Source organism: Pseudoduganella lutea (assembly GCF_004209755.1).
Lineage (GTDB): Bacteria > Pseudomonadota > Gammaproteobacteria > Burkholderiales > Burkholderiaceae_D > Rugamonas > Rugamonas lutea.
Genome location: NZ_CP035913.1, coordinates 460,370 through 575,712 on the forward strand (window position 1 = coordinate 460,370; position 115,343 = coordinate 575,712).

Genomic DNA, 115,343 nt, shown 5'->3' on the forward strand with positions numbered 1-115,343 from the left:
CGTAACACATCGTGCGGCCAGGACCAGTCACCTCTGGCGGCTTCCCGCGCCGTCGGCCATGGCACGCAAAGCGCTGCCGTGATCAGTGCCGTGGCAGACGAGCTGCCACTTCCCTGTCGACGGGCCACTTCAGAAAAGGAGTTTCAGCATGCTCCCGGATTTCCAATCGTTTGCCCGGTTACACGCCGGCGTTGCGACGCCGGTTCTTCATACCAGAAGGCGGCTTCTCGGTGCCGCTGCCCTCCTCGGACTCGGCGTGCAGCCTCGCGCCATTGCGGACGAGCCCGAACGCCCATCCCGGTTCCCGCTGCAGCGGCATTCATTGAGCATCAACGGGCAGCCATTCCATGTGCTCGAACAGGGCACGGGCCCGGCAGTGCTGTTCTGCCATGGCTTTCCCGATACCGCCGAAACCTGGCGCAAGCAGATGTCCGCCATGGCGGAAGCGGGCTACCGTGCCGTTGCGCCGGACATGCGCGGGTTTGGCAAGAGCCATGCACCGGCCGCGGCAAGCCTGTACAGCTCGCGGCACATCGTGGCCGACCTGGTCGGCATCCTCGACGCACTGAAGATACCGTCGGCTGCCATCGTCGGCCATGACTGGGGCGCCGATCATGCGCAGCGCGCCGCACTCATGCATCCCGAGCGCTTCCGGGCCCTGGTCAGCATCAGCATCCCGTACGCGCCCCGGGGCGAGATCGACACTTGGGAATCCCTGCGCCGCCGCGGCCTGGGTCAGCGTTACTACGCCCTCGATTGGCTCAAGCCCGGTTCGGAGGCGGCCTTCACGCCAGCGGCGGCGTCGATCCGGTCAATACTGTACTGGGCTTCTTCCAGCCCACCGCCGGACCGGCGCTGGGATCCGGTCGACCCGTCTCGCAGCCTGTTGCGCCCTGCTCCCGCCAGTTTGCCCGCCTGGGCGGACCCCGGCTATGTGCGGCACACCATCCGGAGCTTCGAGGAAAGCGGTTTTCGAGGCGGCTTGAACTATTACCGCGCATTGCCCGTCAGTTTTGCGGAAACGGCGGCGTTCAAGGACGCGCCAATCAGGCAGCCGTCCTTATACGTCTGGGGCGCCGACGATGGCTTGTGCCGGTTCTTCCATCCCGACACGCCCCAGCTGGCCGAGCTGCGGCGCATGCAACCGCGGCTGGTCGATCAGGTCCGGCTCGATGGCGTCGGCCATTGGGTGCAGCACGAAGCGCCGGACCGCCTCAATGCGGCCTTGCTGCAATTCCTGGCGGGACTGGGGGCGTCATGAATCTTGCAAACGCCATCCGCCAGGACGACATGACGCAGGTCCGCGAACACCTCGGCACCATGAAAAATCCGGCTCAGCGTGACGCTGACGGTTTTACACCCCTCATGCTTGCCAGCGCCCTGGGCAAGACAGGGATCGTTCATCTGCTACTGGACGCCGGGGCCGACGTGCATGCGGTCGACGCACGCATGGGGACGACCGCCCTGCACAAGGCGGCGCAGGCCGGATCGGTCGACGCAGTGCGCGTCCTGCTGGACAACGGGGCCTTCATCGACCAGCAATCGGCCGGCCTCGGCAACACGGCGCTGATGGACGCCACAGTCCACCGGCATGAGCGCGTTGTCCGGTTCCTGCTCGACCGCGGCGCCAGGACCACGCCAATGAACTACGCCGGGGAGACCGCGTTGGACCTGGCGCGCGCCGGCAGGCTCGAGGCCATCGCCGGCCTGATCGAGACTCGGATCGCGTGCGACCAGGCACGTATTCGTGGCCAGTCGCTGATGGCGGCGGTCAAGCGAGACGACCTTGCCGACGTGCGGCGCCTGGTCGCGGCAGGCCATGCCGTCGACGAGCGCTCACCCAGGAGCGGCGGACCGGACGAGGACTGCACGCCGCTCGGCATGGCTGCGCGCATGGGGCATGCCGGGATCGTGCGCGCCTTGCTCGAGCTTGGCGCCGATGCGGCCCGTGTCAATGGTCCGATGAAAGCGACAGCTGCTCACGAGGCTGCCTATTTCGGGCATGCCGACGTGCTGCGCGTCCTGGCATCGCCGCTTCACGAGGGCGCCGCCGTCGTCGATATCGATGCCCGGGGACAGTACAACGGCATGACCGCGTTGCATGACGCTGTGTGGCATGGCCATCTGGACGCGGCGCGCGCGCTGGTGCGGGCCGGTGCGCGGCTCGATCTTCGGTCACATGCGGGGCTGCGTCCGCGCGAACTCGCTGAACTCCACGGCTACGACGAGGTCGCCCGGATGATCGCCATTGCGGAAGCCGGCAGCCAACAGGATCGGGCCATCCCGGCGGCAATGCGCAGCGCGTGAATCAGCCTGGCACGTGATCGTCGGCGGTGCCGGGCGTGCACCGCTTCAGCCGGTAACTGAGCTGCGGCCGGGTGATCCCGAGCAGGCGCGCGGCGCCGGACAGGTTGCCCTTGCAGCGGGCGACCGCTTCGCGCAGCACCATGTTCTCGATATCCTCCAGCGACATGCCGCTGCCAAGAATCCGGTCGCATAGCGAGCCCTCGCGTTCCTGGCCAGGGTCTTGGAGTGCCCCCGCCTTGTCGACGGCAACGCGCTCCATTTCGGGAAGCACGAAGTTCGGAAACAGTTCCTTGCATTCGATCCAGTCACCCTGACCAGCCAGGATGACCCCGCGTTCGATCATGTTCCCAAGCTCGCGAACATTGCCGGGCCAGTCGTAGGCCGTCAACGCCCGCATCGCCTGGTCGGTCACGCCTGCCACGCGCTTTTCGTGCAGCGCGCAGAACTTCTCGACCATCGTCGACACCATGGACGGGATATCGCTGCGCCGTTCCCGCAGTGGGGGGATCAGGATGGGATAGACACTCAGGCGGTAGTACAAATCAGCCCGGAAGCGCCCCGCCTTGACGGCCTCCGGCAAGTCGACGTTGGTCGCCGCAACGATGCGCACGTCGACCTTGCGAGGACGGTCGTCGCCGAGCCTTTCGATCTCGCCTTCCTGCAGTGCCCGTAACAGTTTCGCTTGCGAGGCGAGTGGCAGCTCACCAAGTTCGTCCAGGAACAGGGTGCCACCGTCGGCACGTTCGAACTTGCCTGCGCGGGAATTGCTTGCGCCGGTAAAGGCGCCCTTTTCCACACCGAACAGCTCCGCCTCGATCAGGTCATGCGGCAGTGCCGCGCAGTTGATCGTCACGAAGGGCTTGTCCGCTCGCCGGCTCCGGTTGTGGATGGCACGCGCAAACCGTTCCTTGCCCACGCCGGTCTCACCGGCCAGCAGCACGGTCACGCTGGTCTCGGCAGCCTTCTCCACCAGGCGGTAGGCTTGCCTGAAGCTTGGCGACTCGCCGACCATGTCCTCCAGGGTACGCGATGTCTTCAGGCTGCTGCGCAACGTCTCGACCTGGGACGACAGTTCCAGCATCTGGGAAACGATGGATTCAGGTTCAAAGAAGCACGTGAAGTCCTCGGCGTCGGGCCATTCCTCGACGGGCTTGCCGACGATCCGGCATTCGTCGTCCGAACAGCCGATGCACTTGGTTTCCTTGAACAGGATGAAGCGCCCCATGAAGGCGGACGTGTAGCCGGAGGCGTAACCGATCAGGCTCCAGCATACGGCGTCCTGCTGCGGGCCGAAGGCATTGACATGGGCATCGGCTTCCCACGAGTTACGCCAGATGAACTCGCCATGGAATTCACCCTTCTCGACGTCCATGTGGCCAAGCACGGGGATCACCTGAACGCCGCCCTCGAGCATGTGCATCTGCGGTCCCGTTGCAAACGCTTCTTCGATCGTGAGATTGCCACGGATCTTGCGCGCCAATTCCGCGTCGCGCTTTCCGGACGCAAAACCCATGCGCGTGAACATTCGCCGCGTAAATTCCTGGCCGACGGAATTGACCATCTCTTCGCGCAAGCCGCCGAGTGAAGCCGCATGCAGCAACAGCATCCGGCTTTCGGACAGCCAGATCGACCCGTCGTCCGGCGAGAAGCGGATGAGCCGGCGTAGATCCAGGTCTTCGGGGAATTCGATCATCACATCTCCTCAAGCGAATGTCAGGCAACGCGTCGTGCAGCCTGATACCAAATTTTAATCATTTCGTACGCTCATCGGTAGATAAAGCTGCAACTTCTCCAAATGATAAAAACGACCTGACCTGGCGCTTCCGGTATCGCAATGCAGCATACCAATCGCGTGAAATGCCTTGGATTCAGCCTGCTGTCTCGGTGTGCATTGCAGCAGAAATGGCTTTTCTCACGCCATGAAAGGATTCCGTACAAGGTGGCACGGGGCTTGCAAACTGCTAGGGCACGAAGCTGATGAAAGCTCGTTTTGGCAGAGCGCCACGTATCGACCAACTGGAAAGGAATAAAATGAAACCCATCATCAATATCGCAGGCACCGCGCGACAAACCTTCATCGCCGCCGTAGTGTCGGTCGGCGCGGTCATGCTGCTCGGCGCTTCATCGGCTTCGGCACGGGAGCCGGCGAAGGCCGCCGCAAGCCGCGCGCCGATCGACGTCGTCAAGGAATTCCTCGAGAACACCGCTCCCGACAAGGTCGATGCCGCGGCAAAGCGGCTGGTCGCGCCCGACGCGACCTATATCTCCCTCACCTTCGACAATCCGGAGCTCAAGAAGATCGAGCCCTGGGCAGGGAAATCGACCGGCCCGGCGGGCTTCAGCACCACGTTTTCGCGCGTGGCCAAGTACTGGAAGATCGAGGATTTCAAGATCACGGACATGTTCGGCAGTGGCGAAAACGTTGCGGTGTTCGGGACCTTCACTTACCGCTCGGTGGCTGTCGGCACCTTGTTCAGTTCGCCATTCTCGATCCATTCCAAAGTGAGGAACGGGAAGATCGTGTACTTCCAGTTCATGGAGGATACCTATGCATCGGCCGCGTCGTTCCGGCAAAGCGGCAGCTGGACAGTGAAAACCGATCCAGGCGCACCGGCGTTCGAAGTGGGCAAGGGCAAATAAGACACGCTGCCCGGACGTGATGCGAAACGCCGCTTTCGCCCCGAACGCACGAGCGGCCATCTGCATGGCGGCGATTTCCTCGACATGGACAATCGCCGCCTCATCGGACCGCAAGATCGGCTTCAACTGCGCAAGGGGCGCAACGCGGCATTCGATCCACGTCCATAGAATTTCGACATTGCACGGCGCGGCGCGAACCAGCAACCAGGCGGTTTGCGGCGCGCTCCCGGCCGCCCCGCTTCATCTACCGGCTGCATTTACCGCCTTGCATCCGAAAGGAGAATCATGAACACCCATCGCACAATCGACACCGTCGCCACCAGGGACGGCACCATCATCCACTTCACCGATTGGGGACATGGCCAACCGGTCGTGTTCGGCCACGGCTGGCCGCAAACGCAGAAGGATCGCCGGAATGCCGGAATGCTGGCCTTCCCGCGCACATGACAGACACGCGGACCCGGCTGGTCCGGGCGTCACGGAAGTAGGCACGGGGAGGCAATCATGCCGGAGTCGATGTCGAGCCTGTTCAACCAGTACGGCACGCTGCTGGTGTTCGTGAATGTGCTGCTTGTTCACCTGGGCCTGCCCATTCCGGCAGTGCCTGGCCTGATCATTGCGGGTGGCCTGGTGGCGGCAGGACAGCTCGACCCGGTCCTTGTCCTTGCAGCGGCGGTGATGGCAAGCACCCTGGCGGACTATGGCTGGTACCTGGCAGGCCGCCGCCTCGGATATACCGTCCTGCGGGTTCTCTGCCGTTTTTCGCTGTCGCCCGATCTGTGCGTACGGCAGGCAGAGATCAAGTACGAGCGCTGGGGAGGCGGGCTGCTGCTGTTCGCGAAATTCGTTCCCGGGGCGGCCTTGCTCGCCCCGCCCCTGGCAGGCATCTTGCACATGCCGTGCCATCGCTTCCTGGTGTATGCGGGCATGGGAGGTTTGTTGTGGGCAGGTACTTTCATCGCCATCGGTTACGCCCTGGACGTACAGGCAGGCACCGTCATTGCGGTGCTGGAACGCGTGGGCATCTACACGGCACTGGCCACGGCGACCATGCTGGCGAGTTATGTTCTCGTCCGCCTGCTGCATCGCCAGCGCCGGCTCCGCGTGGTCGAGGCGATGCGGATCAGTGCAAGGCAGGCGCAGCACCTTCTGTCGGCACCAGCAGGCGCGGTTCTGGTCGATGTCCGCTCCGCCGCCGCGAGAAACCTGGACGGCAGGCAGCTTCCTGGCGCGATGGTCTTCGATGTCGACGAGCTGGAGAAGATCGTCCGCTCGATCCCCAGGGAGGCGCACGTGGTGATCTTTTGCGCCTGCCCGGACGAGGTATCGTCCGCCCACGTGACAAGTCGGCTGAGGCGGCTGGGCTACCTGCACGTATCTTCATTGAAAGACGGCATCGATGGCTGGGTCAACGCCGGGCTCCCGATCCTTGCAGCGGAAATCCCGGCATGATGGTCGTCGGCGAACGCCAGATCGAATTCAGCATGCCAAACGGCTTCTGACATGATACGATATAACATATCTTAACTGTTTTGAGGAATGCCATGCGCCAGACGCACCTGCGGCACCGGGGCACCGGCGTTCCAGCCTGCCGCCCATGACCCTGACTCCATCCCCGACTGCCGTGCCGGAAGGCACCGTCTTCATCACCGGCGGCGCTGGCCGCATCGGCACCGACCTGCGCGCGCGCCTTGCCGCCCTGGGTTACCAGGTGCGCTTTGCCGATATCCGGCCACCCGCCGACGGCAACCTCGACGGCTTTTACCAGCTCGACCTGGCCGACCAGGACGGCATGGCGGCCGCGATGGCCGGCTGTCGTGCCCTCGTGCACCTGGGCGGCCATCCGCGCGAAGCCGACTGGGAAACCATCGAGGCGCTCAATTTCACCGGCGCCTACAATGCGCTGATGGCTGCGCGCCGGGCCGGCATTTCCACCGTCATCTATGCCAGCTCGAACCACTATGGCGGCCTGCATCCCGCGGACACGGTTTTGGCGGCCGACCTGGCGCCTCACCCGACCGGCCTGTATGGCGCCTCGAAGGTGTTTGGCGAAAGCCTGCTGCGCGCCGAATGCGCCGCCTTTCCCGTCATCGGCTTTGCCTGGCGCATCTGCGCGTACAAGCCCGAGCCGGTCAACGCACGCGACTTGCGCATGTGGTGCAGCCCGGACGATGCCGCCCGCCTGGTCGACCGCTGCCTGCGCTGGACCGGGCCGGGCTTCCAGGTGATCTGGGGCGTGTCCGGCAACACGCGCACGATAAAGAACGACCCGGCCGCCGAACGCATCGGCTACCGCCCGCAAGATGATGCGGAACAGTGGATCGGGCGCCTGCGGGCGGCCGGCATCGATACCGCCCGGGTGTCGGAATGGTCCTGCCTGGGCGGCGAGAAGGCGGCCGACTGGCTGGCACAGCGCCGTCCCGGCGCCTGAACAATCGAAGAGGCCTCACTTGACCACGACCCTGACCCGACGCACCCTGCTGACCCTTGCCGCGGCCGGAGCCCTCCTCCCGGCTGTCGCCGTGGCACAGCAGGCCGCGCCGCCCCTGACCCATATCGGCGATGTGGCGCCGAGGCCCGCCCATGCCGGCACGCGCAACAACTGGCTGCTCGGCTGCGAGACGCTGGACCGCGATTTCGCCAGCTACGACGCCTACAAGGACTACCTGGTGCCGCTCGGTATCCGCCGCCTGCGCCTGCAGGCCGGCTGGGCCAAGACGGAAAAGAAACCGGGCGAATACGACTGGGCCTGGCTCGACCACATCGTCGACGATGCCACCTCGCGCGGCCTGGCGCCCTGGCTGCAACTCGCGTACGGCAACGCCATCTATCCCGGCGGCGGCGGCACCAACCTGGCCGCCGGCGTGCCCGATTCGCCGCAAGCGCTGGCCGCCTGGGACCGCTGGGTCACCGCGCTGGTGACCCGCTACCGCGACCGGGTAACGGACTGGGAAGTGTGGAACGAACCGAATTTCGGCGACAACACCTACAACACGCCCGAGTCGTTCGCGGCGCTGTCGGCGCGCAGCGCCGCCATCATCCGCCGCCTGCAGCCGAAAGCGAAGATCTCCGGCCTGGCGCTGGGCCATATCGACTACGACTACGCCGAGCGCTTCTTCCAGGCGCTGCACGCCAAACGCCAGCTGGCGCTGTTCGACAACATCACCTACCACGACTACGTCTACAACCCGGACCAGCACTACCCCAAGGTGGAAAAGCTGCGCGCCATCCTGCACAAGTACGCGCCGGGCATGCCGCTGCGCCAGGGCGAGAACGGCGCGCCGTCGGTGCCCTACAGCGGCGGCGCGCTGGGCGACTGGGCCTGGTCCGAGATCGCCCAGGCCAAGTGGGCCACGCGCCGCATGCTGGGCGACCTGGGGCACGACATCGAGTCGAGCGTGTTCACCATCATCGAGATCGCCTATACCAACGGGCCGATCAATACCCTCAACACCAAGGGCCTGATCAAGTCCGATGCGAGCAAGCGCGCGTTGCGGCCCAAGGCGGCCTACCGCGCGGTGCAGACAGTGGTGGCGATCTTCGACGACCAGCTGGCCCGCCTGCCCGACATCGGCCACGTCCACAACGACAAGCTGGTGCCGCAGGACCCGCGCAAGGTGCTGATGACGGCGTCGACCGACCGCACGGTCGCGGCCTATGGCTACCGCCACAAGGCCAGCGGCAAGGACGCGTACACCCTGTGGCTGGCCGACGTCATCCCCGGCAGCGACCTGGCCAGGAAAAGCTACCGGATCGGCCTGGCCAACGCCCGCTTCGAGCAGCCGGTGTACGTCGACGTCATCAGCGGCAAGGTCTACGACATCCCGGCCAGCGAATGGCACGTCAAGGACGGCCGCACGGTCTTCACCAACATCCCGCTGTTCGACGGTCCCGTGGTGATCGCCGACAAGTCGCTGGTGCCGCTGGCGGCCGCGTCGCCCGCCGGCTGAGCGCCATGGCGGGGGCTCGCATCAGGCGCGGCGCGCCTTGTCGAGTTCCTTGCCCAGCACCGCCATGGTCTCCGCGTGGCGCCTGCGGGTGAGGTCGCGTGCACGGCCCGCCCTGGCACGGGACTCGGCCGGTTGCTGCGCCATCTTCAGAACGGCGGCCGGGAATGCCGCCACCTCTTCCTCGACGTCGAAATTGAACAGCCATTCCGACAGGCCGATGTCGTCCCACATGCGCCCCTTGCTGCTCTGCTCCACCCAGCGGTTAACGATGGCCGGCACACCCAGGCCGATGCACATGATCGGGCTGTGCATCTCGTTGCTGAACATGCCCTCGCAGCGCTTGTAGACGCCCATCGCCTCTTCCAGCGTCCATGGCCGGTCCAGCCAGACGACCTTGCGCCGGACGTCTTCCGGCAGGTGATCGTAGACCCAGGTCTTGCCGATCTCCGTCTCGGTCTCGTCCTCGTTGCCGATCAGGATCTTCAGGCCGGTCTGGCGCACCACGGCGACGATCGCCTCGCGCAGCGGCGCATGGTCGAAATCCTTCATTTCCTCGTTGCGCTGGTGCTGGCGTCCGTCGAAGGCGCGCTTCTTGCGCACGTGCAGCCAGGTCGGCGTATAGCGCTGCTTGGGCAGGCAGACCATGAACCTGCTGTCGGCCAGCCCCAGTTTCTCCAGCAGCCGCGCCGCCGCCGCGTCGTCGGCCACGTCGGTGGAAAACACCACGTCCGGGGACCAGCCCATGATCGGCGCCTTCACCCCGTCCAGCTCGGCCTTCCTGAGCGACACCGAATCGCGGAAGTAGGCAAAGGCGGCGCGCGTCAGCGTGTCTTTCTCGGCGTTGCCGAAGATCCAGTGGCCGTAGGTCACGCCATACACGCCGAACGGTTTGCCGGTGCGCTTGCTGAACGCTTCCAGGTCCATCCATGCCAGCGCGTACGGCCCGGAATTGTGCAGCATGAAGTCGGCCGATGCCACGGCCGCCTCCAGTTCCGGCGTCGAGCCGGCGCCATTGGCGTCCAGCTTGCCCTGGGCAATCTTCAGCTTTGGGAAGCGGTTCGTCAGCATGCGGATTTCGTGCGCCGGGACTTCGTCGTACCACGGCCATAGCGTCACCTCGACCTGCGGCAGGTGGCGCTCCAGCAGCGCCAGCGCGGCCGGCGTATGCGCCACGTCGCCGATGTTCTCGATCTGCCAGTGCGAGCGCAGGATGATGCGGCGCGGACCGGCGGCGGCCAGGGCGGCGAAAGGCAGCATCGCCGCGCCGGCGGCGGCGGACAGGACGCCGAGCGCGCGGCGGCGGGATGGCTGGTGCTGGGTCATGCTTGTCTCCAGGGTCGGGTTGTCGTGCGCGGATTCTGAAGAGCGCCGCTCCGCCTGGCAATTGCGAAAACCGTCGGCGCGTTCCGCAAAGAACGCGCCGGCCCGCCTATTCGATGCGCACGCCGTGCACGTGCCGGTTGAAGCGCACCGGGTTGAAGCCGTGCGCGCCCAGGCGCGTCCCACCGGCGCGGATATTGCGCAGCGTGAGGCCGTGGATCGGCGACTGCTCGGTGCCGACGATATGCCCTTCGTCGGCGAACCACTGGTCCAGCACGATGTCCTCGAAGGTCAGGTCATCGATGCGCCCCGGCGCGTGGCTGGTATCGAAGCCGAACAGGCCGGCCATGTTGTACGGCACGTTGTTGCTGTTGCCGCTGCGCCGGCGTTCCTCGACGACCAGGTCGCGGATGGTGATGCCGCGCGCATTCTTGCGCACCCGGCGCGACGGCGTCGAGAACGATTCCAGCACGAACAGCACATGCGCGCCCTCCTTGCCGATCATGTCCACATGCTCGATCACCAGGTCTTCGACGGGATGCGTGTCGCGGTAGATGTTCTGCACCAGCAGGATGCGGCCCCAGGTGCCGCCCCACACCACGGCGTTGGACACGCGCGTGCCGCGCCCGCCCTTGGTGACGAAGAAATCGTCGTTGTTGAAGATGAAGACATCGTCGACCACGTTGTGGTCCCCGGTGACCCAGATGCCATCGGTGCAGCCGTTCCAGCTGACGGTCTTGAAGTTGCGGTACTGGTTGTGATGGGTCGCGTTGCCGCCGCCGTCCTCCAGCGCCACCTGCCAGGTGGTGCTCTGCACCAGCGTGATGCCTTCCAGCGTGAAGTGGTGCGATCCCTTGCCGCCGATCGCGGGGCGGGTGTACTGCCAGCGCGGATCGACCTTCTCGAACGGCCATTCGCCCCCCGACAGCAGGCCGCGCCCGCGGATGGTGATGTGCTCGCTGCCCTCGGCCAGGTCAAAGCGCCCTTCGACGATGGCGCCGGCGGCGATGTACACGCGCTCGTGCGACTTCAGGTGCAGCGTGCCGTCGCCGGGCAGGCGGTGCACGCCCGGGCCGAAATAATGGGTGGCGGCGGTGTCGGGCACGTCGGGCGCATCGGCGAACAGGAACAGCGGGTCGAGGCGGTCGTTGATCTCGACCGACAGCTTCTGGGCGCGCTGCAGGGTGATGTCGACCGTGCGACCGTCCGCGGCGATGACCGCAGGGATCGCGCGGCGCAGCGGGCGGACGGTCACGGTGCGTGCGCGCGCCGCCGGATCGAGCAGCTTGATGCGCACGTCGACCGCCATGCCCTCGAACGAGAACGGCGAGAACGACGCGGTGCGCAGGTCGGCCTTGCCGGTATCGAGGCGGCCCGGGATCACGCGGGACAGGCCGACCTGCCCGGCCGGTTGCAGCACGTCGCGCCGCCGCGCCGGGTCGGGATGAAAGAAGTCGTACAGCACCCAGTCGTTGCGCGTCTCGAACACCGTGGCCCGGCGCCACGCGTCTTCGCCCGCGCCGTGCGGGCGCACCAGCACCTGGTAACGGGCGGAATGGTGCAGGCGTTCGACGCTGGAAAGGTCGGCCGGGTAGGACGGCACGTGCAGGGCCGCGGCGCCCGCGGGCACCGCCGCCAGCATCGCCAGCGCCCACAGCCAGCGGCCGATGATGTGCCGGGCCAGGAATTGCCAAGTCAGGAAGTGCAGGGTCATGCTTTGCTCCGCTCGAAGGATGGTTCCCGGCGCATTGTGGGGAGCTTGCCGCGGCCCTGCAATTGCGATATTTGCGGCTTTTCATGCTTTACCGCACGCGCGGGCCCGTGCGGTGTCCAGGCCAGCCAGCCTCAGTCGGTCAATTCGAACTGCCCTTTCAGGCGGATGTCGTCCGACGCACTGCCGATCATCAGGTCGAAGCGGCCCGGCTCGGCGCCCCATTTCAGGTCGGCGTTGTGGAAGGACAGCAGTTCGCGGTCGATCTCGAAGCTGACGGACTGGCGCTGGCCGGGCTCGAGGCGCAGCTTGCGGAAGCCCTTGAGCTCCTTCACTGGCCGCGCGATCGACGCCACCGGATCGCGCAGGTACAGCTGCACCACTTCCTCGCCGGCGCGCTTGCCGCTGTTTTGCAGGTCGAACGACACGGTCAGCTTGCCGTTGCCGGCCAGGCTGCTGGTGGACAGGCGCAGGTTGTCGTACTTGAAGGTGGTGTACGACAGACCATGGCCGAAGGCGTACAGCGGGGTATTCGGCGAATCCATGTAGGCCGAGCCATACAGCGCCTCGACCTCCGGCACCGGGCGGCCCGTGTTCAGGTACGAGTAGTAGATCGGCACCTGGCCCAGGCTGCGCGGGATGGTGATCGGCAGCTTGCCCGACGGGTTGTAGTCGCCGAACAGCACGTCGGCCATGGCATTGCCGCCTTCACTGCCCGGCAGCCATGCATACAGGATGGCATCGGCTTTTTCGGCCACGTCGGCGAACGCCAGCGGGCGGCCCGCCAGCACCACCAGCACCACCGGCTTGCCGGCCGCCTTCGCGGCGGCGCGCACCTGGTGGAACAACTGGTCCTGCTTGCCCAGCAGGGTGATCGACGTGTAGGAACGCGCTTCGCCGGTATGGTCGAACGATTCGCCCAGCGCCATCACGACGACATCCGCCTCGCGTGCCGCCTTCACCGCGGCGGCGAAGCCCTTGCTGTCCTTGCAGGCGATGTCGCAACCGGCAGTCACCGTCAGCCGGCTTCCCGCGGCCAATCCCTTGCGCAATCCGTCGGCCAGCGAGGGCACGCTCTTCGGATCGCTGTGCACGATCCACGCGCCTTCCAGGTCGCGGCGGGCCTCGGCCAGCGGGCCGATCAGGGCAATCCGGCGCGTGTCCTTCTTCAGGGGAAGCACGGCGCCTTCGTTCTTCAGCAGCACCATGCTCTTCCTGGCGACGTCGCGCGTGGCGGCGCGGTGTTCGGGATTGGCGTGCACCGCCTTCTCGCGTGCCGCGTCGCTGTAGCGGTACGGGTCGTCGAACAGGCCCAGTTCGAACTTCTTGGCCAGCACATGGCCGACCGCGTCGTCCAGCGTGGCCTGGCCGACCTTGCCTTCCTTGACGAGCTCCGCCAGGTGGTTGCTGTAGGCGTAGCCTTCCATGTCGATCGTGTTGCCGGCGTTGATCGCCCTGGCGCCGGCGTCTTTCAGGTCGGCCGCGTAGCCATGGCGCACCATCTCCGCGACGGACTGCCAGTCGCTGACGACGATGCCATCGAATCCCCACTTCTGGCGCAGGATGTCCTTCTGCAGCATGGCGCTGCCGGTCGCCGGGATGCCGTTCAGGGTATTGAACGAATTCATGAAGGTCGCCACGCCCGCTTCCACCGCCGCCCTGAACGGCGGCAGATACACCTCATGCAGCTGTTGCGGGCTGATGTCCACGGCCTGGTAGTCGCGCCCGGCCACGGCGGCGCCGTACGCGGCGAAGTGCTTCGCCGTGGCCATCACGCTGTCCAGCTGGCCGATGCCCTTGCCCTGGAAGCCTTTCACGCGCGCCTTCGCGATCGCCGAGCCGAGGAACGCATCCTCGCCCGCCCCTTCCATCACGCGGCCCCAGCGCGGATCGCGCGCCACGTCGACCATGGGCGCGAAGGTCCAGTGCACGCCCGAGGCAGCGGCTTCGGTGGCGGCGATGCGCGCCGAGCGCTCGATCGCTTCCATGTCCCATGAAGCCGCTTCGCCCAGCGGCACCGGGAACACGTTCTTGTGGCCATGGATGACATCGAGCGCGAAGATCAGCGGGATCTTCAGGCGCGACTGCATCGCCAAGTCCTGCAGCTCGCGCGTTTCCGCGACCGACTTCACGGTCAGCAGCGAGCCGATCTTGCCCGCCTTGATGTCGGCGCGCTTGTCGACGTTCTTCGCCTGGGCGTTTTCCGGGCCCGTCAGGCCGCTGGCCACGACCTGGTTCAGCTGCCCGACTTTTTCTTCCAGCGTCATCTGCTGGAGCAGTGCCCGCACTTTCGCGGCGGTGGCGGCATCGGTGCCGTGGGCGGGGCCGGCGCAAATGCCGAGTACAGCAAGCGAAACAAGGGTGCGCTTCATGATTTCCTTAGCAATATCCAAAATTCGGGCGAGCGTAGCACGGCCCGGATCGCGCAGAAATTGCGTTTTTTGCGATGGCGTACTCATTTCCGCCGACAGGCGCCAGGCCGGCCCTTTGCGTTTTGTGCGCCGGTGCAATATCGCAATTGACCTGGCACGACCGGCATCGCTAGGCTGCACCGATTGATCCTTCGACGATTGCCGACATGACCACCGACCCCACCGCACTGCCCAACCCGCGCCGCCGCCTGCTGGCGTTCGCCCCCGCGCTTGCCGCCCTGCCCTGGTGTGCGCCATCGACCGCCCAGGAGGCGCCGGCCTATGCAAGCTGGAGCGCCACCGAACTGTTGCTCGACAACGGCGCAGTGCGCCGCCGCATTGCCCTCCCTGGTCCCGGAACCGGGCTGGCCACGGTGGACTATCGCGGCGCGCGGGCGCCGTCGCGCTTCTTTGCCGGCCATGACGGCAGCAAGCCCCGGCGCTCCGATGAATTCCGCTTCCTGGTGGACGGCAAGGCCGTCACCAGCGCGTCGGGCTGGCGCGTGAAGAACATCGCCGCGGCGCGGGACGCCCACGGCGGGCACGGTGCCCGCATCGCGCTCGATTCCGTGGACGGCCGGCTGTCGGTGGCCGTCGAGTACCTGCTGTATCCGGGCCTGCCGCTGGTGCGCAAGCGCCTGGCCGTGACCAACCGCGGCCGCCGCCGCGTGCGCATCGAGTCGGTCGAGATCGAACGCTTCGAGATGGAGGAATACTATCCCGGCACCTACGGCTGGATCTACAGCGACTACGGCCGGCGCAAGTCGCTGGCGCCGTTCCTGGGCACGCGCCAGGATTGCCTGATGGCGCTGCACAATCCCGACTGGCAGGAAGGCATCGTGCTGGGCAACGAGGCGCCGGGAGTGCTCAAGCACATGGCCGCCTTTTACGACAGCCGGGCACTGGTGGCCGGACTGACGCCGGCCGGCCAGCCGTACGCCTTCCGCCGCCACCTGGCGCCGGGGCGCAGCTGGGAATCGCCCCAGGTGTTCTCGATCGTCTACGCCAACGCGCGCACCTTCGAGACGATCCTCAACAGCGTCGTGCCGGACTTCGTGCGTCGCCACCTGGGCAGCCGGCTGGCGGCCAATCCGCACCGCCCCGGCTTCGTCTACAACACGTGGGAACCGTTCCAGACCGATATCAACGAAGCCCTGCTGCTCGAGCTGGTCGATGCCGCGGCGGACGCCGGCGCCCAGGAATTCGTCATCGACGATGGCTGGCAGGACGTCAACGGCGACTGGGGCGTGGACCGCGCCAGGTTCCCGCGCGGCCTCGGCCCCGTCATCGAGCGCATCCGCCAGCGCGGCATGAAGCCCGGCCTGTGGGTCAGCGTGGGGTCGGCCGACAAGCACAGCCGGGTGTTCCGCGCCCACCCCGACTGGTTCGTCGAGAACCGCGCGGGCCAGCTCACCAACCTGCACCTGGAAAGCTGGGCGGGCGACAAGCTCACCGCCTGCTTCACCACCGGCTGGCGCGACTACATCGGCGGCGTGCTGGCCCGGCTGGTGCGCGAACATGGCCTGGTCTACCTGAAGCTGGACTTCGCCGTCGTCACCAGCTCCTATGTCTTCGACCTGAAGCGCAACGGTTGCCACGCGCGCAAGCATTCGCATGCCGACCAGCCCGAGTCGCTGGCCCTCAACCACCAGGCCATGTGGGACCTGTTCGACGGCCTGCACCGCCAGTTCCCGCAGCTCTTCATCGATTGCACGTTCGAGGCGATGGGCGGCATGCAGCTGATCGACTACGCGATGCTGCGCCATGCCGAAGGCAACTGGTTGTCGAACTTCAACGAGGCCGACGCGGCGAACGACCTGCGCATCCGCCAGATGGCATGGTGGCGCGCGCCGGCGATGCCGGCCGCCGCGCTGGTGATCGGCAACGCGCGGCTGGAGGACGGCGGCGTGGAAACGCACCTGCAGTCGCTGGCCGGCACGCTGCCGATGCTGCTGGGCGACCCGCGCAAGATGGATGCGGCACGCAAGGCGCTGTGCCGCCGCTACAGCGCCTGGTTCAGCGCGCTGCACCAGCGCAGCGGCTATATGGACTACCGCCAGGACTTGCCGGGATTCGGCGAACCGCAGGAAGGCCGCTGGGACGGCTTCCAGCGCATCAATACCGACAGCGGCGCCGGCGGCATGGTCGGCGTGTTCCGCCATGGCGCGCCCGACGCCGCCGTGACGGCAAGGGTCGGCCACCTGCAGGCACGCGCCACCTACCTGGTGCTGGACATGGAAGGACGCGAAGTCGCCCGGGCCAGCGGCGCGCAGCTGGGCAGCCAGGGCTTCGCCGTGCGGATCGACGAAGACCACGGCGGGCGCCTGTTGGAAGTGCGCAGGCTGTAGCGGCAACGCGGGAAAGCGACATGTGCGCCGCGGCCACGGTGTACCGCGCCCGGGCCACGGGGCAGCGTGCTTACTTGGCCGGGATCGGCACTTCCGGCAGGTTCGGCATATTGCCCGTCACCGCGATCATGGTCACCATCAGCACCGTGTCGCCGTAGTATTCGGGCGTCACGCTCTTGCCGTTGTAACTGTAGGGCTGGCCGGGAATCTGCTTGCGCATCCAGTCATACAGGGTATTCAGGCGGGCCTGATTGCTGGCGTCGGTCATCGCGCCCACCGCCATCGCGCCGGCCGTGTGGCGCTGCCCGTAGACAAACGTGTTCGGCCACGGCGAGCCGTTCAGTTGGTAGCCGTACAGCGCCGCGGTCGGGTCGTTGTTGACGGTGTTCATGAACCAGGCCGCGTTCACCTTGGGCAGGTCCTGCGCCAGCGTGGCGCGAATGTTCGCATCGAGGCTGTTGGCGTAGCGTGAATTGCCGTTCTCGTGCCACAGGAAATCGAGCCCCACGCGCCAGGGGATGCGGCACGAGTCGGGGCCGAAGTTGTAACCCTTGGCGGACGGCTTGTACTGGTTCGCGCCCGGCTTCGTCAGGAACGTGTACGGCGTGAGCGCGGTGGCAGGGTTGGCCTCGTAATAATAGTCGAAGGCCTTGTAGCCGGCGCGCAGCGTGTCGCGCCACTTCGCCGCGCGGGTGGCGTCGGAGGCGTTCGCGAATTGCCGCATGTACGACACCACCTGGTAGGAGCTCATCGTGAAGTTGGCATCGCCCTCGGTCGAGGACAGCTCCTTCTCGCTGTTGGCGACCAGGTCCGAGTGGGTATCGCCGCGGTTGTAGACGGCGAACCGCTGCAGCCCGTTGAGGATGGTCTGCGCTTCCGCCCAGTAGTTCGGGTTGCCGTTCCCGCTGCCCCATTTCTTGTCCGCCACCAGCAGCGCGAACGCCGCGTCGATGTCGCCGTCGGGCGCCGTCCACACATCGGCCACGCTGCCGTCGCCATTGATCCGCCAGCTCATCAGGCCCGTGTTCTCGCCGTTCAGGATGCGCCGCTTGGACTTGTAGTACGTGAGCATCTTGTCGAAGTCGCTCTTGCCCTGGTTCGCGCCATCGGCCATGTAGACCGAGATCAGCATGCCGTAGCCCTGGCCTTCGGACACCGTTTCGCCACCCTCGTCGGGCTTGTAGACGCGCGCGCCACCGGTGCCGGCACCCGCCGTGGTCACGTACTTGGCGCGCCACAGGTTGTACATGTCGCGTACGTCGGCGTCCATCTGGTCCTGGCTGTAGTTCGACGGCAATATGCCGCGCCCGTAACCGCGCCTGTACGGAAAGTTCAGCTGGAGCGCGGCGGTGCTGGTGCTGATGTAGCCGGTGCCCGGGCCGCCCGGACGATAGGCCTTGACCCGGTATTCGTAGCGGGTCAGCGGCGCCACGGTGGTGTCGGCATGGCTGCGCAGCGGCTCCTTGACATAGGCGATCTCGTTCCAGGCGGTGGCGCCGACCGGGCGGCGCTCGATGCCGTAGCCGCTGGCGGCCGGCGCGTCCGCACCCCAGGTCACGGTGGCCCTGGGCGTGGCGGGATCGTAGGCCACACGCACGGTGTAGGGTTCGTTGACGGCCGCGCCGGCCAGCGGCGCGGCGCTGGTCATCACGGCGGCAAGCGCCAGTGCTCGCAGGAGGAACCGTTTTTGTTGTTTCATTGTGCTCCCTGATAAAAAAAGTCGGCCCATCGGGCCGAGTCGGGCGTTCGGATCTCCTCCATCACGCCCACACGGATCCGGTCCGCGACTATCCGATAGTCCGGCCGGGTGACGACATGGTCTGTCGGGCACGATTGCCGGGCAATTGCGTTTTCCGCCAGTCCATTGCTGATTTCTCCTGCTTCGGCTCCCTGCCCAGGGCCGCGGCCGGACGGACCGCGCCCAGCGCCGCCTTGCCCCAGGTGACCACCAGGTTGCCGGCGCCGCCCTCGGTACCGACCTGCCGCGCGATCAGTTCCACCACCTTGACGCCCGCCACGTCGGCCTGCAGCGCCCGGGCATCCTGGCCCCAGCGCAGCAAGGGCGTGCTGGCCAGCAGACGGCCATCGCCATACACTTCGAACACCACCGCGTCCCGGCTGTTGCGGGTGCCGTCATCGACGCCCACCTCGGCCGTGAACCGGCTGAACTGGCCATCGTTCTTCACCTCCATGCGCGAGCCGGCCAGGATGCCGATCCCGGTGCGGTAGCCCTTGCCGTTGACCTGCAGCGCACCGTCGTACGGGGTCATGTCCACCTGCGCGCCACCCCAGCCCATGTATTGCGGCCGCTCGCCGCCATTGCGGGTGCCAGCCCAGACATTGATCGACCGGTACACGGTCGGATCCGCCTGCGGTACCACGATGCCATCGTCGGCCACGTGCACGCGGCCCGGCATCTCGGACAGGTACAGGCCGTCGGCCAGTTCGCGTTCGCCGCTCGCTTCGAAGGTGAGCGACTCGTGCGGCTCGAGCCGGAAACTGGTTTCGCCCGTGAAGCTGGACGATGCCTTGCTCCACAGGTTGCGCAGCCGGACCGGCGCGGCCGCATCGAACTTCAGGTGGGCGGCGGTCAGGTCGGCGCTCATTGCCGACCCGGTGCGGTTGACGATCACCACGCCCTTCTTCGACGGGTCGGCCAGCTGCTTGACGATGATCTGGATATCGTGGCTGTCGTAGGCCAGCGTGCCCTGGTTGCCGGCCTTGTCCTGGTTCAGCGCGATGACGTCGGTGTTGCCGTAGATGGCCAGCAGCGACGCCGGCGTCCTGCTCAGGTCTTCGCCGATGAGCAATGGCGCATTGATGATGGCCCACATGGCAAAGTGGGTGCGCGCCTCGGTCAGGTGGCCGGCATCGAATTCGCCATGGCCGATATGCAGCATGTCCGGATCGTTCCAGCTGCCCGGGCGCGCATACAGGGCGCGGTGCGAGGCGCTGTCGAAGGCGTGCAGCATGCGGCCCCACCACGGCGCGATGTCCAGGCTGGTGCGGACCACGTTGCCGACATGCTGGCCCCAGGTGCGGGAATCGGCATCGCCCCACACGCAGACCGAGTACGTGAAGTCGTTGGCCGGGCGGGTCTTCGCCAGGGCGCGCCCCACCTCGTCGTAGGCGTTGCGCACGCCCGCGATATCGGTGCGCAGCGGCGAGACCACGTCGATCCACGGCTGCACCATGCGGTAGCCGCGCTCCTTGACCGGGCGGGATTCGGGACCGTACATGGCCAGCCCGCAGGCGTCGAGCTTGAGGTAGTCGAAGCCCCACTCTCCCATGAACAGGTCGATGTCCTGGGCGACGTGGCCGCGCATGCCGATCGACTTCTCCGCCAGCGTGCCGCGCGGCGAGCGCGCGATGTCGCCAGGGCTGTTGGCCTGCTGTCCGCAAGTGTTGTAACCGATATCGGTATAGATGCCGGGCTTCAGTCCCATGGCCTTGATGCGGTCGGCGAACGGCTTGAAGCTGTTGCCGCCCGGCGTCGCCGCCGACGGGAAGCGCTCGGTATTGACCACCAGGCGGCCGGTCGCGGGATCGCGCCTGGCCGCCCAGCCGTCGTCGATGTTGACATGCACATAGCCGGCCCTGGCCAGCCCCGAATCGACCAGCGCCCGGGTCGATGCCATGACGCGCTGTTCGGACAGGTCGGTGAGAAAGGCGTTCCAGCTGGCCCAGCCCATCGGCGGCAAGGGTGCGTGGCCGCGGGCGAGCGCGGTCCAATTGCCGGTTGCCTGCAGGGGCGCGCGTTCCGGCGTGGTACCGGCGGCCAGCGCGCCACCAGGGCACAGGTTGAACAGGATGAGCAGGGCGGCCGCCAGCGGCAGCATGGGGCTGCGCGGCCGTTGGCGAGGGAGCGTTTCGTGCATGGGTTTTCCGTTGTCGGCATGGCTGGTGAAACGGCGAGTCTGCGCACCCACCGCGCCCTTGGCAATTGCGAAAACAGGCGACCGGTTCATGCTTTTTCGGCATCGCCGCATGCTGGGCCGGCTTGCGCCAGCGCGCACGGGCTGCCAGAAATCGCAACGAAACGTCCAGAAAACGCAATTGAGCTTTGTCGCCGGCCGGGCCAGCATGGCGGATGCCCGCCCGCCCAGGAGAAGAAGTGAGCCGTTCCCGCCGCCGTTTTCTGCAACAAGCCGCCGTTCTCGGCGCCCTGCCCGTCCTGCCCGCCGGAGCCGCCGCCGTAGGCGCGAGGCCACCCGCCGACGCGCCCTACCGCGACCCGCGACTGCCGGCCGTCCAGCGGGTGCGCGACCTGCTGGCCCGCATGACGCTGGACGAGAAGGTCATGCAGCTGCAATGCATCTGGAGCGGCAAGAGCGCCCTCCAGGACCCCGACGGCAGCTTCTCGCCCGACAAGGCCAGCCGCCGCCTGCCGCATGGACTGGGCATGCTGGCGCGCCCCTGCGAGCGCCAGGTCGACGTGGGACTGGACGTGATCGGCGATACCGGCCGCGACGTGCACCGCGATGCCGCCGACACGGCGCGCTACAGCGGCGCGGTGCAGCGCTGGGCGCGCGAACACACGCGCCTGGGCATCCCCCTGCTCCTGCACGAGGAAGCCCTGCACGGCTATGCCGCGCGCGGCGCCACCAGCTTCCCGCAGGCGATCGCGCTGGCCTCGTCGTTCGACCCGGCGCTGGTGACCGAGGTGTTCGGCGTCGCCGCGGCCGAGATGCGGGTGCGCGGCGCCAACCTGGCGCTGGCGCCGGTAGTCGACGTGGCGCGCGATCCCCGCTGGGGCCGCATCGAGGAGACGTTCGGCGAAGACCCGCTGCTGTGCGCGGAGATCGGCAAGGCGGCCGTGCGGGGCTTCAGCGGCGACACGCTGCCGCTGGCGCGCGGCAAGGTGCTGGCCACGCTCAAGCACTTCGCGGCCTACGGGCAGCCGGAGAGCGGCACCAACACCGGGCCGGTGTCGGTGGGCGAGCGGGTGCTGCGCGAGGAATTCCTCGCCCCGTTCGAGGACGTGCTTGCCGCCACGAAGGCCGTCGCGGTAATGCCCGCCTATAACGAGATCGACGGCATTCCGGCGCATGGCCATGACTGGTTGCTGAACCGCGTGCTGCGCGGCGAATGGCGATTCGACGGCATCGTGGTGGGCGACTACGGCGGGGTCGGCAACCTGGCGAACCGCTTCAAGGTTGCCGCCGACCTGGAACAGGCCGCCGCGATGGCGCTGGCCGCCGGGGTCGACGTCGACACGCCGGATGCGCGCGCGTTCCAGAAGCTGGCCGAGGGCGTGCGCGCCGGCCGCATCGACATCGCCCTGGTCGACCAGGCGGTGGCGCGCGTGCTGCGGGTCAAGTTCGAGGCCGGGCTGTTCGAGATGGCCGATGCCGATCCGGCAGCGGCCGACGCCGCCACGGCCACCCCTGCCGCCATCGCGCTGGCGCGCAAGGCGGCCGCGCGCTGCGCCGTCCTGCTCAGGAACGAAGGAGGCCTGCTGCCGCTCGGCGCGGACAAGGTCGGCCGCATGCTCGTGCTGGGCACCCATGCGCGCGACACCCCGATCGGCGGTTATTCCGGTGTGCCGCGCAAGGTGGTGTCGGTGCTGGAAGGCCTGCAGGAAGAAGGCGTGCGCGCCGGCTTCCCGGTAGCCTACGCGGAGGGCGTGCGCCTCACGGAGCAGCGCATCTGGGGCCAGGATCCGATCAACTTCACGCCGCCGGAAGTCAACCGGCGCCTGATCGCCGAGGCGGTCGAGGCGGCGCGCGCGGCCGACACCATCGTCATGGTATTGGGCGACAACGAAATGACGGCACGCGAAGCCTGGTCGGAACGCCACCTGGGCGACCGCCTGGGCCTCGACCTGCTGGGCCAGCAGAACGCGCTGGCGCAGGCCATCTTCGACCTGGGCAAGCCGACCGTGGTGCTGCTGCTCAATGGCCGGCCGCTGTCGGTCAACCTGCTGGCGCGGCGCGCCACGGCGCTGATCGAAGGCTGGTACATGGGCCAGGAAACCGGCCATGCGGTCGCCGACCTGCTGTTCGGCCGCGCCACCCCGGGCGGCAAGCTGCCGGTCACCATCGCGCGCGACGCCGGCCAGTTGCCGGTCCACTACCGCACCAAGGTGGGTGCGCGGCGGGGCTACCTGGACGGTCCTGTCGAACCGCTCTACCCGTTCGGCTTCGGCCTGTCCTATACCCGCTTCGCGATCGGCGCGCCGCAACTGGACCGGAGCAGCATCCGAGCAGGCGAATCGGTGCGGGTGCGGGTCGAGGTGGCCAACGTCGGCACACGCGAGGGCGATGAAGTGGTGCAACTGTACCTGAGCCCGGAGAGCGGGCCCGTCACGCGCGCCACGCTGGCCCTGCGGGCGTTTCACCGCGTCACCCTGGCACCGGGCCAGCGCCGCACCGTGGCGTTCACGCTGGGCCCGCGCGACTTCCACGCCTGGGACCGCGCCATGCGCCGCCAGCCGGCACCCGGCACCTACCAGGTGCGCGCCGGCGCGAGCAGCGTCCAGCTGGCATCGGCGCCGCTGCGCGTGCTGCCGGCCGCCTGAACCGGGCGCGCCAGTCGCCCACGCCCGCACCCGCTTCGACGATGCAGGAAACGAGCTTATGAAATTGATCTCGCCATTATGAATTGCCGTATCCGGCGCCGCCGGCCCTTCGCCGGGCGCGGCAGCGCTCCTATAATCGGCTCGCTGCCCAGCCAGCCCTCGACCGCCTGATTTCCTTGCCCAAGACCGAACCCATGACACTGCGCCTGATTCCAACGACCCTGTCCCTGCTCGTTTCCTTTGCCGTCAGCCACGCGGCGTTCGCCACCGAATGGCACGTCGCGCCGAACGGCGACAACAGCCGCGATGGCCGCACACCTGCCACCGCCTTCCGTACCCTGCAGCACGCCGAGTCGGTGGTGCAGCCGGGCGACGTGGTGCTGCTCGCCAGCGGCGACTACCCCAGCGACCCCGCCTCGGACCGGGCCGACGGATCGGCCCTGCTGAAGATCACCCGCAGCGGCCGGCCGGATGCCTGGATCACGTGGAAGGCGGCGCCGAAGGCGCGCCCCGTGCTGCATCCGCGGGCCTGGGCCGGCATCCAGGTCGAAGGGTCGTACCACATCATCGAGGGCCTGACCCTGGTCGGCGCGAACGACGAGATCGCCCTGGTCAAGGCGCTGGAAGCACCGAAGAAGGCCACCAAGGATCCCTACTACAACACGAACGGCATCCTGGTCGAAGGGCGCCGCAACGGTGCCGACAGCAAGCCGCACCATGTCGTCATCCGCAACAACAGCGTATCGAAATTCCCCGGCGGCGGCATCACGGCGATCGAGGCCGACCACGTCACGGTGGAGAACAATGAAGTGTTCGACAACGCCTGGTTCATGGAATACGGCGGCTCGGGCATCACCTTCCTCACCAACTGGCAGGTCGACGACGCGCCCGGCTATCACATCGTCGTGCGCGGCAACAAGGTGTGGAACAACAGGACCATGGTGCCATGGTCGAAGATCGGCAAGCTGTCGGACGGTAACGGCATCCTGCTCGACGTGACCGACCAGGCCGGCGGCTCGGGCGGCGCCACCAATCCGAACGCCGACGCGGTAGTGCAGGCGGCCAGGCCGGCCGCGCAAAAAGTGGAAGCGGCCACGGCGACCGCCGATCCGGCACCTCCGCCGGGCGTAGCCAAGGGCAAGCGCCCTGTCTGGACCGCGCGCTCGCTGATCGCCAACAACCTGTCGGCCTTCAACGGCGGTTCCGGGATTCACACGTTCCGCGCGGCCCACGTCGACATCGTCAACAACACCACGTACTGGAACGGCAGCGTCGTCGACTACCAGGAACTGTTTCCCAACCGCTCGGACGATGTCGTCATCATGAACAACATCATCGTGCCGCGCCCGGGCGGCAAGGTCACCTCGAACAACCGCAATACCAATATCCGTTGGGATTGCAACGTCTATTCAGCCGCGCAGGACGTGTTCAAGGGTGCGCGCGACAGCGTCGCCGATCCGCTATTCGTCAAGGTGGCGCGCGACTTGCGCGATGCCGACTTCCGCCTGAAACCCGGTAGTGCGGCGCGTGACGCGGGCTGCGCGGAGGTGCCGCAGGCGCTCGACCTGGCCGGCAGGAAGCGCCCGCAAGGCAAGGGCCGCGACCGCGGCGCCTACGAGCAGTAAGCCTTTCCTTCGACGAGCTCCCAGGGCGGGCCGATTTCCGGCCCATGGCGGCGACGGGCGGCGAATCGACGCTCGCCGCGGCAGGGCCGGCGACGCGCATGAGCGCACATGAGCGCACAGGAAAAACGCAACCGGCCGCGTACTTTCGGAATTGCCAACGGCAGGGCCGGCACCAATAATCGCGCCACCACGCTGGCATGCCCAGCCCCGTCATCAACGTTTCGAAAGACCCGCAATGCGCACCATCCTGTACGGACTCGCCCTGAGTGCCGGCATCGGCATGCCGGCACTGGCCGCGGCACCGCAGCCGGCCGGCGGCACGCCCGCCGCCACGGCGCCCGCCGCTGTGCCGAAAGCCACCGAGATCGCCGCCGCCATCGAGCGCACCGTCGCCTGGCAACTGGCCAACCCCAGCGGCACCGCCATGCGGGACTGGGTGATCGCGCCGTTGTACGATGGCCTGATACAGGCCGCGCTGGCGACCGGGCGGGCGCACTACCTGGTGCCGGTGCTGCGGATGGGCCAGCAGTCCGGCTGGACCCTGGGTTCGCGCGGCCGCTTCGCCGACGACCACGCGGTGGGCCATGCCTGGCTCGACCTGTACCTGATGAATCCGCGCCGCACCGAGCGGCTGGCGGCGATCCGCGAGCAGATGAGCGGGATCGTCGACAACCCGATCGCCGAGAAGCTGGTCTACCACCACACGCCCGCGACGCCCGGCGTGAGCTTCGTGGACCGCTGGACCTGGTCCGATGCGCTGTACATGGGCCCGCCCGTGTTCGCGCGGCTGTACAGCGCCACGGGCGACGCCAAGTACCTTGCCTTCATGGACCGCGAATACCGCGCCGCCGTCGATGCCCTGTACGACCGCGGCGAGCACCTGTTCTACCGCGACTTCAACTTCATCGACAAGCGCACCGCGCATGGCAGGAAGGTGTTCTGGAGCCGCGGCAACGGCTGGGTATATGCCGCCCTGCCGCAGATCCTCACCTACCTGCCGAAGAACCATTCCAGCCGCGGCTATTACGAGGCACTGTTCCGCGACATGACGATCGGCATCCTGAAGACCCAGCAGGCGGATGGCCTGTGGCGCCCCAGCCTGCTCGATCCCGAGGAAGTGCCGATCGGCGAAACCTCCGGCAGCGGCTTCTTCGTCTACGGACTGGCCTGGGGCATCAACCACGGCCTGCTGGACCGGGCCGCGACCTGGCCGGCGCTGGCGCGCGGCTGGGCGGGCCTGATGACGCGCGTGCGGTCGGACGGCTACGTCGGCTATGTGCAGCCGATCGGCTCTGCGCCGCGGTCGGAAGAGGCCTACCTGACCGTCATGCCGGACGGGACGAAGGTGCATGCGCCACCCAAGCCGCGCGTGCTCGACCCCGACTCGACCCAGGACTACGGAACGGGCGCGTTCCTGCTGGCCGCCAGCGAGATGCTGCGCCTGGCCGGCGGTGCAAGGTCGGTCAAGCCGGCCGCGCTGCTGGCCGATGCCGAAGCGCGCCTGGCCAGGGAAGCCCAGCAGCCACGCGCCTATGCGCGGGTGGTGCCGGAACGGATGGACGACCTGGCCTGGGAAAACGACAAGGTGGCCTTCCGCATGTATGGTCCGGCGCTGCGCGCGGGCCCGGAAGACAGCGGCATCGACGCATGGTTCAAGAAGGTGCACTACCCGGTGCTGGACAAATGGTATGGCCTGGCCACCGGCAAGCAGCAGAAGAGCTACCACGTCGACCGGGGCGAAGGCTACGACGCCTACCACGTCGGCGACACGCGCGGCGTGGGCGGCCTGGGGCTGTGGGTCGATGGCAGGCTCGTCACCTCCGACACGTTCGTGAAGGGCCATGTGCACTGGAGCAAGGCCGACGTGGCCGAGTTCTCCAACATCTTCGAATACCCGATCAAGATCGACGGCAAGCCGGTCTACGAGCACCGTTATTCGCGCCTGAAGATGGGCGAACGCATGACCGAGATCCGCTCGTTCTTCTCGCATTCGCAAAGCCTGTACGATTCGCATCCGATCCGCGACTTCCCTTACGAGGTGGCGATCGGCCTGGTGACGCAGGATGCGCGCCGGGCGGAGGTGGTGCTGGACGGTCCGCGTGGCCTGATCGCCGTGACCGAACCGGTCGACGGCAAGCCGTTCGGGGCCGGCGTGGTGATCGACCCGGCGCGCGTGGTGCGCACCGCCAGGCTGGCAGCCGCGGACAAGGAAGGCAAGCATGCGCACGGCCTGGTCTTCACCCGCGTGGACGACGCCGGCTACGTGAAGTATCGCAGCGGCTTCGCCTGGAGCGGCGACGGCGAGATCACCCGGCCGGCCGAGTGGCTCGACTACCTGGCGCGCCAGGCTGGGCGACGGCCCTAGTGCCGAAGGGCGATGGCGCCCCATCGGAAACATGAGGCGCCATGCGTTTTCAGTATCGACAGCCCTGCCCCGGCTGGCCTAGCATGGGCATATTGCCCTACTCGAGAATGCGATGCACCAACCCAACCACACCCGTCGCCTGCTGCTGGCGGCACTCGGCGCCGCCGGCACGCTGCCCGCGGCCTTCGCCGCCAGCCCCGCGCGCCGCCCCGTCATCCTGTGGCGCAATGCCTGGAACACCAACAACATCGGCGACATCGGCCACGTGCCGGGCGCCCTGGCCCTGCTGCGCCATTACATTCCCGAGGCGAAGGTCATCCTGTGGGCGCACAAGGACCTGGTGATCCGCGGTGAATACGCCGCGCTGGGCCGGGTGGCCGACGGCGCGCTGGATGCCGGCACGGTCAGCCGCAAGGTGATCCCCGACCTGCACGTGGTGCGCGGCGAACTGGATGCCAACGGCCGTGCCGACAATCCCGCGCTGGACGCGGCCGTTTCCGCCGCCGGCCTGATGGCGATCGGCTCCGGCGCCGGCATCCTCGAGCCGAATGCGCTGCTGCGCTTCACGCGCCGCACCGGCAAGCCGATGGGCATGTTCGGCATCACCACCGACCCGTTCAACTTCAGCAATTTCCACGACGGCGAAGCGAGCCCCGACGTGCAGGCGCTGCGCGCGGCCAGCTTCGTGTTCACGCGCGAGCGCACCTCCTTGCGCGTCCTGCGGGGCGAGGACGTCGACGGCCCGGACGGCGCTTCGCCGGACCGGCCAGACACCCCCGTCAACGAAGCCATCAACCGCAAGGCGACCGGCATCGACCTGTCCGGGGTGCCGGCCGCCTTCGTTCCCGACACGACGTTTGCCTTCGCCGCGCGCGACGAGGCGCGCGCCCGCGTGTTCCTGCAGACGCACGGACTGGCATCGGGCAAGTTCATCTGCGTGGTGCCGCGCCACCGCTGGACCCCGACAGGCACGCCGACCCGCCAGGGCGATTCGCGGGATGCCTACAATGCGCTGTACTTCGAACGGGACTGCGCCGCGCTGCGCACGGCCATCGTGGCCTACGTGCGCCAGACCGGCAACAAGGTGGCGCTGGTGCCCGAAACGGTCTACGTGGTCGCGCACCTGGATGCCATGCTGCGCGACGGCCTGCCGGCCGACGTCGCCGCGAAGGTGGTGACGCGGCGCGACTACTGGCTGCCGGACGAGGCGCAATCCGTGTTCGCCCATGCCCAGGCCGTGGTCAGCATGGAGAACCACTCGCCGATCCTTGCGGCGGCCGCCGGCACCCCGTTCGTCATGGTGCACCAGCCGGAAGACTCGTTCAAGAGCGACATGTTCGCCGACATCGGCCTGGGCGACTGGTATATCGAAGACATCAACCGCGCCGGCGGCGCCGACGTGGCCGATGCGCTGATGCGTATCGTGACGGACCTGCCGGCCGCCCGGCGCCGCCTGGCCGGCGCCATGGCCCTGGTCGAGGAACGCCACCAGTTCGGCATGCAGCGCCTGCGCCAATTGCTTGCCCTGCCGCCGTCGCGCGCGCCGCGCTACCGGGTGCGAGCCTGAGCCTGCCCGAGGCAGCCCGTCGGCATGCTCCGGGCAGGGCCTGTTTCTGCTACCATGCGGCACGATGAAATGAACCGCGGCAGGCGCAGTTTCGCCGCCCCCGACAAGGTCCCGACCAGGAGCAGGAACCCCGATGATGCGCAAGGCAGTCACGTTGCAGCAGGTAGCCGATGCGGCCGGCGTGTCGCTGAACACAGCATCGCGCGCGATCCGTGCCGACCGCTATGTTTCCGACGAGGCGCGCGCGCGCGTCCAGGAAGCCGCCGAGCGGTTGCAGTATCGTCCCAATGTGCTGGCCCGGCGCATGCGCGGCGACAAGGCACGCCTGCTGGGCATCTTCGTCAATGCGATCGGCTGGGGCGTCGTGCACGAGCTGGTCGACCACATCAGCGAGGAGGCGCGCCGCCTCGACTTCGACCTGGTGGTGTTCTCGGCCCAGAACTTCCATGACCGCCGCCGCATCGGTACCAGCGACCTGCTGGCCGACCTGTGCGACGGCCTGCTGATGCTGCTGCCCAATCGCGAAGACAAGATCCTCGACGTGCTCGAACGGGAGCGCGGCAACTGCGTGCTGGTCAGCTTCGCCGCGCGCGAGATCGGCCTGCCGGTGGTCTCGGTGGACAACCGCGCGGGCGGGCGCACGGCCACCGAGCACCTGCTGGGCCTCGGCCACCGGCGCATCGCCTTCATCCACGGCAGCCATGCCACCGGCCAGAGCACCGAGCGCCAGAAAGGCTATGTCGATGCACTGGAAGCGGCCGGCATTGCGCCCGATCCCGCCCTGATGGTGCTGGGGAACTTCAATCCCGTCGAAACCCGCGCCGCCACCACCGACCTGCTCGACCTGGCCGAGCCGCCCACCGCCATCTTTGCCGCCAACGACGGCATGGCGCTCACCGTGCTGGAAGTGCTGCGTGCACGCGGCCTGGCCGTGCCGGCTGACATTTCCGTGATCGGCTTCGACGACATGCCCCTGGCCAGCTATGCGCAGCCGCCCCTGACCACCCTGCGCCAGCCTTCGCACGACATCGCCGTGCGCGCCGTGCACCGGCTGCTGGCCATGATCGACGGCGAGCCGTTCGATCCGGCGCGCGAGCTGATCGCGGCCGAACTGGTGGTGCGCGCATCCACCGGCCCGCTCCGGCGAAACTGACCCGCCAACCCCGCCACCTGCCTATCGCGCATGGCCCCGCCCCTGATCGACCGCGCGCGCGCGCCGCGCTACGACGCCGGGACGCTGCGCTACAGCCTGCTCGGACTGCTGCTGGTGATCGGCTGGCTGCTGGTCGGCGAGATCGGCTTCGCCATGCGCGACCGCGCGGTCATCCCCACCGCGCTGGAAGTGCTGCGCCGTTATGGCGCCTCGAATCACACGGTGTCAGTGCTGTTGAGCGGCATCCCGGCGCTGCTGTCGCTCGTGATGAGCCCCCTGATCGGACCGGTCTCGGACCGCCTGCGCAGCCGCTGGGGGCGCAGGAGGCCCTTCCTGGCCGTGCTGGCCCCGCTCGGTGGACTGGCCCTGCTGGGCATCGCCGGCTCGAACCGGCTGGGCACGATCATCGCCGGCATCCCGGGAGCCGGTGGCGCGCCGGCCGAGCACGCGCTGACCGTGTTCGCGGTCTGCTGGACCATTTTCGCCGGCGTGCTCCTGTGCATGCAGGCGCTCTACACGGGGCTGATCAATGATGTGCTGCCGCGCGCCTGGCTGGGCCGCTTCTTCGGCCTGTACCGGGTGCTCAGCCTGGGGATCGGCATCGGCTTCTACCTGTGGGTATTCCCGCTGCTGGACGCTGATCCGCACCGGGTGATCGCGCTGATCGCCGTCATCTTCACGGGCATGATCCTGCTGATGTGCGCGATGGTGCGCGAAGGCGCGTATCCGCCGGCCACGCCCCGCCCCGGCGCGGCTGCGCCGCCCCTGGCGCGGGCCCGCGCTACCCTGGCGGAAGCCTTCACCCTGCCGCAATCGGGCTGGATCTATGGCGCGCTGATCCTGGGAGGCATGGCGTTCGGCCCCTTCAACACCTTCAGCCAGTACCACGCCGAATCGCTGGGCGTGACCAAGACCGAACTGGGCGAGCTGTCGTCGCTGGCCTATGGCGTGTCGATGGCGCTGGCGTTGATGATCGGCATGCTGGTCGACCGCATCGGCGCGGTGCGCATGTCCCTGTACGTGATGGCGCTATACAGCGTGGCTGTCGGCGCCGGCTACGTGCTGCTTGCCGACGCCGCCGCGTTCCGCCATGTCTACACGGCGCACGTGATCCTGTCGGGCGCCTACTTCACCGCGGCCGCATCGCTGCCGATGGCGCTGTTCCCGCGCCTCGATTTCCTGCGCTTCTGCGCGTTTCGCGACCTGCTGGGTTCCTTCCTCGGCATCGCCCTCAGCTTCGCGCAGGGCGCCGTACTGGACCGCTTCGGGCAGGACTACCGCCTGACGCTGCTGTTTGCCGCGCTGTGCGGCGCCACCTGCGCCCTGTGCCTGGCACGCCTGGCCTGGGCCGGCCACGGGCGCCCGGACCCGCCGGCCGCGCAGGGAAATCGCTAGGGCACCAACCAGATTTCGCAATTGCCGGGCAAGCCGCCAGGCCGCAGACTTCGGCCATGGCACCGCGATCGCCGCGGCGCACCTTCATGGATCATGCACCTATGCCCGTCACCGATTCATCCATCCCGCTTTCCCCTGCACGCCGGCCGCGTGCCCCGCGCCGTGCCTGCCGTGGCGCCGGCACGTTGCTGCTGATGCTCCTCGCCCTGCAGGCGCCGGCGGCCACGGCGGCCACCTCGGCGCAGCCGACGCTCGCACCGGACGCCGTACTCGCCCTCGCCGAGCGTGCCGCCGACTACCAGCTGGCCAGCATGGCGGCCGGCTGGGTGCCGGCCAACGCCGCCTACGAAACCCCGGACAGGAAGGGCTGGGTGCAGGGTGCGTTTTTCGTCGGGCTGACCGACCTTGCCGCGCGCAGCAGCCGCCCGATCTATCGGCAGACGATTTTGTTGCGGGGCATCGCCAATGAATGGAAACTGGACGAGCGCCTGTACCATGCCGACGACCAGGTGATCGGCCAGTCCTATATATGGGCCGCCGCCAACGGCGCCGGCCCTGAGGCGCTGGCGCCGAGCCGCAAGGCACTTGACCAGATCCTCGAGAAGCGTCCGCGCGTGCCGCTGGGATTCTTCACCGAAGCCGGCGTCGATTGCCAGACCCGCTGGTGCTGGTGCGACGCGCTGTTCATGGCGCCGCCACTGTGGGCGCAGATGAGCCGCGCCACCGGCGACACCCGCTACGCCAGCTTTGCCAAGGAAGAGCTGAAGGTCACCACCGATTACCTGTTCGACCCGAAGGAGCACCTGTACTACCGCGACTCGCGGTTCTTCGACCGGCGCGGCCCGGATGGCGAAAAGATCTTCTGGAGCCGCGGCAACGGCTGGGTGTTCGCCGGCCTCGCGCGCACGCTGGAGGCGCTGCCGAAAACCGATCCGGGACGGGGCGCCATCGAGACCACGTTCCGGCAGATGGCCGCCAGGCTGCGCGGCATCCAGAAACCCGATGGTTACTGGAGCCCCTCGCTGCTGGGCAATCCGGCAAAGTCGCTGCCCGAATCCAGCGGCACCGCCTTCTACACGTATGGCTTCGCCTGGGGCATCCGCAATGGCCTGCTCGATCGTGCCGGCTACGAGCCGGTGGTGCGCCGCGGCTGGCGCGCGTTGACGGCATCGGTCCACCCCAGCGGCAAGGTCGGCCACGTGCAGCCGATCGGCGACAGTCCGGACAACGTCACTCACGACGATACCCAGTATTACGGCGTCGGCGCTTTCCTGATGGCCGCCACGGCCGTGGCCGACCTCAAGCTAGACGCCTCGAACCAACCCTCCAAAGCAACCAGCAAATGACGAACATTCCCATGCAAGACCAGCCACCCAAACGCCGCTTGTTCCTTGGCGGCCTTCTCGCCGGTTCAGCCGCCCTGACCGCCGGATTGCCGCTGTCGGCACTCGCCGCCGGCACGCAGGCATCGCCGCCGGCGCGCCAGTACCTGGTGAAGCTGCTCGAACGCATCGCCGAGCCGGTGTTCAGCGCCATGGCCGAAGGCAAGCTGAAACAGACCTTCGAGCTGGAGCTGTCGCCCACCTGGGACGGCCGGCCGAAGGAAGTCGCCTATCTCGAGTGCTTCGGCCGCCTGCTGTCGGCCTGCGCGCCATGGTTCGCCCTGCCCGACGACGACAGTGCCGAGGGCAGGAGCCGCAAGCGCCTGCGCCAGCTGGCCCTGAAGAGCCTGGCGCACGCGGTCGACCCGGCCAGCCCGGACTTCCTGCTGTGGCAGGGACCGCCCCAGGTGCTGGTCGATTCGGCCTATATCTCGAGCGCCATGCTGCGCGCCCCCGCCGCGCTGTGGGAACCGCTCGATGCCGCCACCAGGGGGCGCATCGTGGAGGTGATCAAGGGTATCCGCAGTATCGAGTCGGCCCATACGAACTGGCTGCTGTTCGCCTCGATGAACGAAGCGTTCCTGCTGTCGGTGGGCGAAAAATACGACCCGCTGCGCCTGACCACGGGCGTGCGCAAGATGCGCGAATGGTATGTGGGCGATGGCTGGATCAAGGATGGCGACACCTTCCACTTCGACTACTACAACGCCTTTGTCATCTATCCGATGCTGGTGACCGTGCTGCAGACCATGGTCAGGTACAAGGCCAGTTACTGGGGCGCCGCGCCGGCCGACCTGCTGGCCCAGGCTACCCGGCGCATGCAGCGCTACAGCGAGCACCTGGAACGCTACATCTCGCCCACCGGGACCTACCCGCCGATCGGCCGTTCGATCACCTATCGCACCGCGGCGTTCCAGCCGCTGGCCTTCCTGGCGCTGCACAGGCTGCTGCCCGCCAGCCTGCCCGAAGGCCAGGTGCGCGCGGCGCTGGAGGCGGTGCACCGGGCCATCTGGACGCCGGCCGGCAATTTCGGCAAGGGTGGTTTCCTCACCATCGGCTTCGCCGGCCACCAGCCCACGCTGGGCGACTGGTATTCCAACACCGGCAGCATGTACATCGCCGCGGAAAGCCTGATCACGCTGGGACTGCCGGCCAGCGACAGCTACTGGACCGCGCCGGCCCTGGACTGGACCCAGAAGAAAGCCTTCGCCAACCAGCCCTTCCCCAAGGACTACCACGTCGACTATTGAGGCGCCCGGGAAGCAGGCAAGCGGCGCGGGGCGCGGCCGGTCGCGGCCACGCCCCGCGCCGGCTTTTGCTTCTTCCTGGATTTGCAGCACGCCGCTTCCCTGACCCGCCACGTGCCGGTGGCGCACGGAAACGACAACGCCGGCGTGCGGGCCGGCGTTGTCATGCGGGATGCCGGTACAACCGGCTCGGGGGCCTTCAGGCGGCGGCGAGCGCGCCTTGCTTGAGGATGCGGTCCTGCCACACGCGCGGCGTGCAGCCCAGCTCCCGCCCGAAGACGGTGTACAGGTACTGCACCGAGGTGAAGCCGCAATTGACCGCCACCTCGGGCATGCTGGCCGCCCCGCTGCGCAGCATCTGCTTGGCTTCTTCCAGCTTGAAGCGCAGGATCTCGTCGTGCACGGAGCGCCCCAGCTCGCGCTTGAAGCGCGCTTCCAGCGCCGAGCGCGACATGCGCACGTAGTACGCCACCTGCTCCGCCTTGATGCCGCGCCGGGCATTCAGGCGGATGAAGTGCAGCGCGCGCATGACCTGCGGATGGTAGCTGGGCGCACCGGTCTTGTGCGGGGCCTGCGCCAGTTCCAGCGGGGCCACCCATTCCTCCTGCACCTGCAGGCGGCGCTCGAGCGCGCGGTGCAGCATCTGCGCGGCGCGCCGGCCCATTTCCTGCCGGTCCAGCATGACCGAGGCCAGCGGCACCGGCGACAGGTCCTGCGCCAGCGGGTCGCTGTCGATGCCGACGATCAGCACCTGCGATCCGGCGTCGTAGCCGGCCAGCGCACAGGCCTGGGTCAGCAGGCGCGCACGGATCTCATCCGCGGCGAAGATCGCCACCGGCTTGGGCAGGCCATCCAGCCACCCGATCAGCCGGGTCATCGCCACGCCGAATACCGGCTGGCTGCCCTGCTCGCCCTGGAACACGGACACATCGGCCCGGTCGCGCCGGGCCAGCGCGATGAATTCTTCTTCCCGTTCCCGCACCCAGCACCGTCCCTCCGCGGCCGGCGCACTGAGGACCGCGAAACGTGCCGCACCATGGCTGATCAGGTAGTCGTAGGCCTTGCGCACCAGCGCGACGTTGTCGGCGAAGACCGTGGGGGCGCGGTGTTCCACGGGCAGTGCGCTGCGGCCCAGCGCAACGCCGATCACGGTGGCGCCGCCCGCCCGCAGCGATTCCACGTCATGGACATCGCTGTTGACAATGAAGGCGTCGGCATGCCTGGCGAGCGGCGCCAGCGATTCGCCGTCGGCAGGGGCGCTCGTCAATAACAGGTTCCAGTTGAGCAGATGCTGGCGCATGTGCTCGACAATGCCGGTGATCATCTTGCTGTTGCTGACTTCATTTTCGCCCAGCAACAGGGCGATTCGGCTACGTTTGGTCGGCTCCACGGCATGTCTCCTGTATTCGCGTTTTTGGTTCAAGGAACGTTACCAGACGGCTCTGGTAACGTTCCTTGAACAATTTTTTATCATGTTATGGCGCGTAATGGAGGACGTCAACAGGTTTCTGGTAACGTTGCGAGAGTGTTGTCAGGATGCATAGCTCAGACCCGCATCGCCGGCAGCGCCAGCGTCCGGGGCCGACGGCAGGATCGTGCGCAGGCCAACCAGGCCGGCGGCGACAGCTGCGCCAAGGTCGCGCTCCAGCTCGGCCACGGGTGGCGGCGGCCCCGTCGGCGGCAGCAACTGGCAACAGCGGTTGCGCCCCGCCGACTTGGCCAGGTACAACGCCCCGTCGGCCAGTTCCAGCGCCTGCTGCCAGCCGCACTGCGCCTCGTCCAGGCCGGCAAACGGCAGGTCGATCATGCCGGCGCTGACCGTGACCCGCAGCAGCGTGCCGCCCGCGTCGACCGGGGTGCCGGCGATCGCATCGAGGATGCGCCGGGCCAGGGCGGCGGCCTGCGCGGCATCGCAGCCGGCCGAGTGGATGACGAACTCCTCGCCGCCCCAGCGCAGCACGGTGTCGCTGTCGCGCACCACCGCCTGCAGGCGTTTCGCCACCTCGACCAGCACGGCATCGCCCGCGCCATGGCCGTGGGTGTCGTTGACCTGCTTGAAATGGTCGAGGTCCAGCACCACCAGGACGTCGCCGGCGCCCCGTGCCTGGCCGCGCCGCTCATGTGCGACACCGCCGGCACGCGCCTGCATCCTGTCGACGAACGAACGGCGGTTGTACAGCCCGGTGAGCGGATCGCGCTCCGCATGCTCCGCCAGGCGCCCGTTCAGTTCCCGCAAGCGGGCATTGGACTTGCCGGCGCGACGGTACATCAGGCCGATGAAACCACCGATCACCAGCATCAGCACCACCGCCAGGCCCAGCACCACGCGCTGCAGCTCGCGGTTGCGGATGACCGCATCCTTGAGCCGGTTCTGCTCCTGCAGCAATTCGATGCGCCGCTGGTTCTCCGTCCGTTCGAAGCGCTCCTGCAGCGCCGCGACAGCCTTGCTGCGCTGCTCCGTGAATTGCTTGCGCTCGAGCTCCTGCTGTTCGCGCAGCACCCCGACCAGTTCCTTCAGCGCACCCTGGCGCTGCAGCATGCGGCCCTTCTCGTCCAGCATGCTGACGAGTGCCTGCTTGTTGCCCTGCCTGCGGAAATGCGCGATGACCTGGTCGATGTAGCCGAGGGCTTCCGCCAGCCTGCTCTGGCCGCCCAGCGCAAAACCGAGATTGGCGCGCGCCGTGATCGCCGTGCCGTTGTCGGCCGACGCCTCGGCCACCCGCAGGGCAGCGCGGGAAAGGCGCTCGGCATCGGCGAACCGTTCGCGCCGCAGTGCCAGGTCGGCCCAGTCGGCCAGCACCCGCCCTTCCAGCACGGACATCGCGCCGTCGCGGCTGATGCGCAGGGCGCGGGCGAAATCCTGTTCCGCCTCGGCCGGGCGTCCAAGATCGATCAGCGACAATGCGCGCGCCAGGTGCAGCAGGGACCGCGTCCGCGCGCGCAGCCTGCCATCGTCCGCCTGGAAGGCTTCCGTCACCACGCGATACGCGCCGGCATGGTCCAGCAAGCCGGTATAGGTGTAGGCGATGTTCATCAGCGCCTCGACCCGCGACGCGGCCGGGTGTCCGGTCCGGTCGCTGAGCGCGGCCCCGGCCTGGAACCGCTCGATGGCGTGTTCGTACTCCGCCTTGAGCAAATGCGCCCGCCCGTAGGCCATGTCGATGCTGAACGCCAGGTCGGGTGCGCCAGGCAGGTCGCCCCCGCCGGCGACGCGATCCAGCGCTTCGCGGGCGGCATCGGGCCGATAGCTGCGCAGGTGCTCGTCGATGTCGGGCAGCTGCGCCCAGGCCAGGCTGACCGGGTCGCGCTCCCGCAGGCCCAGCTCGCGCAGCTGCATGCTGACCCGTCCCGCAGCGGCGTTGTCACCCAGGTCGACATACGCCTGCCGAAGGCGCAGCAACAGCGCGCGCCGCACCGGCAAGGCCCGTGCTCCGGGTTCCGCGGCGAAGTGCTCGAGAACGGCGATGGCTTCGCGCGGACGGGTCTGTGCAAGTGAATCGGCCGCCGTCAATGGCGCAGGCAGTTCGGCGCCGCTGGCCATGGCCGTGATGCCCATGCCGATGAGCACCAACGTAACGCCGATCAATACCATTCTCCGAGCCGTTCCCACGATCATGCTGTCATCGCCAACGAAAGTGGCCACGCTGCGCGGCCGGATCGGAAATGATACTGCTATCCAACACCAGCTAATCAAAGGGAAGAAAAAAAACGCGCCCTCGCACCACATTGCGCGGTGCGGCCGTCTCTTTTCCGAACGCGATCTGCGGATGCGGCGCGGTCAGTCGGCGGTCACCAGCCCGGCCTTCCAGGCCGGCTGGCCCGGTGCGAAGGCGCCGAAGTAGCCTGCGGCGGCCCGCGGCGCCGGCAGGCGGGGCCGGTAGTCTTCCGCCTGCTCGTCGACGAATTGCACCGGCGCGGCCACCTCGGTCGGTGCCAGCGGCCCGCCCAGCATGGTGGGCACGTCGCCGTTCGGCGTGGTGTACAGGTTGTTGGCGCGCTTTTCGGGCACGATGCCCAGCGGATGGGCCGCGCTCTTGTACAGCCGCTGCCGGCCATCGAGCACGAACAGGTTGTTGGCCACCTCGAAGCCATCGATTCCCTTGTCGTTGAAGCTCCAGAACACCGTGCCGAGCGGGAAGAAGTCGCTTTCGGGGAAGTTCGGCAGCGACAGGCGCACGATCGTGTTGTTCAGGATGCGCACGTTGCGCACATTGGTACCGCCGACGAACTTGTCCACGTCGACCGACAGGTTGTGCTCGATGAGCACGTTCTGCGAGCGCCCGGCGATCTCGAGGAAGCCGCCCTTCACGTCGAACGAGACGTTGTGGTGCACGTGGATATCGTGGGCGTCATATTCGGGGTCCTCGCCGTCCAGCTCCACGGCCGCGCCGTCATTGACATAGATGCCGCCGTAGAAGCCGATGTTCTGCATGCGGTTGTAGGCCACCTCGTTGTGCGGGCCGACGATCGATACCGCGATCGCGCCCCACTGCTCGGTGATCTTGCCGCTGTCGCGGAACAGGTTGTTCACCACGCGGGAATGGGCGCCGCGCACGCGCACGCCGACCGGGGTATTGACGAACTCGTTGTTGCGCACGGTGACGCGCTGCGCGCCGCGGTCCACGAACAGCGCCGCCAGCTGCGTCACGCCGCGGTGCTGCGCGCTCTCCTTCCAGGGCACCGGCGGATTGTCCGGCGGCGGGGTCGGCGTGTCGTGCAGGTACAGGTTCTCGACCACGACATGGCTGCCGAAGACCTCGATGACACGACCCATCGACCAGGCGTGGAAGGGGTTCGACAGGCGCGGCGCCCGCCCCTTGCCGTAGCTGGAGACCACGATCGGCTGGCGTTCGGTGCCCGACTGCGCTACCCGCAGCGCACCGGCCCACGAACGCCCGCGCGCGAAGTACAGGCCTTCGCCCGGCTTGAGCACGGCGCGGTTGGCGCGCTCGATGCTCTTCCATGGCCGCTCGCGGGTGCCCGGGTTGTCATCCGAGCCGGCGGCCGAGTCGAGGTAGTAGCCGGCGGCAGTGCCCGTGGCACCGGGCGCGGCACAGGCAGCGGCGGCGGCCAGGCACAGGCCGGCCACCAGCACCTGAAGAAAACGCGGCAAGCGGGATGGTGAAACGCGGGGAAAATCGTAAGACAACATCATTGCTGGACATCCTTTACACAGCGAAAACCGGTGAACGCATTGCGGTCCAGGCTGGGCGCCATCAGCAGGAACTTGCCGTGCTGGTCGAGCCGCTGGGCCTGCGGGAAATACCAGTGCGATCCCTGGGGGCGATAGAGGCTGCCGCCGCGCAGCACGGCCGCGCGGGTGTGCTCGTCGCTGAATTCGTCGGTCCACTGCCAGACATTACCGACCAGGTCCATTACGCCGAACGGACTGGCGCCGCCCGGGTGGGCATCGACCGGCGCGGGCGGGCCCGGGTCGCGGCCGGTCTCGGGCTTCGGCACGCGGCCGGCGTCCCATTCGTTGCCCCACGGGTAGAGGCGGCCGTCGGTGCCCTGCGCGGCATACTGCCATTCCCACGACGTGGGCAGGCGCTTGCCGGCCCAGCGCGCATAGGCGCGAGCGTCGTCCAGCGAAATCCATACCACCGGCCGGTTCGCCAGTTCAGGCGCGAAGCGGCCATCCTGCCAGTGACGCAGGTAGTTCTGGCGGTCGCGCGGCAGGTAGCCCGAGGCGTCGACGAAGCGCTGGTACTGCGCATTGGTGACCGGGTAGGTGTCGATGTGGAACGACGGCACCTGCAGCGTCTTGCGGTGGAAGCGGCGCGGCTGATCTTCCCACGGATACTGCACGTCCACCCCGGCCTGGTTGATGCCCTCGACCGCGATGCCGGTGACCCGGAAGTCGAACAGGCCGGCCGGGATGGTGCGCATGCCTTCGGGCGCCGGTTTGCTGCGCGGGCTGGCCCCCTGCTCCACCATCCGTTGCGGCAGCGGTTTCCAGGTCCTGTCGTAGGACGCCAGCGGCCGCGCGCTCATCGGGCGCATCGTCGCCAGCAGCCGGTCCAGCGCGGCATCCTTGGCGCCGGTCGCGAGGACCGCCCCGAAGCCCTTGCCCTCCAGGTCGAAAGCCAGCACGTCCTGCCCATCCGTCGTGCGGCGCGGCGCCAGTTCGACGCCGTGGTAGACGTCGAAATAGCGCATGCCAGCCACGTGCGGCACCGCGAGCTGTTCGCCGTTGACGCCGTATTCGTTGCGGTTGACGATCGTGTACAGGGTGCTGTCCGCGTGCGGCCAGCGGCTGGCCAGCACGCCATGCTGGCGCGTCAGCGTCATCGGTTCCCATCCGCGGCTGGTCAGGTGCTGCGGGAACGCGCGCGAGATCGTGGCGATGCGCCGCAGCGCCTCGCTGTCGCGCACGGTGAAGCCGTTCCAGATCCCCCAGACGCTTTCCCACGTCTCGATGCCCACGCCGTTGAAGAACGCGAACTGCAGCATGTCGGCGCGGTCGCGCTGCCAGCGGTCGTTGACGTGCACCATGTGGCGCGGTTCCAGCCACTTGAACTTGGCCACGTGCACGGCGGGGTTCTGGTTCGCATACGGGTAGTCGAAATAGCCCCAGCTCATCACGTTCCAGCCCAGCTGGTCTTCCTGCGGCGCGATTTCCGGTTCGAACGCCAGCGGATAGCCGATCTTCTCGGCGGCCTGCGAGAACGCCAGCGGCACGCCGGTCATCGTGTCGCCGTTCACGCCATCGGCGCCCAGCTCCTTCATCAGGGCGGCCACCGCGTCCGGCAACGGCCGGCCGGGGTCGCGCGTGCCGGTATCCCAGGGCATCACCGGAAACAGCACGCGCACGCCGTGCGCCTTGAATTCGGCCACCATGCGCTTCACGCCCTCCTTCCCGCCGGGCAGGTGCTCGATCATGTCGAGCTGGTTGCGGTTGTCGATGCCGATATTCGGGTAGATCGGCCAGACCAGCACGGAATCGATGCCGCCATAGCGGGCCACCAGGTCGTCGAGATAGCGGTCGACCGTGTAGCGGCCGGCTACCGGATCGTAGAAATAGCGGTCGTGCACCATCATCTGCGGCTGCACGAAACTTCTGCGCGCCCAGGCCAGGGCAGGTTCGCGGTAGCGTGCATCGTCGTACCGAAGTTCGGCCAGGCGCGCAGTGCGCCACTCGGCCAGCCTGGCGCGCCAGTCGGCCAGCTGCGCGTCGGTGCAGCCGAACGCGTCGCCCGGCTTCTGCGACCATTGCAGCGCCAGGCAATCCGGGCCGGTGATCAGCTGCTTTGTGTTGAACTTGCCGGCGAAAGCCGGGACCGGCGATGGCGGGGCGGCATGGGCCGGCACCGCGGCGTGCGCCAGGTAAAGCGCGGCCAGGACCAGGGCAAGGCGGCGCGGGGACAAGGAAAATCGCATGGAGACTCGATCGTTTCAGTAATGTGACCGGCCCAGTATCGGCACGCCGCCCCAGGCTGGCAATGATGGAAATTGCTAACGGCTTTGCCTTTTTTGCCCGATCAAGGGAACCAGCCCCTGCGGCGTCAGAGCAGGCCGAAAACAACATGGAGCGGCGGCGGCGCCGCCCCTGCCGTGCAGCATGCCGCCGCTCCGGTGGCGACCGCGAAGCGCAGGTGCCCCAGCGGTCCCGGTTCGTCGCGGTACAGCATGCTGTAGACGAGACCGGCGATGCACGCATCCCCCGCGCCGACCGTATCGACGACCGTCACGGGCGGCACGCCGGTACACCACTCTTCCGCCCCCACATGCAGCGAGGCGCCCTGCGCGCCGCGTGTGTACAGCACGGTGGCCTGGGGATTCCAGCTGCGCAGCGTCGCCAGTGCGGCGTCCAGGTCGCTGGTGCGGAACAGTCCGGCCAGGTCTTCGTCGGAGACCTTGATGACGTCCGCCACGGCGGCCATGCGCCGCAGCGTGGCGTCGTACGCGGGCGTCATCACCTTGCGGTAGTTCGGGTCGTAGCTGATCCGCACGCCGCGGCTGCGCAGGGATTCCGCCAGCGCGACCAGGCGTGCCGCCAGCGGCTGGCGCGCCAGGCTGATGCCGCCGAAGTGGACCCAGCGCACCGCGTCCATCCACCCCGGCGGCATGGCCTGGGCATCGAAGCCCAGGTCGGCGCTGTCGCCGCCGACAAAGAAATAGTCCGGCGGATGCGTCTGGTGCACCACCGCGAGCAAGGGATCGCGGTCGTTACGCTGGATGAAGCGCAGGTCCAGGCCGGCCTGCTCGCTGGCCTGCCACAGCGCACGGCCGAAGATATCGCGGCTGATGGCGCCTGCGAACGCGGCAGGCGCACCAAGGGTGGCCATGACGCGCGCCACGTTCCAGGTCGAGCCGCCGGTGACGGCGTGCCAGCGCGTGCCGGCGGCGTTGTCGACGATCAGGTCGGTCAGCGCCTCGCCGACCGCGACGAATGCGGGGTAATTCGATGCCGGCATGGCTTACTCCTCGAGCACGTTGAGCACGTTGAGCCCGTTGAGCACGTTAAGCACTTCGTAGCAGGCGCCCATCGTGTGGTAGTCGGTCTTGCCGGCCGGGCTCTTCTCATCCGTCAGTTTTTCGTTGGCGGGGCCCAGGATGCGGTACCACGCGCCGTGCCGGTGGTCGACGAAATGCTCCCAGCTGTAGCGCCACAGGCGCTCGTACCAGTCCCAATAGCGCGCTTCGCCCGTGCGCGCACCCAGCAGCGCGGCCGCCGCCAGCGATTCGGCCTGCACCCAGAAGTACTTGTCGCCATCGCACACCGTGCCGTCCGGCGCGAAGCCATAGGCCAGCCCACCATGGCGTTCGTCCCAGGCATGCCGCATGGCGGCATCGAACAGCGATACGGCGCGCGGCAACAGCCACGCGGTGTCGCCCCCCAGCGCCACGGGGTGCCGTTCAAGGATCAGCAGCAGCTTGGCCCACTCGGTGAGGTGGCCCGGCTGGAAGCCCCAGGGGCGGAAGATATTGGTCTTGGCATCGCGGTTGTAGTCGGGGTCCACCGACCAGTCCTCGCGATAGTGTTCCCACACCAGGCCATCGGACTGGGCCGCCTGGCGCACGGTGATGCTGCGGGCCAGCATGGCCGCGCGCCGCACGTAGGCCGGTTCGCCGCTCGCCTCGTACGCGGCGATCAGCGCCTCGCACGCATGCATGTTGGCGTTCTGGCCCCGGTACGGCGACCGTTGCGACCAGTCGGCACTGGCCTCGTCGGCGTACAGGCCGTGTTCCGGCTCCCAGAAATGGCGTTCCATCAGGAAGAACGTTTCCGAGATCCAGTCGCGCGCTTCTTCCACGCCGGCATGCAGCGCATGGGCGTAGGCCAGCAGCACGAACGCCAGCCCGTAGCAATGGTTGGTCGCATCGATCACTTCCCTGCGACTGCCGCGCCAGTCGAGCTGCCAGGCATAGCCGCCGGTGCGCGGATCGCGGTGCGCGCAGCGCAGGAAAGCCAGGCCGGCACGCATGCGCGCCGCATCGGCGGGGTCGCCGAACTGGCGGAACGCCATGGCGAAATTGAACACGAAGCGGGTGCTGCTCACCAGGTGGCGCGTATGACGGTCGTAGACGGTGCCGTCGTCGCGGTAGAAGTGATAAAAGCCGCCATCCGGATCGCTGCACCGCGGCGCGTAGAACGCCAGCGTGTGGCGGATATGGCCGAGCAGGAACTCGCGGGACCGGAAGTTCGGCGTCATGCGGGCGTTCCTTCGCGATGCAGGTTGGCATAGCGGATGCCGTAGTACAGGATGAACAGGTAGCAGGCGGCCGGTACCGCGAACGACAGGTGCAGCCCCGCGTGGTCGGCGACCAGGCCCTGGCCGAACGGTACCAGCGCGCCGCCCACGATCGCCACGCACAGGATGCCGGACGCCTGGCCGGTGGCGCTGCCCAGGCGATGCAGCGCCATGCTGAAGATGGTCGGGAACATGATGGAATTGAACAGGCCCACGGCGATCACCGCCCACATGGCCACGCTGCCCTGGCCGAACATGGCCGCCGCCAGCAGCAGCACCGTGCAGGCGGCATTGCCGGCCAGCGTGCGGCCGGGGCTCAGGTGGCGCATCGCGGCCGCGCCGACGAAGCGGCCGATCATGGCGCCGCCCCAGTAGTAGCTGACGTAGTAGGCCGCGTCGGCATGGCTCAGGCCTGCCACGCTCCGCTCGCCGAGGAAATTGATCAGGAAACTGCCGATGCTGACCTCGGCGCCGACATACAGGAAGATGCCGATCGCGCCCAGCAGCAGATGCCGGTGGCGCAGCACCGCCAGCATGCCGCCGCTGGCCTGCGCGCCCTGGGCGATGCGCGGCAGGCGGGCCATCTTGAACAGGATGCCCAGCAACAGCAGCGCGGCGGCCAGCGCCAGGTAGGGCCCCTGCACCAGCGCGGCTTCCTGCGAGCGATAGGCGGCCTGCTCCACCGCCGGCAGAGCGGCGATCTGGTCCGCGGACAGCACCGCGCCGGACAGGATCAGCATGCCGCCCACGGCCGGCGCCAGCGTGGTGCCCAGCGAATTGAAGGCCTGCGTCAGGTTCAGGCGGCTGGCCGCCGTGCGCGGGTCGCCCAGCACCGTCACGTAGGGATTGGCGGCGACCTGCAGCACCGTGATGCCGGCTGCCAGCACGAAGAAGGCGAGCAGGAACAGGCCGTAGCCGCTCACCGCGGCCGGATAGAACATGGCGCAGCCCGCGGCGGCCACGACGAGGCCCGCCACGGCGCCATTCTGGTAGCCGATGCGGCGGATCAGGGCGCCGGCCGGGATGGAGACCACGGCATAGGCGCCGAAGAAGCAGAACTGCACCAGCATGGCCTGCACGTAGCTCAGCGTGTACAGCGCTTTCAGGTGCGGGATCAGCACATCGTTCAGCGCGGTCAGCACGCCCCACATGAAGAACAGCAGGGTGACGATCACCAGTGCGGGCGTGTTGGAGCGTGAACCGTCGTGCTCGGTCACGGCGAGGCCGGGTTGCGGAATGCTTGCCATAGGAATCTCGGAAGGGTGGAAAGGAGCGCGGTGCGCACACCGCATCGGCCGCGACAGTAACATCGAACCGCCTCGATAAATATTGCGAAATTTGCGGTGCCGTCATCAATTTCGCAAGCCGCGCGGGGCCAGGCGACCGCCCGCCCCGCGGCGCGGGACGCACGCGCAGTTTTCATAAAGCCGGGGCGCAAAAAGCGTAATCCTGGGCGGCGGCTGCGTGGCTATGCTGGTCGCACTGGGCAATCGGACCAGGCATTCAACACGGCCAATCGCATGACATCGACTCGACGCACCTTCCTGAAAACCGGCGCCGCCCTGGCTGCCGCCACCCACGCGCTGCCGCTCTTTGCCGCTGCACCCGGCGCCCCCGCCGTCATGCCGATTGGCGAATGGCGCGACGGACGCCACCGGATGCCGGCGTTCCGCTACCGCGGCGCCTTGCCGTTCCGCGCGCTCGACCGCGAAGGCCTCGATGCGCAACAGCCCGACGATCCGATGTTCATCCTTGGTAATTACCGCCTCACCGTGTTTGCCCATGCCAGCGGCGTGCTCGAGATCCTGACGGGCGAACGCGCCTGGGCGCGCGCCAATGCTTCGGGCGAACGCCTCAACTACGGCGAGCACGCCGCCTCGTTGGCAATCGATGGCGCGCCGCGCGTGGACCTCGTGGGCCTGCGCTCGCTGGCTGCCGACCCGGCACGCTGCGACCGCCTGTTCGGCGTGGGCTTCGCACGCCACGACTACCAGGTCGACGGCAACGTGGCCTGCACCCGCATGGTATCGGTGCGCCCGTCGCCCGCCATCCACCGCGGCAATCCCACCCTCGTCATCACGGTGACGCTGACCAACCACGGCACGGCACCGGTGGGACTGGACTACCGCGAACAGGTCGGCAACAGCTACGTGACGGCCGATACGCAGCGCACCGCGCCCGCCGCGCGGCGCGCGCGCTACGAAGCCAGTGTCAGCGTCGATGCGGATCGCGGGTTGGCCCTGTCGACCAACCGTTTCCGCCCGCTTCGGCTGAGGGTGCCGGAGCCGGACGGCGCGGCGTCGATCGACGACACGGCCCCGTCGCATCTGTTCCTGGCCACGCGCGCGGGGACAGGTGGGCGCATCGACGCCGGCGGCGCGGATGCCACGGGCCTGCACGCCCATGCGTGGGCCACGCTGGCACCGGGCGCGAGCGTCACCTTCGACATCGCCATCGGCCTCACGTCGGCGGGCATGGCCGAGGCGCGCAGCCAGGCCGACGAGCTGTTCGCGGCCGCCCGCCGCGACACGCCGGGCGAAGGCCTGTTCCTGGCGGAGTGGGTGCGCCGGCTGCCGGACCTGTCGGCCGAGCGGAACACGCTGTTGCGGCGCGAGGCGCTGTGGAATGCCTACTGCCTGGAGGCGATGGCCACCTGGAGCAGCTACTTCGGCGAAACCTTCATCCCGCAGGGCCAGGTCTACAGCTACCAGGATGGCGAGAACATCTCCAATCGCGACCACGCCCAGGCCGTGCTGCCGCTGGTGTATACCAACCCGGCACTGGCGAAGTCGTCGCTGCGCTACATGCTCAAGCACACCACGCCGGCCGGCGAGATCCGCCGCGGCAACAGCGGGGTCGGCTACAGCGCACCCGGCATCTACAAGGAGAGCGACGAACAGCTGTATGCCTTCATGGCGGTGGGCGAGTACCTGCGCGTGACGGGCGACCATGCGATGCTCGATGAACCGGTCGCGTATTACCCGATCGAGGCAGGGCGCGAGGAAACCGTGCTGACGATGCTCAAGCGCCATTTCACCTACCTGCGCGATGAAATCGGCCTCGGCGAACATGGCCTCGTCAAGATGCTGAACTCGGACTGGAGCGACTCGTTCTTCCACACGGTGCCGGTCAACACGGTGTTCCATTCGGCCGAATCGCACATGAACAGCGCCATGGCGCTGGCGGTCATCCCGCCGCTGATCGAAGCCCTGGAGGCGGCACGCAAGCCGGCAGCGCGGGAACTCGTCTCGGCCCTGCACGACTACGTGGCGGCGCTGCGCAAGGCGTTCTTCGCCGACCTGGGGAACCGCGACTTCGCTGCACGCGCCTACCTGGGCGAGGGCAAGGGCTGCTTCGGCGAGGACATCGTCTGCATCGAGGCGCAGGGCTTCCTGCTGCAGCTGCCCGACCTGCCAGCGGCGCGCAAGGCACGCATGTACGCGCGCATCAAGCCGGCCCTGCTCGAACCCACCGGCTTTCGCGTGCATGAAAAGCCGATCTTCGGCGGCAAGGGCGAAGGCGAGGACGGCGCCGTATGGGCGGCGCTGGAACACCAGCTGCTCAAGGGCGTGCTGAGCTTCGACAAGGCGGAAGCGGAACGCCTGCTCGAGCGCATGAGTTTTGCCACGCGCGCCCGCGTCTATCCGCGCTACTGGATGGGCCAGTGGACCCGCTTCGACGGCATGCAGAGCACGCTGTCGCCGCGCGAGGGACTGTTCAACTACTGGTTCCCCGAACTCTTCAAGGTCGCCTTCGTGGGCTTCTGCTCGCATGCCCATGCGTGGCCGCTGTACAACTACATGCTGCTGCGGCGCGGCTGACGGTGGTGCCGGCGGCGCCCATGCCGCGGCATGGGCGCCAGCCGGTCAGCGCTGTTCGTACGCGCCCCGGTCGCGGCCCTTGCCCTGGGGCCGGCGCGCACCCGCCAGGTCGTCGGGCTGGGCCACGTCGCCGGTACCCGAACCGATGGCCGCACTGCCCGGCTTGACGCGAAAATCGGCGCGGCGCAGGTCGGTGTAGGGATCGACGAAGCGGGGGTCGGCAACGATGTCGTTCGGCCCCCGGATCACGTCCTGCGCCACGGGATACAGGTTGTAGTCCCAGCGGATGTCGGTGTTGCGATTGTTCGACGTGACCTTCGCGCCGGGGCGCGGCACGATGATGTTGTTGAGGATGACGATATCGCGCGAGCGGTTCGGAAACAGTTCTTCATAGCCCACCACCGCGCCGTTCCAGTAAGTGGTGTTGTTGACGATGTCGACGTGCGAGGTGCGGAAAGTATGGATGCCAGAGCCACCGTTGAAGGCCGACAGGTTGTTGGCCACCAGCGCGCGGTTCTTCCACAGCGGCCGCTTCGGCTTCGCGGCCGGGGCGGCGGTGGCGGTGGCCGCCGTTTCCTTCTCCACCACGGCGTCGGCGTTCGGATTGGTCGCGCCGCCGGCGTCGTCCGGATCGCTGACGTCCAGCAGGATGCCGTTGCCGTCGCTCAGCTTGCCGATACGCTCCCACGGCACCATGGTCTTGTTGTTCCACACGACGTTGCGGCGCACGATGATGTGGTAGCCGGGCTTGTCGTCGAACGCCCAGTTGTTCAGGAAGGTGATGCCGGAGCCGCCATAGCGCATGTACCAGGCGTTTTCAAACACCTTGTTGTCCTCGACCGTGACGTAGTCGGCCTCGATGACGACGATGCCGCCGCCCGGCATCTTCGACACGGTGCAGTTGCGCACGACGATGTGATGCGGCTTGCTGTCCGGCGGGTTGTTGCGCCCTTCCACGAAGATGCCGTTGGTATTGTGCTCGGCATCGAAGCCCGGCTTCTTGCTCGCCTCGATCGCCTTCAGCAGTACCAGCTCGTCGTTATGGCCGGTGACCGTCAGGCCGTCGAACACGTGGTACGAGCCGTTGACCTCGATGGCCGACCACTGGCGCGAGCGCAGGTCCGGCTTCTCGCCCTTCCTGGCCTTCCACGTGATCCAGGCGTCCGGCCGGCCGGACTTGCGTACTTTCAGCAAGGCGGTGTTATGGCCGCGGTCCGCGTCCGGTTCGCTGCGGTAGATGCCGCCGCCGATCAGGACCACGTCGCCGGGTTCGACAACCGATTCGGCCTTCTGCAGCGTGCGGAACGGCGCGTTGGCACTGGTGCCGCTGTTGTCATCGCTGCCTTTCGGCGATACGTGCCAGTCGCGCGCTTCGGCTGCGGCGCTCAGGGCCAGCAGCAAGGGAATCCACCTGAACATCTTCGACATCCTGTCTTCTCCAAGGTTTTATTTGTCTGATCGCTTGCCGGCACGGCGGCCGTAGTTCATGTCACCTTCATGTCACCATCATGCCGCCTTCATGTCGCCTTCATGGCGGCCGCTTCGGCCTTCACGCGCCGGCCGTAGCCCACCTGCAGGATCACGGCCGCCAGCGGATGCATGCAGGCCAGCGCCAGGAAGACCGGCAGGTAGCCGACCAGGTCGAGCGTGATGCCGACATAGCTGGTGAAGAACGACGCGCCGACCGTGCCGCAGGCGTTGACCAGGCCGAGTGCGACGCCGACGCCCTTGTCGCGGAACAGGTCGGTGACCATGATGTTGGCGAACACCAGCCACAGGTAAGCCACGAAGTAGGCCACCGACAGCAGCGCGATCACCAGCGGCAGGCTGGTGCTGTGCGGCACCAGGAAGATCAGCGGCGCCAGCACGGCGCTGCACTGCATGATGCGCATGCGGCTGCGCACGGGCGACCAGCCGCGCTTGACCAGCCGGTCCGAGAAGATGCCGATGCCGACCATGATGATGGACGCCACCAGCGGCGCGATCCACAGCAGGTAGCCGATCTCCTTCAGGGTCAGGCCCATCTTTTCCTGCAGGTAGCCGGCCTGCCAGTAGTTGAGGAAGAACCACAGCGGATCGGACACCACGCGGGCCAGCAGGATGCCCCACAGGGCCGGATGCCGCAGGATGTCGAGCGCACGCGCCTTCACCTTCGGTGCGCCCGCCCGATCGCGATAGGCCGGCGGGTTGCGGTCCGCGAAGAACCATGCAATTCCGAAGAAGATGCCGATCGCCCCCGGCAGGATGAAGGCATAGTGCCAGCTGGTCTGCAGCGTGATCCACACGATCAGCGGCGTGCAGATGATCGGCCCGGCCGACTGCAGCGCGCTGCGCAGCGAGCCGGCGGTGCCGATCTTCGCCTTCGGGAACCAGATCACCAGCGCCATCATGGATGCCGGCAGCAGGCCCGCTTCGGCCGCGCCGATGATGGCGCGGTAGACGATCATTTCTTCCAGCGAACGCGCCACGCCGCACAGCAGCGTGGCGCTCGACCAGAGGATGACAAAGGTCGACAGCGTGCGGCGCGTGCCGTAGCGGTCGACCAGCGCCCCGCAGACCGGGTAGAACAGCGCATAGGGGATCAGGAACGCGTTGACCAGCATCGAGTAGCCGGCGTTGTCGGTGCCGAACTCCGCCATCAACGTGGTCTTCAATGCCGAGATCGACTGCCGGTCGATGATGCCGAGGATGCTCTCGATCGTCAGCAGCGCCAGGATGATCCAGGCCTTGAATGGCACGGTATCGTCCGGCGCCGCGGCCGTCGTCGCGGTGGACCCGGGGGCGGCACCGGCCGCCTGCGGTGGGGAAATGCTGGCCATCGTGGACTCGCCTCAGTGGATGCGGGGGTATCAGGCCGCCACGTCTTCACCGCGCGCGCGCAGCCAGGCATGGTAGCGCACCGTGGTGTCCGGGTCGGTGGCCGGATACAGGCCGATGATGCCGCGCCCCCCGGTCACTTCCTCCAGCACGAAGGCCTCGAAGCGCTCCATCTCGGCCGCTTCGCCGGCCAGTTCCTCGACGAGGTGGGCCGGGATGCAGACCACGCCGTCGTCGTCGCCCAGCATCAGGTCGCCCGGGTAGACCGGCACGCCGCCGCAGGCGATCGGCAGGTTGAGGTCGATCGCGCGATGGCGGATCAGGTTGGTGGGGGCCGACGGGCCGCTGCAGTAGGCAGGCATGTCGAGCGCCGCGATGCCGGCCGCATCGCGCAGGCCGCCATCGGTGACGATGCCGCCGGCACCGCGCACCTGCATGCGGGTGGCCAGGATGCTGCCAGCCGAGGCCACGCTCGTATCGCCGCGGCAGTCCATCACCAGCACCGCGCCTTGCGGAATGGTCTCCACGGCCACGCGCTGCGGGTGTTGCGGGTCGCGGAACACGGTGATCGGATCGAGGTCTTCCCGCGACGGGATGTAGCGCAGCGTGAAGGCGGGCCCGAGCAGGCGCTGGCCCGCCTTCAGGGGCCGGGCACCCTGGATGAATACGTTGCGAAAGCCGCGCTTGTACAGCAGTGACGTCAGCGTTGCGGTGCTGGCCTGCGCCAGGCGCGCCAGGGTCTCCTTGGAATAGTTCATATGCGGCTTAGCTCCGTTTGAAATAGTGATGGCGTCCCTGGCGGGACTGGAAATAGACGGCTTCCGCCTCGGTGCCGGGCGCATACGCGCCCGCCCCTTCGGTGATCGGCAGGCGGCAGTTGCGCACGCTCGGATGCGCGGCGATGAATGCCTCGTCGATGTCGACACCCAGGCCCGGACGGTCCGGCACCAGCAGGTGTCCGCCGACACATTCGAGCGGCTGGCTGAGCACCGCCTGCTTGCCCGTCCAGTCATCCTCGAAGCGCTCGAGGATCAGCGCGTTCGGGATCGCCGCCAGCAGGTGCACGGCGGCATATTCGGCCACCGGCCCCAGGGTGCCGGCGTGCGGCGCCATGCTGACGAAATGCGCTTCGGCCAGCGCGGCGATCTTCTTCATCGGGGTCAGCCCGCCGGCGCGGCCGGTGTCGGGCTGGATCACGTCGACGAGGCCATCGGTGATCAGGCTGCGCGCACCGTACAGGCCGGCCAGGCGTTCGCCCGCCGCCAGCGGCACGCTGGTGGCATCGCGTACCCGGCGCATGGCGTCCACCGCTTCGGGCGCCACCGGCTCCTCGACGAACAAGGGATGGAACTGTTCCAGCTCGCGGCACAGCGCGATCGCATCGGGCGCGGTCAGCCAGGGCGGGCCGTGCAGGTCGACCATCAGGTCGATCTCGTCGCCCAGCGCGGCGCGCAGGTCGGCCAGCTTGCCCAGCGGATCGGCCACGCCACCGGTCTTGATGGCGGTGTAGCCGCGCGCCACGAGGCTCATGGCATTTTCCACCGTGCTGGCATGCGAGTACGCGCGGATGCGCTCGCGCACCTTGCCGCCCAGGAGGTTCCACACCGGGGTATCGAGCACCTTGCCCTTGATATCCCACAGCGCCATGTCCAGCCCCGACATCGCGCCGTGCCCGACCACGCCGGACTGCCCGTGCCCCATCAGCGCGGTATGCATGCGCTGCCACAGCCGTTCGATGTGCGTGGGATCTTCGCCGACGAGGATATGCGACAAGTCGCGCACCGCAGCCTCGGCCACGCGTGGCCAGCCGCTGCATTCGCCCAGGCCGGTGACGCCGGCATCGGTGTAGATCTTAACGAACAGCCAGTTGCGCGTGCCCGCGCTGCTGATGCCATTGGCCGACCAGGCGGTTTCCTTCGGCGAACCGGCCTGCATCAGGAATGTCTTGATTTCAGTGATTTTCATGACTGCCCTATCGTGGCGATCCCGTCGGCTCGTGCAAACGTCGTCGCGACTGTGAAATGTGGCTTCCGACGATTGCCGCGCCGGCATGGACGCGCTACCATGCACCATCTGTAATTTGATTTATCATATCACATATCTTAACAGTTGAAGGAATGAAAATGGAACCCATTGCTGTGGTCCACGAGCCACGCCGGTCGTTGACCCAACAGGTGACGGAAGAAATCACGACCTGGATTACCACGGGCCGCTATGCGCCCGGCGATCACCTGCCGCCCGAGGCGGAGCTGGCGCGCATCTTCAACGTCAGCAAGCCGAGCGTGCGGGAAGCGCTGAAGCATCTCGTCGCGGTCGGCGCCGTGGAAATCTCGCACGGCAAGCCGCCGACCGTAAGCCAGATGAATTCCGTGCCGCTGGTGAATTTTTTCCATCTGGCCGTGAACAGTGGGAACGAGAGCCTGCGCGAGGCCGTGGAGCTGCGCCGCGGACTGGAAATCGAAAGCATGCTGCTGGCCACGGAACGCGCGACACCGGAAGACATCGCGCGCCTGGGCAAGCTGATCGAGACGCTCGACCGCCACAAGGCCGACTACGACCAGTGGGTACCGGCGCACGTGGAATTCCACGCCGCCCTGGTCGCCGCGTCGCACAACCGTTTCTACACCTTCCTGCAGGATGCGCTGAAGAGCACCATCGAGCGCATCAACCGGCAGATCATTGCCGCCCAGCCCGCGCGCGATCCGGCGGTCAGCTTCCGCCGCCACGTCGAGCTGTTCGAGGCGATCAAGAGCGGCAAGCGGGACAAGGCGCGCGAAGCCATCGAACGCCACTTCGACGCCGTCGACGCCATCGTCAACGCGACCGTGCGCAAAGCCGGCCGGCAAGGCTAGTGTCGGCGACGTCCGGCGGAAGCCGGGCCAGGTGTTGCACTAACAACAAACTGGGGACGTACCCCTGTTTCCAGGAAACTCTCGCACTGAGCAAATATTTCCGCTAAACAGGGGTACGTCCCCAGTTTTATTCCGATGAAATATTCGATGGCCCGTGTTACGGCAGCAGGCGTGCCCTGGCGTCCGCGTGCAGCAGCGCCAGTAGCGGTGCCGCCGGCAGGCCGCCCGCATCGATGACGTTGCTGGCGGCATTTGGCGCCGCCAGCGGCCTGGCCCGCAAGTCCTCCATCACCTTGCTCTGCGCATTGCCCGGATTGCTCGCCGTCCTGGCCACCAGCTGGCCGGTCAGGAAGTCGGCCGGGATGGCGACGGCGGGTGCCGCCTCGCTGGCCTGCGCCACGGCGATCACGCGGCCCAGCGATGCATCCAGCGTGACCTGGTTGGCCATCAGGTCGCGGAAGCGATTGAGCTCGGCAAGCGCGCTGCCCGGCTGGGTGGCGTAGTTGCTCTGGCCTGCCGGGAACACGAAGCCGGTCTGGGCCCAGACATACTGGGTCAGCATTTCAGTCAGCGGCGTGACATTGGCGCGGCTGCCGTCGCCGGCGGCAAGCGAGCGCAGCACGGTCGCGGTGGTGCCGCTGACGATGGTGGCGGTGACCACGCACGGGCCGGACGTCAAGCCAGTGGTCGTCACCGTGTAGTTGCCGCTGGCATCGCTCATGGCGGTGCCATGGCCATTGCGGCAGTCGAGCGTCACCGGCACGTTCAGCGCCGTGGTGGTGGCGTCGGCGGCCCGGCTGGTGGCGACCGTGCCGCTGACGGTGATCGGCTTCGATTGGAACGGGATATCCGGGTCCTCGGTGCCGCCGCAGGCGGCCAGCGTGGCGAGGATGGCGAGGGTGGATGCGCGCAGCACGCCGCGCAGGATGGTCGATCTGGTCGTCATGTTCAGTCCTTGGATGTCTGTGCCGGCGGGATGGCCCGCATCAGAATGCGCCGCGCAGGGTCAGCGAATAATTGCGGCCTGGCTGGTTCGCGCCATCCAGGCGCGACCGCTCATCGCCGTTGCGTCCCTCGAAGTGACGCAGGTATTCGTAGGTGCGGGTGTCGGTCAGGTTGGTGGCGTCGAGGCGCAGTTCGAACATTTTGTTGAACTTGTAGCTGACCGTCATGTCCAGGTAGCCGCGCTTGTTGTACCAGCGCTGGTAGCCGAGCGGATTGAGCGCCGTATTGGTGAAGTTGGCGAACTCGCTCTTGCGGTTGTACGAGGTGCGGAACGCGAACGGGCCTTCCTCGTAGTAGATCGTGGCGGCGATGGTGCGGTTCGGAACGATCGGTAGTTCGTAGACGATGTTGTTGTAGGTGCGATTGACACCGGCCGTCTTGATGCTGGTCAGGCTCAGGATCGAGCCGAGGTTGTTGAACGGATACGGCAGGAAGCGGTAGTTCTGCTGGTGGGTCAGCTCCAGGCCACGGATATGGAATGCCTCGGCATTCTCGAAGAAACGCACTTCCGTCGGCAGGTTCGGATCGGCCTGCAGGTCACGCTGCACGTTGGACGTGAACAGCGTGACCGGAATGCCCAGGGCGCTGAACGGCTGGAACACCGAACGCGTGTTCGGGCGATCCTTGATGTTCTTGCGGTAGGCCGACACCGCCACCACGCCGCCTTTCTCGAAGTACCACTCGACGCTGGCGTCCAGGTTCGTCGAGCTTTCCGGCTTCAGTTCCGGATTGCCGATCTGCACCGCCAGGTCGCCCGCATTGGGCACGTTGATCGACCGGGCGATGGCCGAGATCGAACTGCGCTTGATGGTCTTGCCCACCGAGCCGCGCACCACCAGGTCGTCCGTCAGGTCGTACGACAGGCTGGCCGACGGCAAGGCATTGGTGTAGCTGCCGGACAGGGCGGCCGGCACGTAGCCGGCGGAGGTCAGCCGGTAGTTATCGACCTCGGAACCGGTGCGCACATAGCGCACGCCGGCATTGGCGCGCAGTGGTCGGCCGAAGACTTCCTTCTCGAAATCGGACTGGACATAGAATGCCCGCACGGTTTCCACCGCGGTAAACGTACTGCCCAGGTTGGAAGGCGAGGAACGGTTGGCATTGACTGCATCGAGCGTGTTGTAGACGAAGTCGCGCGACACGGTCAGCCAGTCGCGCGGCACGTCGCCGCCGGCCCTGATCTTGTTCAGGTCGTTCGACACGAGGAACTGGCGGGCGAACGCATACCGCTCGGCATTGCCGGCCGGTGTGTTTGGCAGCGAGCCGTACAGGCGCCCGTCGGCCAGCGGCAGGTTGTTCAGCAGGTTGGTCGGCAGGTACTGGTTGGCGATCTTAGTGCTCTCGACCTGGCTCAGCCCCATCTTCAGCTTGCCCTCCACGCCCCACAGCGTGTAGTCGTACTGCATGCCGACACGGAATGCCTTCTGCTTGTCGGTCTCGGTCTGGTAATTGCCGCCGCTGTAGCTCAGCAGGTTGTAGTTGTTGGCGTCGAGCAGGTTGCGGTCGGTGCGGATGTCCGGGAACATCGCATCCTTCGTCGTGTTGAACGTGATGGTCTGGCGGTTCGCCACGTCGTTGGCGTCCAGGGTGACAGTCGATCCGCTGCGCCACGCCTTGCTCTCGTTGATCGACAGCGAACCGGTGAAGCGCAGGTCGCTGTTGACGCGGTAGCGTGCATTGATGGCGTTGTACAGGAAGCGCGTTTCGGAGACGCCCAGCACGGCGTTGGTGGCGGCCGTATAGTTGCCGATCGTGCCCTGCACGTTGTTGTTGGCGTCGATGGTCACGTCGACCGGCACCAGCGCGCGCGCGCCCGTGCTGGCGTTCGTGATCCAGTTCATGTAGTTGTTCTTGGTATCGTCGTTCAGCTTGGAATACAGCGAATCCCAGCTGATGTCGAGCTTGTCGCCCTTGTACTGCAGCGAGTTGGCCACGCCCACGCGCTCGCGCTCGTTGTCGGTGGCGGTCAGGCGCAGGAAGCGCGGCATGTTGGCGTCGTACAGCTGGGCGGCGGTCAGGCTGCCCAGGTTGGCGCGGGGATCCACCAGGTTCCAGCCATACTGGAAATTGCCCTGGGTGAAGCGCTGGTTGTAGCTGGCATACGTGCCGGTCGACTGGAAGCCGGCGTTGGCGTTGTGCGTGCGGTTGCCGGCGATGCTGGTCAGGAAGCCCCACTTGCCCCAGGTATTACTGAACAGGACGTTGGCACGCGGCGTGCTGTCCTTGCTGCGGTTGTTGTAGGTGCCGGTCACGCTGTAGCTGAGCACCCTGCCCTTGCGGTCGAAGGGGCGCGGCGTCTGCATGTCGACCACGCCGGCCACCCCGCCCTCTTCCAGCTCAGCCAGCGGCGTCTTGTATACGTCGACGCGGCCGAACAGTTCGGACGGGAACACGTCGTAGTTGAAGTCGCGCGTGGAGCTGCCGATCGCCCCGGCGGACGTGGCGCGCACCGGCGCGCCGTTGAACGTGGTGACCGTGTATTCGGAACCGAGGCCGCGCAACTGGATGCGCTGGCCTTCGTTGCTGGCGCCATCCTTGACCACTTCCACGCCAGGCAGGCGCACCAGGGCATCGGCCACGTTCTGCTCGGGGAACTTGCCCAGGTCTTCGGCGACGATCGAATCGCGCTGGCCGATCGAGGCGCGTTTCAGGTCGAGCGATTTCTCCAGGCTGGAGCGGAAGCCCGCGACCGTCACGGTCTGGATTTCCGCGCCGCCCTGCGCTTCCGCGGTTGCGGTGGTTTGCGCCCAGCCGGGCATCGCCATTGCGGCGCACGCCCCTGCAACGGCGGCGCTCAGCAATGTTCTCTTGGTGGTGGCCATTCTTGTCTCCTGAGTAAATATCTGGCTTGTCGAAACACGATGCGATCGAAGATTTATATTATCAGATATCTGTTCTCTTACAAGATGCGTGTTGGATAATTTGCTGGCGTCGAGATACAGCGGATCATCAGGCAGCCATGCGGCCCGCCATCGGCCCGGCAGACAGGGGCCGCGTCATCGCGGGATGGAACGACATGTTTGCCGCACTTGCCTTAAGCTGATACTCGCGCGGAGTGCAGCCCATCTCGCGTGCAAAGACCGTGTACAGGTACTGCACCGACGTGAACCCGCATTCGAGGGCCACGTCGGCGATCTTCCATTGGCCGCTGGCAAGGTACTGCTTTGCCTGTTCCAGCTTGTAGCGCAGGATTTCCTCGTGCACGCTGTGGCCCAGTTCACGGCGGAACGTGGCATCGAGCCCCGACCGGCACACGCCGACGAAATCGGCGACCTGCTCGGACTTGATGCCGCGCCGCGCCCGCTGGCGAATGAAATGCAGCGCACGGGTAATGTGCGGATGGTGCTCGCCGGTGCGCGAACACGTTGCCTGGGCGTTGACGCCGACAGGCGCCACCAGCACCGGGGTCGTGCCGACCGGCTGCCCCAGCAGTGAGCGGTGCAGCAGGCGCGCCGCGGTGCGGCCCATCTCGGCGGCGCCCTGGATGACCGAGCTGAGCGGAACTGGGGCCAGCGCATGCGCGAGCGCATCGTTGTCGACACCGATGATGGCCACGTCGTGCGACACGGCGAGGCCCGCGATGGCGCAGGCCTGGATCAGCTGGCGGGCGCGCGCATCGGTGACGGCGATGATGCCGACCGGGCGTGGCAATGACCGCAGCCAGCCGGCCAGCTCGTCGAGACCGCGCTCCCAGCCGGCGATGCCGCCGTCGTGCCCCCGGTAGATCACGGGCTCGAGATGGTCGGCGCGCATGCGGCGCGCGAACGCTTGCTCGCGTTCCAGCGCCCAGCGCCGGTTCCGCGCCGGCGGAACGCTGTACAACGCGAAGGACGAGATCCCGGCATCGATCAGGTGGTCGTGGGCCAGCCCGATGATGCGTTCGTTGTCGGTGGCCACGTAGGGCACGCCGGCCGGATAGTCGGCCGGGTTGGCATAGGAGCCGCCGACCCCGACCACGCGCGCCCGACAGCCGGCCAGCGCGGCGGCCACGTCCGGATCGTCGAAGTCGGCGATGATGCCGTCGCCCTGCCACTGCGCGATGCCGTCGAGGCCGCGGCGGAAATCGTCTTCGACGAACAGGTCCCAGTTCAACTGCTGGGCACGTTTGTAATCGGCCACGCCGGCGATCACGTCGCGCTCATGGCCCTTGTTGGCATTGAACAACAGGGCAATACGATGGCGGGGGATAGGACTCATCTCGGGCTCCATGCGGGGATATGACAGTGCCCGGCCGGCAATGGGCCGCTGGGCCGAAGCATTGGATGGCGCGCAATGCGCCTGTGATCAAGCCGGGATGAAAATTGCGTAGAGGGGGTGCATGGCGGTCTCCTGGTATGGGTTGCCGGCTGGACGAAACCTCGGTCACCGGCTGCCTTTGGTTGGCTTGACTTATATGATATCAGATACCATACAGCGCGCAAGCGCTGGGCCAAGCTTGTGACGTAGTTGCAACGTTGTACCGTGGGCCGTGGGCAGGCGGTGCTGGAGCATTGCGGCGTGGCCACCAGAGAGAGGGTGCGCGACGCGATCGGGGAGGCAGGGAGCCGAAAAGTCAGGAGATGCTGCGGAGATATGGAGGGACAGGCAGGCAGCCCATGACCGGCGGCGCATTGCGCAGCCGCCGGGATACCGTTGTCGTCAGCCTTGCAGCCGGACTTCGGCCTGGGCCACGCCGATCGGGCCCACGTGCACGGCGAACAGGTGGCCTGCCAGCGGCTGTGCTGCCCGCTGCGAAGGATCGAGCGTGGCGCTGATGCTGGTGATGAACAGCGTGTCCAGCCGTGCACCACCGATCGCGACCTTGCTCGGCTTCGCGACAGGCAGCTCGATACGGCGGTCGACCCGGCCATCGGGCGTGATGCGCAGCACGGCCCAGCCGTCGACCGCGGCGATCCAGTAGCAGCCGTCGGCATCGACGGTGGCGCCGTCCGGCCTCCCGGGCAGGAGCGCCGTGTCGAAGAAGAGCCGGCGGTTCGACAGCGCCCCGGTCGCGCCATCGAGGTCGTATTGCCAGACACGGTTGACGGCGGGATGCGAATCGGAAAAGTACAGGATGCGCCCGTCCGGGCTGCAGGCAAGCCCGTTCGACAGCCCCAGCCCTTCCAGCCGGCGCACGGGCTGGCCGTGGCCGTCCCATCCGAACAGCTCGCCGGTCCGGGGTCCATTCAGCCCGGCCACGTTCATGGTGCCGCACCAGAAACGACCGAACGGGTCGACCACGCTGTCGTTGCAGCGGTTGTAATCGGCATGGTCGAGCGTCAGCACCGCGTCCACCGCGCCGCTGCCGGGATCGAGGCGCCAGTAACCGCTTTGCAGCCCGACAAGGATGCCGCCGTCGCTGGCCGGCGCGACGCAGCCGGTGCGTTGCGGCAGGACCCAGCTTTCCATTGCGCCGGTGACCGGATCGTAGCGCAGCACCGCATTGGCCCAGGCGTCGACCCACAGCAGGCGGCTGCTGCGGGTGCACCAGACCGCCCCCTCCCCCACCAGCGCCGCCATGTGCGACACCACTTCCAGGCCAGCTTGCAGTCGCCGGCTCATGGCTGCGTCCTTTTGTCGGCCATGGCCGTCCGCCCGGCCCACCGGCGCGCCGTCATGGCGCGCGGCGCAGCACGACCGCGGCGCCACCCGACGCTGCGAGGTCCAGGCGCAAGCGGGCGCCTGCATCCACCGTGCGATCGGACACCTTCAGCGTGTCGGGCGCGGCGCCGTCTTCCCACACGCGGGCCTGGTAGCGCCCCTGGCCGAGGAAGTCGAGCGGCAGGTCGATGGTGCGCGCCTGCTCGTTGCTCATCGCGCCGATGTACCAGTCGTTGCCGGAACGGCGCGCGGTGACCACGTACTGGCCGATATCGCCCTGCAGCACGCGGGTTTCATCCCATGTGACCGGCACGGCCTTGATGAAATCGACGCCGTCCTGCCAGCTGCCGTCCGCCTTGCGGTAGGACGGCGGGCTGTCCGACACCATCTGCAGCGGCGTGTCGTAGACCACGTACATCGCCACGTTGTGCCCGCGCGTAGTCTGCACGTAGGGATTGTTGAAACGGATGTTCTGCTGCATCGCGCCGGGCGCCACATGGCGCATCGCGCCCGGTGTGTAGTCGCCTGGCCCGAGCAGCATGCGCGTAAATGGCAGGGTGACGTTGTGGGTGGCGGTCACGCGCGAACTCCATTTGTTGAATTCCGCGCCCATGATGCCTTCCTGCGTGAGCAGGTTCGGCCAGGTGCGCTCCAGGCCCATCGACGGGTAGCCGCCATGCATGTTGACCATGATGCGGTGCTGCGCCGCCTTGCCGATCAGGCGCTCGTAGTAATTGACCATCTGCTGGTCGGCGCGGTTCATGAAGTCGACCTTGATACCCTTGATGCCCCAGCGCTCGTAGGTGGCCAGCGCCTTGTCCATCTGCTGGTCCAGCTGTTCCCACTGCAGCCAGAGCCACACGCCGACGCCCTTGGTGCGGGCGTAGGCGATAACGGCCGGCAGGTCCAGTTCGGGCTTGTGGCGGGTGACGTCGGCGCCCTTCACGGGCTCGATCGCGCTGCCCACCGACCAGCCTTCGTCGATCATGATGTATTCCAGCCCCAGCTCGGCGGCGAAGTCGACGAAGGCCTTGTAGGTGGCGGTGTTCATGCCCGGTTCGGCCACGGCCGCCTGCGAGCCGTTCCACCAGTCCCACGCCACCTTTCCCGGCTTGATCCAGCTGGTATCGGCGATGCGCGACGGCGCGGCCAGCGTCTGCACCAGGCTGGTAGTGGCCAACGCTGCCGGGCTGTCGGCCACCATCAGCACGTTCCAGGGGGTCCTGAAGCCTTCCTTGCCGAGCGTGGCCTCGGCGATCGACGTGGTCTGGCGCCGGCTGGACGGGGTATCGAAGCGCACCGGGTGCTTGAGCTGCACGCCCGGCGCGCCGTTCTCGCGGCCGCCCACGAACGCCACCGGGTAGTCGCGCACGTCGGACACGGTCAGCGCGATCGTGGTGCCGGCCTGCCCGGTCTTGCACACCAGCGGCAGCGTGTACAGGCTCGCGTCGCGGATCTTGGAGGCCTTGACCGGGTCGAACTCGCCCTCGTGCCCGCCGGTGTACTGGCCCTGGTTGTAGCCCCAGCAGTCGAAATCGGCGGCGAACGCATACTGCGTATCCTCCTTTTTGATCGCCAGCCGCTCGCCGGGCGTGCCATGGATCACGTAGCGGAACGCGGCACCCTGGTCGTACAGGCGGAACACCACGTCGATGCGCCGCTGCGGCAGCGCCGCATCCTGGTAGGTCAGGATCGTCTCGCGATAGTGGTCGGGCACCCGGGCGAAGCGCCCTGCAACCGGCGCCCAGCTGTCCTTCACTTCGCGCGCCGGGCTGGCGCCGACCAGCCGGTAGCCCTTGCTGCCGGCTTGCGGGGTCCAGGTGCGCAGGCTCAGCGGCGATGGCATCAGGATCGGCTTGCCGCCGTACGACAGCGTGAACGAGGCGATGCCGTCCGGCTTGCCCTCGGCAAGCGGCGCGTCGCCGAAGCTGGCGGACAGGCGGCCGTCCGGCGACGTGAGGGCGGGCGCGGCATGCACCGGCGTGCTCGTCAGCGTACTTGCCAGCGCCAGCGCGGCCAGCGGGGAAATGGTGCGTTTCATGGAACTTCCTGTTATTTGAGGGTGATGAGAGCTTGCGCGCCTTCGGCGCCCAGTGTGAACTCGGCATTGCCGGTGCGCCCGCCGGCGCTGGCGGTGGCTTTGTAGCGGCCGCGGTGACCGCGCGCGGCCAGTTCGCCGGCGGCGCCGGTGCGGCTGTCCAGGCGCGTCTTCCAGCGGTCCAGCACCAGCTCCTTCCACGCCGCCAGGTTCGGCTTGGGTGTCCAGTCCTTGCGGTACATCGCGGCATCGGGTTTCCAGTGCGCGCTTTCCCAGAAGCCCCACTGGATGAAACCGGTAACGGCCGGATGGCTGTACACCGCGATCAGGAAATCGCGCGTGTAGTCGCCCTGCAGCGCCGCATCCGGGGTGTTCATGTCGAATTCGGTGATCTGCACCTTGTTGCCGCCTTCGGCCAGCAGGTCGAGGTCGGACAGCACCGAGACGGGCGCGCGCGGCGTCTGGCCGACGTGTCCCTGCACGCCGAGGATATCGATGCGCGCGCCGTTCTTGCGCAGCATGGCGGCGAAATCCTTGAACTCCCGGATGAACAGCGGGCTGGAACTGCGGTTGAGCATGGCGTACTCGTTCAGCGTGAGCTGCAGCGCCGGATCGGATTTCTCGGCCATCTTGAACCATTCCGCCACGCGTTCGACCGGTACGTGCTTGAAGTAATCCTGCTCGTGCACCGGCTCGTTGATCACGTCCCAGCCGATCAGTTTGCCGTGGGTCGCGGCGGTGATGTCGCGGATGTGCGCCTCCACCAGCTCGCCGATGCGCGCGCGCTGCGCCGGGTCGCGCGCGATATCCTCCGGCGTGAACTTCCAGGCCGGCCATACCAGGTTGTGGCCCTTGACGCGCTTGCCGTTGGCGCGCAGCCAGTCGAGCGCCTGTTCCGCGCTGGGACGGTACTTGGGATCGCGCCAGCGCGGCCACTTCAGGCCATTGCCGATCACGGTAGTGTCGAACAGCTCGCGCACTTCTTTCCGATAGCGCTCGCCATCCGGGCCTGCGGACACCAGGCGTTCGGCATCGACCTCGCTGCCCCACAGGAATTCGGGCTGCACCAGCTCGGCCTTGACCTGCGCCCCCGGCACCGGCTTGCCGGCCGCGTCGACCACCTTGATGGCAATCGGGGCTGTCCGCACCTGTTCGATGCGTTGCAACGCTGCCTTGCGCCACGCGGCGTCCGGTTCGCGCCCGGCATAGGTGAAGCGGGTCAGCGGCAGGTCAGCGAGCTTCACACGGTCGCCGAAGTTGAGCAGTTCCAGGCCGGCGATCTCGAACGTCTGTTCCAGGTTGCCATAGCTGAAGGCCAGCACGCCCTGCCCGGCCGGCACGTCCTCGCGCGCCACGAACGGGAAGCTGACCGTGGTCCATTCCTGGCCGATGCTGAAGGTTTGCGGCTGGCGATCGCCGCCGGCCTCGCTGCGGAAGTACAGCAACCCTTCAGATTCGCCCGATTCCTGGCGCGCGCCGAGGCTGCGCATGGCCACGCGTGCATACAGCACGTCGCCGCGCCGGATCGGCCCGGCCGTGCGCCAGCTGACGGCGATGCCGTCGTAGTTCGACGATCCCTTCGGGTTGGTCGCGCGGAACACCGGCGCGCCATCGGCATTGCCGGCCACGGTGACGCTGCCCTTGGCACCTTCGGGATTGATCGCATCGCGGAAGCTGAAGGCGGAACGGTCGGGGGCCAGCATGTCGAGCGGGCGGGCGGCCTGCAATGCCGGGGTCAGCGGCGCGGGTGCGGCGGCACTGGCCGCGGCGCCCGCCAGCAACAGGCCCAGAGCGAGGAATAGACGGCGGAACATGGATCTCCAGTCGTTGTTGTTGAAATCGGGACGAATCCGCGCCGGAAAAAAAACAGGATGCGCAACGCGCATCCCGGGAAAACAGCGACATCGGCTGCGGAGACAGAGCAATAGAACTGCCACTTCGCCGGCGATCTTATCGGATACCCCAAGCGATGCAATTCCATTTTTTCGGCGTCCTTACTGTTTCTGCCGATCGCCCGCTTATCCGGCGGGAACGCGCGGTCGGCCAAGGCTTTACGAATTTTGAAATGCCCTTATGAATTGGCGTAAACCGCACCGCCGGCACAGCGGCGGCCATGGCGGCACTCCTATAATCGGCACGCTGCCAGGCAGCGCCCGACCACGAATTTTCTTCGAGTACGCTCATCCATGACCAGAATCAGACTCACTCCGATCGCGCTGGCCCTGGCCGCACTGCCGCTGCACGCAATCGCCGATCCGCTGCGCCATGTCGATCCCCGCATCGGCGTGGTGGGCGACGGCGCCACCGTGATCGGCCCGTCGCTGCCATTCGGCTCGGTGCACCCCGCTCCCGACACGGCCAGAGGCGACAACGACGGCTACCGGCCCGACCAGCCGATCCGCGGCTTCTCCCAGCTGCATGTCAGCGGCACCGGCTGGGGCCAGTATGGCAACTTCCTGATCTCGCCGCAGGTCGGCCTGAACACCGTGCCCGGCACGTACGACTCCGCCAAGGCGGACGAGCGGGCCGAGGCGCACCAGTACAGCGTGCGCCTGACGCGCCACGGCATCGGCGCCGAACTGGCGCCGACCCGCAACGCGGTGATCTACCGTTTCCGCTTTCCCGCATCGGACGATGCCCACATAGTGTTCGACGCCGTGCAGCACATTCCCGGCCATATCAACGAGTCGATGATGGCGCAGTACCGCACGCCGGTACCGGCCAGGCTGGAGCTTTCCGCGGACGGGCGCAGCCTGTCTGGCCATGCCCGCTTCCCGGGCGGCTTCGGCGGCCCCTACCAGGCGTACTACTACGCCGAGATCGACCGCGCGCCGAGCGCTTTCGGCACCTGGCGCGACAAAGCCTTGCAGCCCGGCGCGCGCCGCATCGACAGTTCCGGCACGCTGGAACACCTGGGCAGCTACGGGCGGTTCGACACGCGCGATGGCCGCCCTGTCACCATGAAGATCGCCGTATCGTTTCGCAGCGTCGAGCATGCGCGCGCGACGCTGGCGCGGGAAATCCCTGGCTGGAACTACGAGGCAGTACGCGACGCCGGCGCCCGGCACTGGCGCGAGGCGCTCGGCGCCATCGACGTGCAGGGCGGCACCGACGCCGAGCGGACGATCTTCTACACGGCGCTGTACCACGCCCACGTGATGCCGCGCGACCGCACCGGGCAATTCGAGCGCTTCCCCGACACCGCGCCCATGTGGGACGACCACTACGCGATCTGGGATACGTGGCGCACGCTGTACCCGCTGTATGCGTTGATCCGGCCCGACGTCGTGCGCGACACCGTGAATTCCTTCATCGCCCGCCAGCAGGCCGACGGCGCCGTGCCGGACACCTTCATCGCCGGCGTGCCGCAGTTCCGCGAACAGGGCGGCAACGGCACCGACATGATCATCGCCGACGCCCATGCGAAAGGGATCGCCGGGGTCGACTGGCACAAGGCCTACGAGGTCATCCGGCACAACGCCGACCGGCGCCGGACCGGCCCCCACTTCGACAACCCCGGCAAGGGCCCCGGCCCCTACCGCGAACTGGGCTGGATCCCTGCCGGGATCATGTCGAACTCCATGTCGCTGGAATATTCGTACAACGACTTCGCCGCCGCCCAGGTGGCCGAGGCGCTGGGACAGGCCGACGATGCCCGGCGCTGGCGCGAGCGTTCGCGCAAGTGGACCAGCCTGTGGAATCCCGACGCCGCCGATGCCGGCTTCCAGGGTTTCACCATGCCGCGCAAGGCGGACGGCACGTGGATCGATGTCGATACCCGGAAATATGGCGGCTCCTGGAAGCCGCACTTCTACGAATCGAACGCGTGGACCTATTCCTATTTCGTGCCGCACCAGGCGGCAATGCTGGTCGAGCGCATGGGCGGCCGGCAGCGCTTCATCGAACGCCTCGAGTATGCTTTCGCCAACAACCTGATCGACACGTTCAACGAGCCGTCGTTCCTGGTCCCGCAACTGTTCCATTACGTGAACCGGCCGGACCTGTCGGCCAGGTGGCTGCAGCGCATTACCGGCGAAAAGTTCACGCTGAAGGGCTACCCGGGGGACGATGACAGCGGCGCGATGTCGTCCTACTACGTGTGGTCCAGGCTGGGCCTGTTCCCCAATGCCGGCCAGGATGTGTACTTCCTCAACGGACCGGCGTTCGACGCGCTGGCCGTGCGGCGCCCTGGCAAAGCCGACCTGCAGATCACGCGCAGCGGCGAAGGCATCTACGTTGCCGGCGTCACGCTCGATGGCAAGCCCCATGAACGATCGTGGCTGCGCCATGCGGAGCTGGACAGGACGCACCGCCTGCATTTCACCATGAGCGCCATGCCGACCGCCTGGGCCACGCGCAGCGCCCCGCCGCCTTCCATGCCGTAGATCTTCGTTCCCGCTCCGCAGGTGCGGGAACAACCTCGTACACCATCGGCAGCCTGGGCGTGCCTGCAGTGCGCGGTGCGCCCGGTCTCCAGCACGGCGATCCGGACGGGACAATGGTCCCGCCGGCGCGCTGCGCCCCTGAAGGCTAGAAGCTTTCCACCGCGCCCACGTCGGCCGCGTCGCCGCGTGGGCGCGGGGCGTCATACACGTCGGTCGACGGGACGCCGGCCGGATGCGCACTGTCGACCGCCGGGCTGTCGGCAGCCAGCTGGAAAGCCAGCGGGCCGGACGTGGCGACGAAGCGCGGATCGACGCCGACCCGGTTGTTGCTGCCGCCGGTCTCGATCCAGCTGTTGCCGCCGTAGACGATGTTGTGGCTGAAATCGATATCGCTCGACTGGAAGTAGCGATTGGCCGGACGGTCGGGACGCGCCACCATGATGTTGTTCCAGATGCGCGCGAAGCGGGTCTTCTGCATCGAGATCTCCCCTTCCCCGGTGATCTCGATGTTGCTGTTCCGGTAGGTGGTGTTGTTGAACACGTCCAGGTGCTGGACGTTGAGCGAATGGATGCCGCGCCCGCCGTTGTCGAAGACGATGTTGTTGGCCACCAGGGTGCGGCCGGCGTAGGCGTACTTCAGGAACGAGTCGATGATGATGCCGTTGCCGTCGGTCGGCTGCCTGAAGCCGAAGCAGTTGCAGGGGAACAGGTTGCTGGCGCCGGAGACCACGTTGCCTGTGGCGACCAGCTTGTAGCTGGCCGTGTTGGCGTCGTAGTTGTACGGTGTCAGGAAACTGATGCCCGAGGTGCCGTATGGCGAATAGGCGCTGGTGCCCGAGACGCGGTTGTTGTCGATCGTGACGTAGTCAGTGAAGTTGGCGGCGATGCCGCCACCCGGCGTGTCGCGAACGACGTTGTTGCGGATGACAATATGGTGGGTCTTGTTCAGCGTCTTGCCCGACAGGCTGATGCCGTTCGAGTCGACGATCGCGCCGATGTACTTCGGCGGCGTCATCTTCGAGTAGGCCAGCGCCAGGTCGTTCTGCTCCTTGGCCTCCTCGTACGTCACCTGCTTGACGTGGCCTTCCACCTCGAAGCCGTCGATGACGATATGGGCCGCGTCGCGCACTTCGATGCCATGGTGGTTCTTGCCCTTCGTAGTCTTGACCAGTGGACGCTCGCCCGGATAGTTGCGGTACGTGATCGGTGCGCCCTCCGTGCCGGACGTCCTGATCATTACGACCGTGTAGTTCCACGGATTGGTGTAAGTGCCGTTGCGCACGAGGACGGTCTGGCCCGGCGTCATGACGTCGTGGGCCTTCTGGATGGTGGCGAACGGCCGGTCTTCCGTTCCAGGATTGGCGTTGTTGCCGTACCGCGCGTCGACGTAGAACACCTGCTGGATATCGAGCGGTGGCGTGGTCGCCGCCACTTCGCCGCGGATGGCGCCACCGCTGTCGCGCAACGAGCTCACCCGGTAGCGGTACAGCGTGCCCGATTGCAGGCCACTGTCCCGGTACACTTCCGTATCCGCTTCGAGCATGGCGATTTCCTGCCAGCCCGTCCCCGGCTCGTGACGCTCGATCCGGAAGCCGCTTTCGTCCGGCGTGACATCGGACCACTCCAGCATGATTTCCTGGCTGTTCATCGGCTGGGCGGCGAGCCGGCGCGGCGCGGCGGCGCGGTCGTAGTCGCGTTTCGCGGCGGACTTGCCCGGCGTGACGAGGCCAACCTCGGCGGAGGCGGCGCCGCCGGAAGCGTCCGCACGCAACGCGACGATCCGGTACTCGAATGCGGTCTCGCGGCGCAGGCCGGAATCGACGTGGCTGCGTGCCGCTGGGCCAACGCTTGCCACAGCCTGCCACTCGGTCGAACCGGCTTCGCGGCGCTCGATCCGGAAACCGTTGGTATCGGCCGCGTCGTTCGACCAGGCGAGGTAGGCCTGGTGCGGGCCGGGATAGCTGCGCACCAGCACATCGTAGGGTTCGCCGCTGGGCGCCTCGTTGCCGCCCTCCTGCCAGGCCAGCGCGGGCAGGCTGGCGCCGGCCAGGCTGCACAACAGGGTAATCGCCAGGGAAATGCGGTGTCGTTTCATAACATCCTTTCGAGGAAGGTTGGGTTGCGTGACAGCGCGGCAGCGCCACAGGAATGAACGCCTGATATCGTTGCGCCCTGCCGGCGGAGTGCTGGCAAGCGCGGTCGCGTAGTGCCGCGAGGTACGACTGCTATGCTGATCCAGCGATACCGGAACGGCAATTGCGATAGTTTCGAAAATCGTTATGAGTTTGCGGCGTGAGGTGCCGGCGGTGCGGACGCGGAGTATATGTCGGGAACAAGAATGGCATCCCGCAGGTGCGGGGGCACAGCGAAGAAGTGAAGCGAAAGATGTTGCATGCGCGGCCGGTACCGCCAGTGCGGCGCACCGGCGGCTGACCCGGCACCCGCCGGTCAGCAGGTCAGTATCCTACCTGGGCCGCATAGGCCAGCAGCGCCTTGCCGTATTCGCCCGCCCACTGGTACCCGTAGCGTCGCTCGGGTTCGACGAGCATGATGTCGTACTGCTTGCCCGTGCCCGGCGGGTTGTCGGTCGGCAGGCGGCCGCTGAAGAAGCCCGTGTCCGCGCCCAGGTCGTAGAAGCGGTACCACAGCGGCGGTGCGCCGATCTTCTGCACGAACGGGCTCGTGTTGGTGGCTTGCGCGCCCCGGTCGTAGATCGTGTCGAAGATCTGCGTTCGGGGATTGCGATACCAGGCGAGTGCCGCCCTGACCGCGGTCTCCACCGCGGGGGTCTGCGGCCGGGACATCAGGAACTGCACGATGCGCGCCGACTCGGACCCGCTCTTGGACGGCAGCTCGTAGGACCGCGCACCGCGCGGCACGTAGGAAACGGGGTCATGCTGCGCGCACCACACCGTGGGCAAGCCCCCTGCACGATCTGCGCCTTCAGGATGTAGCCTACCGCCTTCTCGATCGCCGGTTCGAGCCTGGTCAGCTGGGAGCTGCTGAACACACTGCCGTCGAGCGGCGCCTTGCGCTTGTTGGCCTGGTCGAACAGCACGAGCACGCGTACCATCGCGTCGTCGTTGAACGTCACGTGATTCGAATAGCTGGTGCCCGTACGCGCCGGATAGACCTGCGGGAAGCCGCCGGACGCCACCTGCATCGTCAGCAGGAAATCGAGCGCCTTGCGGGCACTGTCGCGGTACTTCGAGGCGCCGCTGCGGCGGTACACGTCGGCGAGGAACATGATCTCGCTGACCGTGCCATGGTTGTCGATCGTGCCCAGTTCGACGCCGTTCGCGCCGGTCCACCCGGAGCGCTTCGCGGTGCCGTTCCACGGCGCCGCATACCACGACGGATCCTTGTAGAAGCCGCCATGCGGCATCTGCCACGTGATGATGTTATCGGCCTTGGCACGGTCCGCCGCCAGCGCGGCCGAGGGGTCGGAAGCCTTGCTGAGCCAGCTCTTGTAATTGCCCAGCAAGCCGTACACCGGGTTGTTCGCCTGGTCCAGTATGACCGACCGCGTGGAGGCCGCGTGCGCCATGCCGGCACCGCCCGGGCCAGCCAGCGCCAGCATGGCCGACACCGTGAGCATTTTCAGTGTTTCGCGTCTCCCGTCCCGCTTCTTCATGTGTGCTCCTGTGGATTGGTGGATGATTGGATCATGCGACCTTGCCGTGCCGTGCCGGTCCGGCACGGGTGCAGCGCCTCCGCGTCGCCGACGGATTCCCGCGCGCGCCGCGGGAACTGAGGCAGGCCCGCAACGCATCCAGCCGATGGTACAGGCAAGGGGGAACCGGGCGAACCACCCCGGCGCGATCGGTCACGAGCTTGATTGTTTGGCGCGCTGGCCGGTATGGGACGGAGCGAACGAATGGCTGGAAGCGAACATTCGCCTGTGCGCTGGAAGGAACGCGCCTCGGGAGTATCGGCGCTGCGCCTCCATTGAAGAAGGACGCACGCCCTTCAGCGCCATGGGCAGCGCCGGCGTGGGCGTGGACGCCCGATAACCGCTACGCCTGGCGTTCCGGCAGCTGCCAGTCCGGCCGGATCCAGTGGCACGTGTAGCCGTTCGGATGCACCTGAAGGTAATCCTGGTGCTCGGGTTCCGCTTCCCAGAAAGGCCCGGCCGGCGCGATCTCGGTCACGACCTTGCCGGGCCACAGGCCGGATGCATCGACGTCCGCCACCGTTTGTTCGGCCACCTGCTTCTGCGCAGCGTCGCGGTAGAAGATCGCGGAGCGGTAGCTCGTGCCGATGTCGTTGCCCTGGCGGTTGCGCGTGGTCGGATCGTGGATCTGGAAGAAGAACTCGAGCATGCGCCGGAAGCTGGTGACGGCCGGATCGAAGACGATCTCGATGCCTTCGGCATGGGTGCCGTGGTTGCGATAGGTGGCGTTCGGCACGTCGCCTCCCGTGTAGCCAACGCGTGTGGAGAGCACGCCCGGCTGGCGGCGGATCAGTTCTTCCATTCCCCAGAAGCAGCCGCCGGCGAGGATGGCGGTTTCGGTTTGCTGTGTCATGTGCATTTCCCAAATGGTAAGAGGCACGGCCGGCATCGGGTGCGCGGTGCCGTGTACGTCGGTCGTGGCGACATATCTGGGGATGATGCGACACATCACAATGCCGGCCGCATGCGGAAAGCGGGATGCGGAATGCGGACCCTGGATCAGGCCAGATCGGCGCCGCATACCTTGGCAGCGACGCCATCGATCGAAAAGCCGTCCCTGCCCGCGGCCTTGGCCACATACAGGGCTTCGTCGGCGCACTTCAACAGGCTTTCCCGGGTGCTGTCGGCCCCACCGAAGGCGAGGCCGACGCTCGTGGTGACGCGCAAGCCCCCGTCGATGACGTCGAACGGCACGCGCATGGCCTCGACGATTTTTTCGCCCAGGGCAGGCAATTCATCGGCGGCGTACAGGCCTTCGAACACCACGACGAATTCATCGCCCGCATAACGCGCCACGATGTCGGTGCCGCGCACGGCCAGTTTGAGCCGCGTGGCGAATTCGACCAGTACGGCATCGCCGGTGGCATGGCCATGGCTGTCGTTGATCTGCTTGAAATGATCGATGTCGAGAAACGCCACGCCGATACCGACGTGGGTACGGCCCTGGCGCTTCAAGACCCTGTCCATCTCGCATTCCATCATGCGCCGGTTGCACAGCCCGGTCAGCGGGTCGGTGCTGGCCAGCCGTGCCGACTCGGCCTCCGCTTTCGCCCGCTCCTCGGTGAGCGAATGGATGGCCCGGCTCAGGGCGCCGACCTCGTCCCGGCGGGCCAGGTCGATGATGTCGATGCCGGCATCGCCCCGTTGAATGCTCGCCACCTGGCGGCGCAAGGTTTCCAGGGGGCGCAGCAGGACCACGATGGCGAGCAGCCCCAGCAAGCCAGCGACGGCCGCGGCGATGCCGGTTCGCAGCAGCGCGCGCTGGCGCATCGCCACCAGCGGCGCGAACGCCTCCGCCGTGGGGTAGACGATGCCCACGATCCATTCGGTGGTGGCCAGCCGCCGGTAGCCGATCAGCGAATTGACGCCCGCCTTGTTCCTGGCGATCACCCACCCATTCATCCCCGCCAGCGCCTGCCGCGTCGACGGCACGATGCCGCCCTCTTCGTCGGCGACATTGCGCAGCAGGCGGCGGGGGTCCGGATGGTGCAGGACGATCCCTTCGGTCGTTACCACGAACAGGTAGCCATGCCGGCCTGGCTTGAGACGGTCCAGGTGACGGAAGAACTCCGCCTGCGACAGGTCGATGGAGGCCGCCAGGACGAATTGCAGCGTCCCCGCCGCGTTGAACACGGGCTCGGTCAGCAGCACGATTGGTTTCCCCGACAGCGCACTGCGCAGTGGCCGCGACAGCTGGCCCTTGCGCGTGACCACCGTGCGCTGGAAGTACTCGCGCGCAGCGACAGTGGCCTGACCGGCGGCCGCGCCGCCGGTCAGGCTGGTCATGAGCACGCCGTTCGCGTCGATTGCCACCGTGTTGAAGAACTGCTGTTCCAGCGACGGCAATTGCTGCAGATGCCGGCGCACTGCCACCGGGCGGACCACCTGCGCGGCGCGCATGCCTTCGGCCGTTATCCGCAGCAAGGCACGCTTCGATTGCAAGTCCTGCTCGATCTGCACTGCCGCGCTGGACAGCAGCGCGTATTCGCGATCGCCGACCAGCTTGGCCATGTCCCGCTCGACGATGTTCACCGCGTAGATGGCAAGCAATATTCCGGACAAGAAAACCAGCGCGCAGACGACGACGGTCATGCGCGCCTTGAGCGTACCGAACGGATGGATTCTGTGCATTGGCGTGCCCTGAGGATGCGGGTAGTCTATCACGCAGCCTGTGGCGGCTATTGCCTTGCACGCCAGCGTGCGCCGGCCGGTATCGGCCGGCGCGGCACTCTATCTTGCAGGAAGTCACGCCGCCACGACGATCCAATGTCTTTGCCGCTCGTCAGTACGGCCGGTAGCGGTAAGCGCCCTTCCGCGCCTGCCGCCGCGGGCGCGGGTCGACCGCGGCCGGCAGGATCGACTTGACGTCGGCATCCACCAGGCGGTGAAGCGGTTCCCTACAGCGCTGCAGGCGACACCGTGCGAAAGCCCACGTGCACCGCTCCCAGCGCGGTATCCTGCGGATGGCGCGCCGATGCCCGGTAACGCGTGCAGAAATCGCTGGCACACAGGAACGAGCCGCCCTTGATCAGGCCTTCGTCCGCCGATATCGCCGCCGGCGCGCCGGTGCCGTGCGGCTGGTGGTCGCCATGCCATCGATCGGCCGTCCATTCCCAGACATTGCCGATCATGTCGTGCAGGCCCATGCCATTGGCGGGGTAGCAACCCACCGGCGCGCGGTCGGCGTAACCGTCCTCGCGCGAATCGAGGTAGGGGAAGATGCCTTGCCAGAAATTCGCGGCAGGCTGGCCATCCTGCCCGCGGGGACCGCGTTCGATGCGTTCGCCCTGCCCGCCTGCCCTCGCGGCATACTCCCACTGCGCCTCGGTCGGCAGGCTGCGGCCGAGCCAGCGCGCGTAAGCGGCGGCATCGGCACGGGTCAGCTGCACCACCGGCTGGTTTTCGCGGCCGCGCAAGGAACTGCCCGGCCCTTCCGGATGGCGCCAGTCGGCACCCCGCACGGCGTGCCACCAGCTGCCGTAGGCAACGTCCTCCCCGCGTCCGGCGGGCGGTGCGCGAAACACCGCACCGCTGCCGTTGCGTTCGCCCTCGGTTACGTAGCCGGTGGCGCGCACGAAGGTGTCGTACTGGGCGTTCGTTACTTCGGTGCGGTCGATCCAGAACGGCGCGGCGGTGGCTTCTCGGACTGGTCGCTCCTCGGGGTAGCCGTCGGCGGCGCCCAGCACGAACCTGCCGCCCGGCAGGCGCTGCATGCCCGCACGGGGATCGCTGCCCCAGCCGGGCGGCAGGCCGGAATAGGCGGCGCACGCGGCCCTGTTTCCCAGCGCGGCCGCCACCGGCGCGACCGGCGCGGCGCCCAGCGCTTGCATCACCAGTACCGTGCTGGCCACCAGCACCGCGCCTGCGACCAGCGCGATCGCCGCGCCGCTGTCGAACCGGCTCATGGCGCTGGCGGGCGCTTGGACGGAATGGGCAGCCATACCACCCCCGCCTGGCCGGCCCAGGCATCGTAGTCCCGGCGCAGCCGGTCCGCGATCTCCGGCTGCGCTGCCGCCAGGTCGCGGGTCTCGCCGCGGTCGTTGCGCAAGTCGTACAGGGCCCAGCTATTGTCGCCGAACGGCGGCTGCATCGACACCATCTTCCAGCCGTCGCGAATAACGTAGCGGCCGCCGAACAGCTCGTCGGCCAGTACCTGGCCGGCGCGGACGTCGGGGCCATCCGCGCCATCCAGCCGGGCCAGCAGCGACAGGCCGGTGATCGGATTGACGGCCTTGCCGGCATAGGTGGCGCCCGGATCGGCGATGCCGGCCGCGGCCAGGAACGTCGGCAGCAGATCCTTCACATGGGCCAGGTCGTGCAGCGCGGGGCGGCCGTTCGTCTGGCCAGGCAGGCGCACGATCATCGGTGCGCTGACGCCACCTTCCGCCGGCATGCCCTTCCACAGGCGGAACGGCGTCGCGCTCACTTCCGCCCAGCGCTCGCCATAGGTCGCATTGGAAAGCGGCCGGCCGATATTGCCCAGCGAATTATCGACATTGGCATTGTCGGGGAACTGGCTGGCCGCGCCTTCCGCGCCGTTGTCCGACGTGAACACGATCAGCGTATTGTCGTAGGCGCCGGTCTGCTTCAGGTGGGCGATCAGCCGGCCGATGTTGCGGTCGAGGTTTTCCACCATCGCCGCGTACACCGCCATCTTGCGTGCTTCGGTGGCCCGCTGCGCCGGCGTCAGGCTGCCCCAGCGGGGTCGGCCGAGCGTGCCATCGAGGCCGGGATTGCCGCTGAAATCGGCCGGCACCAGGCCGAGCGCCTTCTGCCGGGCCAGGCGCCGCGCCCGTATCACGTCATAGCCTTCGTCGTACTTGCCGGCATACCGGGCGATGTCGGCATCGGGCGCCTGCAGCGGCCAGTGCGGCGCCGTGTAGGCGGCATAGGCGAAGAAGGGCTTGCCGTCGCCGCGGTTGCTGTCGATGTAGGCGATCAACTTGTCCGTGTAGGTCGTCGACGAATAGAAATCGGCCGGCAGCGTGACCGGCTGGCCGTCTTCCTGGTGGACCGAGCCGAGATCGGCCACCGTGGGACGGCCCGGTACCGGTGCGAAGTGGGAACCACCGCCCTGCAGCTGGACATAGGAACGTTCGAAGCCCTTGGCATTCGGGAAGGAGGCAGGCCGGAACACCCACGGGCTGCCGCCATTGGCCAGCGGGGCCGCGCTCGGCATGCTGGCCAGGTGCCACTTGCCGGCCATGTAGGTGTGATAGCCGGCATCGCGCAGCAACTGTGCCATCGACAGCGAGCGGTCGTTCAGGTAGCCCTCGTAGCCGGGCGGCAGCGTGTCGAAGCCGTAGGTGTTGGCGGCACCGTACGGCGCGACGCTGCCGGCGACCAGGCTGCCGATCGTTTCAGCCATCGAACCGAGTCCGGCGCGGTGGTGATCGGTGCCGGACATCAGCATCGCGCGGGTCGGCGAGCACGTCGAGCCGGTGTGGTAATTGGTCACCAGGCGGCCGGAGGCGGCCAGCGCGTCCAGGTTGGGCGTGCTGATTTCACTGCCGTAGGCGCCGATGTCGGAATACCCCAGGTCGTCGGCCATGATCATCAGGATATTGGGGCGGGCTGTGGGCGGCGGGCTGCCCGCGCCGCAGCCGGCCAGGCCCAGGCCGATGGCGCAAGCCGTCGCCAGGACGTGCGAAGTTTTCCAGCGCATGCGTGTCTCCGTTATTTTTGTGGAAACCCGATAGTCGGCACAATCGCGCTGGACGGCTATTGGCACTTGGTACAATAGCCGCCCGGCCGCGACCGTCGTACCCTTAACCCGCTGTACCGGTCCGCTCCCTCCTGGTAAGGCCTTCCTTGATGATCCTCCTGTCCCGCCAGGCCGCGCGCCGCCTGCTGCTGCCGATCGCGCTGTACTGCGCGGCGCAGGCGGGCAGCTGCGCGGCGCCGCAACGGGTGCTGCTGCTGATGTCCGGCGGGGCCTCGGCACCGTGGTCGCTTCGGCTTGGCGAGACGCTGCGCGGCGAGGTGCTGCGAACCCATGCCCATGCCGAGCTCCATCTCGAAGTGCTGCAGCAGCCAGCCAGTGCCGGTGCCATGCCGCCACGCTGGCTCACCGACAAGTACGCCGGGCAGGCGTATGCCGCGGTCGTCCCGCTGACCGCCGACCAGTTGCCGGTCGCGCTGGCATTGCGCGATCGCCTGTGGCCGGCGGCGACCGTGGTCGCGCCGGACCTCGACCGGGCCATGCTGGCCGGCCTGGCATCGGCGCCGCGCGTAACGGGCCTGCTGAAGCACGACCCGGTCGCGCGCAACCTGGAGCTGATGTTTGCGCTGGCGCCGGCAACGCGGCATATCGCCATCGTCAGCGCCGGCCTGGACCGTGATCCCATCCGGCGCAACTGGCGCGCCGCCCTCGAGCCCTGGCTGCGTCGCGCCACGCTGATCGACCTTGGCGGCCTGGCGCCGGAAGAGCTGGCGCGCCGCCTGCGCGACCTGCCACCCGCCACCGCGCTGTATTTCGCCGCGCCCAACACGGGCCACAGCTCGGCCGTGATGACGCCCTATGACGCACTGCGTGGGCTGGCACCACAGACGCGGATGCCCATCTTCATCGATGCCGCGACCCTGCTCGGTACTGGCGCGGTGGGCGGCTGGGTGCATTCGCCGGCCGCCTTCGCGCGCGACATCGCCTCGCAGCTGAACCGGCTGCTGGCCGGTGTTTCCCCCGGGCGCATCGGGTTCGAACCGCACAGCGCTCCCCGCCTGCAGTTCGACTGGCGCGCGCTGCAGCGTGCCGGACTCGCCGGCGCGCCACTACCGCCGGGCAGCGAGCTGCTGTTCCGGCCGCCCGGCCTGTGGGAAGCGTATCGCGGCACCGTGCTGGCGACGGCACTGGTGCTGGCAATCCAGAGCGCCCTGATCGGCGCGCTGCTGCTGGAGCGGCGCCGCCGCAAGAGTGCGGAACAACGGGCCCGCCAGCATCTGGGCGAACTGGCGCGGCTCGACCGGATGGGCGCGGTCGGCGCCCTGTCGGCGGCGCTGGCCCACGAAATCAACCAGCCGCTCGGCGCCATCCTCAGCAACGCGGAAACTGCCGAAGTGCTGCTCGAACTGCCCGCCCCGCCCTATCACGAACTGCGCGAGATCGTCGCGGCCATCCGCGACGACAACGCACGCGCCGCGGCGGTACTGGTGCGCCTGCGTGCCTGGATCGCCGACGCCGCCGGCCAGCAACAGCGCCTGGCGCTCAATCCGCTGCTGCGCGACGTGGCGCGCATCCTGCGGGTCGAAGTCCGCATGCGCGGCACGGAGCTGCGGCTGCAACTGGGCGATACGGTACCGGACGTGGTCGCCGACGGCGTGCAGATCCAGCAGGTCGCGGTGAACCTGGTACTGAACGCGCTCGATGCGCTGCAGCAGGTCGCGCCGGCACAGCGCCGGGTGACCATCCGGAGCACCCGCAACGCGGCCGGCGGCGCCGACGTCTGCGTCATCGACAGCGGGCCGGGCCTGTCCGGCGTGGCGGCGGAGCGCCTGTTCGAGCCGTTCTTCAGCACCAAGCCGGATGGCCTGGGCGTGGGCCTGTCGATCAGCCGGAGCATCCTGGAACGCCATGGCGGCACGCTGCAGGCCGAGCAGCCGGCCGGCGCCGGCGCGCTGTTCCGCTTCAGCCTGCCATGCGCGATGGAGCAATCGCCATGACTCCGGTCCTGCATCTCGTCGACGATGACCTGGGATTTCGCCGCGCGCTGGCCCGCCTGCTGCGTGCGCTCGGGCATACCGTGCAGGAATACGGCAGCGCCCAGGAGTTCCTCGCGGTGCCCAGCCCGGCAGCCGGCTGCCTGCTGCTCGACGTGCACATGCCCGGCCTGTCGGGTCTCGACCTGCAGGCGCGGCTCGCGCCGCATGCCGACAGCCTGCCCGTGATCTTCATTACCGGGCAGGGCGACATACCGATGAGCGTACGGGCGATCAGGGCGGGCGCCGAGGATTTCCTGACCAAGCCGGTCGGCCGCGTGGTGCTGGTCGAAGCGATCGAACGGGCACTGGCCCGGGCGGAACGGGCCCGCGCCACGCAGGAACGGCAGGCGGCGCGCGCGCAACTGCTGGCGCGGCTCAGCGCCCGGGAGCACGAGGTGGCGCTGCTGCTGGCGCGCGGCTGGCTGAACAAGCAGGTCGCGGCGGCGCTTGGTACCACCGAGCGCACCGTGAAAGCGCATCGCAGCCGGATCATGGAAAAACTGGCGATCCGGTCGGCCGTGGAGCTGGCGCGGCTGCTGGACCAGGCTTGAAAGGGAACGGGAACCGGCGCGCCACCGATTCGGCGCCGCAGCCGCATGGGTGCTGCACCGGCGTTCGGCCTCGAACTGTTGACTGAGCGGTTGACTGAAATGTAACAGATTGTCTGCCGGGGGCCGTCGTCGACAGGTGGCCATGGGAACATCCGATCATGCTGGCGCGTGCCGCCTGACTATCGTTCACTCCCGCAGGATGCCCCATGACCGTTCAAAACACCCAACAAGCGCCAGTTGCCGGCGCCCCCCATCTCTCGCTTGCCAGGCAGGTTGTCGCGCAACACGTCAAGCCGGCCAACGCCGAGGCGGACAAGCTGCTGGAAGACCTGAAAAACAATGCCGGCCCTGACTTGCCGAAGCCCCCACGCAACGAGCAGAAACTGGTCAAGGACGCCGACAACAGCGACAAGGTCGAGCGCATCCTCGACAAGCGCGCCGACCCCAGCCGCCCGCCCACGCCCGGCTACAATCCGATGCATACCGGCCCGGGCATGCCCATGCTTCCGCCGAATTTCGGCGACGCCGACAGCAGCGCCGAAATGCTGGTCGACGGCTTGTCCGGCAACCAGCACGACCAGATGCTGAAGGAGTTGAACCGGCCGCTCGCGGCTGCTGAGTACCTGAAGGAAAACTGGGGCAAGTGGAACCTGGGCAAGCACGCCAATGTCGATGAACTCGTCAAGAACCCGCCCGGCAACCTGCCGCAGGAAGCAAAGGATCTGCTGCGCTACCTCAAGGACCACCCGTCGCTGAAGACGGCGATCGATACCGCCAACGCCAAGGGCGCGAAGCCGGATGGCCTGATCAGCAAGGACGACGTGCAGGCCTTCGTCGGACAATACAAGGATCAGCAGGAAAAAGCCGCCAAGGTCTTCTCGCAATGGCAATCGAGTAACAAGAATGCCGGCGGCATGGCCACCGAACTGGCGCGAACGGCCGCCATCCTGGTCGCCAACGAAGCGCTGCTGCACGGCGCCGACACCAACGTTCCTGGCGATAAGAACCCGCTGGCCAGCCTGAAGGGAACCAAGGCCCTGTCGCTCGAAGACTTCGGGATCGTCAGCGACGCCGCCCAGCTGTTCGCGCGCGAGGGCATGTTCGCCCAGATCGACCGCTCCGGCGTCAACATCGCCACCCACGACCGCGACCAGCTGTTCAATGTCGACAACCTCACGAAGTGGCTGAAGAGCGGCGCGCCCAGGAACGACAAGGAGGCGGTGGCGCTGTTCGAGAAGGCAGCGACGCATACGGCGATCGCCACGATGCAGGGCGATACGAGCAAGATCAAGGGCGACCTGTTCAAGACCGACAGCAAGGGCAACATCACGATCAACAAGGACAAGTTTTCGACAGCCGACCGCGCGGCCGCGATGATCGAACTGCAGGACGCGCGCGCCAAGCTGACCGCAGGCGCGCAACAGGGCTTGTACCGCTTCAAGGACGCGGAAAAATACGGGATCAATCCCAATCCCGACAAGCTGGCTGGCGACCTCGACGAGCGTATCGCGGCGCTCGCCGCGGACGAGGACATGGCCAAGTCGATGTCCACCAAGCTGGGTAACGCCTATCAGGCGGTGGCCAAGGCCAATCCGCTCCTCAAGGCCCGGATCGAACATCACTACGGTCATTATGTGGAGAACGGCAACGGCCTGAAGGACGCCGTCAACGGCAAGCAGACCGGTCCCGACGGCAAATCGCTGTCGCTAGGAGACGGTCTCGGCCAGTTCATCAGCCAGGCCGGCACCCTGGCCAGGATGCTTGGCAAGGGCGAGCCCGATCTGTCGGCGATCCTCAACAAATCGGAACTGAAAGACGTTCGCAAGAAAATCCACGACACCTATATCAACGAAGTCGTCGACGGCGACCGGATCGCCCAGATCATCAAGGACGATCCGAAGATCGACATCGAGGAAGCGATCGCGCGCGCGGGGCGCGAAGCGATCGCCATCACCGCCGCGACCGATCCGCGCATGGTCAAGATGCACAAGGACCTGCAGAACGCCAACTTCACCGAGAACGCCACCAAGGCCCTGGTGGAAAACACCGACATGAGCGACGTGGCCAAGCAGTTCACCAAGGCCGATGGCAGCATGGACGAGGCCAAGCTCGAGGAAGTGCTGAAGAACGCCGAGAAGGTTAACGATAAACTGTTCAAGGATGCGCAAGGCAAGTCGATGGCCCCGGACATCCTGCGGGCGCTGCGCGGCGCATGGGACGCCGGGCGCAACGCGGCCAAGGTGTCGGACGTGCTGACCAAGGACACCTGGCAAAAAGTATTGCAGGGCGTTGGCAGCACCAACAACAACAAGCTCGATCCGATCTACAAGAACGGCGTGATGCACGGGGTCAGCGCCTTGTTCGGCGCCTTCGCGCTGACGGCGCGCGCCGGCGCCAAGAAGGAAACCACTCCGAAGGACATCGCTTCGTATATGGGCAGCGCCCTGGCCGTGGTCGGCACCGGCATCGAAAGCGGCAGCAAGTACGACGCGACCCACGACGGCGTGGACCGCAAGAAAATGCTGGGCAAGATCGAGCAGGCCGGCAAGATGCTCGGCGGCGCCGGCAACATCATCGCCGGGGTGACGGGCATCATCAGCGGCGTCGGGCAGCTCGGCACCAACCGCCCTCTCGGCGCGGTGAACATCACCAGCGGCTCGCTGTTCGCCACGGCGGGCGCCTTGTCGATCGTGGAAGGCATTTCCGCGCTCTCGAACTTTGCCAAGGTTGCCCAGGTGGCAGGCGGCATCTCGGGCGCGCTGGGCGTGGCGTCCGGCGTCTTCACGGTCGGCATCGCCATCTGGCAACTGGTGGAAATGGCGATCAAGGACAACCGCATCGCCAAGGACTCGAAGACCTTCTGGAGCCAGATCAGCCCCGTGCTGGAACGCTACGGCGCGGACGGCGGACCGGTCGAGGAAAGCGACAAGCCGAAGAAAGATCCGGATTCGGACCTGGATCCGTACTGGGTGTATTACCCGACCTGAGGTACCGCCGCGGGGATTTTCCCGGGTATTCGCCCGGGTATTTCCCCGCGTATTTCCCTGGATTTCTGCGCACGACCAGGGCCAGGCTGGCCGGCGTCAGTTCTGCTGCTGGAACAGCGTGTGCATCCCTTCCGACAGCTCCTTGGACAGGTTCGTCAGCAGCGACATCTGCACCGACATCTCCCCGCACGCAGCATTTGCGCCAACATCTGCTGATGATCGAGCACGCCCTCGCTGGCATGCGTTCCCAGTGTCTTGACCTCGGCAATCCAGGCGTTCATATCGCGTTCCATCCGGCCCACGGTATCGATCAAGCGCTCGCCCGGGCCGAGCGTCGCCCCGCCGATGACTTCCGGGCCGTCGCTCGCCGCCGCGCGCAGCGCCGCCTGGAATGCGTCGACGGCCGCGGGGTTCGGCACGCCCGCGGGCTGCCGCAGGTCGGGGCGGAGAACCTCGGCGGACTGGGCGAGATGGGAAACGTGGGAAATTGCGCTGATCGGTTCGGTGCTCATGTGCTGGCGAAAGGTAAGGTCAGGAACAGGATTGAAAAAAGCAGGCTCAAAAAGCCGCGGCGTCCGCGAGATGGCTGCACAGTTGCCGCTCAAGGAAGACGGCCATCTCCTGTGCGACCGGGTCGGCGCCCTGCATCACCGCTTGCAGGGCGTCCAATGCGCTGGACGGCAGCGCCGACTCGAGGTGTACATAGCCGAGCAGCAGGCGCGCGACCATGTGCCCGCCGTCGGCCTGGCTTTGCAGGCGTCCCAGCGCATCCAGCGCGCGCGTGCGGCGCCAGGTCATGAATGCGGCGGCCGCAAGCACGTCCTGGCGGATGTCCGCAAAACCTTCCAGCGCCTTGCAGATCGTCTCGCCCTCTTCCCAGTAACCGCGGTGCGCGGCGGCGACCGCATAGAACCATAGCCGCCGGCGCGCCGCCGGGCCGATGGCCGCTTCGATCGGGTCAGCCATCGTGGGCGCTGCGGTTGTCGATGACGACATTGGCGAGGATCCGCATGCTGCTGGTCACCGCGTCGCGCAGCGCACCGGCTGTTCGGAACACCTCGGGCGGCAGCGGGCGGGCCAGCAGGCAGTCGATATGGTGCTGGTCGGTGAACAGGTCGTCGTAGATGGATTGAATCTGGGCGTTGCTGGCGTTGGCCCCGAGGTCTTCTTCGAGCCTGGTGTGATTTGGCATGCGTACTCCCGTGTTGGCGGCGCTGACGGTAGCACCGGCAACGGGACGAATGATGCAAATTCAACATTCTTTTACATTGTCTGGCATGACTATTCCGACAATGAATTTTTGCAAACGTTGTCATGGCCATGTAACTTCGTTGCAGCAGAATTGTGACATTCTTGTTGTTGCAATGAATGCAAGAATGGTCCGGTCCAGTGGCTTGTGCACGATTCCGGCAAACATCTCAAAGGAAACATGATTAGTCGTAGAACGCGGCATGCGCCGGCCGAACCTCGTCCGCGGCGCGCAAAAGCAGGCACCAATACCAATGCGTCAAGCGCCGGTCGACGGCAGCTGCGCTGCCCCGAGGAGAACCAGCGTGCGGTCCCGGGACGGCGCCAGCCGACGGAGAATCCGGCCGCGAAGCCGCCTGAAAACCCGTTCGGCAAGCAGTCGGCCGTTGCGGAGAATGCCCTTTTCAGGGACATGCTCGACAGCCAGCCATGGGGTACGATCGCCATCGACGCTTCCGCGCGGGTGATCGCGGCCAGCGCACAAGCCGCCCGCATGCTTGGCATGCTCCCCGTGGCCGGCCAGGCCCTGCACGACTTGCTGCCGCAATTGCCGGCGCAGTGCCTGCACGACGCCTTCAGTCTCCTGGGCCAGGGCCTGGAAGTCGAACGCGAAAGCATGTGCCTGTGGGTCAAGCTGTGCGCCGTGCCCGAGGGTGGAACCGTCGCCGCCACCTTGTCGCTGATCGATATCACGCTGCTGCGGCGCGATATCGACCAGAGGATGTCGTCGCTGCGCTTCCTGTCGCACGACCTGCGCTCGCCGCAAAACTCGATCCTCGCGCTGGCCCAGCTTCATGACCTCGACCACGACGCCTTTTGCGCCTGTGGCGGCATGGGGCGCATCGCGGAACTGGCGCGTTATTCGCTGGCCCTGAGCGAAGACTTCATTATTTCGTCCCTGGTGGGCACCATGCAGCGCCCTGACTTCCTCCGCTTCGACCTGCACGAAACGGTGCGCCAACTGATCGTGCAGCAAGAGGTGGCGGCCGCGGCCCGGGGCATCGACCTGCGCCTGCAGGCACCGCCTGGCGGCGTCTGGGTGCGCGGGGTGCGCGTGTTCGTGGCCCGGGCCGTGCAGAACCTGGTCGACAACGCCGTCAACGCATCGCCGCAAGGTGCCGCGGTGTCGATCGTGCTGCGCGCCATGGACGACATGGCCGACATCGAAGTATGCGATAGCGCCGGCGGCCTGCCGGGCCTGCCGCCGCGCGGCCGCCTGCGCGACTTCGCCCAGGGCACCTCGCGTGCCAGGCTAGGATTCGGACTCGGCCTGAAAGTGACGACGCAAGTCGTGCAGATGCACGGCGGCGACCTGTTCGCGGAATCGAACGGCCGCGGCACGACATTCACGATGCGCATCCCCTGTTCCGACACGACGCCGGCCCCGGTCGAGGCGATGGCACATGCGTAGTCGCTTCGGTAGCAAGACCGGCAGGCGTGCGCTCGGCTGCGCGCTGTTCGCCCTATCGACCCTGATCGGCAGCGCCGGCGGCGCGGAGGCTGCGCAGATTCCGTGGCTGAACACGGAACCGATCTCGGTGTCGGTGAAGAACCAGAGCCTGTCCGACATCCTGCACATGCTCGCCGTCGACAACCACGTGCCGATCGTGCTGAGCGAATCGGTGCGCGGCAGCGTCACCGGCACCTTCCTGCAGCGTCCGGACGCCTTGTTCGACGCCTTGACCAAGTCCTACGGCCTGTCCTGGTATTACGACGGCCACCTGCTGTACGTGACTGCGCAGACCGAGAACCTGACGCGCATGCTGCCGGTGTCGGCCGAGCGCTTCCCGCAGCTGCGCGCGCTGATGCAGCGGCTCGGCATCGACGGCACCCGCCTCCCGCTGCACTGGCTGGCCCCCGAAAACGCGGTGCAGGTATCAGGGCCGCCGCGCTACGTCGAGCATATGCAGGAACTGGCGCAACTGGTCGATGGCGACACCGTGCGCGCCAATGCGCCCATCGAAGTGCGCGTATTCCGCTTGCGCCATGCATGGGCCAAGGACATCGACGGCGGCGCCGACCAGCCGCCGCTGCCCGGCGTCGCCACGCTGCTGCGCCAGCTCGTCGGCGGCCAGCCGGATCCGGCCCTGCTGGAGGCAAAGGGACGCGCGCGGCCAAACCGCGGCAGTCTGCCCCTGCCGCCGGTCGGCGGTGCCGGGCGCGCAGCCGGCCACGGCGGACTTGCGGGCGAGATGCGGGACAGTGGTGACAGTGGCGATACGGCCGATCTCGTGGCCGCGCTCCGCTCGAACACGGCGTCGCCAGCGCGCCAGGGCGGCGACGTGTCGATCGAGGCCGACCCGCGCACCAATGCGGTGATCGTGCGCGGTCCGCGCGACAAGATCGCCCTGTGCGAAAAGCTGATCGCCGACCTCGACACGCCGTCCGACCTTGTCGAGATCGAAGCGACCATCATCGACGTCGACGCCGACCAGGCCGACCAGTTCGGGATTTCGGCGCGCGTGGCGAACCTCGGGCACTTCGACGCCGGTATCGGCCAGCCGCTGCTGCCGTCCGCCACCGATGCCGCGGCCAACGGCCTGCAGCAGCTCGCCAATGCGGGTGCCATCCCGGGCGCCGGCGGCTTGCTGGGCGTTCCCGGCGCCATGATCAGTTCGATCGTCCTGGGCAGCGAACGGCGCTTCTTCTCGGCCGCGCTGAACGCCTTCGTACGCAATGGCAACGCCCGGGTGGTGGCCAAGCCCCGCGTGCTCACGCTCGACAACACCGAGGCGCTGCTGCAGAACCAGCAGAATTTCTTCATTCGCGTTGCCGGCGCCTACGACAGCAGCGTGCATTCGGTCACGGCCGGCCTGGTCATGCGCGTCACGCCGCAGATTTCGGAACAGGACGGCAGCGCCCGTATCCGCCTGTTGATCAACATCGAGGATGGCACGCTGTCGAACGAACGGGTGGACCAGATTCCCGTCGTCACGCGCAAGAGCGTCAACACGCAGGCCGTGATCAGGCAAGGCGACAGCGTGCTGGTGGGCGGCTACATCGTCGAAGAAACGCTGCGCGACCGGCAGCAGGTACCCGTGCTGGGTGACCTGCCCGTGATCGGCGCTCTGTTCCGCCAGAAGGCCGATCGCAGCCGGCGTGCCGAACGCATGTTCCTGATCACGCCACGCGTCGTGGCACGGAGCGGATCGTGAGCGCTGCGTTTCCCACCCCGCTTCTCCCCCCGCTTCCCACCCCGTGCGAGGCGCTCGGCGCGCGCCTGCGTCCCCTTGCATCGCCACCGGGCGGCGCCGATCCGGCCGGTGCCATCGCGGCGCCCTTGTTCGACTTGCGCGTGCTGAATGGTGCCCAGAAGGACGCGGTGGTCTCGCTGGGCGCCGGTCGCCTGCTGATCGGCAACGACCTGGAATGCGACATCGTGCTGCACCGGCCGGGCGTGGTCTTGCGTGCGATGCTGAGCCTGGTCGACGGACGCTTGTCGATCGCCGCCATGAGCGGGCCGCTGCACCTGAACCAGGTCGCCATCGCCGCCGGCGAAAGCCGGACCGTCGTGCATGGCGACACGATACGGCTGGCCGACATCGGCCTGCTGCTGACCGACCACGAGCCGGGCGCTGTCGGCCCGGCCTTCCCGCCCACCGATGGCGCCGATGCGGGGGCCGACACGCCAACGGACGCGGCGACGACGCCCAGCCCCGCCGCCGCGGAAGACACGCACTGGTTCGACCCCACGCCCGCGAGCGCGCCGGCGCCGCAACCCATGGCTGCCGTCGCCTCCCGCGCCCGGGGCGCGCGTTTCGCGTTGGCGGGGGCAACCGCCTGCCTGTTGCTGGCGTGCGCCTGTGTCGCCGCGTGGGATGTCGAGGCCGTTGATGATAGCGCTAACTACTCGATGCCGGCTGAGGCGTCCAGGGTGTCCGCCGCCGACGCCCCGGCATTGCCCGCCGCGCCCATGTCGCCGGCACGTGTACTGGCCGAAGCACGCGAGGTGCTGGAAGCGCGCCGCATCCAGGGCGAACTCGCCATGCCGGTCGGCCGGCTGCTGGTGTTGACTGTGGCGCCGGAGCGCATTGCCGCGGCACGCGCCGCGCTGGGCGCACTGCTCAGCGACGTAAATGGCATCGACCGGGTGGAAGTCCGCCTGCGCGGCAATGGCGCATCGCCCGGCGCAGCGCCCCTCAGCGCCCGCCGCGGCCCGGACGGCATCGTCATCGACGACAATCTGCCCTTGCCGGCCGAAGCGGTGTTCAGCGGGAAGAACCGCATCGTCATCGTCAGCATGCAGCCCATGCCGTCGATCCTGACGCAAGGCGGCCGCCGCCTGTTCCAGGGCGGGCAGCTCGACGCCCGCACCACGGTCGAACACATCCATCCGACCTCCGTGCTGGTGACGATCGACGGCGCCAAGCGCAGGGTGGTGCTGTGAGCACGCCGTCGCGCCACGCGGCCGAGCTGCTGCGCCTGACGTGGAACTGGCTGCCGGCACGCTATGCCCATCGCTCGCGCCTGCTCGGCGGCGGAAAGTTCGCCGGCGCCCCTGGCAGCAGGGCGGAGCGCGCCTTGTCGCTGCGCCTGTTGCGCGAGCACGGCCTGGGCGGCCTGTGGCGTCGCGATGCCCTGCCCTATCCCTGGCTGCTGGAACAGTCGGAAGCATTGCATGCACGCGCCTTCGAGGCGGGCCTGGCAGGCCACGGCGCCTTCTTCGCCATGCAGTTGACGCGCCAGGCACGCCGCCAGGTCGCGGACTACCTGGGCGAAGAGCAGTTTGCGCGCGCCCTCGACCATGCCGCCGCCTACCCCGCGCTGGCCAGCGCCGGCACGGCGCTCGCGCTCGACGCGCAGCTGCAAGCGCGCTTGACGCGGCGCGGCGCCCTGCTGCTGGCCGCGCTGCTGCCGCAGGACGACGGCGTCGCCCAGCGCTTCCTGCTGCGCTTCGCCGCTGCCGACGCCGACACTGGCGCCGATCCTGCGCCGACCGCGCCGCCACCCGAGGCGTGCACCCAGCTGGCGGCGCTGATGGACACGCTGCCCGTGCGGCGCGACAGCCTGTTCGACTGGGTCTGGCACGAATTGTCGCCGCGCGGTGGGGAGGCGCGATGAACGGCGTCTCGCGCAAACTGAACCGCTTCGGCGAGGGTGTCGGCCGGCACAGCGATTTGGCCCTGGTCGGGCTGTCGATCGTCGTGATCGCGCTGATGGTGCTGCCGATCCCCTTCCTGCTGCTGGACATCATGGTCGCGTTGAACATCGCGCTCTCGATCGCCATGCTCCTCTACAGCATCTACATGGCGTCCCCGGTCGCGTTCTCGACCTTCCCCAGCGTGCTGCTGATCACGACCTTGCTGCGCATCGCGCTGAACGTGGCCACCACCCGCCAGATCCTGCTCAATGCCAACGCCGGCGAGATCATCGCCAGCTTCGGGCGCCTGGTCGTCGGCGGCAGCCTGATCGTCGGCCTAGTGGTGTTCACCATCATCACCATCATCCAGTTCATCGTCATCGCCAAGGGCGCCGAACGGGTCGCGGAAGTGATCGCGCGCTTCACGCTGGACGCCATTCCCGGCAAGCAGATGAGCATCGATTCGGACTTGCGCTCGGGCCTGATTTCCGAACAGATCGCACGCCAGCGGCGCGCCGAAGTCGAGCAGGAAAGCCTGTTCTTCGGCTCGATGGACGGCGCCATGAAATTCGTCAAGGGCGACGCCATCGCCGGCATCATCGCGGTGCTGGTCAACCTGATCGGCGGCATCGCCATCGGCGTCATGATCAAGGGTCACGACATCGGCACGGCCGCCGAGCTTTACTCGGTGCTGACGATCGGCGAAGGGCTGGCGGCCCAGATCCCGGCGCTGTTCATCTCGATGGCCGCCGGCCTGATCGTCACGCGCACCTCGTCCAGCCAGGCAGGTTCGCTGGCCGGATCGATTACCACGCAGGTGCTGTCGCAGCCGCGCGCACTGATGCTGACCGGCGCGGTGGTGGCCCTGTTCGCGCTGGTGCCCGGCTTCCCGGCGCTGACCTTCCTGGCGCTGGGCGGCACCATTTCCGCGCTGGGCGCGATGCTGACGCTGCGGCGCCGGCGCGCGGTCGAAGGCGCGGGCACCGGCATCGTCTCGATGGCGCGCGAAGGCAGCGGCGAGCTGCATCCGATCGTCGACGAATCGGTGCCGCCGGTGTTTTCCGCCCTGCTGTTCGAGATACCGCGCGCCGTGCTGCCGCTGCTGTCGCGCGAAGAACTGGATACGGCCTTGACGCGCCTGCGGCGCGACCTGAGCCTGAACCTGGGCCTGCCCTTCCCCGGCGTGCGCATCCGCATCGACGAGACGCTGCCGGCGCTGCGCTACAACATCAGCGTGCTGGAAGTGCGCGCCGTGGGCGGCACCTTGTGCGCCGACGCGGTCCTGGCGTTCGCCTCGCGCGAGCGCCTGGCGTCGCTGGGCGTGGCGCCGATCGACGCGCCCCCGGTGTTCCTCGGCGCGGGCGCGCACTGGGTCGCGGCGCAGGGTGCCAAGCTGCTGCGCCAGCACGGCGTCGCCACCTGGTCGGCCAGCCGCCTGCTGGTCGCGCATCTGGAAACCGTGGTCACGCTGCACGCGCACCGGCTGCTGGGCATGCAGGATGCGCAGTCGCTGGTAACGGCCTGCGCGCGCGAGTACCCGGACCTGGTACGCGAAGCGATCAAGGTGGTGCCCTTGCCGCGCCTGACGCGCATGCTCAGGAGCCTGTGCGCCGAGGGTGTTTCGCTGCGCAATATGCGCGACATCCTGCAGGTGGCGCTGGAAAACGGCGCCGCCGAGAAGAACGACGAAATCATCGTCGAGCGGATCCGGGCCGCCCTGGGTCGCTCGATCAGCAGCCGCTACATCAGGGAGTCCGGGGACGCGATGCACGGCAAGCAGGACAAGGGTGGCGCCAGCCTGGACGCCTACCTGATGGACCCCGGCGCCGAAGAACGCATACGCGCCTCGCTGACCATGTCGGGCAACGGCCTGGTGGCGGCGCTGGCGCCGCCCGAGGCCCGTGCGCTGGTCGACAGCGTGCGGCGCGCAGTACAGCAGCAGCGCCAGGGCGGCCAGCGCGAGCCGCTGCCGCTGGTGGTGGCGGCCGACATCCGCCGGCCCCTGCGCAAGCTGATCGAGCTCGAGCTGCCCTGGCTGCCCGTGCTGTCGTTTGCCGAAGTCGATGCGGGTGTCGACATCACGCCCCTGTCCATGATCCATGCCTGAACTGCCACTGGAGGTCGAATGAAGATTGCGCACATCGCCGGCATGCTCGCCCTTGCCGCCTGCCTGGGCGCGTGCAAGGAACCCTTGTACACCAACCTGTCGGAGCGGGAAGCCAACGACATCGTCGGCGCCCTGCTCGCACGGGACATCCCGGCGGAGAAAACGCCGGGCGAGGAAAAGACCTGGACGGTCTCGATCGATCACGAAGATTTTGCCCGCGCCGTCGCCGTGCTGAAGGAAGCCGACTATCCGCACGGACCGGCGTCCGGCCTGGGCGACGTCTTCAAGAAACAGGGGCTGATTTCGTCGCCGGTCGAGGAACGGGCGCGGCTGACCTATGCGCTGTCCGAAGAGATGGCGGGAACGCTGTCACGCATCGACGGCGTCGTCGTCGCCCGCGTCCATGTGGCGCTGGCCACGCCGGATCCGCTCACCGGGCAGCAGCGCCCGTCGTCGGTGTCGGTCTTCATCAAGCACCGCACCGACGCCGACCTGCAGCGGCTGGTGCCCCGCATCAAGACCCTGGTTGTCAACGGCATCGAAGGCGCCACCTACGACAACGTCAGCGTCGGCCTGTTTTCGGTGCAAACGGCCGCCGGTGCCAGCGCCGTCGTCGCTGCCGCCGTCACGGACGGCTGGACGCAGGGCCGGCCCGCCACCTTGCTGGGCGCCGCTGCCTGCCTCGTGCTGGCCGGGGCGGTGCTGGCCTGGCTGGCCTGGCGGCGCGGCGTGGCCGGGCGCGCCAAAACCGGCCAGGCCGTCTGAGGTCGACCATGCGCTCCCGAATCCATATCCTCGTGGTGGAAGACGACATGGCCCAGCGGCTGCTGCTGACCATCTGGCTCAAGCAGGAAGGCTACCAGGTGGAAGGGGTCGACAATGGCCTCGACGCCCGCAGCTTCCTGCACGAACACTGGGTCGACCTGATCATCCTGGACTGGGACATTCCCGGCATGGCGGGCGACCAGCTGCTCAACCTGTTGCGGCGCCGCGCGCGCATCCAGATACCGGTGCTGTTCCAGACCGTCCATTGCGACGATGCAGACTGTGTGCACATCCTCGACCTGGGCGCCGACGACTTCCTCGTCAAGCCGTTTTCGCGCGACGTGCTGCTGGCGCGGGTGCGCGCCCTGTTACGGCGCGGCCAGGGCGCCGATGCACCGGGCAGGAAGCCGATGCCGATCGGCGCCTGCACGCTCGATGCCGCGGCGCAGGCGGTGACCGGCACCGGTGCCACGGTCAAGCTGGGCAACAAGGAATTCGCCATCCTGTGGCAGCTCGCTTCCCGATCCGGAACGCCGGTATCGCGTCAACAGCTGCTGGCCGCGGTATGGGGCATGGAGAACGGCACCGAGACGCGCCTCGTCGACATGTACGTCAGCCGCCTGCGCGCCAGCCTGCGCGCGTTGGCCGACCCGGGCTGGGAAATCCAGTCCGTCTACGGCCAGGGCTACCGCCTGAACGTGGACGGCGCCTGCGCGCCGCTCGCCGAGCCCATTCTCGAGGAGCCGAAATCATGAACGACACGCCGATCAGCGCCCCGGCGACCACCTGCTGCGCGCCGACGAGTTCGACCAGCTGCTGCACGCCGGCCGCGCCAGGCTGCGCCCCGACCTGGGCCGCGAACGCGTGCGCGTGCTGGAGGCGGCGCACGAACAGGCCGAACGGCTGCGCCGCGAGGCAGCCGAGGCCGGCGCGGCCGAGGGGCGCGCCCTGTATGCGGCGCAGCTGGCGGCCCTGGCGCTGCAGCGCGAGCAATGCTGGCGCCAGATCGAAACCGACCTGGTCGACATCGTGCTGGCGTGCGTGAAGCGCCTGCTGGGCGCGGACGTGGCCTCGGGCGCGCCGCAGGCCCTGGTGCCGCGCATCCATGCGCTGCTGCGCGAATATCGGCCGCATCGGCACGTCGGCCTGCGCGTCGCCCCGTCCGCCCTGCCGATGTTGCGGGCGGCGCTGCCGGAACTGGAAGAGGCGCATCCGCACGTGACGCTGTTCCAGGTGATTCCCGACCCGCACCTGGACGCCGCCGATGTGCTCATCGAAACCCAGGACGCCGTCATCGACGGCCGTTTCGCGACGCAGATCGCCGCCTTGCGACTGGGGATCGCGTCGTCGCTGCAGGCACCCGTGGAAAGCGGGGCCGCCTCATGAGCGAGCGCATTGAAGCCGACATCGAAGCCAACGTCGAAGCCGACATCGAAGCAGGCCGGCTGCGCCTGGCCCGCGGCGCCGCGCTGCTGGGCAGCGGCGGCATCCCTGGCGCCATGCCGGCGCATGGCCGCGTGGTGGAAGCCATCGGCACGCTGATCAAGGTGCGCGGCCTGGCGGCGCGGGTGGGCGATATGTGCGACCTCACCGGCCTGTCCAGCGACTTTGCGCTGCAGGCCGAAGTGGTCGGGCTGGGCACCGATTACGCCCTGCTTGCCCCGCTCGGGTCGATGCACGGCCTGTCGACCGGCGTGGCCGCCGTGTCGCGCAAGCGTGCGCCCGAGGTCCTGGTTGGCGACGCCTTGCTGGGCCGTGTACTGGACGGCATGGGGCGCCCGATGGATGGCTTGCCGCCGATCGACCGGGGCATCGCGCAGGCCGTCTACGCGGCCCCGCCCGCTCCCTTGACGCGGCCGCTGATCGAGCACCCGCTGGCGGTCGGCGTGCGCGCCATCGATGGTCTGCTGAGCTGCGGCGTCGGCCAGCGCATCGGCATCTTCGCGCCGGCCGGCTGCGGCAAGAGCACCCTGCTCGGCATGATCGCCCGCAACGCCGACGCCGACGTGAATGTCGTCGCGCTGATCGGCGAACGCGGACGCGAAGTCCAGGAATTCATCCACGACTGCCTCGGACCCGAGGGCTTGAGGAAGACCGTCCTGGTCGTGGCCACCTCCGACCGCCCCGCGTTGGAGCGGGCCCGCGCCGCACTGGTCGCCACCGCGATCGCCGAGTATTTCCGCGAGCGCGGCAAGGCCGTGCTGCTGCTGGCCGATTCGGTCACCCGCTATGCGCGCGCCTTGCGCGAGATCGGGCTGGCGGGCGGCGAGCCGCCGACGCGCCGGGCCTTTCCACCGTCCGTGTTCACCGCGCTGCCGCAACTGTTCGAACGGGCCGGCATGTCCCCGTCCGGATCGATCACCGCCTTCTATACCGTGCTGGAAGAAGGCGAGGACAACGACGACCCGATCGCCGAGGAAGTACGCTCGCTCCTCGATGGCCACATCGTTTTGTCGCGCAAGCTGGCCAGCGCCGGACACTTCCCGGCTATCGACGTGCTGGCCAGCGTCAGCCGGGTGATGCCGCGCGTCGCGCACATTCCCCACCAGCGCCATGCCGCCCGCGCCCGCACGCTGCTGACCTGCTACAAGGACCTGGAAATGCTGATCCGCCTGGGCGAGTACAAGCCCGGTCACGATCCCGAGGCCGATGCCGCGGTACGCCTGCATCCCGGGCTGCTCGGCTTTCTCAGGCAGGCAACCGACGACCGGACACCGTTTCGCGAATGCCTGCAACGCCTGGCGGAGGCCGTGCAATGACGATGCATGCGCAGTGGAACATCCTGCTGAAGGTGCGCCAACGGATGGAACAGGGCGCGCAGCAGGCATGGCGGCGGTGCTGCGACGAACGCGACGAGGCGGAACGGGCGGTCGCCCGGATCGAGGAGGCCCGCCGCGCCCTCGCCGCCCAGGGCACGGCGACCCTGGACGGCTTGGGCCAGGCGCTAGCTGCGGCGGCGCGCGGCGGCGCGGCTGTCGACCGCACCAGCCAGGCCAGCGCGGTGCCGTACCTGGCGCGCTTGCGGCGCCAGGACCAGCAACTGACCCTGCAGTGGTTGCAGGCCCAGCTCCGGCTGGCCGCCGAGCAGCGCAAGGTCGACCAGGCCTTGCAGCACCGGCGCCAGGCGGAATCGGCCAGGATGCGCACCGAGGAAGCCCTCGAGACCTTCGCACGCGCTGACGCACGGCGCGCCGCGCGGCGCGCGGAGGACGGCATCGAGGAATTCCTGATCGCCCGCCACCACCCACCGTCCGCCGCCATCGACGACATGAGAAGGCCATGAATACTCGCGAATTCTCCGCCAGGTCCCTGGCACCCAAGCCCCTCGCCGCCGCCGGCCGCTTCAAGCGCATCGACGGCGACCATGCCCTCTGGGCCAACCAGGCCTACCGCAGCGGACCGCTGATGCACGCGGACGGGGCCCGGCTCGACTGGCAGGCGGGCGGCCAATGGACACCCCACGCATCGCTGCGCCTGATGGCGGGATCCGAGCGCCTGACCCTGCAGCTCGAATCGCTGCCGGCGCTGGCATCCTTCCTCACCGGGCCTTTCGATGCCTGGCCGGCGGAAGAATGGTGCCTGCTCGTCGAGATCGCGGCGGCGCCGTTGCTCGACCTGCTGGCCCAGGCCTTGCGCCAGCCGCTCAGCGTCGCGCAGGTGCACATGGGCCTTTTGCTCGAGCCTGCCATGGCGCCACCCCGGGCCGGCCTGTCGTTCGCCTACCGGCGCTGCGCCGCCGTGCCGCCGGTGCACGGACGGCTGGTGTGCGAACGCCCGGCAGCACTCGCGCTGGCGCCCTGCCCCGACGACGGGTGGGAACGCTGGCATGGCTTGCCGCTGCCGCTGCGCCTGGGCTGCGGGCAGGCGCGCATCGCCGCGCGCGCGCTGGCGCGGGTGCACGTAGGCGATGTGCTGCGCAGCAGCGTGGCCATGCCGGCCGACCCGCCGCAATTCGCGCTGTTGCTCGGCGAGCGCACCATCGCACTGGTCCGCCCGGGCATCGACCCATCTTTTCGACACCATCTGGAGATTGCAAGCATGAGTACCACCAGCCACGAAGCGGCCGGCAGCGAAGACATCGGCGAAATGGACGGGATTGGCGACATTGCCGTCGACGTGCGCTACGAGATCGGCGGCCAGTCCCTCACCTTGAAGGAATTGAACGGCTTGCGGCCCGGGCTGGTGATGCCGCTCGGCTTCGATCCCTTGCAGGCGTGCGTCACGATCCGCGCCAACGGGACGGTCGTCGGACAGGGCGAGCTGGTGGTGGTCGACGAGGAACTGGCAGTGCGCATCACCCGGTGGACGGCGGCCGCTCATGCTTAACGGCAGCGATCCGATCATCATGCTGACCTTGCTGGTCGGCCTCGCGGCGCTGCCATTCGCGGCGATGATGACGACCTCGTTCACCAAGATCATTATCGTGCTCAGTCTGCTGCGCAACGCCCTCGGCATACAGCAGGTGCCGCCGGGCATCGTGCTGAACGGACTCGCCATCGTGCTCAGCATCTATGTGATGTACCCGGTCGGGCTGGCAGCCTACAACGCCGGCGCGGAACAGATCGCGGCCCAGCCGGGCCCGGTCACGTTCAAGGACCTGCTGCAGGTGAGCGAAGCGGCGAAGGATCCCTTGAAGCACTTCCTGACCAAGCATTCGGAGCCTGCCGAGCGGGCATTCTTCCTGCAGGCCTCGCACCAGCTGATGGGCGAAGCGACGGCGGCGACGCTGTTCGAGGACGATATGCTGATCCTGGTGCCGGCCTTCGTGACCGCGGAGATCACGGCGGCGTTCGAGATCGGATTCCTGGTCTTCCTGCCCTTCCTGGTGATCGACTTCATCGTGGCCAGCACGCTGATGGCATTGGGCATGCAGATGCTGTCGCCGACGACCATCGCTTTGCCTTTCAAGCTGTTGCTGATCGTGATGCTGAACGGCTGGTCGCGGCTGCTGCACGCACTCGTGCTCTCCTACCAATAGGTCCCCCATGACACCGGACACCATCGTCGACCTGACCAACGGCGCCATCAAGCTCACCCTTTTCCTGACGGCGCCGATCGTGCTGGTGGCAGCCCTGGTCGGCCTGCTGGTCGGCATCGCGCAAGCCGTCACCTCGATCCAGGACGGGACCATCGCCATCTCCTTGAAGCTGATCGTGGTGGGGGTGCTGCTGGCCGTCGCCGGGCGCTGGATAGGCGGCCATGTGATGACCTACGCCGAACGGGTGTTTTCGCAAATCGGACACTTCTAGGACCGTATGTTCGAGTTATTCGACATCGTCGGCGCGCACTTCATCGCCGGCGTGCTGGCGATGGCGCGCATGCTGGCGGCAATGACCATCCTGCCCCTGTTCTCGTCGCAAAACCTGCCGCGCACGGTGAGGACGGCGATCGCCTTCGCCCTGTCGATCGCCGTGATCCCCTCGCTTGCCGGCCAGACGGCGATCGCGCATCTTTCGCTGCTGGCCGTGGGCTTGCTGATCAAGGAAGTCGCCCTGGGGCTGCTGCTCGGCTTTTCGTTCGGCATGATTTTCTGGGCGATCGAAAACATCGGCCACCTGATCGATTTCCAGACCGGCCTGACGTTCAGCCAGGTGGTCGATCCGCTGCTGGGCAACCAGAGCTCGGTCCATGCGCGCCTGCTGACGCAATGCTTCTTCGTGTATTTCCTGGCGATCGGCGGATTGCGCCAATTCCTGGAGGCGATGTATGCCAGCTACCTGATCTGGCCGGTCATGACGGGCACGCCGCGCATGCTGCCCGGCTGGCAGAACATCTTCACCGACCAGGTCGGGCTGATGTTTTCGCTCACGCTGCTGTTTTCGGCAGGGGCGCTGATCGTGCTGCTGCTGGTCGACCTGGGCGTCGGCCTGCTGAACCGGGCCGCCCCGAACATGGCCATCGACGACATGCTGCGGCCGCTGAAAGCCTGGCTGGCCAGTTTGATCGTGCTGGGGACGCTGCCCTTCATCCTCGACCGGACACTCGAAGTGGTCCAGCGCTACCGCGCCGTGCCGCTGATGCTGCAGAAGGCGTTCGGCTGACATGGTGCGGCGGACATGAGTGGCGAGAAGACCGAACAGCCCACTGCCAAGAAGCTGCGGGATGCCAAACGCAAGGGCAATTTTCCCGTGTCGCAGGACGTGGCGGGGGTGCTCGTGCTGGCCTCCCTGTGCATCGCCCTGATGCTCGGCCTGGGCGCCATCCATGCGAAGCTGGCGCAACTGTCGACGCTGATCCACCGTGCAATCGCCTCGCCGCAACGCGACGTGCCGGCCCTGTTCGACGCGGCCATCGACACGCTGGCCGCGATTGTCCTGCCCATCCTCGGGCTCGCGTGCGTGCTGGGCATGGCGGGCATGGCGCTGCAGGTCGGGCTGTCGATGAGCGCCGAGCGGATCGCGTTCTCCCTCGAGAAAATCGATCCTGTCGCGGGCTTGAAGAACCTCTTCCAACTGCGCAAGCTGTTCGACCTGGCGAAATCGCTGCTCGCCATCGCCCTGATCGGCGGCGCCGTCGTGCTGCTGCTGCGCCAGCATGTCAACGATCTGGCGCACTTGCCGCAGAGCGGCCTGGGCGGCGTGCTGATCGTCGCCGGTGCCATGTTCCGCAAGCTGATCGCTTTCGTGGTGCCGCTGTTCCTCGCCATTGCCGCTGTCGATTACCTGTTCAAGCGCCACGTGTGGCTCAAGGACTTGAAGATGTCGAAGGATGAAGTCAAGCGCGAGCGCATCAGCCAGGACGGCAATCCGCTCTTCAAGTCGCGCCGCATGAGCACCGCCAGGGAAATGCAGCAACCCGACAATCTGGACAATTTCGCCAATGCCACCATGGTCCTGCACGACGATGCAGGGCAGCTGGTGGCCATCTACTACGACGCCGCGCAGGCGCCGCTGCCGATGGTCCTGTGCAAGGCGCAAGGCAGCACGGCGGCCGACCTGCTGGCCAGGGCGACCGCCACCGGCATGCGCGTCCAGCATGACGACGCGCTGACGCGGCTGCTATACCTGCGCTGCCAGCTCAACGAATTCATTCCCGAAGAAGCCGCCGCCGCCTTGGGTTCGCTGCTGGCGAAATGAAGCACCGCGTTGCCGTGCATGGCGCCTTTCGCAGTGGCGCCGGCCCGGTTGATACAGGCGACCGGCAATGTAAAGGATTGTCTAAAAATCCACGTCGGCGCGACACCCCATGAGAAGATTCTTCCGGTCGAACGCGAAGGTACAAGGTAGCAGGCAGACCAGCCGGCAGCGTTGAATACCACCACTTTTCATCCACCAAGGGAGTACACCATGTCCACACCTATCACCCCGGCCGAGCTGGAACAGAAATACGCCGACATGCAGCAGAAACAGATCGAGATGGGTCTGAAAGTCGCCGAAATGAATGCCAAGACCACGCAGATCAACCAGCTGCTGTCGTCGATTTCGGAAGCGGCACACATCAAGGGCTAAGTAGGCCATGGGCTGCGGCGGCGTATCCCACTACCCCTGCCCTCCGGAACCCGCGGTCGCACGCCCCGCTCCCCAGTGCGGCGTGCCTGTCACGCAGACGCCGACGGATCTGGAAAGCACATTCACCGACATGCAGCAGCGCCAACTGGCGTTCGGCCTGAACGTGGCGCAGATGAACGCCCGGACCACCGAGATCAACGGACTGCTCCAATCGATTTCGGGAAGCGCGCATATCAAGGCCTGATGGCCATTCCACGTTGGACCCGGCTACCCCGGATCGCGCGGCGGAAGGAGCGATCCTTCCGCCGCGCTGTTCTTCCCCCACGATCGCAGGCGCTTCATTGGAAGCCGGTTGGCGATGGCCCCGACGGTGCCGAGCATCATTCCCGCGTCGCGTAGCGCATAATCGAAGCTCACCAAACCTGCGAACGTGGGTCCGGGATCGAATTACGCGAGCAGGCCCTGATGGTGCGGCAGGATTGCCAACCCAGGCATGCCTGCGCTGCCACGCATACCAAAGGACGAAGGATGATGATAAAGACCGTTGCGGCCATGATCGGCTCAGCGATGTTTTCCGCCGCTGCACAAAACGCGCCTGCTCCCGAGCCGGACCCGAAGGACACGGAAGTATGGACAGCGGACCTGCCGCGCGTCATCCCTGGTTCCTCAAGCAGCGCGCCTTCGGATGCGATCGTGCTGTTCGGCGGACAGTATCTTTCCGAATGGGTTTCGACGACTTCGCCCGACAAGCCGGCCGGCTGGATCGTGTCGGGCGGCACGATCACCGTGCGGCCCGGGGCAGGCCATATCCAGACCAGGAGGCTGTTCACGGACTACCAGATCCATCTGGAGTGGCGTGTGCCGGCATCGGCGACAGGCAGCGGCCAGGGCAAAGGGAACAGCGGCCTGTTCCTGGCATCGACCGGCATCGACAGCGGATACGAGATCCAGATTCTCGACTGCGCCAACAACAGGACCTATGCCAATGGACAGGCCGCCAGCATCTACAAGCAGCACATCCCGCTGGTGGACGCATGCGCCAAAGCCGGCGAATGGCAGACCTATGACGTCATCTGGACCGCGCCGCGCTTTGCCGCCGATGGGTCATTGCTGTCACCCGCCTACGTCACTGCCCTGCATAACGGCGTACTGGTGCAGAACCATGTCGAAGTCCGCGGAGAGTCGGTGTATGCGGGCAAGCCGTCTTACCGCAAGCATGGCCCCGCGCCAATCAAGCTGCAGGATCATGGCGATGCGGTCAGCTTCCGCAATGTCTGGGTAAGGCCGCTCTCCGCCAGGGCTTCCTTGCCTCGAACGGAGCCAACCGCAAGCCCGGCCCAGAGCCAGAGCCAGAGCCAGCCCTAGTAGGTGCCCGCATGCTGTGAACTGAAGCAAATGCCGGTGGCAATCCTGCGATCCGGCAGCAAGACATCGAAGTTTGCACCCGGCCGATGCCGGACGCTGCGGTCCCGCCCGGCCAACGATGCGCTCACGTCGCGTCGGTTGATCTTGCGGCGGGCACGTGGACCTGCAGGCCCGCCGATATGGCGGGTTGTCACGCCGGCCGCAATGGACCGGCGATGGTCGTGGTCTCCAGCAGCGCCAGGGCCTGCACCGGTTCCAGTTCCGCGAGGTGCCCGGCATCCGCTTCGTTGGCCAGCCCGATCACGTGGCAGCATTGGTTGCGTCCCGCCGACTTGGCGCGATACAGCGCCATATCGGCCAGGGCGATGGCACGTTCCCAGTCCAGGGTGGATGGCGGCACGCCAGCCAGCGGCAGCTCGATCAATCCCGCACTGGCCGTGATGTCCAGCGCGACGCTGCCGGCCTGGATCGGCGCGCCGCCGATCGCTGCCAGGATGCGCGCGCCCAGCATGGCGGCCGGGGCGCCCTGCTTCCCGCGGAAATGGATCACGAACTCTTCGCCGCCCCAGCGCAGCACGGTATCACCGGCGCGCACGGCCTGTTGCAGGCGCTGCGCGACCTCCACCAGCACCTGGTCGCCGGCGCCATGGCCATGCGTATCGTTGACCCTCTTGAAGTGATCGATATCGAGGATCATGTAGATGTCGCTCGCTGGCGCATCGGCGCGGCGCCGCTCCACAGGTGTCACCGCGGTGTCCGCACGCATCTTCTCGACAAACGAGCGGCGGTTGTACAAGCCGGTCAGCGCGTCGCGTTCCGCGTGGTACTCGAGCTTCGTGTTCAGCTCGCGCAATTGACTGTTCGATTCGCCGGCGCGGCGGTACAGCACGAACACGAATCCGCCCACCGCGAGCATCAGCAGCGCCACCAGTGCCAGGGCCAGCTGCTTCAGTTCGCGATTGCGGATGTCGGCGTCCTTCAGCCGGTTTTCCTCCTGCAACTGCTGAATGCGACGGTGGTTTTCGGCATCCGCGATCTTGTCCTGTAGCGCGGCCACCGCATTGGCGCGGTCGACCGTGAACTGCCTGCGCTCCAGCGCCTGCTGTTCGCGCAGCACCGCCATGCCTTCCTTGTAGAGTCCAACGCGCTCGAGCAGGCTGGCTTTCTCGTCGAGCATGGCGGAAAGCGCCTGCAGGTTGCCATCCTCGCGGAACTTGGCGATCGCGCTGTCCACGAGCGGTCTCGCCGCGCCGATGTTGCCTTGCCCGCCCAGCGCGAAACCGAGATTGGCCCGCGCCATCAACGCGGCGGACTCATTATGGCTGCGCGACGCGACGGCCAGCGCGTCGCGGGCCAGTTGCTCCGCCTCGCGCCAGCGGTGGCGGCGCAGCGCCAGGTCGGCCATGTTGCCCAGTACATATGTTTCCATCACGTCGATGCCACCGGCCCGGGCGATCTCCAGTGCGCGCTGGAATGCCGCCTGCGCATCGGCGAGCCGGTCGAGGTTGACCAGTACCTGCGCCCGTGTGAAGTGAAGTTGGCTGCGCATGCGCGGGCGCAAGGCATCGGCGGAGGACGCCGCCTCGTCCACGTGGCGCAAGGCCTGGGCGGGATCCTTCGATGCGTTGTACAGCTGCCCGAGGTTCATCAGCGCCTCCGCCCGAGCAGCAACCGGATGCGCCAGACGAGTCGCCAGTGCCCGCCCTGCTTCGTAATGCGCCAGCGTGCGCTCGTACTCGCTATTGAGAAGGTGGAGCCGGCCAAACGACATCTGCGCTGCGAAATTCACTTCCGGCATCGAAACGAGGTCGAAGTCTCTCTCGATACTTTCCTTGGCGGCCTAGGCGGCGGCGAAATTGTAGGCGCGGATCTGGTCGTCCAGGTCGCCGAGGGCCGCCTGGACCAGCGCGAGCCGGTCGTGGTATTGCTTGCCGAGGGAGCGCAGCCGCGCATTGACTGCCGCAGCCGACCGGTAGTCGCCGACATCGCGGTGGAGCTGGCGCAGGCGCAGCAGGACCTCGCGCTGCACGGGCGCGCTGGCGCCCGGCAGTGCCGCATCGATGCGCGACAGGTCCGCCAGCGCTGCCGCCGGCCGCGCGGCCGCATCTGTCTCCAGTTGCGCAGCCAATGCGCGCGCAGTTACGTCGTTGGCGTACGCCGGCGGGCCAAGCCACGAAACTGCCAGGGAAAGGATGATCGGAGCGATCAATTGCGCTACTTGTCGCATTTGAATTTGCTGAGTGGTTGAACTACCGCTCGCGGCGGTCAATCCAATGATATCTGCAAATTCTCGTTTATCCGGCTAAGTAATCTTTATGTCTATAGGGAATGTTTTGTGATTACAACGATTTCGATATGGCAGCAGCGGGGTATTGCACAAATTGGACAGGCCCACGCTACTGTTGTTGGCACCGGGGTCTGCCAGGTTGGCGGTGGACTTGTCTACATCGAGCCACTGGTTGTTGTTTGCATGAGCGCCCGTCTACTGGGATCTCCACGGACACTCGTCGACTCGGATGGCGCGACGCCGCCCGGGAGAAGGTAATCGCCCCGTTAAACGCCGTCATGATGGAGGGGGATATCCTGGATAACGCGTCATGCGCATTCGGCACGATGCGGCAGCGAAGCTGTGGCAGATGAGCGAAGCGAAGCCAAGCGAAGCCAAGCGAAAGATGACGCGTACGCCGCGCGCCCTCGGCGCGCGAGGCTGGCGCTAAAGCGCCAGCAGATGGGCGATTCGGAGAGCCCCCGCGCCTGCAGGCGCGTGGTCTTCGAATCCCACCGTCTCCGTCCAAACAAACAAAAAAGGCCTCCCGCAGGGGAGGCCTTTCTCGTTTGTTCTGGCGGAGACGGTGGGATTCGAACCCACGATACGGGTATAAGCCATATGCTTCCTTAGCAGGGAAGTGCCTTCGGCCACTCGGCCACGTCTCCTAGATGATTACTCACCTATCATCTTTTCTGCAACATTTCTGCGTCAGATCAGATGCCCGCCATAGTAATTGCCACGACCTGTTTGGTCAAGGAAATCGGCGGTTTTTTTCTGAACTATTTACTCTTTTTCAAGTTCGAAAGCCTTGTGCAGCGCGCGCACGGCCAGTTCCATGTATTTCTCGTCGATCAGCACGGAAATCTTGATCTCGGAGGTCGAGATCATCATGATGTTGATGCTTTCGTCGGCCAGCGTGCGGAACATCTGCGAGGCCACGCCCACGTGGCTGCGCATGCCCACGCCGACGACGGAGATCTTCGACACTTTCGCGTCGCCGACCAGCGAAGCGAACTTGAGTTCGTCCTTCTGGTCTTCCAGCACCTGCAGCGCCTTGTTGTAGTCGTTGCGGGAGACGGTGAACGTGAAGTCGGTCTTGCCTTCGACGGACTGGTTCTGGATGATCATGTCCACTTCGATATTGGCGTCGGCCACCGGGCCCAGGATGTGGTAAGCCACGCCCGGACGGTCAGGCACGCCCATGACGGTGATTTTGGCTTCATCGCGGTTGAAGGCGATGCCGGAGATGACTGCTTGTTCCATGTTGTCTTCCTCAAACGAAATCAAAGTACCGGACTTGGCTTCCTCGGCCAGGTCCATCAGCGGGTCGGTCAGCGACGACAGCACGCGGGTCGGCACGCGGTAGTTGCCGGCGAATTCCACCGAACGCGTCTGCAGCACTTTCGAGCCCAGCGACGCCATTTCCAGCATTTCCTCGAACGTGATGTTCTTCAGGCGGCGCGCTTCCGACACCACGCGCGGGTCGGTCGTGTAGACGCCATCCACGTCGGTGTAGATCAGGCACTCGTCGGCCTTCAGCGCGGCGGCGATCGCCACGGCGGACGTGTCCGAACCGCCGCGGCCCAGCGTGGCGATGTTGCTGTTTTCATCCACGCCCTGGAAGCCGGTGATGATCACGATCCTGTTCTGGTCCAGGTCGGCGCGCACGCGCTTGTCGTCGATCGACTGGATGCGCGCCTTGGTGAACGCGGAGTCGGTCTTGATGCCGACCTGCCAGCCCGCATACGACACGGCGGCCTTGCCGATCGCCTGCAGGGCCATCGACAGCAGGCCGACGGACACCTGTTCGCCGGTGGAGGCAATCATGTCCAGTTCGCGCGGGTCGGGCGGATTCTGGATTTCCTTGGCCAGCGCGATCAGGCGATTGGTTTCGCCGGACATTGCCGACGGCACCACCACCACCTGGTGTCCCGCATCGTGCCATTTGGCGACACGTCGCGCGACGTTCTTGATACGGTCCGTCGATCCCATCGACGTCCCGCCGTATTTATGAACGATTAAAGCCATTGCGTTTTTCAGTCGGTTGAAGTAAGGGAGCCCTTTACTGTACCTGCTGCAATGCAAAAGAACAAGTCAAAAAAGTAATGAAGTCATACACTTAGGGCATAAGCTCATAAGAAACCCGCAGGGTGACCGAATTTTATTCGGCCTGCCAGCGCATTGCGATCCGGAAATTTGATTCCGTGGCGACATAATGGCAATCCATGCCGATGCCGGCCGCATACAACAGTCGCCCGGGGATGCCGACCACCGGCAGCCGCGAACGCTCCCACGCGGGCGTGCCCAGGGCCTGGTGGTGCTGCTTCAGGCCGCGCGTGGGGCGGTTCGGCGCAAGCTTGAGGCGCTCGCCGCCACGGCGGAATGCGATCGTCAATTGCTGCTGTTGCAGCCATTCCGCGGCGAACCCCTCCCCTGCCGTTCCCTCCGGCACCGGCTCGAAATGCAGCGTGCCGCCATAGTCGGGGAAAGCGATCGAAGCTTCGCCTTGCCAGCGGAAGTGCTGGACGGGACGTTCGTCGTATTCGTCCTCTTCGTCGCCCGCCAGCGCTTTCGGATTCGGCACCAGGTACACGCGGCCGCGATGGCGGCGTACTTCGCAGTCGGGGTGGGTGACGAGCAGTTCGGCACCCTCGCGCGCTTCCAGCAGCTGCGCCACCATCTCGGCCAGCCACGCGGCCGAAGGGATGCGGATGCCGCGCACGCCGAACCAATGCCGCAGCAGATTGTTGCGGCGGTCCTCGCCCAGCGCGCGCAGGTGGTCGACGGCAACGCTGTCTTCCGCCAGCCCGGCCTGCAGATCCTGCTCGGCAAGCTCGGTCAGCAGGCGCTGGGCGGAACGGGCGTGTGCGGCGCTGCGGGCAAAGCGCTCCTGGAAGCCGGGAAAGGCCGCGGCGAGTGCCGGCATCACCGTGTGGCGTAGCGCGTTGCGGGCATGGCGGATATCGGCGTTCGACTCATCGTCGATGTGCGTAATGGCGTGCGCGTTCTTGTACGCTTCCAGCTGCGCGCGCGAGACCTCGAGCAGTGGGCGGGCCAGCAGGATGTCGCTGCTGCCCAGCAGGCCGGGCGCCGCGTTGAACGCATCCATGCCGGACAGGCCGGCCGGGCCAGCCCCGCGCGCCAGTTGCAGCAGCACCGTTTCGGCCTGGTCGTCGAGGTGATGGGCCGTCAGCAGCAGCGCGACGCCATGCTCGCGGCACAGCTCACCCAGGGCCTGGTAACGCGCCTGCCTTGCCGATGCCTCGGTGCCGGCCTTGCGGTCCTCCAGCGTGACCCTGCGCGATGCGAACGTGATGCCGAGCGTGGCGCATGCGGCCGCGCAGTGGGATTCCCACGCATCCGCGTTCGGGCTCAGGCCGTGGTGGATGTGGAAGGCGAACAGCGGTGCGTCACCCGCTGCCGCGTGGGCCAGGTGCAGCAGAACGGAGGAATCGAGGCCGCCGCTGTAGGCAATGGCGATGGGCTGCCCTGCTTCGCGCGGCAGCGCGGACAGTGTCTTGGAAAACAGCGGGGCAAGATTGGATTGGAGTGACATCATGATTCGTAAAAAAATCGGGGACAATCCGCGCTGGCGGCTGTCCCCGATGTTGGTGCCTCAAAAGAAAACCGGTGTCTGACACCATTTTCTGGATGAATCGCCCAGAAAATAGTGTCAGACACCGTGATTCACCGCCGCTGGAAATTATTCCGGCAAGGTCGTTTCCTTGAACTTGCCGTAGCTCATCAGCTTCTGGTGGCGGGCGTCCAGCAGGTCTTTCGTCTTGACGCCCTGGAACTGGCGCAGCGAGTCGGCCAGCGCGCGCTTGAGCAGGCGGGCCATTTCCTTCGGGTCGCGATGGGCGCCGCCGAGGGGCTCGGACACGATCTTGTCGACCAGGCCCATGGCCTTCAGGCGGTGGGCGGTCAGGCCGAGGGCTTCGGCCGCATCGGCGGCGCGTTCGGCCGTCTTCCACAGGATCGACGCGCAGCCTTCCGGCGAAATCACGGAATACGTGGCGTATTGCAGCATCAGCACGGAGTCGCCCACGGCGATCGCCAGCGCGCCGCCCGAGCCGCCTTCGCCGATGATCGTGGCGATCAGCGGCACCTTCAGTTCGGCCATCACGTAGAGGTTGTGGCCGATCGCCTCGGACTGGCCGCGCTCTTCGGCGTCGATGCCGGGGAATGCGCCGGGCGTGTCGACGAACGTGAAGATCGGCAGATTGAACTTCTCGGCCACTTTCATCAGGCGCATGGCCTTGCGGTAGCCTTCGGGCTTGGGCATGCCGAAGTTGCGCAGCGCGCGTTCCTTCGTGTCGCGGCCCTTCTGGTGGCCGATCACCATGCAGGGCTGGCCATTGAAGCGGGCCAGGCCGCCGACGATCGACTGGTCGTCCGCATACGTGCGGTCGCCGTGCAGTTCGTGGAAGTCGGTGAAGATCTCGTTCACGTAGTCCATCGTGTACGGCCGCTGTGGATGGCGGGCGATCTGCGACACTTGCCACGGGGTCAGCTTGGCGTAGATGTCCTTGGTTAGTTGCTGGCTCTTCTTGGCCAGGCGGTCGATTTCTTCCGAAATGTCGACGGCGGAATCGTCCTGCACGAAGCGCAGCTCTTCAATCTTGGAATCGAGCTCCGCGATGGGCTGCTCAAAATTGAGGAAAGTAGTTTTGGTCATTGGTCCTCCGAGAGTATGAACCCAGGGCGCGCTCGCGCAGGCGTGAGCGGGCGAGGCTTCAGAATTTTTTGGCTATTCTACCGGAACAGGATCGAGGCTACGCCACAAATACCAGGTAGCAACGGTACGATACGGTTCCCAGTTTGCCGACACTTCGCGCGCGTCGCTGCGCGAAACGGGCTCCCCGGAAAAATAGTTATGGCTGATGCCGGCGATAAGGCGCGGGTCGTCCAGCGGCAGCACGTTCGGCCGCAGCAGGTTAAAGATCAGGAACATTTCCGCTGTCCAGCGCGTGATACCGCGAATCTGGACCAGCTCCGCGATGACGGCTTCATCCTCCATCTGGTGCCATTCGCCGGCATGCACTTTCCTTGCCTTGAAATTGTCGGCCAGGTCGAGGATGTATTCCGTCTTGCGCTTCGAGAGGCCGCAGGCGGCCAGCTCCACCGCGCCGGCCTTGATGACGAGCGCGGGGGTGAACTTGGGGATCGCCAGCAGCAGTTTTTGCCATGCCGCGTTTGCGGCTTTCGGCGTGACCTGCTGGTTGACGATCGAGCGTGCCAGGGTGGTGAACGGGTCGTCGTGCCCCACCAGGTGCAGGTCGCCGAACTGGGGAATGAGCTTGTTCATGATGCGGTCGCGCCGCATCAGCTCGGCCTTGGCTTCTTCCCAGTACGGCGGCACGGCCACCTGGCGGCCCGCGCCGCCCGATTTGTCCCTGGACTGGAGAGCCATTATGCGCGGCGCCAGTTCGTCGTACCGTCTGGCTTGTCTTCGAGGACGACACCGGCGGCGAGCAGGTCGGCGCGGATCTTGTCCGCCTGCGCGAAGTCGCGCGCCTTCTTTGCCGCCGCACGGGCCTCGATGGCTTGTGCAATGGATGCCTCACCGAACGCATCGGCCACGCCGGCCTGCAGGAATGCCTGCGGGCTGCGCTCCAGCAGGCCCAGCACGCCTGCCAGGCCTTTCAGCTGGCGCACCGCTTCCGGCGACTTCGAACGATTGACTTCGGAAGCCAGCTCGAACAGCACGGCCACGGCGACCGGCGTATTGAAATCGTCGTCCATCGCTTCCGCGAAGCGCTTCGCGTGGTCTTCGTTCCAGTCCAGTGCCGCGCCATCGCCTTCGACGCCATCGAGCGCCGTGTACAGGCGCGTCAGGGCGCCGCGCGCATCGTCGATGTGCACGTCGGAATAATTGAGCGGGCTGCGGTAGTGGGCGCGCAGGATGAAGAAGCGCACCACTTCGGCATCGAACTTTTTCAGCACGTCGCGGATCGTGAAGAAATTGCCGAGCGATTTCGACATTTTCTCGTTATCGACGCGCACGAAACCGTTATGGACCCAGTAGTTCGCCAGCGGCTTGCCGAACGCGCCTTCGGATTGCGCGATTTCGTTTTCGTGGTGCGGGAACTGCAGGTCCTGGCCACCGCCGTGGATGTCGAACTGTTCGCCCAGCAGCGCGCAGGCCATCGCCGAGCACTCGATGTGCCAGCCCGGGCGGCCGCTGCCCCACTTCGATTGCCATTTCACTTCGGCCGGTTCGCTTTCCTTCGACGCCTTCCACAGCACGAAGTCGAGCGGATCGCGCTTGCCGGTGTTGACGTCCACGCGCTCGCCGGCGCGCAGGTCGTCCAGCGACTTGCCGGACAATTTTCCGTAGCCGTCGAAGCCGCGCACCACGTAATTGACGTCGCCGTCCTCGCCCTGGTAGGCCAGGCCCTTGGCTTCCAGCTGCTCGATGATCGACAGCATCTGCGGCACGTACTCGGTGGCATGCGGGACGTCGGTCGGCGGCAGGATGCCCAGCGCAGTCGTGTCCTCATCCATGTAGCGCTCGAAGCGCGACGTCAGCGCGCGGACCGATTCGTTGTTGTCGACCGCACGGCGGATGATCTTGTCGTCGATGTCCGTGACGTTGCGCACATATTGCACGTCGTAGCCCGATGTCGTCAGCCAGCGGTAGATCACGTCGAACGCCATCATCATGCGCGCATGGCCCACGTGGCAGTAATCGTAGACCGTGATACCGCAGACATACATGCGGACCTTGCCGGCCTCCATGGGAGTGAACGTCTGTTTGTCGCGCGCCAGCGTGTTATAGATCTTTAAGTTGCTCATCGGACTCTTATTCTTTGCGAATGCCACCGCCAGCGCGCAATGAGAAAGCCGGGCACCGGCTTGCACGCCGCGCCGGGTTTCTCGTTCGCCTGGGAAGCCGGACAGACCCTCGGTAGTTCTGCTGTAGTTCTCTGTTTGTTCTGCTGCTACTGTGCTGCTATTGCACTGCTACTGTTCTGCTGCAATTGCACCGCTGCTACTGCGTTAATTCTGGTGTTCTTCGTTCCACCCAAGACGGTCTAGAATGGAGCGGTCGCCAAGTATAGCATTGTTAAAATGTGCTGGGCTCAATATCCAACCGCAACAGAAAGACAAGAACATGCACAACAATAAGCTGAACAATAAGGTGTCGACCGCAACCATGATTGCCGGGCTGCTGCTGTCCGGTTCCGTGTTCGCGGCCAATCCGCAGGTCTCCCTGAAGACGACCGCCGGCGAGATCGTGGTGGAACTGAACCAGGACAAGGCGCCGAAGTCCACGGCGAACTTCCTTGCCTATGTGAAGAGCGGCTTTTACAAGGACACGATCTTCCACCGCGTGATCGACGGCTTCATGATCCAGGCCGGCGGCTACACGAAGGACCTGAAAGGCAAGCCGACCCGCCCGCCGATTCCCAGCGAATCAAAGAACGGCTTGAACAACGTGACGTACTCGGTGGCCATGGCGCGCATGGACAATCCCAACTCGGCCACGTCGCAATTCTTCATCAACGTGGCCGACAACATGGCGCTCGACTACCCGAACTTCGACGGTGTCGGCTACACGGTGTTCGGCCGCGTCATTTCCGGCTATGAAGTGGTCGACAAGATCAAGGGCGTGCTGGTCGACGATAAAAGCTTCGTGTTCCAGAACGTGCCGGTCACGCCGATCGTCATCAAGTCGGCCACCCTGCTGAAAAAGCCGATCGCGCCGAAGCCGGCGCCGGGACAGACCGCGCAGGCCGAGACAACGGCAACGGAAGCGGCGCAGCCTGAACCGGCTCCGGCGGCACAGCCGGAAGCGCCGGCCGAAGCAGCCCCGGCGCCGGCACAGTAAAATAGCGTTTTGCCATCGGCTGCGGTAAGATCGCGGCCCTCTTTCGAACACTCTTCCCCTACAACAGGAAAGCACCATGACCACCATTACCATCACCACGAACAAGGGCAAGATCGTTGCCGAGCTGGACGCTGAAAAAGCACCGAAGACCGTCGAGAACTTCCTGAACTACGCCAAGGCCGGCCACTACGACAACACGATCTTCCACCGCGTGATCGATGGCTTCATGATCCAGGGCGGCGGTTTCGAGCCGGGCATGAAGCAGAAGCCTGCCGACCAGACCGTGGAAAACGAAGCCAAGAACGGCTTGAAGAACGAGCCGTACACGCTGGCGATGGCCCGCACGTCGGCACCGCACTCCGCTTCCGCGCAATTCTTCATCAACGTGAAGAACAACAGCTTCCTCGACTACCCGGGCCAGGATGGCTGGGGCTATGCCGTGTTCGGCGTGGTTACCGAGGGCAAGGAAGTCGTCGATGAAATCCGCAAGGTGAAGACCACGCGCAGCGGCATGTTCGCCGACGTGCCGGTGGAAGACGTGATCATCGAAAAGGTCGAAGCCGCGTAATCCATCGGGCCTCGCATCTTGATCTTGTTTGTCTCCGACCTGCACCTGCAGGTCGACCGGCCCGCGCTGACCGAAGCGTTCCTGCGCTTCCTCGATGAGCGGGCCCGCTCCGCCCGGCAACTCTACCTGCTGGGCGACCTGTTCGAATACTGGGCTGGCGACGACGACCTCGCCGATGCCTTCCACACCCGAATCGCCGCCGCGCTGCGCGCGCTGGCCGATGGCGGCGTCGCCATCTTCTGGATTGCCGGCAACCGCGATTTCCTCGTCGGCGAGCGATTCGCCAACGCGGCCGGCCTCACCCTGCTGCCGGAAACGTGGGTCATCGAAGACCACGGCCGCCGCATCGTGCTCGTGCACGGCGATGCGCAATGCACCGACGATACGAAATACATGGCCTTCCGCGCGCAGGTGCGCGAGCCCGCCTGGCAACAGCAGTTCCTGGCGATGCCGCTGGCGCAGCGCAAGGCCATCATTGCCGGCCTGCGCGACAACAGCCGCAAGGACCAGGGCGAAAAATCCTATGAAATCATGGACGTGACGCCACAGGCGATCGCCGCCGTCTTCGCGCAAACGAACGCCAGCGTGATGATCCACGGTCACACGCACCGCCCTGCCCTGCATGCCGTGGCGGGCACACTGCGCTACGTGCTGCCCGATTGGGAGCCGGAAGCCACGCCGCCACGGGGCGGGTGGATCGCCATCGACGACGAGGGTGCGATCACGCGGCACGCGCTCGACGGCACCATCTTGCATTGAACCAAAACTGGGGACGTACCCTGGTTTAGCGGAAATATTGCACACGGCCCTCCTTGCAGAGTTGCCTGCAAACATGGGCGGCCGGCGTCCCGGTATATCTTCAGTTTTGCCTGGAAACAGGGCGGTCCGGCGTCCCGGTACGTCCCTAGTTTTGCCGCGAAACAGGGGTACGTCCCTAGTTTTGCCTGCAAACAGGGGTACGTCCCCAGTTTTGCGTTACGGCCAGACTTGTTGTTCGGTCCACCCCAGCTCGGCAAAGTCCTGCGCCCGGAGGTCGGCTTCCCCCGCCGAATAGAACTCGTCCAGTTGCGGTGGCGCCACCGGCGTGCCGGCCAGCATGGCGTGGACTTGCCCGCGGTGGTGCACCTGGTGCTGGAACAGGTGCGCCAGCAGGCGCTGGCGGGTATCGCGCTGCACATGGTCGCCACGATCGATGGCGACGACGGCGTCCAGCACCTCGTCGCGCAGCCCGGAACAATAGGCGATCAGCGAGTCGTTGCTTTCGCGCTGCGCCTGCCACAGCGGGGGGCAGGTGGCATAGGGCTCTTCCGGTTCGAAGAATGTGTGGTAATCCGGGTGGGGTGGCTCGCCGCGCCAGTCGCGCCACAGCGCATCGAGGTAGAAGCGCTGCACGCCCAGGTTATGGTTCAGCGTGTAGCGGATGCTGGGGAAGAAACTCGTGCGAGACTGGTCTTCGAACGCGGCTTGCGACAAGGTATTGCAGGCGCGCAGCAGCCGGTGGTCGGACCAGGCATTGTTGTACGCCTGGGCCAGCAGGTAGCGCGACAGCGACGTGGAAGCTGGCTGGGGCACTGTGGTATTCCTCGCAAAGAAACAGGCAGGTTACTTGAAAATCGCACGCCACGAAATAAGCTGGATGGTGAACAACCATAACGATCAGGGCGGCCACAAGAGGCCCGCCGTCCATCCTGAGGAGCCATCATGCTGAATGGAGACACTTTGCGCCAGGTATTTCCCGACTGCGCCGATGCGGATGACTGGGCCACCGCGCTCGACAGTGCACTGGTCCGCTTCCACATCACCACGCGCGACCGCGTGTGCGCGTTCCTGGCGCAAACCAGCCACGAATCGGGTCACTTCAACCGGCTGGAGGAATCGCTGTTCTACCGCACGCCCGCACGGCTGATGGCCGTGTGGCCGAAGCGCTTTCCCAGCGTCGCGAGCGCCACGCCGTTCGTGCAGAACCCGGAGCGGCTGGCCAATTTCGTGTATGCGCGGCGGATGGGCAATGGCGATGAAGCCAGCGGCGACGGCTTTCTCTTCCGCGGCCGCGGGCTCATCCAGCTGACGGGTCGCAGCAACTACCGCCAGGCTGGCGAAGCGCTGGGCCTGGATTTGCTGGGCACGCCCGACCGCCTGGTATCGAAGGAAGTGGCGGCACTGTCGGCCGCATGGTTCTGGGACAGCCGCGGCCTGAATGCGCTGGCCGACCATGACAAGCCGGACGACGACCTGGAAGATTTCACGGAAATCACGCGGCGCATCAACGGCGGCACGGTGGGGCTGAAGGAAAGGCTGGCGGCCTACAAGCTGCTGCGCAGCACCCTCGCCTGACCCACTGCGCGCGTAGCGCTATTGCTAGTGCTAGTGCTGGCGCGGCACGCCGGCATAAGCCGCCTCGAGGCGGCGGATCAGCGGCAGGTTCATCGCATGCGTGTGGCGGTTCCAGCGGTCCATCGTCGCGTGCAGGTCGTTTTGCAGGCGGTGCGCCAGCTGGAATTCACGTGCATCCGCCGCCCAGATCGCGAACTCGACCTTGGCCTCGAAACTGCCATGGCGACGCACGGCCGCTTCGAACTCGGCGCGCGCGGCGTCGGGGTGGCCGGCGCCATGCAGCGCGCGCGCCATGAGCAAGCTCGTTTGTTCAGGGCGGAAATGCGGATCGGTGCGCCGCAACTGCTCCAGCTGCGCCAGCGCCTCGGCATGACGGCCACAGGCGAAGCTTGCGCGGGCGGCGCCCAGGCGAATGTCCGGGTCGCCCGCGAATGCGCCTTGCAGGCAGGTGGCGAACGTGGCGGCGGCACCTTCCGCATCGCCAGCCTCGAGCTGGGCATGGGCCAGGCGCATCTGGTTCTGCGCCGTGGGGGTGAATGCCACGGCGGCCTGCGCTTCGCGCAGTTCACGCGTGGGGTCGGGTGCCCGCGCGGGGCCGGGCACCGGCGTGCCGTCGCCGCGATCGAGGCGTGAGCGCGGCAGGTAAATGCCAAGGAAATAGACAAGGCTGCCCAGCAGCGGGAAGATGAACAGGATCATCAGCCAGACCCTCTGCTGCCGGCTGCGGATCGCGTGCACGGCAAAAAAAACCGCGACCAGCACGTGCAACCCGATTCCGACCATCATTGCGCTCTCCACCTGCGCTCTCCACCTGTTTACCGTGTGTTCATTCTAGGATTTTTGATTCCCCCGTGCAACTTACGAGCTGCAAGGCAATCACGTCACTTGGCGGGCTCGAAGCGCACCCGCAAGCCCTCGCGCGTGGTGTGGATCGTCGTCGGCACATATTGCACGCCGAGATACCGCAGCTCGTCCGGGCGGAAGTGGTACACGGGCACGTCGCGAACGATGCGCTCGACGACGACGTTGGCGGCAGCCGCCAGCTGGCCCCGTGTGGCCGTATCGACACCGCCGACGGAGAAACCATCGATGCGCGCGTCAGAGAGCACGACCGCGTTGCGCACATTGTCGACCTGCAGCCGGCCGGACAGCGCCACGTTGCCCTGCAGGGGCCGCAGCAGCGGCGACGTGACGGCAACCGTGGCGGACAGCGCCAGCCGGTCGTTGTCGCGCAGGATCGCCAGCTGGGGCCGGGAGAGCTCCAGTTCGAATACGCCAAGCGCACGTTGCTGCAACGGGAAGCGCTCGTCCAGGCCGCGCTGCAGGCGCTCCAGCGGCACGTCCACTTCGCGTGGGCCCGTCAGGCTGGCGCAGCCCGCCAGCAAGGCAGCCGCGGCCAACGGCGCGATCAACAGGAACCTGCGTGCGTAAGACATCGTCGCCCCCACCCTTTCAATCAAAAGAGTGCGGATGATAGCCGATCGAAGCTGGAAATGTGTCAAATAATGTAACAGTCACCGTCACAGATGCAGGCAGCCAGGGCCGGTGTGCGGGAGCGAACGGTTGCGTCGGAGCGGGCGGCGTAATGTGAGGCCATGCCAACCTTATCCGACCATTCGTCCCCATTGATCGGCACTGCCGGCTGGAGCCTGCCCCGTGACACCTGGCCCGCGTTTCCGGCCGAGGGCAGCCAGCTCGAACGCTACGCGGCTGTCTTCAACGCGGTCGAGATCAACACGAGTTTCTACCGGCCGCACCAGCCGAAAACCTATGAGCGCTGGGCCGCCGCCACGCCGCCGGCGTTCTGCTTCGCGGTGAAACTGCCGCGCACCATCACGCATGAAGCGAGGCTGCACGGCGTCGACGACCTGCTGGCCCGTTTCGCGGGAGAGGCCGGGGCATTGGGCGACAGGCTCGGTGCCGTGCTGGTGCAGTTGCCGCCCAGCCTGGCGCTGGATACCGCCGCCGCCGCCGCGCTGTTCACCGCGCTGCAACAGCGCTTCACGTGCATGATCGCGTGCGAGGCGCGGCACGCCACGTGGTTCACGCCCGCGGCAACGAGCCTGCTCCACCAGGCCGGGGTCACGCGCGTGCTGGCCGACCCGGTGGTCGGCTACAGTGGCGCGTTCGAACCGACCACGGCGCCGGCCTACGTGCGGCTTCATGGCAACCCGCGCATCTATTATTCGCGCTACACGCCGGAACGGATGGACGAGGTGCGCGCCTGGCTGGCGCGGCACCCCGGCTCCTGGTGCATCCTCGACAATACGGCAAGCGGCGCCGCCACGTCGAATGCACTCGAACTCATCGGCCGGAGCGCCGGCCTGGTGGATCAGGCAGCCAGCCCGGCCCTGTCGGAGCGGTAGCGGTCGAAGCGGTCCGGCGTGATCAGCTCGCCGAACTCCACGGTGCGCGTGGCGATGTCGTGGTAGGCACCGACAAGGCCCATCTCGCCCCGCGCGATGCAATCGCGCAGGTATTCGCTGCCATTGATGATTTCTGCGAGCGAATTCTCGACATTCTGCCGCGTGACCTGTTCGAGCAGCTCCTTGCCGGCCGGTGCCGGCGCCCCGTGCGATGCGCACTGGCACTGCCAGATCGACGTCTGGATCTTGCCGGTGATCGTGCCGATGCTGTGCGCATCCACGTTCTTCAGCGCCAGCCCGATCGCGCCGCAACTGGAGTGCCCTTTCACGACGATCAGCTTGGCACCCAGCTTGTGGGCGATTTCCAGGCTGCCGATGATCTCGTCGCTGATCACGTTGCCGGCGATGCGGATCGTCAGCAGGTCGCCCAGGCCGGCATCGAAGATGATCTCCGGCGAGGTGCGCGAGTCGATGCAATTGACCACCACGGCCATCGGGTGCTGCCCGCCGGCGGTGGCATCGACCTGGTGCAGGTAGTATTTCTTGATCCACCGGCCCGCCTGGAAGCGCTCGTTGCCATCCTTGAGCAGTTGCAGCACGTCCTCGGGCTGCAGCCTCGTCTGGGTTTCCTTGTCGAGCGCCGGCACGAACTGGATCGGGTCGGCCAGGCTGTACTCGTCGCGCAGGCCGATCACGTTCAGTTGCACGTCGCGTTCCGAAGCGGCCACGCGGTAGTCCTCGATCGTTTCCAGCACGTCGTTGTCGATGTAGTCGGCGTTGGTCGCGTCGATCAGCACTTTCGAGCCGGGCGGCACGTCCCACAGCGCCGTCTTGATCGTGGCCTTGTTCAGGAACGATACCTGGTTCGGCAACTCCATCTTGATCACTTCGCCGATATGCAGGCGGTATTGCTCGA

85 protein-coding genes, 1 tRNA gene and 2 pseudogenes (1 of these 88 cut by a window edge) are annotated in these 115,343 nt (G+C 67.0%); 44 read left to right on the top strand and 44 right to left on the bottom strand.

Annotated features, from left to right (window positions below; all coding sequences use genetic code 11):
- The first annotated feature begins 148 nt into the window (after positions 1–148).
- Both EWM63_RS01890 and EWM63_RS01895 read left to right on the top strand, forming a co-directional pair.
- The gene (locus tag EWM63_RS01890) at positions 149–1,261 is read left to right on the top strand and encodes an alpha/beta fold hydrolase (RefSeq protein ID WP_130185036.1); all 1,113 of its coding nucleotides are present in this window, start codon (positions 149–151) and stop codon (positions 1,259–1,261) included.
- Positions 1,258–2,307 carry an ankyrin repeat domain-containing protein gene (locus EWM63_RS01895; RefSeq protein ID WP_130185037.1) on the top strand — a complete coding sequence of 350 codons (1,050 nt, stop codon included), beginning with the start codon at positions 1,258–1,260 and terminating at the stop codon, positions 2,305–2,307. Before EWM63_RS01890 ends, EWM63_RS01895 begins: the two co-directional genes overlap by 4 nt.
- 1 nt (position 2,308) lies before the next feature.
- On the opposite strand, the gene EWM63_RS01900 is transcribed toward EWM63_RS01895, so the two are convergent.
- On the bottom strand, positions 2,309–4,000 hold the full coding sequence (locus EWM63_RS01900) for a sigma-54-dependent Fis family transcriptional regulator (RefSeq protein WP_130190121.1): 1,692 nt from the start codon (positions 3,998–4,000) through the stop codon (positions 2,309–2,311).
- Between the two features lie 338 nt (positions 4,001–4,338).
- Between EWM63_RS01900 and EWM63_RS01905 the strand changes: the two genes are divergently transcribed.
- From EWM63_RS01905 to EWM63_RS01925, 5 genes are all read left to right on the top strand, one after another.
- A complete protein-coding gene (locus EWM63_RS01905; RefSeq protein WP_207221221.1) occupies positions 4,339–4,947 on the top strand; it encodes a nuclear transport factor 2 family protein in 609 nt (202 codons plus the stop codon).
- Positions 4,948–5,232: 285 nt separating this feature from the next.
- Positions 5,233–5,394 (top strand): alpha/beta fold hydrolase, encoded by a 162-nt coding sequence (locus EWM63_RS32255; RefSeq protein ID WP_229487679.1) that lies wholly within the window; start codon positions 5,233–5,235, stop codon positions 5,392–5,394.
- 57 nt (positions 5,395–5,451) lie between these two features.
- Positions 5,452–6,399: a VTT domain-containing protein gene (locus EWM63_RS01915; protein ID WP_130185038.1), complete on the top strand. Its 948-nt coding sequence runs from the start codon at positions 5,452–5,454 to the stop codon at positions 6,397–6,399.
- A 145-nt stretch (positions 6,400–6,544) separates the two neighbouring features.
- Positions 6,545–7,378 (top strand): NAD-dependent epimerase/dehydratase family protein, encoded by an 834-nt coding sequence (locus tag EWM63_RS01920; protein ID WP_130185039.1) that lies wholly within the window; start codon positions 6,545–6,547, stop codon positions 7,376–7,378.
- A 19-nt stretch (positions 7,379–7,397) separates the two neighbouring features.
- Entirely contained in the window at positions 7,398–8,897 is a 1,500-nt protein-coding gene (locus EWM63_RS01925; RefSeq protein WP_207221222.1) for a GH39 family glycosyl hydrolase, read from the top strand.
- Positions 8,898–8,918: 21 nt separating this feature from the next.
- On the opposite strand, the gene EWM63_RS01930 is transcribed toward EWM63_RS01925, so the two are convergent.
- The 3 genes from EWM63_RS01930 to EWM63_RS01940 all read right to left on the bottom strand — a co-directional run bounded on the left by EWM63_RS01930 (position 8,919) and on the right by EWM63_RS01940 (position 14,300).
- On the bottom strand, positions 8,919–10,220 hold the full coding sequence (locus tag EWM63_RS01930) for a polysaccharide pyruvyl transferase family protein (RefSeq protein WP_130185040.1): 1,302 nt from the start codon (positions 10,218–10,220) through the stop codon (positions 8,919–8,921).
- 106 nt (positions 10,221–10,326) lie between these two features.
- Positions 10,327–11,931, bottom strand: a complete 1,605-nt coding sequence (locus tag EWM63_RS01935) for a glycoside hydrolase family protein (RefSeq protein WP_130185041.1) — start codon at positions 11,929–11,931, stop codon at positions 10,327–10,329.
- Between the two features lie 131 nt (positions 11,932–12,062).
- On the bottom strand, positions 12,063–14,300 hold the full coding sequence (locus EWM63_RS01940) for a glycoside hydrolase family 3 N-terminal domain-containing protein (RefSeq protein WP_130185042.1): 2,238 nt from the start codon (positions 14,298–14,300) through the stop codon (positions 12,063–12,065).
- Positions 14,301–14,506: 206 nt separating this feature from the next.
- Here EWM63_RS01940 and EWM63_RS01945 point away from each other — a divergent pair, with 206 nt between their 5' ends.
- A complete protein-coding gene (locus EWM63_RS01945; RefSeq protein WP_130185043.1) occupies positions 14,507–16,687 on the top strand; it encodes a glycoside hydrolase family 36 protein in 2,181 nt (726 codons plus the stop codon).
- Between the two features lie 70 nt (positions 16,688–16,757).
- On the opposite strand, the gene EWM63_RS01950 is transcribed toward EWM63_RS01945, so the two are convergent.
- Together EWM63_RS01950 and EWM63_RS01955 are read right to left on the bottom strand one after the other, a co-directional pair.
- A complete protein-coding gene (locus EWM63_RS01950) occupies positions 16,758–18,386 on the bottom strand; it encodes a glycosyl hydrolase family 8 (RefSeq protein ID WP_165390726.1) in 1,629 nt (542 codons plus the stop codon).
- Positions 18,387–18,474: 88 nt separating this feature from the next.
- Positions 18,475–20,565 carry an NPCBM/NEW2 domain-containing protein gene (locus EWM63_RS01955; protein ID WP_130185045.1) on the bottom strand — a complete coding sequence of 697 codons (2,091 nt, stop codon included), beginning with the start codon at positions 20,563–20,565 and terminating at the stop codon, positions 18,475–18,477.
- A 236-nt stretch (positions 20,566–20,801) separates the two neighbouring features.
- Here EWM63_RS01955 and EWM63_RS01960 point away from each other — a divergent pair, with 236 nt between their 5' ends.
- The 8 genes from EWM63_RS01960 (at position 20,802) to EWM63_RS01995 (ending at position 33,944) form a co-directional block, all read left to right on the top strand.
- Positions 20,802–23,207 carry a glycoside hydrolase family 3 N-terminal domain-containing protein gene (locus tag EWM63_RS01960; protein WP_229487680.1) on the top strand — a complete coding sequence of 802 codons (2,406 nt, stop codon included), beginning with the start codon at positions 20,802–20,804 and terminating at the stop codon, positions 23,205–23,207.
- A gap of 194 nt (positions 23,208–23,401) precedes the next feature.
- A complete protein-coding gene (locus EWM63_RS01965; protein ID WP_130185046.1) occupies positions 23,402–24,832 on the top strand; it encodes a right-handed parallel beta-helix repeat-containing protein in 1,431 nt (476 codons plus the stop codon).
- A gap of 235 nt (positions 24,833–25,067) precedes the next feature.
- A complete protein-coding gene (locus EWM63_RS01970) occupies positions 25,068–27,197 on the top strand; it encodes a glycoside hydrolase family 88 protein (protein ID WP_130185047.1) in 2,130 nt (709 codons plus the stop codon).
- Positions 27,198–27,309: 112 nt separating this feature from the next.
- Positions 27,310–28,764: a polysaccharide pyruvyl transferase family protein gene (locus tag EWM63_RS01975; RefSeq protein WP_130185048.1), complete on the top strand. Its 1,455-nt coding sequence runs from the start codon at positions 27,310–27,312 to the stop codon at positions 28,762–28,764.
- A gap of 133 nt (positions 28,765–28,897) precedes the next feature.
- Entirely contained in the window at positions 28,898–29,917 is a 1,020-nt protein-coding gene (locus EWM63_RS01980) for a LacI family DNA-binding transcriptional regulator (protein WP_130185049.1), read from the top strand.
- A gap of 30 nt (positions 29,918–29,947) precedes the next feature.
- Complete coding sequence (locus EWM63_RS01985) at positions 29,948–31,312, top strand: MFS transporter (protein ID WP_130185050.1); 1,365 nt, start codon at positions 29,948–29,950, stop codon at positions 31,310–31,312.
- 86 nt (positions 31,313–31,398) lie between these two features.
- On the top strand, positions 31,399–32,658 hold the full coding sequence (locus EWM63_RS01990) for a glycoside hydrolase family 88/105 protein (protein ID WP_207221224.1): 1,260 nt from the start codon (positions 31,399–31,401) through the stop codon (positions 32,656–32,658).
- Positions 32,655–33,944, top strand: coding sequence for a DUF2264 domain-containing protein (locus EWM63_RS01995; protein WP_229487681.1), 1,290 nt, complete (start codon positions 32,655–32,657; stop codon positions 33,942–33,944). Before EWM63_RS01990 ends, EWM63_RS01995 begins: the two co-directional genes overlap by 4 nt.
- Positions 33,945–34,140: 196 nt before the next feature.
- On the opposite strand, the gene EWM63_RS02000 is transcribed toward EWM63_RS01995, so the two are convergent.
- The 7 genes from EWM63_RS02000 to EWM63_RS02030 form a co-directional block, all read right to left on the bottom strand.
- Positions 34,141–35,331, bottom strand: coding sequence for an AraC family transcriptional regulator (locus EWM63_RS02000; protein ID WP_130185051.1), 1,191 nt, complete (start codon positions 35,329–35,331; stop codon positions 34,141–34,143).
- 141 nt (positions 35,332–35,472) lie between these two features.
- Positions 35,473–37,527 carry a tetratricopeptide repeat-containing diguanylate cyclase gene (locus tag EWM63_RS02005; RefSeq protein WP_165390727.1) on the bottom strand — a complete coding sequence of 685 codons (2,055 nt, stop codon included), beginning with the start codon at positions 37,525–37,527 and terminating at the stop codon, positions 35,473–35,475.
- Positions 37,528–37,719: 192 nt separating this feature from the next.
- On the bottom strand, positions 37,720–39,054 hold the full coding sequence (locus tag EWM63_RS02010; protein ID WP_165390728.1) for a right-handed parallel beta-helix repeat-containing protein: 1,335 nt from the start codon (positions 39,052–39,054) through the stop codon (positions 37,720–37,722).
- A 38-nt stretch (positions 39,055–39,092) separates the two neighbouring features.
- Positions 39,093–41,321 carry a formylglycine-generating enzyme family protein gene (locus tag EWM63_RS02015; RefSeq protein ID WP_229487682.1) on the bottom strand — a complete coding sequence of 743 codons (2,229 nt, stop codon included), beginning with the start codon at positions 41,319–41,321 and terminating at the stop codon, positions 39,093–39,095.
- Between the two features lie 125 nt (positions 41,322–41,446).
- A complete protein-coding gene (locus EWM63_RS02020) occupies positions 41,447–42,358 on the bottom strand; it encodes a carbohydrate kinase family protein (RefSeq protein ID WP_130185054.1) in 912 nt (303 codons plus the stop codon).
- 3 nt (positions 42,359–42,361) lie between these two features.
- Complete coding sequence (locus EWM63_RS02025) at positions 42,362–43,597, bottom strand: AGE family epimerase/isomerase (protein WP_130185055.1); 1,236 nt, start codon at positions 43,595–43,597, stop codon at positions 42,362–42,364.
- Positions 43,594–44,883 carry a sugar MFS transporter gene (locus tag EWM63_RS02030; RefSeq protein WP_130185056.1) on the bottom strand — a complete coding sequence of 430 codons (1,290 nt, stop codon included), beginning with the start codon at positions 44,881–44,883 and terminating at the stop codon, positions 43,594–43,596. The genes EWM63_RS02025 and EWM63_RS02030 overlap by 4 nt, the downstream gene beginning before the upstream one ends.
- A 273-nt stretch (positions 44,884–45,156) precedes the next feature.
- Here EWM63_RS02030 and EWM63_RS02035 point away from each other — a divergent pair, with 273 nt between their 5' ends.
- A complete protein-coding gene (locus EWM63_RS02035; protein ID WP_130185057.1) occupies positions 45,157–47,457 on the top strand; it encodes a GH36-type glycosyl hydrolase domain-containing protein in 2,301 nt (766 codons plus the stop codon).
- A 45-nt stretch (positions 47,458–47,502) separates the two neighbouring features.
- Here the strand turns inward: EWM63_RS02035 and EWM63_RS02040 are convergent, their stop codons facing one another.
- The 4 genes from EWM63_RS02040 to EWM63_RS02055 form a co-directional block, all read right to left on the bottom strand.
- Positions 47,503–48,885 (bottom strand): right-handed parallel beta-helix repeat-containing protein, encoded by a 1,383-nt coding sequence (locus tag EWM63_RS02040; protein WP_207221225.1) that lies wholly within the window; start codon positions 48,883–48,885, stop codon positions 47,503–47,505.
- A gap of 89 nt (positions 48,886–48,974) precedes the next feature.
- Entirely contained in the window at positions 48,975–50,276 is a 1,302-nt protein-coding gene (locus EWM63_RS02045; protein WP_130185058.1) for an MFS transporter, read from the bottom strand.
- A 30-nt stretch (positions 50,277–50,306) separates the two neighbouring features.
- Positions 50,307–51,032 carry a ribonuclease activity regulator RraA gene (locus EWM63_RS02050; protein ID WP_130185059.1) on the bottom strand — a complete coding sequence of 242 codons (726 nt, stop codon included), beginning with the start codon at positions 51,030–51,032 and terminating at the stop codon, positions 50,307–50,309.
- A gap of 7 nt (positions 51,033–51,039) precedes the next feature.
- Entirely contained in the window at positions 51,040–52,239 is a 1,200-nt protein-coding gene (locus tag EWM63_RS02055) for a mandelate racemase/muconate lactonizing enzyme family protein (RefSeq protein ID WP_130185060.1), read from the bottom strand.
- 158 nt (positions 52,240–52,397) lie between these two features.
- Between EWM63_RS02055 and EWM63_RS02060 the strand changes: the two genes are divergently transcribed.
- Positions 52,398–53,126: a FadR/GntR family transcriptional regulator gene (locus EWM63_RS02060; RefSeq protein ID WP_165390729.1), complete on the top strand. Its 729-nt coding sequence runs from the start codon at positions 52,398–52,400 to the stop codon at positions 53,124–53,126.
- Between the two features lie 157 nt (positions 53,127–53,283).
- On the opposite strand, the gene EWM63_RS02065 is transcribed toward EWM63_RS02060, so the two are convergent.
- The 6 genes from EWM63_RS02065 to EWM63_RS02090 all read right to left on the bottom strand — a co-directional run bounded on the left by EWM63_RS02065 (position 53,284) and on the right by EWM63_RS02090 (position 63,563).
- Positions 53,284–54,072, bottom strand: a complete 789-nt coding sequence (locus EWM63_RS02065) for a hypothetical protein (protein ID WP_130185062.1) — start codon at positions 54,070–54,072, stop codon at positions 53,284–53,286.
- 40 nt (positions 54,073–54,112) lie between these two features.
- The gene (locus tag EWM63_RS02070) at positions 54,113–56,953 is read right to left on the bottom strand and encodes a TonB-dependent receptor (RefSeq protein ID WP_130185063.1); all 2,841 of its coding nucleotides are present in this window, start codon (positions 56,951–56,953) and stop codon (positions 54,113–54,115) included.
- 127 nt (positions 56,954–57,080) lie between these two features.
- Positions 57,081–58,328, bottom strand: coding sequence for a XylR family transcriptional regulator (locus tag EWM63_RS02075; RefSeq protein ID WP_229487683.1), 1,248 nt, complete (start codon positions 58,326–58,328; stop codon positions 57,081–57,083).
- A 441-nt stretch (positions 58,329–58,769) separates the two neighbouring features.
- A complete protein-coding gene (locus EWM63_RS02080; protein ID WP_165390730.1) occupies positions 58,770–59,672 on the bottom strand; it encodes an SMP-30/gluconolactonase/LRE family protein in 903 nt (300 codons plus the stop codon).
- A gap of 52 nt (positions 59,673–59,724) precedes the next feature.
- Positions 59,725–61,752: a glycoside hydrolase family 97 protein gene (locus EWM63_RS02085; RefSeq protein ID WP_130185066.1), complete on the bottom strand. Its 2,028-nt coding sequence runs from the start codon at positions 61,750–61,752 to the stop codon at positions 59,725–59,727.
- Between the two features lie 11 nt (positions 61,753–61,763).
- Positions 61,764–63,563 carry an endo-1,4-beta-xylanase gene (locus EWM63_RS02090; protein WP_165390731.1) on the bottom strand — a complete coding sequence of 600 codons (1,800 nt, stop codon included), beginning with the start codon at positions 63,561–63,563 and terminating at the stop codon, positions 61,764–61,766.
- 372 nt (positions 63,564–63,935) lie between these two features.
- On the opposite strand from EWM63_RS02090, the gene EWM63_RS02095 reads away from it, so the two are divergent.
- Complete coding sequence (locus EWM63_RS02095) at positions 63,936–66,134, top strand: GH92 family glycosyl hydrolase (RefSeq protein ID WP_130185068.1); 2,199 nt, start codon at positions 63,936–63,938, stop codon at positions 66,132–66,134.
- A gap of 145 nt (positions 66,135–66,279) precedes the next feature.
- On the opposite strand, the gene EWM63_RS02100 is transcribed toward EWM63_RS02095, so the two are convergent.
- The 6 genes and pseudogenes from EWM63_RS02100 to EWM63_RS02125 all read right to left on the bottom strand — a co-directional run bounded on the left by EWM63_RS02100 (position 66,280) and on the right by EWM63_RS02125 (position 75,472).
- The gene (locus EWM63_RS02100; RefSeq protein WP_130185069.1) at positions 66,280–68,229 is read right to left on the bottom strand and encodes a right-handed parallel beta-helix repeat-containing protein; all 1,950 of its coding nucleotides are present in this window, start codon (positions 68,227–68,229) and stop codon (positions 66,280–66,282) included.
- Between the two features lie 361 nt (positions 68,230–68,590).
- Positions 68,591–69,906, bottom strand: a pseudogene (gene pelA, locus EWM63_RS33040) (pectate lyase).
- Positions 69,907–70,150: 244 nt separating this feature from the next.
- The gene (gene msrA / locus EWM63_RS02110; RefSeq protein WP_130185070.1) at positions 70,151–70,660 is read right to left on the bottom strand and encodes a peptide-methionine (S)-S-oxide reductase MsrA; all 510 of its coding nucleotides are present in this window, start codon (positions 70,658–70,660) and stop codon (positions 70,151–70,153) included.
- Positions 70,661–70,806: 146 nt separating this feature from the next.
- Positions 70,807–72,438: a bifunctional diguanylate cyclase/phosphodiesterase gene (locus EWM63_RS02115; RefSeq protein WP_130185071.1), complete on the bottom strand. Its 1,632-nt coding sequence runs from the start codon at positions 72,436–72,438 to the stop codon at positions 70,807–70,809.
- Between the two features lie 266 nt (positions 72,439–72,704).
- Positions 72,705–73,712 carry a formylglycine-generating enzyme family protein gene (locus EWM63_RS02120; RefSeq protein ID WP_130190129.1) on the bottom strand — a complete coding sequence of 336 codons (1,008 nt, stop codon included), beginning with the start codon at positions 73,710–73,712 and terminating at the stop codon, positions 72,705–72,707.
- Complete coding sequence (locus EWM63_RS02125) at positions 73,709–75,472, bottom strand: arylsulfatase (protein ID WP_130185072.1); 1,764 nt, start codon at positions 75,470–75,472, stop codon at positions 73,709–73,711. The genes EWM63_RS02120 and EWM63_RS02125 overlap by 4 nt, the downstream gene beginning before the upstream one ends.
- A 149-nt stretch (positions 75,473–75,621) precedes the next feature.
- Here EWM63_RS02125 and EWM63_RS02130 point away from each other — a divergent pair, with 149 nt between their 5' ends.
- The 3 genes from EWM63_RS02130 to EWM63_RS02140 all read left to right on the top strand — a co-directional run bounded on the left by EWM63_RS02130 (position 75,622) and on the right by EWM63_RS02140 (position 81,043).
- Positions 75,622–77,466: an ATP-binding protein gene (locus tag EWM63_RS02130; RefSeq protein ID WP_130185073.1), complete on the top strand. Its 1,845-nt coding sequence runs from the start codon at positions 75,622–75,624 to the stop codon at positions 77,464–77,466.
- Positions 77,463–78,056: a response regulator transcription factor gene (locus tag EWM63_RS02135; protein ID WP_130185074.1), complete on the top strand. Its 594-nt coding sequence runs from the start codon at positions 77,463–77,465 to the stop codon at positions 78,054–78,056. The genes EWM63_RS02130 and EWM63_RS02135 overlap by 4 nt, the downstream gene beginning before the upstream one ends.
- Positions 78,057–78,262: 206 nt before the next feature.
- Complete coding sequence (locus tag EWM63_RS02140; protein WP_130185075.1) at positions 78,263–81,043, top strand: type III effector HrpK domain-containing protein; 2,781 nt, start codon at positions 78,263–78,265, stop codon at positions 81,041–81,043.
- A gap of 155 nt (positions 81,044–81,198) precedes the next feature.
- Here EWM63_RS02140 and EWM63_RS02145 read toward each other — a convergent pair whose 3' ends face one another.
- The 3 genes from EWM63_RS02145 to EWM63_RS02155 are packed head-to-tail and all read right to left on the bottom strand — an operon-like array spanning position 81,199 to position 82,235.
- Complete coding sequence (locus tag EWM63_RS02145) at positions 81,199–81,555, bottom strand: hypothetical protein (protein WP_130185076.1); 357 nt, start codon at positions 81,553–81,555, stop codon at positions 81,199–81,201.
- Between the two features lie 46 nt (positions 81,556–81,601).
- A complete protein-coding gene (locus EWM63_RS02150; protein ID WP_130185077.1) occupies positions 81,602–82,009 on the bottom strand; it encodes a hypothetical protein in 408 nt (135 codons plus the stop codon).
- Positions 82,002–82,235 (bottom strand): hypothetical protein, encoded by a 234-nt coding sequence (locus tag EWM63_RS02155; RefSeq protein ID WP_130185078.1) that lies wholly within the window; start codon positions 82,233–82,235, stop codon positions 82,002–82,004. Before EWM63_RS02155 ends, EWM63_RS02150 begins: the two co-directional genes overlap by 8 nt.
- Before the next feature lie 237 nt (positions 82,236–82,472).
- Here EWM63_RS02155 and EWM63_RS02160 point away from each other — a divergent pair, with 237 nt between their 5' ends.
- The 17 genes from EWM63_RS02160 to EWM63_RS02235 all read left to right on the top strand — a co-directional run bounded on the left by EWM63_RS02160 (position 82,473) and on the right by EWM63_RS02235 (position 99,056).
- Positions 82,473–83,702, top strand: coding sequence for a sensor histidine kinase (locus EWM63_RS02160; RefSeq protein ID WP_130185079.1), 1,230 nt, complete (start codon positions 82,473–82,475; stop codon positions 83,700–83,702).
- Complete coding sequence (sctC, locus tag EWM63_RS02165) at positions 83,695–85,446, top strand: type III secretion system outer membrane ring subunit SctC (protein WP_130185080.1); 1,752 nt, start codon at positions 83,695–83,697, stop codon at positions 85,444–85,446. The genes EWM63_RS02160 and sctC overlap by 8 nt, the downstream gene beginning before the upstream one ends.
- Entirely contained in the window at positions 85,443–86,678 is a 1,236-nt protein-coding gene (locus EWM63_RS02170) for an FHA domain-containing protein (protein ID WP_130185081.1), read from the top strand. The genes sctC and EWM63_RS02170 overlap by 4 nt, the downstream gene beginning before the upstream one ends.
- Entirely contained in the window at positions 86,675–87,352 is a 678-nt protein-coding gene (locus EWM63_RS02175; protein WP_130185082.1) for a hypothetical protein, read from the top strand. The genes EWM63_RS02170 and EWM63_RS02175 overlap by 4 nt, the downstream gene beginning before the upstream one ends.
- Positions 87,349–89,478 carry a flagellar biosynthesis protein FlhA gene (locus tag EWM63_RS02180; RefSeq protein WP_130185083.1) on the top strand — a complete coding sequence of 710 codons (2,130 nt, stop codon included), beginning with the start codon at positions 87,349–87,351 and terminating at the stop codon, positions 89,476–89,478. Before EWM63_RS02175 ends, EWM63_RS02180 begins: the two co-directional genes overlap by 4 nt.
- A gap of 18 nt (positions 89,479–89,496) precedes the next feature.
- Complete coding sequence (gene sctJ, locus EWM63_RS02185; RefSeq protein WP_130185084.1) at positions 89,497–90,243, top strand: type III secretion system inner membrane ring lipoprotein SctJ; 747 nt, start codon at positions 89,497–89,499, stop codon at positions 90,241–90,243.
- Positions 90,244–90,251: 8 nt separating this feature from the next.
- On the top strand, positions 90,252–90,998 hold the full coding sequence (locus EWM63_RS02190; RefSeq protein WP_165390733.1) for a response regulator transcription factor: 747 nt from the start codon (positions 90,252–90,254) through the stop codon (positions 90,996–90,998).
- Positions 90,999–91,107: 109 nt separating this feature from the next.
- Positions 91,108–91,629, top strand: a complete 522-nt coding sequence (locus tag EWM63_RS02195) for a FliH/SctL family protein (protein WP_165390734.1) — start codon at positions 91,108–91,110, stop codon at positions 91,627–91,629.
- Positions 91,626–93,002, top strand: coding sequence for a FliI/YscN family ATPase (locus EWM63_RS02200; protein ID WP_207221228.1), 1,377 nt, complete (start codon positions 91,626–91,628; stop codon positions 93,000–93,002). The genes EWM63_RS02195 and EWM63_RS02200 overlap by 4 nt, the downstream gene beginning before the upstream one ends.
- Complete coding sequence (locus tag EWM63_RS02205) at positions 92,969–93,526, top strand: hypothetical protein (RefSeq protein ID WP_130185086.1); 558 nt, start codon at positions 92,969–92,971, stop codon at positions 93,524–93,526. The genes EWM63_RS02200 and EWM63_RS02205 overlap by 34 nt, the downstream gene beginning before the upstream one ends.
- Positions 93,523–94,569, top strand: coding sequence for a type III secretion system cytoplasmic ring protein SctQ (gene sctQ / locus EWM63_RS02210; protein WP_130185087.1), 1,047 nt, complete (start codon positions 93,523–93,525; stop codon positions 94,567–94,569). Before EWM63_RS02205 ends, sctQ begins: the two co-directional genes overlap by 4 nt.
- The gene (gene sctR, locus EWM63_RS02215) at positions 94,562–95,221 is read left to right on the top strand and encodes a type III secretion system export apparatus subunit SctR (protein WP_130185088.1); all 660 of its coding nucleotides are present in this window, start codon (positions 94,562–94,564) and stop codon (positions 95,219–95,221) included. The genes sctQ and sctR overlap by 8 nt, the downstream gene beginning before the upstream one ends.
- Positions 95,222–95,228: 7 nt before the next feature.
- Entirely contained in the window at positions 95,229–95,492 is a 264-nt protein-coding gene (gene sctS / locus EWM63_RS02220; protein ID WP_130185089.1) for a type III secretion system export apparatus subunit SctS, read from the top strand.
- A gap of 6 nt (positions 95,493–95,498) precedes the next feature.
- A complete protein-coding gene (sctT, locus tag EWM63_RS02225) occupies positions 95,499–96,284 on the top strand; it encodes a type III secretion system export apparatus subunit SctT (RefSeq protein ID WP_130185090.1) in 786 nt (261 codons plus the stop codon).
- Positions 96,285–96,299: 15 nt separating this feature from the next.
- A complete protein-coding gene (locus EWM63_RS02230; RefSeq protein WP_130185091.1) occupies positions 96,300–97,319 on the top strand; it encodes an EscU/YscU/HrcU family type III secretion system export apparatus switch protein in 1,020 nt (339 codons plus the stop codon).
- 210 nt (positions 97,320–97,529) lie between these two features.
- On the top strand, positions 97,530–97,691 hold the full coding sequence (locus EWM63_RS31670; RefSeq protein ID WP_165390735.1) for a hypothetical protein: 162 nt from the start codon (positions 97,530–97,532) through the stop codon (positions 97,689–97,691).
- A 465-nt stretch (positions 97,692–98,156) separates the two neighbouring features.
- Positions 98,157–99,056 carry a 3-keto-disaccharide hydrolase gene (locus EWM63_RS02235; protein WP_229487685.1) on the top strand — a complete coding sequence of 300 codons (900 nt, stop codon included), beginning with the start codon at positions 98,157–98,159 and terminating at the stop codon, positions 99,054–99,056.
- A gap of 190 nt (positions 99,057–99,246) precedes the next feature.
- Here EWM63_RS02235 and EWM63_RS02240 read toward each other — a convergent pair whose 3' ends face one another.
- From EWM63_RS02240 to cysS, 8 genes are all read right to left on the bottom strand, one after another.
- Positions 99,247–100,704, bottom strand: coding sequence for a tetratricopeptide repeat-containing diguanylate cyclase (locus EWM63_RS02240; RefSeq protein ID WP_130185092.1), 1,458 nt, complete (start codon positions 100,702–100,704; stop codon positions 99,247–99,249).
- A 192-nt stretch (positions 100,705–100,896) separates the two neighbouring features.
- On the bottom strand, positions 100,897–101,283 hold the full coding sequence (locus EWM63_RS02245) for a hypothetical protein (protein WP_130185093.1): 387 nt from the start codon (positions 101,281–101,283) through the stop codon (positions 100,897–100,899).
- Positions 101,284–101,897: 614 nt separating this feature from the next.
- Positions 101,898–101,990, bottom strand: a tRNA-Ser gene (locus EWM63_RS02250).
- A 118-nt stretch (positions 101,991–102,108) separates the two neighbouring features.
- A complete protein-coding gene (locus tag EWM63_RS02255) occupies positions 102,109–103,353 on the bottom strand; it encodes an aspartate kinase (protein WP_130185094.1) in 1,245 nt (414 codons plus the stop codon).
- 133 nt (positions 103,354–103,486) lie between these two features.
- Complete coding sequence (gene tilS, locus EWM63_RS02260; RefSeq protein WP_130185095.1) at positions 103,487–104,884, bottom strand: tRNA lysidine(34) synthetase TilS; 1,398 nt, start codon at positions 104,882–104,884, stop codon at positions 103,487–103,489.
- A gap of 144 nt (positions 104,885–105,028) precedes the next feature.
- Positions 105,029–106,003, bottom strand: coding sequence for an acetyl-CoA carboxylase carboxyltransferase subunit alpha (locus EWM63_RS02265; RefSeq protein ID WP_130185096.1), 975 nt, complete (start codon positions 106,001–106,003; stop codon positions 105,029–105,031).
- A gap of 72 nt (positions 106,004–106,075) precedes the next feature.
- Complete coding sequence (locus tag EWM63_RS02270; protein ID WP_130185097.1) at positions 106,076–106,738, bottom strand: DNA-3-methyladenine glycosylase family protein; 663 nt, start codon at positions 106,736–106,738, stop codon at positions 106,076–106,078.
- Positions 106,738–108,123, bottom strand: coding sequence for a cysteine--tRNA ligase (gene cysS / locus EWM63_RS02275; RefSeq protein WP_130185098.1), 1,386 nt, complete (start codon positions 108,121–108,123; stop codon positions 106,738–106,740). The genes EWM63_RS02270 and cysS overlap by 1 nt, the downstream gene beginning before the upstream one ends.
- Positions 108,124–108,484: 361 nt before the next feature.
- Here cysS and EWM63_RS02280 point away from each other — a divergent pair.
- The 3 genes and pseudogenes from EWM63_RS02280 to EWM63_RS02290 form a co-directional block, all read left to right on the top strand.
- A pseudogene (locus EWM63_RS02280) lies at positions 108,485–109,024 on the top strand (peptidylprolyl isomerase); the annotation flags it as partial.
- A gap of 211 nt (positions 109,025–109,235) precedes the next feature.
- Entirely contained in the window at positions 109,236–109,727 is a 492-nt protein-coding gene (locus tag EWM63_RS02285) for a peptidylprolyl isomerase (protein WP_130185100.1), read from the top strand.
- An 18-nt stretch (positions 109,728–109,745) separates the two neighbouring features.
- Complete coding sequence (locus tag EWM63_RS02290) at positions 109,746–110,486, top strand: UDP-2,3-diacylglucosamine diphosphatase (RefSeq protein ID WP_229487686.1); 741 nt, start codon at positions 109,746–109,748, stop codon at positions 110,484–110,486.
- A gap of 216 nt (positions 110,487–110,702) precedes the next feature.
- Here EWM63_RS02290 and EWM63_RS02295 read toward each other — a convergent pair whose 3' ends face one another.
- Positions 110,703–111,299, bottom strand: coding sequence for a DinB family protein (locus EWM63_RS02295; protein WP_207221229.1), 597 nt, complete (start codon positions 111,297–111,299; stop codon positions 110,703–110,705).
- A gap of 129 nt (positions 111,300–111,428) precedes the next feature.
- Here EWM63_RS02295 and EWM63_RS02300 point away from each other — a divergent pair, with 129 nt between their 5' ends.
- Positions 111,429–112,061, top strand: coding sequence for a glycoside hydrolase family 19 protein (locus tag EWM63_RS02300; protein WP_130185102.1), 633 nt, complete (start codon positions 111,429–111,431; stop codon positions 112,059–112,061).
- A 30-nt stretch (positions 112,062–112,091) separates the two neighbouring features.
- Here the strand turns inward: EWM63_RS02300 and EWM63_RS02305 are convergent, their stop codons facing one another.
- Both EWM63_RS02305 and EWM63_RS02310 read right to left on the bottom strand, forming a co-directional pair.
- Positions 112,092–112,847, bottom strand: a complete 756-nt coding sequence (locus EWM63_RS02305; protein WP_130185103.1) for a tetratricopeptide repeat protein — start codon at positions 112,845–112,847, stop codon at positions 112,092–112,094.
- Positions 112,848–112,942: 95 nt separating this feature from the next.
- The gene (locus tag EWM63_RS02310) at positions 112,943–113,497 is read right to left on the bottom strand and encodes a DUF1439 domain-containing protein (protein ID WP_130185104.1); all 555 of its coding nucleotides are present in this window, start codon (positions 113,495–113,497) and stop codon (positions 112,943–112,945) included.
- Positions 113,498–113,656: 159 nt separating this feature from the next.
- Between EWM63_RS02310 and EWM63_RS02315 the strand changes: the two genes are divergently transcribed.
- Positions 113,657–114,427, top strand: a complete 771-nt coding sequence (locus tag EWM63_RS02315) for a DUF72 domain-containing protein (protein WP_130185105.1) — start codon at positions 113,657–113,659, stop codon at positions 114,425–114,427.
- Here EWM63_RS02315 and EWM63_RS02320 read toward each other — a convergent pair.
- Positions 114,394–115,343, bottom strand: partial view of a bifunctional SulP family inorganic anion transporter/carbonic anhydrase gene (locus EWM63_RS02320; protein ID WP_130185106.1) — the end only. The gene runs 1,273 nt beyond the window's last position; only the last 950 of its 2,223 coding nucleotides appear in the window; the start codon falls outside the window, past its right edge; it ends in the stop codon at positions 114,394–114,396. The two genes, EWM63_RS02315 and EWM63_RS02320, sit on opposite strands and share 34 nt — an antisense overlap.

Excerpts from the sequence above, each read along its gene's own strand:
- EWM63_RS02020 (WP_130185054.1), bottom strand. The coding sequence starts at position 42,358 with ATGCCGGCATCGAATTACCCCGCATTCGTCGCGGTCGGCGAGGCGCTG.
- EWM63_RS02180 (WP_130185083.1), top strand. The coding sequence starts at position 87,349 with ATGAACGGCGTCTCGCGCAAACTGAACCGCTTCGGCGAGGGTGTCGGC.
- EWM63_RS02270 (WP_130185097.1), bottom strand. The coding sequence starts at position 106,738 with ATGGCTCTCCAGTCCAGGGACAAATCGGGCGGCGCGGGCCGCCAGGTG.
- sctS (WP_130185089.1), top strand. The coding sequence starts at position 95,229 with ATGACACCGGACACCATCGTCGACCTGACCAACGGCGCCATCAAGCTC.
- EWM63_RS02315 (WP_130185105.1), top strand. The coding sequence starts at position 113,657 with ATGCCAACCTTATCCGACCATTCGTCCCCATTGATCGGCACTGCCGGC.
- EWM63_RS01985 (WP_130185050.1), top strand. The coding sequence starts at position 29,948 with ATGGCCCCGCCCCTGATCGACCGCGCGCGCGCGCCGCGCTACGACGCC.
- EWM63_RS01900 (WP_130190121.1), bottom strand. The coding sequence starts at position 4,000 with ATGATCGAATTCCCCGAAGACCTGGATCTACGCCGGCTCATCCGCTTC.
- msrA (WP_130185070.1), bottom strand. The coding sequence starts at position 70,660 with ATGACACAGCAAACCGAAACCGCCATCCTCGCCGGCGGCTGCTTCTGG.
- EWM63_RS02285 (WP_130185100.1), top strand. The coding sequence starts at position 109,236 with ATGACCACCATTACCATCACCACGAACAAGGGCAAGATCGTTGCCGAG.
- EWM63_RS01915 (WP_130185038.1), top strand. The coding sequence starts at position 5,452 with ATGCCGGAGTCGATGTCGAGCCTGTTCAACCAGTACGGCACGCTGCTG.
- EWM63_RS02265 (WP_130185096.1), bottom strand. The coding sequence starts at position 106,003 with ATGACCAAAACTACTTTCCTCAATTTTGAGCAGCCCATCGCGGAGCTC.
- EWM63_RS02300 (WP_130185102.1), top strand. The coding sequence starts at position 111,429 with ATGCTGAATGGAGACACTTTGCGCCAGGTATTTCCCGACTGCGCCGAT.
- EWM63_RS01990 (WP_207221224.1), top strand. The coding sequence starts at position 31,399 with ATGGATCATGCACCTATGCCCGTCACCGATTCATCCATCCCGCTTTCC.
- EWM63_RS02030 (WP_130185056.1), bottom strand. The coding sequence starts at position 44,883 with ATGGCAAGCATTCCGCAACCCGGCCTCGCCGTGACCGAGCACGACGGT.
- sctR (WP_130185088.1), top strand. The coding sequence starts at position 94,562 with ATGCTTAACGGCAGCGATCCGATCATCATGCTGACCTTGCTGGTCGGC.
- EWM63_RS02040 (WP_207221225.1), bottom strand. The coding sequence starts at position 48,885 with ATGTCGAAGATGTTCAGGTGGATTCCCTTGCTGCTGGCCCTGAGCGCC.
- sctC (WP_130185080.1), top strand. The coding sequence starts at position 83,695 with ATGCGTAGTCGCTTCGGTAGCAAGACCGGCAGGCGTGCGCTCGGCTGC.
- EWM63_RS02085 (WP_130185066.1), bottom strand. The coding sequence starts at position 61,752 with ATGAAACGCACCATTTCCCCGCTGGCCGCGCTGGCGCTGGCAAGTACG.
- EWM63_RS32255 (WP_229487679.1), top strand. The coding sequence starts at position 5,233 with ATGAACACCCATCGCACAATCGACACCGTCGCCACCAGGGACGGCACC.
- EWM63_RS01975 (WP_130185048.1), top strand. The coding sequence starts at position 27,310 with ATGCACCAACCCAACCACACCCGTCGCCTGCTGCTGGCGGCACTCGGC.
- EWM63_RS02095 (WP_130185068.1), top strand. The coding sequence starts at position 63,936 with ATGACCAGAATCAGACTCACTCCGATCGCGCTGGCCCTGGCCGCACTG.
- EWM63_RS01940 (WP_130185042.1), bottom strand. The coding sequence starts at position 14,300 with ATGAAGCGCACCCTTGTTTCGCTTGCTGTACTCGGCATTTGCGCCGGC.
- EWM63_RS01980 (WP_130185049.1), top strand. The coding sequence starts at position 28,898 with ATGATGCGCAAGGCAGTCACGTTGCAGCAGGTAGCCGATGCGGCCGGC.
- EWM63_RS02125 (WP_130185072.1), bottom strand. The coding sequence starts at position 75,472 with ATGCGCTGGAAAACTTCGCACGTCCTGGCGACGGCTTGCGCCATCGGC.
- EWM63_RS02190 (WP_165390733.1), top strand. The coding sequence starts at position 90,252 with ATGCGCTCCCGAATCCATATCCTCGTGGTGGAAGACGACATGGCCCAG.
- EWM63_RS02045 (WP_130185058.1), bottom strand. The coding sequence starts at position 50,276 with ATGGCCAGCATTTCCCCACCGCAGGCGGCCGGTGCCGCCCCCGGGTCC.
- EWM63_RS01970 (WP_130185047.1), top strand. The coding sequence starts at position 25,068 with ATGCGCACCATCCTGTACGGACTCGCCCTGAGTGCCGGCATCGGCATG.
- EWM63_RS01995 (WP_229487681.1), top strand. The coding sequence starts at position 32,655 with ATGACGAACATTCCCATGCAAGACCAGCCACCCAAACGCCGCTTGTTC.
- EWM63_RS02065 (WP_130185062.1), bottom strand. The coding sequence starts at position 54,072 with ATGACGACCAGATCGACCATCCTGCGCGGCGTGCTGCGCGCATCCACC.
- EWM63_RS02015 (WP_229487682.1), bottom strand. The coding sequence starts at position 41,321 with ATGCGATTTTCCTTGTCCCCGCGCCGCCTTGCCCTGGTCCTGGCCGCG.
- EWM63_RS31670 (WP_165390735.1), top strand. The coding sequence starts at position 97,530 with ATGTCCACACCTATCACCCCGGCCGAGCTGGAACAGAAATACGCCGAC.
- EWM63_RS02075 (WP_229487683.1), bottom strand. The coding sequence starts at position 58,328 with ATGAGTCCTATCCCCCGCCATCGTATTGCCCTGTTGTTCAATGCCAAC.
- EWM63_RS02205 (WP_130185086.1), top strand. The coding sequence starts at position 92,969 with ATGCCTGCAACGCCTGGCGGAGGCCGTGCAATGACGATGCATGCGCAG.
- EWM63_RS02035 (WP_130185057.1), top strand. The coding sequence starts at position 45,157 with ATGACATCGACTCGACGCACCTTCCTGAAAACCGGCGCCGCCCTGGCT.
- EWM63_RS02155 (WP_130185078.1), bottom strand. The coding sequence starts at position 82,235 with ATGCCAAATCACACCAGGCTCGAAGAAGACCTCGGGGCCAACGCCAGC.
- sctJ (WP_130185084.1), top strand. The coding sequence starts at position 89,497 with ATGAAGATTGCGCACATCGCCGGCATGCTCGCCCTTGCCGCCTGCCTG.
- EWM63_RS02245 (WP_130185093.1), bottom strand. The coding sequence starts at position 101,283 with ATGCGACAAGTAGCGCAATTGATCGCTCCGATCATCCTTTCCCTGGCA.
- tilS (WP_130185095.1), bottom strand. The coding sequence starts at position 104,884 with ATGATGTCACTCCAATCCAATCTTGCCCCGCTGTTTTCCAAGACACTG.
- EWM63_RS01895 (WP_130185037.1), top strand. The coding sequence starts at position 1,258 with ATGAATCTTGCAAACGCCATCCGCCAGGACGACATGACGCAGGTCCGC.
- EWM63_RS02090 (WP_165390731.1), bottom strand. The coding sequence starts at position 63,563 with ATGTTCCGCCGTCTATTCCTCGCTCTGGGCCTGTTGCTGGCGGGCGCC.
- sctQ (WP_130185087.1), top strand. The coding sequence starts at position 93,523 with ATGAATACTCGCGAATTCTCCGCCAGGTCCCTGGCACCCAAGCCCCTC.
- EWM63_RS02255 (WP_130185094.1), bottom strand. The coding sequence starts at position 103,353 with ATGGCTTTAATCGTTCATAAATACGGCGGGACGTCGATGGGATCGACG.
- EWM63_RS02070 (WP_130185063.1), bottom strand. The coding sequence starts at position 56,953 with ATGGCCACCACCAAGAGAACATTGCTGAGCGCCGCCGTTGCAGGGGCG.
- EWM63_RS02230 (WP_130185091.1), top strand. The coding sequence starts at position 96,300 with ATGAGTGGCGAGAAGACCGAACAGCCCACTGCCAAGAAGCTGCGGGAT.
- EWM63_RS02135 (WP_130185074.1), top strand. The coding sequence starts at position 77,463 with ATGACTCCGGTCCTGCATCTCGTCGACGATGACCTGGGATTTCGCCGC.
- EWM63_RS01920 (WP_130185039.1), top strand. The coding sequence starts at position 6,545 with ATGACCCTGACTCCATCCCCGACTGCCGTGCCGGAAGGCACCGTCTTC.
- EWM63_RS01930 (WP_130185040.1), bottom strand. The coding sequence starts at position 10,220 with ATGACCCAGCACCAGCCATCCCGCCGCCGCGCGCTCGGCGTCCTGTCC.
- EWM63_RS01905 (WP_207221221.1), top strand. The coding sequence starts at position 4,339 with ATGAAACCCATCATCAATATCGCAGGCACCGCGCGACAAACCTTCATC.
- EWM63_RS02235 (WP_229487685.1), top strand. The coding sequence starts at position 98,157 with ATGGTGCGGCAGGATTGCCAACCCAGGCATGCCTGCGCTGCCACGCAT.
- EWM63_RS02140 (WP_130185075.1), top strand. The coding sequence starts at position 78,263 with ATGACCGTTCAAAACACCCAACAAGCGCCAGTTGCCGGCGCCCCCCAT.
- EWM63_RS01950 (WP_165390726.1), bottom strand. The coding sequence starts at position 18,386 with ATGAAACAACAAAAACGGTTCCTCCTGCGAGCACTGGCGCTTGCCGCC.
- EWM63_RS02050 (WP_130185059.1), bottom strand. The coding sequence starts at position 51,032 with ATGAACTATTCCAAGGAGACCCTGGCGCGCCTGGCGCAGGCCAGCACC.
- EWM63_RS02160 (WP_130185079.1), top strand. The coding sequence starts at position 82,473 with ATGATTAGTCGTAGAACGCGGCATGCGCCGGCCGAACCTCGTCCGCGG.
- EWM63_RS02115 (WP_130185071.1), bottom strand. The coding sequence starts at position 72,438 with ATGCACAGAATCCATCCGTTCGGTACGCTCAAGGCGCGCATGACCGTC.
- EWM63_RS02025 (WP_130185055.1), bottom strand. The coding sequence starts at position 43,597 with ATGACGCCGAACTTCCGGTCCCGCGAGTTCCTGCTCGGCCATATCCGC.
- EWM63_RS02100 (WP_130185069.1), bottom strand. The coding sequence starts at position 68,229 with ATGAAACGACACCGCATTTCCCTGGCGATTACCCTGTTGTGCAGCCTG.
- EWM63_RS01945 (WP_130185043.1), top strand. The coding sequence starts at position 14,507 with ATGACCACCGACCCCACCGCACTGCCCAACCCGCGCCGCCGCCTGCTG.
- EWM63_RS02145 (WP_130185076.1), bottom strand. The coding sequence starts at position 81,555 with ATGAGCACCGAACCGATCAGCGCAATTTCCCACGTTTCCCATCTCGCC.
- EWM63_RS01965 (WP_130185046.1), top strand. The coding sequence starts at position 23,402 with ATGACACTGCGCCTGATTCCAACGACCCTGTCCCTGCTCGTTTCCTTT.
- EWM63_RS02310 (WP_130185104.1), bottom strand. The coding sequence starts at position 113,497 with ATGTCTTACGCACGCAGGTTCCTGTTGATCGCGCCGTTGGCCGCGGCT.
- EWM63_RS01935 (WP_130185041.1), bottom strand. The coding sequence starts at position 11,931 with ATGACCCTGCACTTCCTGACTTGGCAATTCCTGGCCCGGCACATCATC.
- EWM63_RS02120 (WP_130190129.1), bottom strand. The coding sequence starts at position 73,712 with ATGAGCCGGTTCGACAGCGGCGCGGCGATCGCGCTGGTCGCAGGCGCG.
- EWM63_RS02055 (WP_130185060.1), bottom strand. The coding sequence starts at position 52,239 with ATGAAAATCACTGAAATCAAGACATTCCTGATGCAGGCCGGTTCGCCG.
- EWM63_RS01890 (WP_130185036.1), top strand. The coding sequence starts at position 149 with ATGCTCCCGGATTTCCAATCGTTTGCCCGGTTACACGCCGGCGTTGCG.
- EWM63_RS02060 (WP_165390729.1), top strand. The coding sequence starts at position 52,398 with ATGGAACCCATTGCTGTGGTCCACGAGCCACGCCGGTCGTTGACCCAA.
- EWM63_RS02240 (WP_130185092.1), bottom strand. The coding sequence starts at position 100,704 with ATGAACCTCGGGCAGCTGTACAACGCATCGAAGGATCCCGCCCAGGCC.
- EWM63_RS01955 (WP_130185045.1), bottom strand. The coding sequence starts at position 20,565 with ATGCACGAAACGCTCCCTCGCCAACGGCCGCGCAGCCCCATGCTGCCG.
- sctT (WP_130185090.1), top strand. The coding sequence starts at position 95,499 with ATGTTCGAGTTATTCGACATCGTCGGCGCGCACTTCATCGCCGGCGTG.
- EWM63_RS02080 (WP_165390730.1), bottom strand. The coding sequence starts at position 59,672 with ATGAGCCGGCGACTGCAAGCTGGCCTGGAAGTGGTGTCGCACATGGCG.
- EWM63_RS02305 (WP_130185103.1), bottom strand. The coding sequence starts at position 112,847 with ATGATGGTCGGAATCGGGTTGCACGTGCTGGTCGCGGTTTTTTTTGCC.
- EWM63_RS02200 (WP_207221228.1), top strand. The coding sequence starts at position 91,626 with ATGAGCGAGCGCATTGAAGCCGACATCGAAGCCAACGTCGAAGCCGAC.
- EWM63_RS02130 (WP_130185073.1), top strand. The coding sequence starts at position 75,622 with ATGATCCTCCTGTCCCGCCAGGCCGCGCGCCGCCTGCTGCTGCCGATC.
- EWM63_RS02150 (WP_130185077.1), bottom strand. The coding sequence starts at position 82,009 with ATGGCTGACCCGATCGAAGCGGCCATCGGCCCGGCGGCGCGCCGGCGG.
- cysS (WP_130185098.1), bottom strand. The coding sequence starts at position 108,123 with ATGAGCAACTTAAAGATCTATAACACGCTGGCGCGCGACAAACAGACG.